Raw genomic sequence first — 113,215 nt, 5'->3', positions numbered from 1 at the left:
GCTGCCCGGTCCCCAAGGTCACCCGGCGTGGCGGCGGCGCGGCGCTCCCGTGGCGGCGCCGGCTCTTCGCGCGACTCGTGCGGGCCGCGGTGGCCGCCGCGTCACCGTCCGGCGTGCCGGTAACTGTCAAGATGCGCAAGGGCATCGACGACGACCACCTGACGTACGTCGAAGCCGGGCTCGCCGCCCAGGAAGCCGGCGTGGCCGCGGTGGCCCTGCACGGGCGCACGGCGGCGCAGCGCTACTCGGGCACCGCCGACTGGGACGCGATCGCCACCCTGAAGCAGGCCCTCGACGTGCCGGTGCTCGGCAACGGCGACATCTGGGAGGCCGACGACGCGCTGCGCATGGTGGCCCACACCGGCGTTGACGGCGTGGTCATCGGGCGCGGCTGCCTGGGCCGACCGTGGCTGTTCGCCGACCTGGAGGCCGCCTTCAACGGTCGGCCGGAGCGGCGGCTACCCACCCTCGGCGAGGTGGCGGTGACCATGCGCCGGCACGCCGAGCTGCTGGTCGACCAGTTCACGGCCGGCGCCCGCAACCCGGCCCGAGGTGAACGGGACGGTTGCACCGACTTCCGCAAGCACGTCGCCTGGTACCTGAAGGGCTTCCCGGTCGGCGGCGAGCTGCGCCGCTCGCTGGCGATGATCGAGAGCCTGGCTCAGCTCGACGACCTGCTCGGCAAGCTCGACCCGGCGGAGCCGTTCCCGGTGACCGCCCTGGGCCAGCCGCGCGGGCGTACCAACTCGCCCGGCAAGGTCTTCCTGCCGGAAGGCTGGCTGGCCAGCCGGGACGACGACACGGTCCCCGAGGGTGCCGAGATGGACGACTCCGGCGGCTGAGCCCCTGGCCGGTCGGGCGGAGACGCCCCGCGGTCGCCCTCCGGAACGCGGCATGCAGCAGAGTCCGTGCCGGCGCGCCGGTCACCTCCGAGCCCTCGGGTCGCGGCGCTCGGTCTTTCCTCGACACTCCGCGCCGAGGCTGGGCAGGTGAGTTCGGCGCCCTATCGAGCCGATGTCGTGAACGAATCACCAGCTCGACTCGGTCGGCCATGCCCCTGATTCGTCTACGACATCAGCTCCAAAGGACCCGTGACGCAGTCCGTGGGGTGGCCCGCCGTGGTCGGGTGGTTCGGTCCGATGGGTGGCTTGCCGGGGGTGGGTGGCGTGATCAGCTCGGCATGCCGAAGGGCCGGGCCCCGTGGTGGGGTCCGGCCCTTCGGTGTGTGCGTGGTGTGGGGGTCAGCTGGTGGCGTAGCCGCGGGTGGCGATCCAGTCCGCGAGGTGCTCGACGCTGATCCAGTAGGAGGCGGTGTTCGGGTCGGCGGAGTCGGCGATCTTCACCGTGTCGCCGTTGTCGCGGTAGCCGACGACGCTGATGTAGTGCCCGCCTTCGTAGGAGTGGGTGGTGCCGTCGGTGTCGGTGCTGGTGCCGGCGATGTTGGCGACCACGGCCCGGCCGTTGTCGACGGTCTTGACGACGTCGGCGCGCAGGGTGTCGGTCTGCTTGGCGTCGGCGTCGGGGGTGCTGATTTCCACGGACCGGTAGGCGTTGGTCTTGCCGGTTTCCTTGTTCAGGACGGGGGTGATGTCGTTGATGGAGTTGGTGCCGGCCTCGGTGGTGCCCATTTCCTTGGCCATGTCGTCGACGTTGATGTTCTTGCCCTGCACGGACAGGGCGTTGCGGGTGGCGGCGGGGCCGCAGTAGTAGAAGTTCGGCTGGGCCTCGTAGCGCACGCCGAGTTCCCGCTCACCGTGACCCTTGCGGTCGGTCTGGGTCTGCGTGGTCGCCTTGGCGGTGCTCGGTGCGGCGAACGCGGTGGTGACGGGGCCGGCGATGGCTCCGCCGGTGAACGCGAGGCCGGCGGCGGTCAGGGCGGTCTTACGGATCAGATCGGTACGCATGATGGCGTGCTCCTCTGCATCGGGGGTGCCCACACAACCCCTGGGGGGGGTGGATGGTTGTGCGGGGGGAAGTTCGGGGGGTTCTGCCCGGTGACCCGCGAGGGGGTCGGCGTCGGGACAGGGTGTAACGGGTGCCGGTGGCGGATCATTCCGCCTGCCCGTCGGCCGGCTGGGGTGCTCGGCCGTGCCGGGGGTCGGCCGTTGTGGTGCTCGGCCGTGCGGGGGATGTAACCGGGGTGGCCTGCCGGGTGTTCCCGGCGGCTGCTTCCGGCGGGAGGCCTGACGGCGGTTCCCGGCGGGGCCGGCGCACCATGACCCGGGCTGTTGCGGTGGTCTGCCAGGTATAACGACCCGGCCCGGTCGCCGATTCCGCAGCCGGGGTGGCCCCGACCACCCGACACCCGAGGCCAAACCCGACAACCCACCCAGCCCCACCCACCGGACGGACCCGACACGGCGGCCACGGCGTCGTGATCCACTCGGGTTCACGGAAATCGCGGTGTCCCGGCGCCGGAGATACCCCCGACATCATGAAAGCCGAGTGGATCATGCCCGGCTGCCGCGTTCGCGCGCCCCGGACCGGTCCGAGACGGGTCAGAACGTGGCGGGGATCGGCCCGGCCCCGACCCCGGGGGCAGAGCGTGATGTGCACCGGCCCGCTTCGGGGGCAGAGCCTGGTGGTTGGCCCGACTCGGGGGCAGAGCGTCGTGCGGACTGGCCCCGGACAGGTGCAGCGGGCCGTACGAAACCTCGCGCCCCGAAAAATCGTGCTCAATCCGGGAAACAGGCCCCTGCCCACGCCGGGAGGCCACTACATCCAGGAGCAGCACGATCATGCGCGAACCGCTCACCACGGACGACCGAGGACAGCCAGCGTGAACGGTCGGCTGAGCGCCGGGCGGCCGGGCCGAGCCGGGCATCAGTGCGTGGCGGTGTCGGGCTGGGGCACGTTGCGCTGTGCCGGGATGGTCGGTGCGGTCGGCCAGGGGATCTCGGGTGCGCGGTGGAAGATGATCCCGGCCGACGTCCAGCGCGGGCCCTGGCCGGCCAGGCGGTCGCGGAAACCGGCCCAGTCGTGGCTTGCCCGGGGTGACCAGCCCAACTCGGCGATGGCCGGGAGGCGGGGCAGGAGCAGGAGTTCGATGTCGGCCAGCGAGGTGACCGATTCGGTCCAGAGCGGGGCCTCCACACCGAGCACCGCCTCGGCGGGTACGCCGGCGACGTGCGTACCCGGATCCCAGTCGTAGGCCTTTCGTACGTCGATGAGGCCGGCCCAGTCGTGCCCGATCGGGGTGTCCGGGGCGTACTTCATGTCCAGGTAGGCGTGGTTGCCGGGGGAGACGATCAGCCGGGCGCCACGGCGTACGGCGTCGACGGTGGTGGGGTCTTCGCCGTTCGTGCCCCACCACTGGAGGACCCGCCCGTCGAGGTGGGCGGCCGGTGCGAGCTGGTGCCAGCCGACGACGGTCTTGCCGAGGTCGGCCACGATGCGCTGGACCCGCTCGACGAAACCGGTGTAGACCTCGCCCTTCACCTTGAACGCCTCGTCGCCGCCGATGTGCAGCCACGGGCCGGGGGTGAGCGCGGCCACCTCGCCCAACACGTCGGCGACGAAGTCGTACGTCCGTTCGTCGGCGGGGTCGACGTAGCTGAAGCCGACCTCGGTGCCGGTGTACGGCGGCGGTGCGATCTTGTCCGGTGCCAGCTCCGGGTACGCGACCAGCGCCGAGTTGGTGTGCCCCGGGAGGTCGATCTCCGGGACGACGGTGATGTGGCGGGCGGCCGCGTAGGAGACGATCCGCTGGTAGTCGGCCTTCGTGTAGTGCCCGCCGGGGCCGCCGTCGACCTCGGTCGTCCCGCCGACGGTGGTCAGCTTCGGCCAGGAGTCGACGGTGATCCGCCAGCCCTGGTCGTCGGTGAGGTGCAGGTGCAGGTGGTTGAGCTTGTAGCGGGCCAGGTGGTCGACCACCCGCAGCACGTCCTCGACGGCGAAGAAGTGCCGCGCGACGTCGAGCATCGCGCCCCGGTAGGGGAACCGGGGTGCGTCGGTGATGGTGCCGCCGGGCAGCGCCCAGCGTTCGGTGACCTGGCTGGGGCTCTCGATCGCCGCCGGCAACAGTTGGCGCAGCGTCTGCACGCCGTAGAGGAGGCCGGCGGCGGTGGCGGCGGTGACGCGTACCCCGTCGGTGGCGATGTCGAGCCGGTAGCCCTCCGCGCCGACGTCGGCGCTGTCGTCGAGCACCAGCGCGATGCCACCGGCGGGCTCCGGCGTGGTGGCGTCGGTGACCGGCAGCGGGTAGCCGGTGGCCGGACGTAGGAGCTGGGCGAGCTGCTCGGCGACCGCCAGCGCGGCGGGGTCGGCGCTGGCCACGATGACCGCTTCGGCCGGCAGCGTCCAGTCGGCGGTCGGGTCCGGCTGGACCTGCTGCGGGGCGGGCACGACGTCGGCCAGCCGGTGCGGGGCCGCCGGGGCGAGCAACGTGCCAGCGGTCTGCTCGGCCGCGCGGGCCAGCGTGGCCGCGTCCGGTTCCCCCGCCGAGAGCGGAGCGGGGACGGCGGTGGGGCCGGGGGAGGGGGTGGTCGACACGGTGGCGACTCCGGGGGGTGTATTCGCGTCGGTTATGGCAAAAGTGAGGTTCACCGGCTGGCGTGGCGTCAAGCGTACGACGCTCGGCCGGGATGCGTGATGGTGCGCATGGAAGCGTTCCCAAAAACCGGTACGAACACGGATAGTCGTGATGGCTGTGCCAATTGTCACCGAACGGTCCCAGGTCACTCGATGTTCGCTTAACCTTCGCCCACCGATCGACGTTGACCCCGGGATTACCGGCGGTCCGTCCCGGGAAGAAGAAAACTGAACCTTCGTTAAGTGTCAATCCGGCGCGTGTGTTGTGGAGGCTCTGGTGGCAGCGCAAGAGACCGTCGATCACAAGTACGTCTACGACTTCTCCGAAGGCAACAAGGAACTCAAGGACCTGCTCGGCGGCAAGGGGGCAAACCTCGCCGAGATGACCAACCTGGGCCTGCCCGTCCCGCCCGGCTTCACCATCACCACCGAGGCGTGCCAGGCGTACCTCGCGACGGGACGGGAGCCGGACGGGCTCGCCGGTCAGATCGAGGCGCACCTGGAAGCGCTGGAGCGCGAGATGGGCAAGCGCCTCGGCGACCCGCAGGACCCACTGCTGGTCTCCGTCCGCTCCGGCGCCAAGTTCTCCATGCCCGGCATGATGGAGACCGTCCTCAACGTCGGCCTCAACGACCAGAGCGTGGTCGGGCTCTCCGCACAGGCCGGCGGCAACGACAGGTTCGCCTGGGACTCCTACCGGCGACTCATCCAGATGTTCGGCAAGACCGTCTGCGAGGTGCCGGGCGAGGAGTTCGAGCACGCGCTCGACGAGGCCAAGCACGCCAAGGGCACCCACAACGACCTGGATCTGGACGCCGACGACCTGCGTGGGCTGGTCGACGCGTACAAGAAGATCTTCTTGAAGCACACCGGTCGGGAGTTCCCGCAGCAGCCACGCGAACAGCTCGACCTGGCCATCCGGGCGGTCTTCGAGTCGTGGAACGCCGAGCGCGCGGTGCTCTACCGCCGCCAGGAGCGCATCCCTGCCGACCTCGGCACCGCGGTCAACGTGGTGACCATGGTCTTCGGCAACCTCGGGCCCGACTCCGGCACCGGGGTCGCGTTCACCCGCGACCCGGCCAGCGGCGCGCAGGGCATCTACGGCGACTACCTGGCCAACGCCCAGGGTGAGGACGTGGTCGCCGGCATCCGCAACACAGTGCCGTTGCAGGAGTTGGAGCAGCTCGACAAGTCCTCCTACGACGAGCTGCTCGGCATCATGGCCCGGCTGGAGGAGCACTACAAGGACCTCTGCGACATCGAGTTCACCATCGAACGCGGCAAGCTCTGGATGTTGCAGACCCGGGTCGGCAAGCGCACCGCCGCCGCCGCGTTCGTCATCGCCGGGCAACTCGTCGACGAGGGTCTGATCGACCTGGACGAGGCGCTGCTCCGGGTCAACGGCGCGCAACTGGCTCAGCTGATGTTCCCGCGCTTCCAGCTCGACCACGAGTTCCAGCCGGTCGCCAAGGGCATCGGCGCGTCGCCGGGCGCGGCGTCCGGCACTGTGGTCTTCACCTCCGCCCGGGCCGTCGAGCTGGCCGCCGAGGGTGAGTCGGTGATCCTGGTGCGCCGGGAGACCAACCCGGACGACCTGAACGGCATGATCGCCGCGCAGGGCATCCTCACCTCGCGCGGCGGCAAGACCAGCCACGCCGCGGTGGTGGCCCGGGGCATGGGCAAGACCTGTGTCTCCGGCGCCGACGAGATCGAGGTGAACGTGCCGGCGAAGCGGTTCACCGTGGCCGGGCAGACCGTCACCGAGGGCGATGTGGTGTCCATCGACGGCACCACCGGCAAGGTCTACCTCGGCGAGGTGCCGGTCATGCCCTCCGAGGTCGTGCAGTACTTCGAGGGCAGCCTCGACCCCGAGCACATCGACAACGCGCTGGTTCGGGCCGTACACCGGATCATGACGCACGCCGACGGGAAGCGGCGGCTGGCGGTCCGGACGAACGCCGACACCGGTGCGGACGCGGCCCGGGCCCGGCGCTTCGGCGCCGAGGGCATCGGGCTGTGCCGCACCGAGCACATGTTCCTCGGTGACCGGCGGGAGCTGGTCGAGCGACTGATCCTGGCCCGGGCCCCGGGTGAGCGGGAGGCGGCGCTTGCGGCGCTGCTGCCGTTGCAGCGGGCCGACTTCGAGGAGATCTTCCGCGAGATGGACGGCCTGCCGGTCACCGTGCGGCTCATCGACCCGCCGTTGCACGAGTTCCTGCCGCCGTTGGAGCAGCTCGCCGTCAACGTGGCGGTCGCCCAGGAACGCGGCGAGGACGTGGCCAAGGAGGAGGCGCTGCTCGCCGCCGTCCGGCGGATGCACGAGGAGAACCCGATGCTGGGGCTGCGGGGCGTACGCCTCGGCCTGGTCATCCCCGGCCTGTTCGCGATGCAGGTTCGGGCCATCGCCGAGGCCGCGGTCAGTTGCGCCCGCAGCGGGGGCGTGGCCAAGCCGGAGATCATGGTGCCGCTGGTCGGGGCCGTGCAGGAGCTGGAGACGGTCCGCGCCGAGGCCGAGAAGATCATTGCCGAGGTGGTCGGGGACAGCGGCGTCGAGGTGCTGATCGGCACCATGATCGAGGTACCCCGGGCCGCGCTGACCGCCGGGCAGATCGCCGAGGCCGCCGAGTTCTTCTCCTTCGGCACCAACGACCTGACCCAGATGGGCTGGGGCTTCTCCCGCGACGACGTCGAGGGCGCGTTCTTCTGGCGCTACCTGGAGTTGGGCATCTTCGGCATCTCGCCGTTCGAGTCGATCGACCGCGACGGTGTCGGTCGGCTGGTGCGGATCGCCGCCGAGGAGGGTCGGGCCGCCCGGCCCGGGCTGAAGCTCGGCGTCTGCGGCGAGCACGGTGGCGACCCGGACTCGGTGCACTTCTTCCACGAGGTCGGCCTGGACTACGTGTCCTGCTCGCCGTTCCGGGTGCCGGTGGCCCGGCTGGAGGCCGGGCGGGCGGTCGTGGAGAGCGGCGGGTCGGACAGCCGCTGACGCACGTCGGCGGCGGCCTGGTCACCCGGCCGCCGCCGGCGCTCAGATCGGCGGGCGACGCCAGGTGGGTCGGGACGAGCGGCGCAACTGCGCCGGCAGGGTCGCCATCGGGGTACGCGTGGCCAGCGGGGCGTGTGCGTCCGGCACGGAGGTCGCTCCGATGCCTGCGCCACGAACGTCCAGGAAGGACCCCGCCCGACGGGCAACCTCCCGTGCCTCCTCGTGCAGCGCCTCCAGGTCTCCCGCCGCCGACACGGTGACGAGGGTCAGCAGCGCGCTGCGCCCGGCTGGATAGGTGACCACGCAGCCGGCGGTGGTGTGCACGACCGACTCCCGGAACTCACCCTGCCGGACGGTGTCGGCCACCCGGTGACCGAGCCCGAAACTCGCGGCGGCGAGTGCGGCGAGGTGGGTGGCGTCGGTGCTGGGCAGGTCGCTGGAGATGAGCAGGCCGTCGGTGCCCGCGAGCACCGTGCCGGCGATGTCGGGTCGGCGTTGGCGCAGCCCACGTAGCTCCGTTCCCATCACCGTGTCTGCGTCCACGAGCGTTACCCCTCACCGGTCGGGCTCTGCGTGTCAGTCGGCTGGTCACGTTCCGCGCTGGGAAGGCTACCGGTGGCGACTTCCAGCCGCGAGCCCGTAACCCTCGGCGATCGGTTGGCAACTGCGAGCCAATCGGTGGTTGTGTGCCCTTCGTCGATGCGTCGTGAGCGGGTCGAGCAGTGGTGGCGGGCGTAACCTTGGCTCGCTCGCACACGGCCGCTTGGGCGCCGCGTCGAACGGGAAGAGGTGACTGCATGACCAGTGTCTGGGAGAGCCTGACTGTCGACGCCCGCGATCCGGCCCGACTGGCCCGTTGGTGGGCCGAGGCGCTCGGCTATCAGGTCGTCACCGAGACCCCGAGCGGCGTGGAGATCCGCCAGTCCCCGGACCAGTTGCCCGCCCTGTTCTTCGGCCCGGTGGCCGACGGCAAGGAACGCAAGAACCGACTGCACCTCGACCTGCGCCCCGCCAACCAGGAGGCCGAGGTCGAGCGGCTGGTCGACATGGGCGCCCGGCACGTCGACATCGGTCAGGGCGACGTCGAGTGGACGGTGCTGGCCGACCCGGAAGGCAACGAGTTCTGCGTTCTCCGTGAGCGCGAGGACTGAACCGGGGGCGGCGGACGCCCGGTTGGTCGAGGAGCCGCCCAAGGACACCGGGCATCGCCGGTCGCCGTACGAGCGCGACCGGGCCCGGGTGCTGCACTCGGCGGCGTTTCGCCGGCTGGCCACCAAGACCCAGGTGCACACCGCCGGCACTGACGACTTCCTGCGTACGCGGCTGACCCACTCGTTGGAGGTGGCCCAGATCGCCCGGGAGATGGGTGCCCGGCTGGGCTGCGACCCGGACGTGGTGGACGTCGCGGGGCTCGCGCACGACCTCGGGCACCCGCCGTTCGGGCACAACGGCGAGGCTGCGCTGGACCTGCTCGCCACGCCGTGCGGGGGCTTCGAGGGCAACGCGCAGACCCTGCGGGTGTTGACCCGCCTGGAGGCGAAGGTGCTCGCCCCGGACGGCTCGTCCGCCGGGCTGAACCTGACCCGGGCGTCGCTGGACGCGATCGGCAAGTACCCCTGGCCGCGCCGGCCGGGGGAGCGCAAGTTCGGGGTCTACGCCGACGACACGGCCGTCTTCGACTGGATCCGGGTCGGCGCGCCCGGCGACCGGCGCTGCCTGGAGGCCCAGGTGATGGACTGGGCGGACGACGTCGCGTACTCGGTGCACGACGTGGAGGACGGCATCCACGGTGGCTACGTCAAGTTGCACCCGCTGCTCACCGACGGCGACGAGCGGGCCGCGCTCTGCGCCGACGTGGCGGCCGCCTACTCCGGGGAGTCGGCGGCGGACCTGGCCGAGGTGCTCATCGATCTGCTGGCTGGTCCGCTGCTCGCCCCGTTCGCCGGTTACGACGGCAGCCATCGCGCGCAGGTCGCGTTGAAGGCCACCACCAGCGGGGTGACCGGGCTGTTCGTGTCGGCGGCGGTGGCGGCCACGGAGGAGCGCTTCGGTCCGGGCCCGCACCGCCGCTACGCCGCCGACCTGGTTGTGCCCCGACTGGTACGGGCGCAGTGCGCGCTGCTCAAGGGCATCGCGCTGCGGTACGTGATGCGTCGCAGTGGCTTCCGGGGCCGCTACGAGCGGCAGCGGACGATGCTGGCGGAGTTGGTCGCCGCGCTGGTCCGGCGCGCCCCGGAAGGGCTCGACCCGATCTTCGCCCCGCTGTGGCGGGCCGCCCCGGACGACAGGGCCAGACTGCGGGTGGTGATCGACCAGGTCGCCTCGCTCACCGACCCGGCGGCGGTGACCTGGCACACCCTCCTGGTCGGCAAGGGGACACCCCCGGCCGACCACGAGCAGCTTAGGCTAACCTAACTGACATGACGGAACGCTCCAGGAACGTCACCTCGGCCCGGGTGCTGCGCACCGAGCGGCCCACCCCGCACCTGATCCGGCTCGTCCTCGGTGGGGATGAACTGGTTGGCCTGCCGGTGGGCGAGTTCACCGACCACTACATCAAGGTGGTGTTCCCGCAGCCCGGGGTCGCGTACCCGCAGCCGTTGGACCTCGCCGCGATCCGTCGGGACCTGCCCCGGGAGCAGTGGCCCCGGCTGCGCGCGTACACGGTGCGGCGCTGGGATCCGCTGTCCGGGGAGCTGACCGTCGACGTGGTGCACCACGGCGACGAGGGGTTGGCCGGCCCGTGGGCCGCCGCGCTGTGCCCCGGCGATCCGGTGCACTTCGTCGGCCCCGGCGGCGCGTACGCCCCGAGCCCGGTGGCGGACTGGCATCTGCTGGTCGGTGATGAGAGCGCCCTGCCGGCGATCGCCGCCGCCCTCGAACGCCTGCCGCTGGGCGCCCCGGCCCACGTCTTCGTGGAGATCGCCGACCCGGCGGAGGAGCAGAAGCTGCTCAGCCCCGGGGCGGTCGAGCTGACCTGGCTGCATCGCGGCGAACGCCCGGTGGGCGAGGCGCTGGTCGCGGCGGTGCGGGCGTTGGAGTTCCCGGCCGGCCAGGTGCACGCGTTCGTGCACGGCGAGGCCGCCTTCGTCCGGGAGTTGCGCCGGTTGCTGCGCGGCGAGCGGGGCGTACCTCTCGACCGGCTCTCCATCTCCGGCTACTGGCGGCGCGGCATGGACGACGAGGGCTGGCGCTCCACCAAGGCCGACTGGAACCAGCAGGTGGCGGCCGAGGAGACAGCCATTCCGGAGCCGGCCGCGGCGGCCTGAGCGCCGCTCATCCCTCGGGGGTGTTCATCTCCTTGCCGGCCCGGGCGAGGCGCCGGCTGAGCAGTACGGCGTACCCGACGACGGCCAGGGAGAGCAGCGACAGCATCACCCTCGGCTGGTGCACCGTCGCGGTGATCAGGCTGACCGAGACCACCCCGTAGGCGGCGATCGCCAACCGGGCGGTGCTCGGTCGGGTCCACAGCCAGTACAGGGCGAGCCCGCAGGCCGTCCACACCACCATCGAGGCGCCCAGCAGCAGCCGCAGCTCCAGTGGCAGCCGGTTCGCGTTGTCGTCGACCAGGCGGACCACCTGCCCGAGTGCCCAGCCGAGCAGCAGCAGCGCACCGCCCAGCGGGATGTGCAGGTAGCTGTACGCCTGCCCGCCGCGCAGCCGGCTCTGGGTCAGCCGGGTGGTGACGAAGGTGGTGTAGACCCACCAGACCGCCGCCGGGATCAGGAAGGCCATCGCGGCGGTGAGGATCATGTGCGGCGGGGGGTGGTCCGGCACGGCGAAGAGCAGGCTGGCCAGCGCGCTACCCAGCACGATGATGGTGAACTGGCCGATCCGTTCCGGCAGGTGCCGGTTGTCCACCGGCCAGCGGTTGAGCCAGGGCGCACCGACCCAGGGCGTGGCCAGTTCGATGACCATCGCGACGATCCAGAACACCGGGCGCAGTTCGGTGGGCAGGGTCAGCGACACCAGCCAGATCAGCCAGCCCGACCCGAAGCCGATCAGGTAGATGGTCGTCACCATCCGGGCACTCGGGCTGGTCGGACGGGCGCGCAGGTACAGCAGGAGCAGCACGCCCCGCACGATCAGGTACCCGACCGGCAGGAGCACGCTCTCCGGGACCTCGTCGACCCCGAGGGTCATCGCGCCCGCGCCGACCAACGCGACAAGCACCAGCAGTCGGTGCAGCGCGTCGTCCGGATCGAACCGGGTGTCGTAGTACACCTGCCCCATCCAGGCCCACTGGATCACCACGAAGAGCCCGATCACGGCCAGCACGGCCCTCGGCGACGGGGTCGGTTCGTTGCCCAACCGGGCCACCACCGCCGCCAGCGCGTACACGAAGATGAGGTCGAGGAAGAGCTCCAGCCAGGTGGCGTGCCGGTGGCCGGCCTCGTCTGCCTGCGGGGTCTGCCCGGGTAGCCCCATCCGAGCGGCCAGCCATCTCGGCAGGCGAGGGGCTTCGGTCCGTACCCTGCGCATCTGGTCATGGTCCCCGCGCGGACCCGGCTTGCGGGCCGGAACCGCCCAGCCGGCAGCGGCCGCCGCCACACCGGCGTCCCCCGGCCGGCGTGTCGCCGGTCCGGCAGGGCAGGATGTACGGCGAGGGGGTGGCGCATGGCTGGGCGGATCCGGGACGAGGACATCGCACTGGTCCGGGAACGCACCTCGATCGGGGATGTGATCTCCGAGACGGTCACCCTGAAGTCCGCCGGCGGCGGCAACCTCAAGGGTCTGTGCCCGTTCCACGACGAGAAGAGTCCGTCGTTCAACGTGTCCCCGGCCCGCAACGTCTGGTACTGCTTCGGCTGCGGGGCCGGCGGGGACGCGATCAAGTTCCTGATGGACGCCGACCACCTCAGCTTCGTGGAGTCCGTCGAGCGGCTGGCCGGCCGCGCCGGCATCCAACTGCGCTACATCGAGGACGACAAGGGCACCCCGCGCCCCCGCCCGCAGCAGGGCCAGCGGCAGCGCCTGGTCGCCGCGCACGCCGCAGCCGTCGAGTTCTACCGCGCGCAACTGAGCACCGCCGGCGCCCGGCCGGCACGGGAGTTCCTGGCGCGCCGGGGCTTCGACCGGGCCGCCGCCGAACGCTACGGCTGTGGCTTCGCGCCGGAGGGTTGGGACCTGCTCACCAAGCACCTGCGCCAGCAGGGCTTCACCCACCAGGAGTTGGTGACCGCAGGGCTGTCCCGGGAGTCCCGCTCCGGCACCCTGATCGACAGGTTCCGCCGCCGGCTGCTCTGGCCGATCCGCGACCTCGCCGGCGACGTGATCGGGTTCGGGGCGCGCAAGCTCTTCGATGACGACGACGGCCCGAAGTACCTGAACACCCCCGAGACGCCGATCTACAAGAAGTCGCACGTGCTCTACGGCATCGACCAGGCCAAACGGGAGATCGCCAAGCAGGGTCGAGCGGTGATCGTCGAGGGTTACACCGACGTGATGGCCTGCCACCTGGCCGGCGTGACCACGGCGGTGGCGACCTGTGGCACCGCCTTCGCCGCAGACCACATCTCGGTCCTGCGTCGGCTCCTGTTCGACAGCGACGAGGTGGCCGGCGAGATCATCTTTACCTTCGACGGCGACGCCGCCGGGCAGAAGGCCGCGCTGCGCGCCTTCGAAGACGATCAGCGCTTCGTCGGGCGCACGTTCATCGCGGTCAGCCCGGACAATATGGACCCGTGCGATCTGCGGCTGGCCAAGGGCGACCTGGCGGTGCGTGACCTGGTCGCCCGCCGCGAGCCGCTCGTCGACTTCGCGCTGCGACACGTGATCAGCCGCTTCGACCTGGACACCGTCGACGGCCGGGTCGAGGCGATGCGCCACGCCGCGCCGCTGGTCGCGCGACTCAAGGACCGGGAAAAACGCCCGGAGTACGTTCGCAAGCTCGCCATGGACCTCGGCATGGAGATCGAGCCGGTGCAGCGGGCGGTGCTCGCCGCCAGCAACACTCCGCCGTCCAGTGCCCGCGACGCCGCCCCCGGCGCCCGGCCCGCCTCGGCGCGCCCCGAGCCGGCACTCGACAGCCCGCAGTCGATGGTCGAGCGGGAGGCGCTCAAACTAGCCCTCCAGCAACCGGTCCTGGCTGGGCCGATGTTCGACGCGGTCGAAGCCACCGAATACCGCCACCCGGTGCACGTCGCGGTGCGGGCGGCCATCGCGGCGGCCGGTGGTGCCGCGTCGGCTGCCGGCGGCGCCGTCTGGATCGAGTCGGTCCGCGACGCCTGCGACGACCTGGCGGCCGCGGCGCTGGTCGGTGAGTTGGCCGTCGAACCACTGCGGATCGACGGCGAACCGGACCCGCGCTACGTGTCGATCACCATGGCCCGGGTGCAGTTCGGGTCGGTGACCGCCCGGGTCCGGGACCTCAAGTCACGTATCCAGCGGATCAACCCGGTCAACAACAAGGACGAGTACTTCGCCGCCTTCGGTGAGCTGCTGTCCCTGGAGCAGCACGCCCGGGCGCTGCGCGAGCAGGCTGCGGGAGGCCTCTAGATGGGACTGTTCAGCCGCAAGCCGAAGCTGCCGCCGGCCGACCGGCCGCCGCTGACCGCCGACGAGCGGGTGTTGGCCTGGGCCGCCGCCGGAAACGGCGAGGGCGACGGGGTGGTGGTCGCCACCAATCTGGGGTTGTGGCTGCCCGGTCGAGGGCACCGGTTCGGGTGGCACACCATTCTCAAGGCGGTCTGGTCCGGCCGGGAGTTGACCGTCACCCCCGCCGAGCCGCTCGTCGAGCGGGACGGCTACACGGTGGTCGCCGACGGTCCGGCCGAGACGTACCTGCTGCTCGACCCGGGGGAGTTGCCGCACCAGGTGCGGGCTCGGGTGACCCGTTCGGTCGCGTACACCGAGCACCAGCCGGTGCCCGGCGGCGCGGCGCGGGTCGCGGCCCGGCGCGTGGCCGGGGTCGACGGTCTGACCTGGACGGTCCGACTCGACCCCGGCACCTCGGCGGACGACGAGGCCCTGCTCGCCGAGACCGACCGGCTGGTCGGTGTGGCCCGCGCCGCCACCGCGCCGGCCGACGTCTGACCGGCCGGCTCAGTTCGCGCCGAGGTCCTTCAGCGCCTTCTCGGCGCCGCGGTGCAGCGGCACCGGGTCGGTCTTGCGGGCGGTCTCCAGCGAGATGCCCCGGGCCGCCGGGTTCGCCTGGGCCAGCGTGTCCCGCTTGTCGAAGACCGTCCGGGTGATCGCGCAGGCGACGTTGGCGTCCAGGTCCTTGCGGACCAACAACACGTTGGGTACGACGATGGTCGGGGTGTCGGTCGCCGTCCGGTACGCGTCCCGGCCGATCGTCCCGGCCTGGTAGGCGGGGCTCAACGCGGTCATCTTCGGCAGCAACGGCGAGATGTCGACGAACTTCACCGAGTCGCCGGCCGTGGTGAACAGGTCGGTGAGGCCCCCGGTGGGCAGGCCACCGGACCAGAAGAAGCCGTCGACGCTGCCGTCCTTGATTCCCTCGACCGTCTTGGTCAGGTCCAGTCGCTGCGCCCGGATGTCCTTGGCCGGGTCGAGGCCGGCGGCCTCCAACAGCCGGTTGGCGATCACCTCCGTGCCGGACTTCGGTGACCCGGTGGAGATCCGCTTGCCCCGCATGTCGGCCACCGAGGTGATCCCGGAGTCGTTGCGGACCACCACCTGGGTGTAGTTGTCGTAGATGCGGGTCAGCGCCTCCACCGGCTGCGGCGCGGTGAAGCTGCCCTTGCCCTGCACCGCGTTGACCGCCGTGTCGAACAGCGAGAACGCCACGTCGTACTGGCCACTGACCAGTTGCTCGACGTTCTGCACCGACGCGCCGGTCTCGGCGGCGGTGCCGGTGAGCTTGCCGCCGGTCGCCCCGGACAACTGCCCGGCCAGGGCGTTGCCGACCACGTAGTAGACGCCCGTCGCGTTGCCGGTGGCGATGCCGACGCGGGTCTCCCGGGTCACCTCGCAGGTGACCTCGCTGGCCGCGTCGTCCTTTGCCGCGCCGCCCTGCTGACCTCCGCAACCCGCGGCAGCGACCGTGACGAGGGCGAGCACGCTCAGGCCCGCCGCGAGCCGTACGTCGATTCGTCTCACAGTTTTTCCTCCACAGGGTTGGCTGGTGATCCGGACGATGACCGGTCGGCGGAGCCGCGTCGGATGAACACACCCGCCGCCGCGACGACGGCCAGCGTCGCGCCGACCGTGACCGGCACGGGTTCGAGCCAGAGCAGGGTGACGCCGGCGAGGGCGCCGAGCACCCGTTCCGGGGCGCCGGCCGGCCCCACGCCGGGCAGCCAGCCACCGGCGGCGACGGCGAGCACCGCCACGCTGAGCGCGGTGACTCCGGCGGCGAAGGCGATCCGCTGAATGCCGCCGATGCCGAGCAGACCGAGCCCGGCCGGCGTGATGACGAACGCGATCGGGGTGAGGTACGCCGGCAGCGCGTACCGCAGGGTCTGCCACATGGTCGGCACCAGCCGGCCGCCGGTGACCGCGGCGGCGGCCACCGCGGCGAGCGCGGTCGGTGGGGACACTTCGGACAGCACCGCGAAGTAGAAGACGAACATCGCCGCCGCCGGCGCGGTGACGCCCAGGTCGAGCAGGGCCGGACCGACGATCACCCAACCGATCACGAACGACGCGGTGACCGGCACGGCCAGGCCCAGCAGGGTGAGCGCGACGGCGGCGAGCAGCGCGGTGAGCACCAGCACCAGCGTCGGGTCCGAGGTGGCCGCCTGCGCCCCGCCGATCAGCAGCGCCGCCGCCTGCGGCCCGAGGCCGGTCTTCGTGGTGGTCGCCGTGATGATGCCGGCGGCGGCGCAGACAGCGGTGACGGCGAGGACGCCGCGTACGCCGGTGACGAGCGAGGTCACCAGCCGGCCCGGGGTGAGCCGGTGCGCGCGGTCCAGGAACGACAACGCGACGGTGAGCACGATGGCGAAGACGACAGCCCTGGTCGCAGACACGCCGATCGCGAGGAACACGATGATGGCGATCAGCGAGGCGAAGTGGTAGCCGAACCGGGCCAGCAGCCGCCAGGGCGAGCCGACGTCGATCACCACGGGGCGTACGCCGGAGCGGCGTGCGTCGATCTCCACGGCGAGCAGGATGCCGAGGTAGTAGAGCACCGTCGGCACCGTTGCCCAGCCCAGCACCTGGAGGTACGAGACGCCCAGGTACTCGGCGATGATGAACGCCGCCGCACCCAGGGTGGGCGGGGAGAGAATGGCACCCACCCCGGCCGCGGCCAGCATGCCGCCGGCCCGCTCCGGCGGGTAGCCAGCACGGCGCAGCAGTGGCCAGGTGACCGCGCCGATGCTCACGGTCGTCGCCGCGCCGGAGCCGGAGACGGTGCCGAGCAGGAAACCCGAGGCCACCGCCGTCCGGCCGGCGGCGGTACGCGAGCGCCGGAATGCCGCGGCCGACAGCTCGACGAAGAACCGCCCGGCCCCGGACAGCTCCAGCACCGCGCCGTAGATGGTGAACAGCACGATGTACGAGGCGGCCACGTCGAGTGGTGTGCCGTAGAAGCCACTGTCGGAGTTGTAGAACGCGTCGACCAGTTGACTGAAGTCGAGCCCGGCGTGCGCGACCGGCCAGGACTGCGGCAGCAACCCGCCGTAGTAGCCGTAGCCGAGGAACAGCAGGCAGACCGCGGGCAGGATCCAACCGGTGGTACGTCGACACGCTTCGAGCAGCAGGAGCAGCAGGACGGTGCCCAGCACCAGATCCGTCGGCGCCAGCAGACCCTGCCGGTCGAGGAACGCGTTGTAGCCGCCGCCACCGCTGCCGATCCGGATCGGCAGGACCGGATAGAGACAGGCCGCGACCGCCAGGGCACCCAGAGCCCAGTCGGTCACGGTGGGCCGCGCCGACGCCTGTCGTCGCCGGGTGCGTAGGCGGGCCGGCAGCCGCAGGTCGGCCGGGTAGGCGAGGAAGACCAGCGGGAGTACGCCGGCCAGGAAGATGATCAGGTAATACTTGCTGCCCTGCGACAGGGGGCGGAACACCTGCCACAGGGCGAGAGCGCCCACCGCCAACGCCGCCGCGGTGAGGAGCAGCCCCGCCGGCCCGGAGAGCACCCGTCCCGGTTTCTCGTCCTCGAACTGGGCGGCCAGGTCCCGAGTCGCCTGCTCGGCCACGTCCGGCCCGCTCGGGTCGGGCTTGCTCGCGTCGGGTTTGCTGGGGTCGGGTTTGCTCGCGTCGGGCTTGTTTGCGTCGGGCTCGATCTGGTCGGGCTCGGTCGCGAGGGTGGTGGGGTTGGGCGGGTGGGTGCCGGACGGTTCGCCGGGCTCCGTCGGCTCGGCTTCCGGTCGTGGTCGGGGTGGCCCGCCGCCGGGGCTCGCTGCGGGCCCATCAACGGGAGAGTTGGCTGGTCGGGCAGGTAACGGCGAACCATCGGGCGAGCTGATGGGCGACACAAAAGGACGATACACGTCGATTGGCTGACGGGTGGGGCATCGATCGGCGTTTCGCCGCCGGTGGTACGGACACCGGGGTGACCGGCCGGTCGCCGGCGGATATTTGCGTGGAGGGCTGTCGCACCCGGCGGTTAGGGTCGGGCGGTGACTTCGGGGCGACCACTGATTCAGGCTCGCGGGCTGGTGAAGCGGTTCGGCGATTTCACCGCCGTGGACGGCATCGACGTCGAGGTGCGCCCGGGTGAGGCGTTCGGCTTCCTCGGGCCCAACGGCGCGGGCAAGTCGTCCACTATGCGGATGATCGGCTGCATCTCCCCACCCAGCGGGGGTGAGCTGCGCATCCTCGACATGGATCCGGTGGCTGACGGGCCGGCGATCCGGGCGCGCCTCGGGGTGTGCCCCCAGCTGGACAATCTCGATCCGGAGCTGACCGTCCGGGAAAACCTGACCGTCTACGCCCGCTACTTCGGCATCTCCCGACGGGCGGCCCGGGAGCGCGCCGCCGAGCTGCTCGACTTCGTCCAGCTCACCGAGCGGGCCGACAGCAAGGTCGAGCCGCTGTCCGGTGGGATGAAGCGCCGGTTGACCATCGCCCGCGCGCTGGTCAACGATCCGGAGATCGTGCTGCTCGACGAGCCCACCACCGGGCTGGACCCGCAGGCCCGGCACCTGGTGTGGGAGCGGCTGTTCCGGCTCAAGCAGCAGGGCGTCACGTTGGTGCTCACCACGCACTACATGGATGAGGCCGAGCAGCTCTGTGACCGCCTGGTGGTGATGGACGGCGGCCGGATCGTCGCGGAGGGCTCGCCCCGGGCGCTGATCGAGCAGCACTCGACCCGTGAGGTGGTCGAGCTGCGCTTCGCCGCCGAGTCGCAGGAGCCGTTCGCCGGCAAGCTCGACGGGCTGGGGGAGCGGGTCGAGGTGTTGCCCGACCGGGTCCTGCTCTACGTGCCGGACGGCGACGCGGCGGTCGCCCAGGTCACCGCGTTGGGGCTCCAGCCGGCGAACGTGCTGGTCCGGCGCAGCGGCCTGGAGGACGTCTTCCTGCACCTGACCGGCCGCACCCTGGTCGACTGACCGCCGAAGATCGACTCGGCTTCCTGGAAGTCGGGGTGATACGGCGGAGCGGACAGCCCGATTTCCTGAAACCCGAGTCGATCAAGCGCCGGCCAGGACCGTAGGGTGACGGCGGTCTGTCGTAACCCGGGGGAGTTTCATGTCTGATCTGGTGACCGCCAACCGACGTCAAGCCGGGCTCACCGCCCTCTACCTGGGCATCTTCGCGATGGTCTGGTTCAGTGTGCCGGCGGCGGAGCAACCGCTGCGTGCCCTGCTCGTGGTGGGCAGCATCGTCGCACTGCTCACCGCCGTGCTGGGCGGAGTGCTGTCCTCCCGACTGCGGGGTGCCGGCAGCCCCCGGGACCGGGCCGCCGACCGCCCGTACCTGCTCATCGTCGTGGCCGAGTTCGCCGCCGCCGGGCTGGGTGCCGCCGTGCTGGTCGCCGCCAACTGGTCCGAGTACGTTCCGGTGCTGGTCTGCCTGGTGGTCGGTCTGCACTTCTTTCCGCTCGCCCCGCTCCTGCGGGATCCGTTGCTTCGCCCGCTCGGTGCCGCGCTGTGCCTGGTGGCGGTGGCGGGCCTCGTCACCGGCCTCGCCTCGGCGGTCTCCGCCGGGCTGGTGGTCGGCGTCGGCGCGGGAGTGCTGCTGCTCGCCTACGCCGTGCAGGCGCTGATCCGCGGGTACCGGCCGGCCTGACCCGCGCAGCCCGCCGGGGTCGACCCGGCCCGGCCGTTGACGCTGGTAGCTGTCCGCGACTCCAAGGATCCGGCCGGCCCCGTGCTCGTGTTCCCGCCCGACGTGTGGCGCACGTTCGTCGGCTCCGACTCCGCCGCCGGTAACCAGCGGCCACACCGTCTAGATCAACTCGGCTTGTAGGAAGTCGGGGCATCAGGGCGGCTCGGACACCACGACTTCCTGGAAACCGAGTCGATCAAGGCGGGGAAACCCGGGCGACACGTCGACGCGGTCGTCGTAGGGTGACCGGCGGTCTGTCGTACCCCGGGGGTAGACAGGTCGTGGTGGCCGACGCGGTGGGCGGGGTGATCGGGTGAGTGTGGAGCAATCGGCGCGGTTCCCATGGGTGCCGGCGTACGCGGTGTTCGAGCACTACCTGGTGGGTCTGCGGCGCACCTGGCGGGCCGGCGTGTTCTCCTCGTTCCTGCTGCCGGTGCTGACCGTCCTCGGGTTCGGGGTGGGCGTCGGCGCCTACATCGACCAGGGCGTCGGCGGGGTGCGTTACCTCGACTGGTTGGTCCCCGGGCTGATCGCTTCGACCGCGCTCCAGGTGACCGTCGGTGACTCGACCTGGCCGGTGTTCAGCAACTTCCAGTGGGTCAAGACCTACTTCGCGCAGGGCGCGTCACCGCTGCGGGTAGGTGACATCGTGGCCGGGCACCTGGCCTTCGTGCTGTTCCGGGTGCTCACCACGATTGTGGCGTTCCTGCTGGTCACCGGGCTGTTCGGGGCGTTGCGGTCGCCGTGGGCGGTGGCCACCCTGCCGGTGGTGGCGTTGCTCGGGCTGGCCGTCGCCGCGCCGACCTTCGCGTACGCCGCGTCGGTGTCGACCGACAGTTGGCTGGCGATGCTGTTCCGGTTCGCGGTCATCCCGATGACGCTCTTCGCCGGGGTGTTCTTCCCGGTCGAGTCGTTGCCCGAGGCGCTGCGCTGGCTGGCGTACGCGACGCCGTTGTGGCACGCCGTGGACCTGTGCCGCGCGGCCACGCTCGGCGTCGCCCCACAGTGGTCGATCGCCGGGCACCTGCTCTACCTGGCCGCCTGGGCGGTCGCCGGCTGGTTGCTGGCGGTGCGAGCGTTCCGTCGCAAGCTCGTCGTGTAGCCGAGCAAGCCCGGCAGCCGAGCAAGCAAGAGCAACTCGTCGTCTGAAGAGCAAGCAGAGAGGGTGTCGTGATCACGCTGATCCTGCCCCGGCTGGTCGACGTCTCCGCCGCGTCCCGGCGGTCGGCGTCGGTGATCGGGCGCAACGTCGCGGCGCTGAAGTCGGTCTACTGGCTGCTGCTGCTCTCCGGCTTCGTGGAGCCGCTGCTCTACCTGCTCTCCATCGGGGTGGGCGTCGGCGCGCTGGTCGGCGACCTGCCGCTGCCCGACGGGCGGCTGGTCTCGTACGCCGAGTTCGTGGCCCCGGCGATGCTCGCCTCCTCGGCGATGACCGGGGCGCTCGCGGAGACCACCTTCAACTTCTTCGGCAAGATGAAGTACATGAAGCTGTACGACGGGATGATCGCCACCCCGGTACGGCCGATCGAGATCGCCGTGGGCGAGTTGGGTTGGGCGATGCTGCGGGGCAGCGCCTACTCGGCGGCGTTCCTCGGGGTGATGGTCGCGCTGGAGTTGACCAGCGTCACCCGCGCGCTGACCGCCCTCCCGGCCGCGGTGCTCGTCGGGTTCGCGTTCGGGGCGCTCGGCATGGCGATCTCCACCTTCATGCGCAGCTGGCAGGATTTCGACCTGATGGGCTCCGCACAGTTCACGCTCTTCCTCTTCTCCGGCACCTTCGTACCGGCGCAGGCCTATCCGACGCTGCTGCACTGGCTCGTCGAGATCACCCCGCTGTACCGGTCGGTGCACCTGATCCGGGGGGTCGCGCTGGGCAGTGGGGGTTGGCTCTGGTTGCTCGACGTGCTCTACCTGCTGGCGATGGTGGCGATCGGCCTGCTGGTGGCTTCTCGCCGAATGGCGAGGTTGCTCTACAAGTAGGGGTTATCCGCGCCCGTCGACGGGGCATGTCCAGAGGTGACACCGCCGACCAGGAGGAGGGGCGATGGCCTCGGACGAGTCTTCCGCCCAACGTGAGCGTGAGCGTGATCCCGCCACCACGCCGGTCGGGCCCGACGCGGGCCCGGACAGCCCCACCGACCTGCCCGGCAGTGGCTGGAAGGCGGCGTTGCGCCGGACGATCAGCGAATTCCAGGACGACAGCCTGACCGACTGGGCCGCGGCACTGACCTACTACGGGGTGCTGTCCATCTTCCCTGGCCTGCTGGTGCTGATCTCCCTGCTCGGCCTGCTCGGCGAGAGCGCCACCGAGGGCGTCAGGGACACCGTCAACCAGGCGGTGCCGGAGGGCAGCATCCGGCAGATCCTCACCGACGCGATCGGCACGGCGGACAAGAACGGCGGTCTGGCCAGCATCGCGGCGATCATCGGTCTGCTGGCCGCGTTCTGGTCCGCCTCCGGTTACATCGGCGCGTTCATGCGTGCGTCCAACACCATCTACGACGTGCCGGAGGGGCGGCCGATCTGGAAGACGCTCCCGATCCGGCTCGGCGTGACAGCGGTGGTCGGGGTGCTGCTGCTGGTCAGCGCGGTGATCGTGGTCTTCACCGGGCGTCTCGCCGAATCGGTCGGTGACGTGATCGGGTTGGGCTCGACGGCCGTCACTGTGTGGGACGTCGCCAAGTGGCCGGTCCTGCTGATCCTGGTCAGCCTGATGTTCGCGATCCTCTACTGGGCCTCGCCGAACGCGCGTCACGGCGGCTTCCGCTGGGTCAGCCCGGGTGGCGTGCTGGCCGTGGTGATCTGGCTGGTGATCTCCGGCCTGTTCGCCTTCTACGTGAGCAACTTCGGCTCGTACAACAAGACGTACGGGGCGCTCGCCGGGGTGATCATCTTCTTGGTCTGGCTCTGGCTGAGCAACATCGCGATCCTGTTGGGCGCCGAGTTCGACGCCGAGCTGGAGCGGGGCCGCGCCATCTCGGCCGGCCACGCTGTGGACGACGAGCCGTACGTCGAGCTGCGCGACGACCGCAAGCTCAAGAAGAAGCACAACCAGCGCGGCTCGGTCGATTGAGCCGGTGCGTCCTTGGCTGCCGGACCCGTGCAGGACCCGGCAGCCAAGGACGCGCGCATTTTGGAGATAACCGTTAACTGCAGGCTGAAGTGAGGCACCAGCCGTTGAGCGTGACCACTTGCAGGTCATTCACCTTGTGCCAGCCGGGATAATATTTGTTACCCACGCTGTCGTAGTAAATGTAACCGCTGGGCACCTGGAATCCGTCGGTGTCCCGGAATTCGTAGTAGTACCTCGAGTCGGATGCGCTGCCCTGCCCGGCCGGCAGCCACATCGTCTTGCTGTTGGTCGGCCAGTTGCCCGAGAGCTTGATGGATCGGCCGAGCCGGTTCTTCACCTCGCCGCAGAAGATCCCGGCGGTGCAGTTCCCGAGGGTGCCGAAGTCGCCCTCAGCAGTGCTGGAAGCGGCCTGCCGGACGGGCGCCGCAGCGGCGACACCAAGGTCGGAGCCCTTCGGGGATGGCGCCGCCTGGGCTGCCGATGGCGAGAACAGCGCGACGAACGCTACTGCGGACACGGCCGCGACAAAGCGCGTCGGTCGATTCATTGGGGTCCTTCCCGTCGGGGTATTCGGGCACGCCAGAACGGTAGGTCATCGCGATTGGAGAATTGCGGTGCGCGACAAGTCCCGTAGCTGTCGATGCCCAGGAACGTTAACGACCATGTTGATGACTGTCAACGTCCTTACCAATTGCGGCGACGGTGGAGCCGACGATTCGGGTGGGCTGCGGGCGTCCGCCTCGGTGGCGTAATCGCTGCTTAAGCGCATCGATATCGATTACCACCGGTGGTGGTCGATGGTGACGACACTCGCCCGTCGGATGCGCCCGGAGGTTGACGTCGCCGCGGTGGGGGTCGGGGTGGGCTCGTCCGTCGCCTCACCCGGTCGGTGGGTACCGGTGCGACGAGGGGTGCACAGCGAAGTCGGTCCATCCCGTCGCAAGCGCGACCGAAACTTCTGTCCGTTTGAGCAAAAGTTAGCGTCGGAACAGCCGAAGCTCTGGACAGGCGATCCGACCGCTCTTACTGTGTCGGACACAACACATCGACATTGCGTCGATGTGAACGCTGCCAAAGAAGAGGGGGCCCCGGGTGCGCACCGTCGACCCCCTACACGTGCGCCTGTTGCGACTGCTTCGCGACGAGGGCGCCGTGTCCCGGGCTGAGCTGGGCGACCGACTCCAGATGCCGCGTCCGCGCATGCTGGCCGAGCTGGATCGCCTGGTGACGCTGGGTTACGTGGCCGAGGCCGGGCTCGCCGCATCCCGAGGTGGGCGTCGCTCGACGCTTGTCGAGCTGAACCCGAAGCTGCGCTTCGCCGCCGTCGACCTCGGCGCCAGTTCGATGGACGTCGAGGTGGTCAACGGCCGCCTCGAACCGGTGGCCCACTACGCCGAGGCAGCCGACATCCGAAACGGCCCGAAGGTGACCCTGCAACGGGTCAACGAACTGCTGCACAAGGCCCGGGTCGACGGCGCGTACGAGCGACTGGACGCCGTCGGCATCGGCGTACCCGGCCCGGTCAGCTTCCGCGACGGCGTTCCGGTCTCACCACCGATCATGCCGGGCTGGGACCGGTTCCCGGTGCGCGAGCTGCTCAGCCGGGAGCACGGCTGCCCGGCCGTCGTCGACAACGACGTCAACATCATGGCGATCGGCGAGCGGCACGGTGGGGTCGCCCACTCGGTGGACGACTTCCTCTTCGTGAAGATCGGCACCGGCATCGGGTGCGGCATCTACCTCACCGGCGAGGTCTACCGGGGCACCGACGGCTGTGCCGGCGACATCGGCCACATCCAGGTCGACTCGCACGGTCCGATGTGCTCCTGTGGCAACGTCGGCTGTCTGGAGGCGCTGTTCAGCGGCGCCGCGTTGGCCAAGGACGCCGCAGCTGCCGCCCGCAGTGGGACGTCGCCGGCGCTGGCCGAGCGGTTGGCGCTGCGGGGTGTCGTCACCGCGCTGGACGTCGCCGAGGGCGCCGTCGAGGGCGACGTGACCTGCATCCAGTTGATCCGGGACGGCGGACGGCGGGTCGGCGGAGTGCTCGCCGGCCTGGTCAGCTTCACCAACCCGTCCATGATCGTGATCGGCGGCGGGCTGGCCCAACTGGGCCACATCCTGCTCGCCGAGATCCGCAGTGTGGTCTACCGCCGGTCACTGCCGCTGGCCACCGGCAACCTTCCCGTCGTCCTGTCCGAGCTGGGCGGCCGCGCCGGTGTCGCCGGCGCGGCGGTGCTCGCGAGCGACGTCGCCTTCGGGGAAGCCGCATGAAGCTGTTCGAGATTCCGTCGTGAGCGAGGAGGAGACTGTGGCTCTGCCCGAGGATGACCCCGCCACCGCGTCGGCCGAGGCCGTCGCCGAGGCGCCGCTGGTCGAGGCTCCCGCCGACACCGTCGCGGGCGAGGTGGTCCTGCGCCTCACCGATCTGGTGAAGACCTTCCCCGGCGTACGCGCGCTCGACGGCGTGCAGCTGGAGGTGCGTGCCGGCGAGGTGCACTGCCTGCTCGGGCAGAACGGCGCCGGCAAGTCCACCCTCATCAAGGTGCTCGCCGGGGTGCACCAACCGGATTCCGGGCAGGTGGAGTGGCGCGGTGAGCCGGCCACGTTCGCCAACCCGCAGGCCGCCATGAAGGCGGGCATCGCCACGATCTACCAGGAGCTCGACCTCGTCGAGGACCTGTCGGTGGCGGAGAACGCGTTCCTTGGGCACGAGTACCGCAACTTCGGTTTCGTCCGGCGCGGCCGGATGGCCCGGCACACCCGGCAGATCCTCAGCCGGCTCGGCCACGGTGAGATCCCGCCGGGGCGGATGGTCCGGTCACTGCCGGCGGCCGGCAAGCAGATCGTCAGCATGGCGCGGGCGCTGTCGCACGAGGCCCGACTGATCATCATGGACGAGCCGAGCGCGGTGCTGGCCCACGACGAGGTCGGCAACCTGTTCCGGATCATCCGAGAGCTGACCGCGCAGGGCATCGCCGTCATCTACATCTCCCACCGGTTGGAGGAGATCCGCGAGATCGGCGACCGGGTCACCGTACTCAAGGACGGCCGGACCACGGCGGCGAACCTGCCGGCGCGCGACACCCCGACCCGCGACCTGGTGAGCCGGATGACCGGCCGCACCATCGAGTACGTCTTCCCGGACCGGCCGACCGACGACCCCGCGGGTGCCGACCTGCTCCAGGTGGAGGGGTTGACCCGCACGGGCGAGTTCGCCGACGTGTCGCTGACCGTGCGTGCCGGGGAGATCGTGGGCATCGCGGGGCTGGTCGGCTCCGGTCGTTCCGAACTGCTGGAGACGATCTACGGTGCCCGCCTCCCGGAGGCCGGCACCGTGCAGATGGACGGAAAGGTCCTGCGGCCCGGCGTCGGCGCGGCGGTTCGCGCCGGCATGGGAATGGCCCCGGAGGAACGCAAGAGTCAGGCGCTGCTGCTCGGCGAGCCGATCTACCGCAACGTCACGCTGGCCACCTTCGGCCGGTACGCGCGGCTCGGCTTCACCAACGCCGCCAAGGAACGCGCCGAGGCGGACCGGATCGCGGAGACCCTGGAGCTGCGGCCCCGGGACGTCGACCGGCCGGTACGCACGCTGTCCGGCGGCAACCAGCAGAAGGTGGTGGTCGGGCGTTGGCTGCTCGGCGGCACCAAGTTGCTGCTTCTCGACGAGCCGACCCGGGGCGTGGACGTGGGCGCCCGGGCCGAGCTCTACCAGGTCATCCGGGCATTGGCCGCTCAGGGCGTGGGGGTGCTGCTGGTCTCCAGCGAGGTGCCCGAGGTGCTGGGTCTGGCCGACCGGGTGCTGGTGATGCGGGAAGGGCGGGTCGTCCGCGAAGCCGCGGCCGGCGAACTCGACGAGAACACCGTGCTTGACCTCGTGATGGCGGGGTCCTTGATGGAAGGCGCACCGGCATGAGCGACGCGACTCCCACTCCCACCGCGACACCGGAGCGCCCGCAGCTTCCGGCGCAGTCGCCGCCGGTGGACCCGGCGGAGACGGCGGTGGCCGGTAACAAGGCAGGATCCGGGGGCAAGCTCTCCTGGTGGCGGGGTGACGGTGGCGACGGTGCCAAGCGCAACCTCGGTCTGATCGGGGTGCTGGCCGCGCTCATCGTGGTCGGCGCTGTCACCAAGCCCGACCTGTACGGCGACCCGAACTGGGTCTGGAACAACGTCCTGGCCATCCTCCAGTTGGCCTCGGTCGTCGGCGTGGTCACGGTCGGGATGACCTTCGTGATCATCGGCGGTGGCATCGACCTGTCGGTCGGCGCGATCGTCGCGCTGGCCGGGGTCTGGTGCACCACGGTGGCCACCCAGAGCTACGGCGCCGGCGGCATGATCTTCGCCGCCCTCGCCGTCGGTATCTGCGTGGGCCTCGTCAACGGTGTGCTCATCTCGTACGGGCGGCTGGTCCCCTTCATCGCGACGCTCGCGATGCTGGTGGCCGCACGTGGGCTCGCGGCGTCGATCTCCAACAAGCAGACCCAGGTGTCGAGCAGCACGTTCATCAACGACATCGCGGCGCGCAAGGTGATCGGGATCCCGATCCTGGTCTACATCCTCGGCGCGGTCGTGCTGGCCGGTTGGGTAGTGCTCAACCGCACGACCTTCGGCCGGCGAACCATCGCCGTCGGCGGTAACCCGGAGGCGGCCCGGTTGGCCGGCATCAACGTCCGGCGGCACACCATGCTGCTCTACGCGCTCTCCGGTCTGTGCTGCGGTATCGCCGCCATCATGCTCACCTCACAGGCGACCTCGGCGCAGGCGGCGATGGCCAACCTGTACGAGTTGGACGCGATCGCCGCGGCGATCATCGGCGGGACGCTGCTCAGCGGCGGCCGGGGCACGATCGTCGGCTCGCTGCTCGGCGTCATCATCTTCGCCACCATCACGAACCTCTTCGCCATCAACGGCCTCTCCATCGAGGCACAGAACATGGTCAAGGGCGGCATCATCGTCGCGGCCGTCCTGGTCCAGCAGTTCCAGTTCAAGTCAGTCACTCGGCTCCTCGCGCGGAACAGGGTCACCACCGCAACCTGACGCACCGCACCGTTGTCCTGGCGACGTCGAGACATTCGACGGTGGCCGGGCCTCGCACACCCTCAATAAGTCAAATCCCGCTCCCAGGAGGTCATTCATGACCCAGCACAGTCGCGACCTGTCGCGCCGCCGGTTGCTCTTCGGTGGAGCCGCAGTGGGCGCTGCCACCCTGCTCACCGCCTGCACCAGCAACGACACCCCGGCCGCCAGCACCCAGACCAAGGCCGCCGGAAACGCCGAAGGCAACAACGCCCCGGGCAAGAAGGTCGTCATCGGCTTCTCCGCCCCGGCCGCCGACCACGGCTGGATGGGCGCGATCCACGCCAACGCCAAGGCGCAGGCCGCGGCCTACTCGGACGTGGAGTTCAAGGAGGTCGACGGCGGGTCGAACTCCGAGGCCCAGCGCTCCACGCTCGGCACGCTGATCGCCCAGAAGCCGGACATCATCGTCGTGCTGCCGCACGACGGCAAGGAGGTCAACGCCGTTGCCCTCCAGGCGATGCAGGCGGGCATCCCGATCGTGAACCTCGACCGGGCGTTCCCCGACGCACTGGCCTCGCGGCTGGTCATCAAGGGCGACAACTACGGCATGGGCGTCTCGGCCGGGCACTTCATCGGCAAGCAGCTCAAGGACAAGGGCATCGCCAACCCGGTCATCGGTGAGATCGCCGGTCTGGAGATCCCGCTGACCGTTGAGCGCAGCGAGGGCTTCAAGGCCGCCCTGGCGACCTACGGGTTCACGGTGCGGAACCGTCGTTCGGCCGAGTTCACCTCGGACAGCGGTCAGCGTGAGGCGTCCCAGCTGCTCCAGGCGCTGCCGAAGATCGACGCCATCTGGAACCACGACGACGACCAGGGCATCGGTGTGCTCGCGGCCATCAAGCAGGCCAACCGGTCGGAGTTCTTCATGGTCGGCGGCGCGGGCTCCAAGCTCGCGATCGACGCGATCAAGGCCGACAACAGCGTGCTGAAGGCCACTGTCACCTACAACCCGTCGATGGCCTCCTCGGCGGTCTCGCTCGCGCGGCTCATCGCGCAGGGTCGGGGCCTGGGCGACCTGACGGAGCTGCAGGTGCCGAAGGAACTGACCCTGGCCTCGGAGACGATCACCAAGGAGAACGCGAGCAGCTACGACAAGCTCGGGTTCTGACATACCGGGGGGAGACCCACCTTGTCCACGACAGACAAAGAACTGCGGGTCGGCATGGTCGGCTACGCGTTCATGGGCGCCGCGCACTCACAGGCGTGGCGCACCGTGAACCGCGTCTTCGACCTGCCGGCGCGGGCCCGGATGGCGTTGATCTGCGGCCGAGACACTGGGAAGGTGGCTGACGCCGCCGACACACTCGGCTGGGACGCGTACACCACCGACTGGCGTGACCTGATCAACCGGGACGACATCGACGTAGTCGACATCTGCACCCCGGGCGACAGCCACGCCGAGATCGCTCTCGCCGCGTTGGCCGCAGGCAAGCACGTTCTGTGCGAGAAGCCGTTGGCCAACTCGGTGGAGGAGGCACGGGCGATGACCGCTGCGGCGGATGTCGCCCGGGCCTCCGGAGTGCGGTCGATGTGCGGGTTCAACTACCGCCGGGTCCCCGCGGTCACGATGATGCGCCAGTTGGTCGCCGACGGACGGCTCGGGGTGATTCGACACGTCCGTGCGACGTACCTGCAGGACTGGATCGTGGACCCGCAGTTCCCGCTGGTCTGGCGGTTGCAGAAGGACAGGGCGGGCTCCGGCGCGCTCGGTGACATCGGTGCGCACATCATCGACCTGACCCAGTTCGTCACGGGTCAGCGGATCAGCGGCGTCAGCGCGGTCACCGAGACCTTCGTCAAGGAGCGGCCGTTGCCGGCCGAGTCGAGCGGTCTGGCGGCCTCGGTGGACGGCCACACGGCGCCCACCGGGACTGTCACCGTCGACGACGCCGCGGTCTTCGTGGCGCGACTCGACGGCGGCGCCCTGGCCACGTACGAGGCGAGCCGCTTCGCGACCGGCCGTAAGAACGCGCTGCGCGTCGAGATCAACGGCTCGCTGGGCAGTGTGGTCTTCGACCTGGAGCGCCTCAACGAGCTGGAGTTCTACGACGCGACCCGCCCGGCTGTGGAGCAGGGCTTCAGCCGCATCCTGGTGACCGAGGGCGAGCACCCGTACATGTCGGCGTGGTGGCCCCCGGGCCACATCATCGGCTACGAGCACTCGTTCACGCACGAGATGCGCGATTTCATCGAGGCGGTCGCCACCGGTGTCGACCCGACTCCCTCCTTCGCCGACGCGTTGCAGGTCCAGTTGGTGCTGGACGCGGTGGCCCGTTCGGCGGAGCTCGGCTCCTCCTGGGCCGAGGTGGAACCGACGCTGACCGCGGCGGCTGTCTGACCATTGACGATCCGCGACGGCGGTGTTCGCACCGCCATCGCCCGACCGGCTTTCCGGAGCCGACCGGCGAGGGACCAGCCACGGATTGCGCCCCGTGGCCGGGACAGAGGTCGGTTTCGGAGAGCGTGCAGCCGGGCCCCACGGCCCGGTGGCGCACGAGCAGGACGGTCGTCCGGTGCGACCGGACCGGGATTCCCCGGCCGCACCGGAGGACCGCCACCACCGGTGACCTCCGGAGGACCTGATGACACCGCCCGCCGCCGCCCCCACCCGTACCGCACCCGCTCGCCGGTTCCCGGCAGGTCGTGGTTCGGTCGGTGTTCCGGTGGGCGAAACGGCCTGAGACGCCCGGCCGGGGCATGCCAATGCCCCGACCGGCCGGATGCGGGGGAGGCAGGGTCGAGACGCCGACCCGACCCTGCCTACCAGCCCCGTCTGCTCGCACCTGCCGGGATCCGGTCCGGCGTCGTCGCCGCCGACGCCGACGTCGGAAGCCGGTGCTGTTCCGGTGCGGGGCGAGCGGACGGGGCCCATCCACCCGGCCCGAAACTTTCCGAAACCCGGCCGTATCTTTCCGAAACATATTCTGATATTCCTATATTTAGCGGTACCGACGGTTCCTCGTGAATGGGGAAGGAGCACCATGCGAACAGGTGTCTGGCTGGTAGGAGCGCGCGGTTCCGTCGCGACCACCAGCATCGTCGGGGGGCTCGCGCTGCGGGCCGGCCTGGCCGGGCCCACCGGCTGCGTCACCGAGCTGCCCGAGCTGCGCGGCCCGGCCCTGCCGGCCTTCGCGGACCTGGTCTTCGGCGGGCACGACCTGGCCACCACTCCGCTGTGCAAGCGCGCCGAGGCCCTCGCTGACGCCGGTGTCATCCCCTGGCGGCTGGTCGCCGCGCTCCGCGACGAACTGGGCGTGGTCGAGCAGGAGCTGCGCCCCGCACCGGTCGGCGACACCCAGGCCGACCGGGCCGAGGCCGTGGTCCGCGACCTGACCACCTTCCGCGATCGGCACGAGCTGGACCGGGTGGTGGTGGTCAACGTCTCCGCCACCGAGCCGGCCCCTCGACCGCACCCCGGGCACGACGACCCGGCCGCGCTGCGCGCCGCCCTCGACGGTCCGGACGAGGTGCTGCCGGTCAGCTCCCTCTACGCGTACGCCGCAGTGCTCGCCGGCTGCCCGTACGTCGACTTCACCCCGTCCACCGGGCTGCGGCTGCCGGCGCTGGCCGCGCTGGCCGAGGAGGCCCGACTGCCGTACGCCGGGCACGACGGCAAGACCGGGGAGACCCTGGTCAAGTCGGTGCTGGCACCGATGTTCGCGATGCGCAATCTGGCCGTGGGCTCCTGGTCCGGGGTCAACCTGCTCGGCGGTGGCGACGGCGCCACCCTCGCCGACCCGGCCGCGAACGCGGCGAAGGTGCAGAGCAAGCAGCGGGTGCTCGGCGAGACGCTGGGCTACGTCCCGCAGGGCGGGACCCGCATCGAGTACGTCGAGGAGCTGGGCGACTTCAAGACCGCCTGGGATCTGATCACCTTCAGCGGTTTCCTCGGCACCGGCATGCGGATGGAGTTCACCTGGCACGGCTGCGACTCCGCGCTGGCCGCGCCGCTGGTGCTCGACCTGGCCCGACTCACCGCCGCCGCGCACGCCGCCGGGCAGGTGGGGCCGCTGGCCGACCTGGGCTTCTTCTTCAAGGATCCGCTGGGCTCGCCCAGCCACTCGCTGGGCGAGCAGTGGGCCCGGCTGACCGCCTTCACCCGGCAACTGCACGACGGCGGGGACGGTGTCCATGACAACGTTGGCTGATCTCGCCGAGCTGGTCCGGGCGCCGGCCGCGCTCTCGGTGCCCGGTGACGTGATCGCCGGGGCCGCAGCGGCTGGCGCGTTGAGCCCGCGTACCCCTGCCCTGGCCGGCGCCTCGGTGCTGCTCTACTGGGCCGGCATGGCCGCCAACGACTGGGCCGACCGGCGTCTGGACGCCGAGGAACGGCCCGAGCGGCCGATCCCGAGCGGGCGGGTCACCCCGGCCGCCGCGGTCGGTCTCGCGGCGGGCCTCACGGCCGCCGGCGTGGGCCTGGCCGCCGCCGTGGGCGGTCGACGCGCCGCCGCGCTCGCCGTGCCGCTGGCCGCCACCATCTGGGGGTACGACCTGCTGGCCAAGAACACCGCAGCCGGCCCGGCCGTGATGGCCGCCTGCCGAGGCCTGGACGTGCTGCTCGGCGCGTCCGGCGGCCGGATGACCCGGGCGCTGCCGGCGGCGGCCACCATCGCCGCGCACACCTGGACGGTCACCGCGCTGTCCCGCCGGGAGGTCACCGGCGCCGACGCCACCCTGCCGATGCGCACCCTCGCCGGCACCGCTGTGGTCGCCGCCAGTGCCGCCGTCGCCGTGCCGGGCGCCCGACGCGCGGCCCTCCGAACGACGAACCAGGCCGGGCCCACCGACCGGACCGAGACCGTTGACGAGGCCGGTGGGCGCGCGGGTCGCAGCCGGTCGGCCACGATCGCGGCGGTGCTGCCCGCAGTGCTGGCCGGCTGGTACGCCGCCCGCTACGGCGCGGCCCAGGCCGAGGTGGTCCGGGACCCGTCGGCCGGGCGGGTCCGCGCGGCCGTCGGCGCCGGGATCACCGGGTTGCCGGCCCTCCAGGGAGCCCTCACCGCACGGGGTGGAGCAGGTCTGCTCGGGGTGGCCGTCGCGGCGGCCGCGCCGCTGGGTCGACGGCTGGCCCGGAAGGTCTCCCCGACATGAGCGTCCCCGAGCCCCGGCCCGGTGCGCCGGCCGCCGACGCCACCACGCTGCGCCTCGGATACGGCACGAACGGCTTCGCCAACCACCGCCTGGACGACGCGCTCGCCGTCATCGCCGACCTCGGCTACGACGGGGTGGCGCTCACCCTGGACCACGACCACCTGGACCCGTTCGCGCCCGGGCTCACCCGCCGGGTCGCCGCGGTCGGTCGACGGTTGGAGTCGCTGGGCCTGGCGGTGGTCATCGAGACCGGCGCCCGCTACCTGCTCGACCCGTGGCAGAAGCACGCCCCGACGTTGCTGCACGACGACCCGACCCGGCGGATCGAGTTCCTGCGCCGGGCCGTGCGGATCGGCGCCGACCTGGGCGCCGAGGCGGTCTCGTTCTGGGCCGGTGTCCGACCCGAGGCGGTGTCACCGCAGTGCGCCTGGGACCGGCTGGTGGCCGGTTGCGCCACAGTGGTCGACGCGGCCGACACCGCCGGCGTCACCCTCGGCTTCGAGCCGGAGCCGGGCATGCTGGTGCAGGACATCGCCGACTGGCGTCGGCTGCACGCCGCTCTCGACAACCCGGCCCGCTTCGGCATCACCCTCGACATCGGCCACTGCCGGTGCCTGGAGCCCTGGCCGGTGCCGCAGTGCGTGGCCGAGGTGGCCGAGCAGCTGGTCAACGTGCAGATCGACGACATGCGCCGAGGCGTGCACGAGCACCTGGAGTTCGGCGTCGGCGAGATCGACTTCCCGCCGGTGCTGGCCGCGCTGCGCGACGCCGGCTACCGCGGCCTGGTCGCCGTCGAGCTGCCCCGGGACTCGCACGCCGCGCCCGCCGTGGCCGCTCGGTCGATCGAGTTCCTGCGTGCCGCCGCACTGGCCGGCCGCACGAAGGACGAACTGCCCGCAGACATTCCTGGGGTGCCTGCGTAGCAACAAGGGGAGGAGACGGGATGACACCGGATTCACTACGGGCCGCGCTGGGAGGCGTACCCGATCCCGATTGGCTGGACACGGCGCTGCGCCGGGTCACCACCGAGCCCACCGCGATCACCCGGCTCTTTCCCGCCGTCGGCCGACGCTGCGGGCGGGCCGCGCTGCCCGACACCCCCGGCTGGACCGCCGACGACGCGGCCCGGGTGCTGCTGCTCACCAGCCTGCCCGGCGAGCACGCGGCGTACGCCGAGCGCCTCTACCAGCACGGTGACGCGGCCGAACGACGAGCCGTGCTGCGTGCCCTGCCGCTGCTGCCGATCGGCGCCGACGGGGTTCCGTTGCTGCACGACGCGATCCGGACCAACGACACCCGGCTGGTCGCCGCCGCGCTCGGCCCGTACGCCCGGCACCTCGACCAGGCCGCCTGGCGGCAGGCGGTGCTCAAGTGCGTGTTCAGCGGCGTCCCCCTGGCCAACGTGGCCGACCTGGACACCCGGGCCGACAGCGAGCTGACCGCGATGCTGGCCGCGCTGGCCGCCGAACGGCACGCCGCCGGCCGGGAGTTGCCCGCCGACGCCACCGACCTGCTCCACCGGCTCACCGCCGCACTGCCCCGGGAGGCGTGAATGCGCATCTTCGACCCCCACATCCACATGACCTCACGCACGACCGACGACTACGAACGAATGGCCGCCGCCGGAGTGCGCGCGGTGGTCGAGCCGGCGTTCTGGCTGGGTCAGCCGCGCACCAGCGCCGCCTCGTTCACCGACTACTTCGACTCGCTGATCGGCTGGGAGCCGTTCCGGGCCGGGCAGTTCGGGGTGCGCCACTTCGCCACCATCGCGTTGAACCCGAAGGAGGCCAACGACCCGCGCTGCCGGCCGGTGCTCGACCTGCTGCCCCGCTACCTGGACAAGGACGCGGTGGTGGCGGTCGGCGAGATCGGGTACGACTCGATGACGCCCGAGGAGGACGAGGCGTTCGCGGCGCAGCTCGCACTCGCGGTGGCGTACGACCTGCCGGCGCTGGTGCACACCCCGCACCGGGACAAGGCGCGCGGCTGCGAGCGGACGCTCGCCGTGGTCGCCGAGTCCGGCATCGACGCGGGTCGGGTGGTTGTCGACCACCTCAACGAGGTGACAGTGAAGCTGGTCCGCGACAGCGGTTGCTGGCTGGGTTTCTCCATCTACCCGGACACCAAGATGACCCCGCAGCGGATGGTGGAGTTGCTGCGGGAGTACGGCACCGAACGGATGCTGGTCAACTCGGCAGCCGACTGGGGGCGCTCCGACCCGCTGCTCACCCGGGCCACCGGCGAGGCGATGCTGCTGGCCGGTTTCAGCGACGACGACGTCGACAAGGTGTTGTGGCGAAACCCGGTGGAGTTCTACGGGCAGTCGGGGCGGCTCGACCTCAGCGACCTGGACGTCGCCGCCGCCGTGGACCCGCAGACCGGCAACTCGATCCTGCGCGGCGGCAGCTGATGCGGCTGCGACATGCCGGCGGCGAGACCGTCCACCTGGGCTACTGCACCAACGTGCACCCGGCCGAGGACCTCGCCGGCATCCTCGGTCAACTGGACACCTACGCGGTGCCGGTCCGCGAGGCGCTCGGCAGCGACCTGCTCGGGCTCGGCCTGTGGCTGGCCGCTCCGGTCGCCGCCGAGCTGGCCGCCGACCCGACGCTACGCCGCCGGTTGCGCACCGAGCTGGACGCGCGGGGGCTGGAGGTGGTCACCCTCAACGGATTCCCGTACGCGGCCTTCCAGGCCCCGGTGGTCAAGCAGGACGTGTACCACCCGGACTGGACCACCGAGCAGCGCCTGACGTACACACTGAATTTGGCCCGGGTGCTCGCCGACCTGCTGCCCGACGACGCCGCCCGGGGTTCGATCTCCACCCTGCCGCTGGCCTGGCGTCAACCGTGGGACACCGGCCGGGCCGACGCGGCCCGACGCCGGCTGGACCAGCTCGCCGCCGGCCTGGCCGACGTGCAGCGGGACACCGGCCGTGAGGTGCGGATCGCTTTCGAGCCGGAGCCCGGCTGTGTGGTGGAGAGCACCGGTCAGGCGGCCGCGCTGCTGTCCGGGATGGACACCGAGCGGTTGGGTGTCTGCCTCGACCTGGCCCACCTGGCCTGCGCGTGGGAGGAGCCGGCCGAGGCGCTGGACAGACTGCGGACGGCCGGACTGCCGGTGGTGAAGGTGCAGGTCTCCGCCGCCGTCGAGGCCGCCGACCCGGAGGGCGGGGCCGAGGCGTTGCGCCGCTGGGTGGAGCCGCGTTTCCTGCACCAGACCCGGGGCGCCGGTTGCGCCGGTCTGGCCGACCCGGCCGACCCGACGTACGCGGCCGACGACCTGGACGAGGCGCTGGACCGGACGCTGCCCGGCCCGTGGCGGGTGCACTACCACGTGCCGCTGCACGCCCCACCCGAGGAGCCGCTCGGCTCGACCCTGCCGGTGCTCCGCGCGGCCCTGAGAGCGCTCTTCGACGGCCCGACCGCCGGCTGCGACCACCTCGACGTCGAGACGTACACCTGGGGGGTGCTGCCGGCCGCACGACGGCCCGGCACCGACGCGGAGCTGGCCGCCGGCATCGCCGCGGAGCTGGCCTTCGCCCGGGACGAACTGGTCGGCCTCGGCCTGACCGCAGAGCGAACCGTGAGCATGGGGGTGACGCGATGAGCCGGCGACTGGTGGTCCTCGACGTGGTGGGGTTGACGCCCCGACTACTGGCGCACATGCCTCGACTGCGGGGGGTCGCCGACGGCGGCTTCCGGGCCGAGTTGGGCACCGTGCTGCCCGCCGTGACCTGCTCGGTGCAGTCCACCTTCCTCACCGGCGAGCCGCCCAGCGGGCACGGGATCGTCGGCAACGGGTGGTATTTCCGGGAGCTGGGCGAGGTGCTGCTGTGGCGGCAGCACAACGCGCTGGTCGGCGGGGACAAGCTCTGGCAGGCCGCCCGTCGGGCCGAACCCGGCTACACAGTGGCCAACGTCTGCTGGTGGTACGCCATGGGCGCGGACGTCAACTGGACGGTGACGCCCCGCCCGGTCTACTACGCCGACGGGCGCAAGGAGCCGGACTGCTACACCGACCCGCCGGAGCTGCACGACGCGCTCACCGGGCGGCTGGGCACCTTCCCGCTCTTCACCTACTGGGGGCCGACCGCCGGGCTGCCGTCGTCGCGGTGGATCTGCCAGGCGGCCGAGCAGATCCTCGCCGACGTGTCACCCGACCTGACGCTGGTCTACGTCCCGCACCTGGACTACGACCTGCAACGCTTCGGTCCGTCGTCGGCCCAGGCCGCGGCGGCGGCAGCGGAGCTGGACGCGGTGCTCGGTCCGCTCCTGGACGCCGCACGCGCCCGGGACGCCACAGTGGTGGTGCTGTCCGAGTACGGCATCACCGACGTGTCCCGGCCGGTGGACGTCAACCGGTTGCTGCGCGCCGAGGGGCTGTTGCACGTGCACACCCAGGCGGGCATGGAGTACCTCGACCCGTGGACGTCGAAGGCGTTCGCGGTCGCCGACCACCAGATCGCGCACGTCTACGTCAAGGACCCGGCCGACGTGTCGGCGGTGGCGAAGCTCTGCGCCGGCCTGCCCGGGGTGGCCGAGGTGCTCGACGCCGAGGGCAAGGCGGCACACGGGCTGGACCATCCGCGCGCCGGTGAGCTGGTGCTGGTGGCCGAGCCGGACGCCTGGTTCACCTACTACTACTGGCTGGACGACGCCCAGGCACCGGACTTCGCCCGGCTCGTGGAAATTCATCGGAAGCCGGGCTACGACCCGGCGGAGCTGTTCTTCGACCCGGCCAAACCCGGTGCCGCGAAGGCCCGAGCCGGGGTGGCGCTGGCCCGCAAGAAGCTCGGCATGCGGTACCTGATGAGCGCGGTCGGCCTGGACGCCGGCGCGCGGGCGGTGCGCGGCTCGCACGGGCGGCTGCCGGACGACCCGGCGGACGGCCCGGTGCTGCTCTGCTCCGACCCGACCGCGGCCCGGGACAAGATCGCGGCGACCGAGGTCAAGGCGCTGTTGCTGGAGCTGGCCGGGCTGAGCCCCGGCGGTGCGGGCGGGTCGGGGGAGGGCTCATGACGGTCACCGTCGCGCCCACCGACGCCAGCGAGCTGCGGGCGCGCTTCGACGCGGAGCTGGCCGGGTTTCTCAGTCGGCAGGGCCCGGACTGGCCGGACGGGGCGCCGCGGGGCGTGTTCACCGCGCTGCAACGGTTCGTGCTGGCCGGTGGCAAGCGGTTACGACCGCTCTTCTGCTACTGGGGCTGGCGCGGCGCGGGGGCGGCCGACGGCACCCCGATCGTGGTGGCCGCGGCGGCCCTGGAGCTGTTCCACGCGTTCGCGCTGATCCACGACGACATCCTGGACGGCAGCGACCGCCGTCGGGGTGAGCCGTCGGTGCACCGGCTCTTCGCCGACCTGCACGCCCGCTCGTCGTGGCGCGGTGACCCCGAGGCGTACGGCCGCAACACCGCGCTGCTCTGCGGGGACCTCTGCGCGGCCTGGTCGGATCAGATGTTCCACGAGTGCGGTCTGAGCACCGAGCAGGTGCACCGGGGGTATGGCGTGTTCGCCCTGATGCGCACCGAGGTGATCGCGGGGGAGTACCTGGACCTGGTCTCGGGTGTGGGTGACGGCTCGGTGGCCAGCGCGCTCACCGTGATCCGGATGAAGGCTGCCCGGTACACGGTCACCCGGCCGTTGCAGATCGGTGCGGCCCTGGCCGGCGCGGGGCCGGAGCTGATCGCCGCGTTGGGCGAGTTCGGTGACCCGCTGGGTGACGCGTTCCAGCTCCGCGACGATGTCCTGGGCGTGTTCGGTGACCCGGCGGTCACCGGGAAGTCGGTCCTGGACGACCTTCGTGAGGGCAAGCCCACCGTCATGATGGCGCTGGCCCGCAGCGCCGCCGACCGGCCGCAGACCATCCGGCTGCGGGAGCTGTTCGGCAACCCGGCGTTGGACGCCGAGGGCGCGGCGGAGCTGCGCGACATCATCGAGGCGACCGGCGCGCGGGAGCGGATCGAGCAGATGATCCGGGTCCGGACCGAGGCCGCGCTCTCCGCCCTGCAGAGCGCAGTGGTGGCCGATGAGGCCCGCGCGGCCCTGGTTGCGCTGGCCGGGCAGGCGATCGACCGACGCGCCTGACCGGCGACTTTCGATCAAATCGACAAAAGTTGATGCTGAACCGCCGGAAGGTATGGACACATCGACACGTGCGACTTAGTGTCGTGACCAACACGACAATGTTTCGTCGAGGTGAACCGGCGGCGCGGTAACCCATCGACCCCCCCCACCACCGCTACGGCATCCGGCGCGACGGCGCGCGCCCGGCCTGGCAGTCACACGTCAGGAAGGGACAGCACAGATGTCCATGAAGGACGCTCCCAGACAACGGTCCCGACGATGGTTCTCCGCCGGATCAGCGCTGCTGCTGGCGGTCGCCGCCGGCACTGTCACCTTCGCCGCCGGCTCGGCCCCCGCCCAGGCGCACACGATCGTCGCCAGCGACTTCCAGCAGGTCGAGCTGGCTCGCGGCGTGACCGACATGGGTGAGCCGATGTCGCTGGCGGTGCTGCCGGACCGCTCGGTCCTGCACACCGCCCGCAACGGCACCCTGCGCCGCACCGACGCCAACGGCACCACCTCCCTGATCGGCACCCTGTCGGTCTACACGCACGACGAGGAGGGGTTGCAGGGCGTCGGGATCGACCCGGGCTTCGCCAGCAACCGCTACATCTACCTCTACTACGCCCCGCCGCTCTCCACCCCCGGCGGCGACGCGCCGGCCACCGGCACCGACTTCTCGGCCTGGAACGGCGTCAACCGGCTCTCCCGGTTCACCCTCAACTCGGACTTCACGCTCAACCAGTCCAGCAAGGTCGACGTGCTCGACGTCCCGGCCAGCCGTGGCGTGTGCTGCCACGTCGGTGGGGACATCGACTTCGACGCCGCCGGCAACCTCTACCTGTCCACCGGCGACGACACCAACCCGTTCGAGTCGTCCGGCTACTCACCGCTGGACGAGCGGACCAACCGCAACCCCGCGTACGACGCGCAGCGCAGCGCCGGCAACACCAACGACCTGCGCGGCAAGATCCTGCGGATCAAGGTGAACGCCAACGGCACGTACTCCATCCCGTCGGGCAACCTGTTCGCCCCCGGCACGGCCAAGACCCGGCCGGAGATCTACGCGATGGGGTTCCGCAACCCGTTCCGGATCAGCGTGGACAAGGCCACCGGCGTGGTCTACGTCGGTGACTACGGGCCGGACGCCGGCTCCACCAGCTCCACCCGCGGGCCGTCCGGCCAGGTGGAGTTCAACCGGGTCGCGGCACCGGGCAACTACGGCTGGCCGTACTGCACCGGCACCAACACCAGCACCGAGACGTACAACGAGTTCGACTTCGCGACCAGCGCCAGCGGCGCGAAGTACAACTGCACCGGCGGGCCGACCAACAACTCCTTCCGCAACACCGGCCTGACCACGCTGCCGCCGGCCCAGCCGGCCTGGATCCGGTACGCCGGCGACGCCGGCACCCCGACCGAGTTCGGCGGTGGCTCCGAGTCGCCGATGGGCGGCCCGGTCTACCGGTACAACGCCTCGTCGACCTCCACCACCAAGTTCCCACAGTCGTTCGACGGGCAGTTCTTCGCCACCGAGTTCGGCCGGGGCTGGATCAAGCCGATCCACGTCAACTCCGACGGCTCCCGAGGCGCCATCGACACCTTCCCCTGGGTCGGCAAGCAGGTGATGGACTCGGCGTTCGGCCCGGACGGCGCGTACTACGTGCTCGACTACGGCACCGGCTACTTCAACGGTGACGCCAACTCGGCGCTCTACCGCTTCGACTACGTCGGCGGCGGCAACCGGGCGCCCACCGCGAAGGCCAGCGCCAACCGCACCTCCGGCGCGGCCCCGCTCGCTGTGACGTTCTCCTCGGCCGGCTCGGCCGACCCCGAGGGCGGCGCGTTGACCTACGCGTGGGCGTTCGGTGACGGGACCACCTCGACCGCCGCCAACCCGACGAAGACCTACAGCGCCAACGGCACCTACACCGCCACGCTGACGGTGCGCGACCCGCAGGGCGCCACCGGCAGCAGCAGCGTGCAGATCAGCGTCGGCAACACCGCGCCCACGGTCACGATCAACAACCCGGGCAACGGCCAGCTGTTCGGCTTCGGGGACACGGTGCCGTACAGCATCACGGTGACCGACCCGGAGGACGGCACCATCGACTGCACGAAGGTCAAGATGACCTACGTGCTCGGGCACGACCAGCACGGGCACCAGATCACCTCGAAGACCGGCTGCTCGGGCTCGATCACCATCCCGGTCGACGGTGAGCACGACGACGCGGCGAACATCTTCGCGATCTTCGACGCCGAGTACACCGACGCCGGTGGGCTGACCACGCACACCCAGCACACGCTGCCGCCGCGGCACCGCCAGGCCGAGTTCTACGGCACCTCGTCGGGGATCAACGTGTTCAGCAAGACCCCGGCCGAGGGTGGCAAGACCGTCGGCGACATCAACAACGGCGACTGGATCGCGTTCCAGCCGTACCGGCTGGGCAACGTGACCTCGTTCAACGCCCGGGTCTCCTCGGCGGGCGCCGGTGGCACCCTCCAGGTGCGGGCCGGCTCGGCCACCGGCACCGTGCTCGGCTCGGCCACGGTCCCGGTGACCGGCGGCTGGGAAACCTTCACCACGGTCACCGGGACGATCAGCAGCCCGCCGACCGGCACGACCACGCTCTACCTGACCTTCGCCGGGTCGGGCACCGGGGCGCTCTACGACCTGGACGCCTTCACCTTCGTCACCGGGACGCCCCCGGCCGGTGGGGCCGGGGCGATCAAGGGCCTCGGCGGCAAGTGCCTGGACGTGCGCAACGCCGCCACCGCCGACGGCACGCAGATCCAGATCTACACCTGCAACGGCAGTGCCGCGCAGACCTGGGCGGTCACCCCCAACTCCACGATCAAGTCGTTGGGTAAGTGCCTGGACGTGTCGGGCGGTGCCACCGCTGACGGCACCAAGATCCAACTCTGGACCTGCAACGGGACCGCTGCCCAGAACTGGGCCGCCCAGGCCGACGGCACGCTCCGCAACACGTCGTCGGGCAAGTGCCTGGATGTCTCCGGCAACAGCTCCGCCGACAGCACGGTGGTCCACCTCTGGACCTGCACCGCCGCCGCCAACCAAAAGTGGACCCTGCCCTGAGCTGGCGGGAGGGGTCCTTCGCCAACGCCTAGTGTGAGGCGAGGGGCCCCTCCTAACCGCAATTAGGAGAGCGATATGCGCAGACGCCTGCGACCCGTCCTCGGTGCGGCCATGGCCGCACTCGCCGTCATCGCCTGCACCACCCCGGCCACCCCGGCCAGCGCCGCCGACGCCCCGTACGACGTGCTGGTCTTCTCCAAGACCGCTGGTTTCCGGCACGACGCGATCCCGGTCGGCATCCAGACCATCCGCGACCTGGGCGCGGGGAACAACTTCACAGTCACCGCGACCGAGGACGCCGCCGCGTTCACCACGAGCAACCTCAACCAGTACGAGGCGGTCGTCTTCCTCAACACCACCGGCGACGTGCTCAACGCCAGCCAGCAGACCGCCTTCGAGTCGTACATCGGCTCCGGCCGCGGATACGTGGGTGTGCACGCCGCAGCCGACACCGAGTACGACTGGCCGTTCTACGGCAACCTCGTGGGGGCGTGGTTCGCCTCGCACCCCGCGATCCAGCAGGCCAACATGAAGGTGGAGGACCGGGGCCACGCGGCCACCGCTCACCTGCCGCAGACCTGGACCCGCACCGACGAGTGGTACAACTACCGCACCAACGCCCGGTCGAGCGCCCACGTGCTGGCCACCCTGGACGAGTCGTCGTACTCCGGCGGCGGGATGGGCGCCGACCACCCGCTGAGCTGGTGCAAGAGCTACAGCGGCGGCCGGTCCTTCTACACCGGGGCGGGGCACACGCAGGCGTCGTACGCGGAGTCGGGCTTCCGGAACCACCTGCTCGGCGGCATCCGGTACGCCTCCGGTCGGAGCAAGGCCGACTGCCGGCCCGAGACCGGCTACACCCCGCTGTTCAACGGCTCGACGGCCGGCTGGTCACAGGCCGGCCCGGGCAGCTTCACCAACTCCGACGCCACCCTGACCTCGGTCGGCGGCATGGGGCTGTACTGGTACAACGCCAAGCAGTTCACCAACTACTCGCTGAAGATGGACTGGAAGCTGGCCGGTGACGACAACTCCGGCATCTTCATCGGGTTCCCACCGTCGAGTGACCCGTGGTCGGCGGTCGACAACGGTTACGAGATCCAGATCGACGCCACCGACGCGGCCGACCGCACCACCGGCGCGGTCTACACCTACAAGTCCGCCGACATCGCCGCCCGCGACGCGGCGCTGAACGCGGCGGGGGAGTGGAACACGTACGAGCTGCTGGTCGAGGGTGAGCGGCTACAGATCTTCCTCAACGGGGTGAAGATCAACGACTTCACCAACACCAACCCGGTCCGCTCGTTGGCCGGTCACATCGGCATCCAGAACCACGGCACCGGTGACGACGCCTCGTTCCGCAACATCCGGATCAAGGAGCTGGGCACCACGCCGCCGCCCACCGGCACGATCCAGGCCGAGGCGTTCAGCTCGGCCAACGGCGTCTCCGCGTTCACCAAGGCGGGCGCCAACGGTGGGCAGACCGTCGGCTACATCGACCCGGGTGACTGGGCCGCGTACAACGGGGTCAACCTGGCCGGGGTCACCTCGTTCACGGCCCGGGTCGTCTCCGGCGGCGCGGGTGGCGCCATCCAGGTGCGTACCGGTTCGGCCACCGGCCCGGTGCTCGGCACTGTCGCGGTGCCGAACACCGGCAGTTGGACGACCTTCGCCAACGTCTCCACGGCGCTGTCCAACGTCCCGTCCAGCACCCAGAACCTCTACCTCACCTTCACCGGTAGCGGCACGGGGCTCTTCGACCTGGACGACTTCACCCTGGTGAAGGGCGGCGGCGGCACCGGGGTCGGCCCGATCAAGGGTCTCGCCGGCAAGTGCCTGGACGTGCGCAACGCCGGCACCGCCGACGGCACCCAGATCCAGATCTACACCTGCAACAGCAGCACGGCGCAGACCTGGACCGTGACGCCGAACTCGACGATCAAGGCGCTCGGCAAGTGCCTGGACGTCTCCGGCAGCGGCACCGCCGACGGCACCAAGATCCAGCTCTGGACCTGCAACGGCAGCGGCGCGCAGAACTGGGCGGCCGCGTCCGACGGCACCCTGCGCAACCCGTCGTCGGGCAAGTGCCTGGACGTCTCCGGCAACAACTCCGCCGACAGCACCATCGTGCACCTCTGGACCTGCCTCAACGCGGCCAACCAGAAGTGGACCCTGCCCTGACCGACTGACCCCCTGACCCCATGACCCCGGAGGGGCCGGCGACTCACGTCGTCGGCCCCTCCGCGCCGATCTTGCACTTTCGGTCGGGATCAATGCCACCATGCCGACCTTTCGGCAGCACAAAGTGCAAGATCGGCGGGATAGGGGTGGGGACGCCGGGAGGGTGGCTCACAGGTCGCTGCCGTACCTTGACCTGCATGGGGTTGTTCGCGCAGTGGCGTGGGACGGTGCTGGCGCGAGGCCATCAGCTGCTCGGTGCGCTGGGCCGGGCCGACGAGCCCGACGACCCGTCCGAGCCGACGCCCAGCCTGAACCGCCTCGACGCGTTGGTGGAGGGCTTCACCGCCGGTCAACCGGTGCGGTGGACGATGGCCGGGCAGCCCCGGCCGCTGCCCGGCCCGGTCGACGTGGTGGCGTACCGGATCATCGAGGAAGCGCTGACCAACGCGTGCCGGCATGCGCCGGGCGCTCCGGTCGGGGTCCGCCTGCGTTACGACGCCGCGGGCATCACCATCGAGGTCCGCGACGAGGGCGCCGGTCCCGCTCCGTCCGGCGGCGGCACCCAGGGCGCCGGTCGAGGTCTGCTCGGGGTACGCAGGCGCGCCGAGCGGCTCGGCGGCACGTTCTCGGCCGGCCCGCGCGCCGGTGGCGGCTTCACCGTACGGGCTGTCCTGCCCGCACCCGAGGAAATGATCGGATGATCGGCCGACCGCGGGGCTTCCCCGATGGGGCACTGCGGAAATAGGGTGGGGTCGGCGACCGTGCTGGTGGCCGGTGACCCGGTGGGAGGCGCAACCCGCCGGGCTCAGGTGTGTTCCGCACCCACCGGTAACCGCCCGGGTGCCGCGTACGTCCGGTCACCCTCGCCCCGGTCCGCACAAGGAATCCCCATCACAACAGGGGAGAAGGACAATGGCGCGACCCATCACGCTCTTCACCGGCCAGTGGGCCGATCTTCCGTTCGAGGAGGTCTGCCGGCTCGCCTCCGAGTGGGGCTACGACGGTCTGGAGATCGCCTGCTGGGGCGACCACTTCGAGGTCGACAAGGCGCTCGCCGACGACTCGTACGTCGAGCGCAAGCGGGAGACCCTCGCGAAGCACAACCTTGAGGTCTTCACGATCTCCAACCACCTCGTTGGTCAGGCGGTCTGCGACCACCCGATCGACGAGCGGCACCAGGACATCCTGCCCGGCCGCATCTGGGGCGACGGGGAGCCCGAGGGGGTTCGTCAGCGGGCCGCCGAGGAAATCAAGGACACCGCGCGGGCGGCGGCGAAGCTCGGGGTGAAGACGGTCGTCGGCTTCACCGGTTCGTCGATCTGGCACACCCTCGCGATGTTCCCGCCGGTGCCGCCGTCGATGATCGAGCGCGGCTACCAGGACTTCGCCGACCGGTGGAACCCCATCCTCGACGTGTTCGACGAGGTGGGAGTGCGGTTCGCGCACGAGGTGCACCCCAGTGAGATCGCGTACGACTACTGGACGACGAAGCGGACGCTGGAGGCGATCGGCAACCGGCCCGCGTTCGGGCTGAACTGGGACCCGTCGCACTTCGTCTGGCAGGAGCTGGACCCGGTGAACTTCATCTTCGACTTCGCCGACCGGATCTACCACGTGGACTGCAAGGACGCGAAGGTGCGTACCGGCGATGGCCGGCGCGGCCGGCTCGCCTCGCACCTTCCCTGGGCCGACCTGCGGCGCGGGTGGGACTTCGTCTCCACCGGCCACGGCGACGTCCCCTGGGAAGACTGCTTCCGCGCGTTGAACGCGATCGGCTACACCGGCCCGATCTCGGTCGAGTGGGAAGACGCCGGAATGGACCGGCTGGTCGGCGCCCCGGAGGCGTTGCAGTTCGTCCGCCGGCTCGCCTTCGACGCACCGAGCGCCGCCTTCGACGCGGCGTTCAGCAGCAAGGACTGACCGCACGTCGGACAGACCACGGGCCGGTCGCCCTGCGGCGACCGGCCCGTCGACGTGCGATTGGTCAGAGCGTGCTGGCGTTCGTGCCCGAGCCGGACGGCTTGGTGCGGGGGTTCGTGGACGACGGCGACCCGGAGGTCGTGCCGACCGTGCTGGTGCCCGTCTTGGCGCCCACCGTGGCGGGCGTGCCGGCGAACGCGTCGTCGGCGGCGGTCAGCTCCTGCTTGCCGGTGCTGCCGTTACCGTTTCCCAGCTTCTCGCCCAGTTTGGTCTGGCCGAGCTTGTCCTTGCCCTCGCTGTAGAGCTTGTTGGCCTGGGCCTGCGCGACCCCGGCCGCCTCCTGGACGGTCGGGTGGTCGAGCACCTTGCGGCCCCGGACCACTAGCTCTTCGTACTTTTCCCGGCCGGCACGGGCGCCCAGGACGAATCCCGCAGCCAGCCCGCCAAGAAACATGATCTTTCCGCGCATGGCGGCTCCTTCCGTACCTGACGCGCCGTCACCCCGGCGAGTTGCCCCGTCGGAAGGCGACCTGTTCGCGCCTGCGTCCTCTGTCCGCAGCTAACTACCCATCCTGCTCTCCGCTCAAGCATGCTTGTGCCGGGATGGCGATTTACCCCTATTGTCAAGGCAGCGGCGGGGAGGGAACCCACTGGACCGCCACCGGGGGAAGTCCTGTACTCTTGTCCCGTCGCAAGGCGTCGGGGAGATCCGAAGTCGTGCGGAGCACGATCCCCTGTAGCTCAATTGGCAGAGCAGCCGGCTGTTAACCGGCAGGTTATTGGTTCGAGTCCAATCGGGGGAGCTTTTCCACGTACGCCCGTCAGCCACCGGCCGACGGGCGTTTTCGTGTGCGTGACCCGGTTTCACCCACCCTCGACCGGCTTGCCCGGCAGGATGGTCGATGTCGACTGAGGCTACCGCTGCGTCGATTGATGCGTCGATCCTTGGGGTGAGTGCGGATGTCCGGACGAGGCGGCAAGGCCACGCTGATCGCGGTGGCGGTCGTGCTGGCCTGGTTGGTGATCGGCGGCGTGTCCGGCCCGTACGCGGGGCGCCTCAGCGAGGTCGCCACCAACGACAACGCCGCCTTCCTGCCCACCGACGCCGAGGCGACCCGCGCCCAGGACCTCGCCGGCGAGTTCGTCGACCGGCAGACCATCCCGGCGCTGGTCGTCTACGAGCGGCCCTCCGGGATCACCGACGCCGACCGGCAGCGGGTGAGCGCCGACGCCGCCCGGTTCGCCCAGATCCCCGGCGTGGTCACCCCGCTGCCCCCACCCATCCCGAGCGAGGACGGCCAGGCACTCCAGGTCGTCGTACCGGTGGACGACGCCGAGGGCGAGGAGATCGGCGCGGTCGTCGAACAACTGCGCGACATCACCGGCGGTGACCGGGACGGACTCACCGTGGACGTCTCCGGCCCGGCCGGTCTGCTCGCCGACCTGATCGAGGTCTTCGCCGCCATCGACGGACCACTGCTGCTGGTCACCCTGGTCGTGGTGCTGGTCATCCTGCTGATCGTCTACCGCAGCCCGGTCCTCTGGATCTTCCCGCTGCTCGCCGCCGGGATGTCGTACGCCCTCGCCTCGGTCTTCGTCTACCTGCTCGCCGACGCGGACGTGGTCAAGCTCAACGGGCAGGCCCAGGGCATCCTCACAGTGCTGGTCTTCGGCGCCGGCACCGACTACGCGCTGCTGCTGATCGCCCGCTACCGGGAGGAGCTGCACCGGCACGACCGCCCCTGGGACGCCATGAAGACCGCCTGGAAGGGCGCCGCGCCGGCCATCATCGCCTCCGGCGGCACCGTCATCGTCAGCCTGCTCTGCCTGCTGCTGTCCAGCCTCAACTCCAACCGGGCGCTCGGCCCGGTCGCCGCCATCGGCATCGCCGCCACCCTGCTGGTGATGCTCACCTTCCTACCCGCGCTGCTGGTGCTCGGCGGACGGTGGGCGTTCTGGCCCCGACGACCCCCAACCGACCAGGCCGACCCACGTGCCGAACACGGCATCTGGAGCCGCATCGCCGGCTTCGTCGCCCGGCACGCCCGCCCGATCTGGCTGACCACCGCCGTCGTGCTGGCCCTGCTGACCCTCGGCCTCACCCAGCTCGGCGCCACCACCCTCGGCCAGTCCGACCTGTTCACCCAGCGCACCGACTCGGTCGACGGCCAGGAGGTGATCTCCCGGCACTACCCGGCCGGCACCGGCAGCCCGGCCACCATCTTCACCACCGAACAGACCGCCCGGCAGATCGCCCAGGTCGCGAAGGACGTTCCCGGCGTCGCCGACGTCCGCCCCCTTCCGGCCGGCCCGCAGACCGGCCCACCCGAGGAGAACGCCGCCCCGAAGGTCGTCGACGGGCGGGTGCAGCTGGAGGCGACCCTGGCCGACCCACCCGACAGCGACGGCGCCGAGCGGACCATCCGTGAGCTGCGGGTGGCCGTACACCAGGTGCCCGGCGCGGACGCGGTGGTCGGCGGCTTCACCGCGATCAACGTGGACACCTCGGACGCCGCGAAGCGCGACCAGAACGTCATCATCCCGGTGGTGCTGGTGGTCATCGCGGTCATCCTGGCCCTGCTGCTGCGCGCGCTGCTCGCCCCGCTGCTGCTGATCGCCACCGTGCTGCTCAGCTTCGCCGCGACCCTCGGCCTCTGCGCGCTGCTGTTCCGCCACGTCTTCGACTTCCCCGGCGTGGACTCGGCGTTCCCGCTGTTCGCGTTCGTCTTCCTGGTCGCGCTTGGCATCGACTACAACATCTTCCTGATGAGCCGGGTCCGCGAAGAATCGGTGAAGCGCGGCACCCGCGCCGGGGTGCTCGCCGGCCTCGCCGTCACCGGCGGGGTGATCACCTCCGCTGGCATCGTGCTCGCCGCGACGTTCTCCGCCCTCGCCGTCCTGCCACTGGTGGTGCTCGTCGAGTTGGGTACGGCGGTCGCGATCGGGGTACTGATCGACACCATCATCGTCCGGTCGCTGCTGGTGCCCGCACTCGCGTACGACATCGGGCCGAAGATCTGGTGGCCGGGCCGGTTGTCCCGGGCGAACGGTGAGCGGGAGGCGCGCGGTGCTGGCTGAAACCGATGTGGTCATCGTCGGCGGCGGCCTGGCCGGCCTCGCCGCCGCCCGCCGGCTGCACCGCGCCGGCGTGCCCTGGCGGCTGGTGGAGGCCGAGGGTCGGCTCGGCGGCCGGGTCGCCACCGGCGTGGTCGACGGTCACCTCATCGACCGGGGCTTCCAGGTGCTCAACACCGCCTACCCCCGGCTCGGCACGCTGCTCGACACCGACCAGCTCAACCTCGGCTACTTCACCTCCGGAGTGCTGGTCCGCAAGGGCGACAGGCTGCTGCGCCTGGTCAACCCCCTGCGCGAGCCGACCGGCGGGCCCGGCACCGCGCTCGCCGGGGTCGGCTCCCTGCTCGACCGGCTGCGCTTCGCCGCGCTCGCCACCGGCTGCGCCACCCTGCCCGCGTCCCGGCTGCTCGCCGCGCCGGAAACCAGCACCGAGACGGCGCTGCGCCGCGCCGGCCTCTCCGACGCCATCATCGAGGAGTTGCTGCGACCGTTCCTGTCCGGTGTGTTCATCGAACGGGAACTCTCCACCTCCAGTCACGTGCTGGCGATGGTGCTGCGCTCCTTCGCCCGCGGCCGGATCGGCCTGCCCGCCGAAGGGATGGCCGCGCTGCCCCGGGCCATCGCCGCACCGCTGCCGGCCGACCTGCTCGACCTGGACACCCCGGTCGCGGAGGTCACCCCGGGCCGGGTCCGCACCCAGGCCGGCGACATCCGCTGCCGGGCCGTCGTGGTCGCCGTCGACCCGCCCGCCGCGGCCGCGCTGCTGCCAGCCCTGGCGACGGTACGCATGCACAGCTACACCACCTACTACCACAGCGCCCCCGAGCCGCCGCTCACCGAGCCGATCCTGCTCGTCGACGGCGACCGACGTGAACTCGTCGCCAACACTGTGGTGCTCAGCAACGCCGTCGCGACGTACGCGCCCGCCGGACGGCACCTGATCGCCACCTCGGTGGTCGGCCCGACGGCCCCACCCGAGCCGACCATCCGGGCCGAGTTGACCCGGCTGTACGGCCGCTCCACCGCCGACTGGACCCACCTGACCACAGTGGCCATCCCCGAGGCGCTACCCGCCGCACCGCCGCCGCAGGGACGGCTGCGCAAGCCGGTGGCGTTGGGCGAGGGCCTGTTCGTGGCCGGTGACCACCGGGACAGCCCATCGATCCAGGGCGCTCTCACCAGCGGCTGGCGCGCCGCCGGGGCCGTGCTGGACGAGCTGCGCGCCGGCTGACAGGCGTACCCGAGCACGCTGTTATATTCCTGTTGCCCATCGTGCTGGTGCAGGCGTGGGCGCCGGCCGGCTCGATGCTGGCTGCTGATCGCCGAGCGGGATAAGATCCGGCGCGGTGTTCGGGGCGGTAGCTCAGCCGGTTAGAGCAGGGGACTCATAATCCCTCGGTCGCGGGTTCGAGTCCCGCCCGCCCCACCACCTGTTTCCCATGGTCAGCCATGCTGCCGACGACCCGGGCGAACCGCGTCGAGGTCCGGACCGACGCCCTCGGTCCGCACTGAGTCCGCAGCAGCACGACCCGCCGCTCGGTCGAGGCGGTCCGCCACCTGGTCCAGGCCGTCCTCGAACAGGTCCGCGTACACGTCCAGCGTCATGGCCGCCGAGGCGTGCCCGAGCATCCGCTGCACCGCCTTGACGTTGGCGCCCTCGGCCACCGCCAGACTGGCCGCCGTGTGCCGCAGCTCGTACGGGGTCAGGCCGGCGAGACCGATTGACTCCGCAGCCCGATCGAAGACGCGGCGGCGGAAGTTGTTGTCGCGCAACACCTCGCCGGACGGGGAGGTGAACACCAGTTCGTCACCCGCACGGCCGGCGATCTGCGCGGTGATCGGCTCGACCAGGAACCGGGGGAGCGGCACCGACCGCCGTTGGTGCGTCTTCGGCGTACCGAACACCGCCCGACCGTTGACCCATGTCACCGACTCCGCCACCAGCAGCCGTCGCTTGGCCTGTAGCGAGCGGCAGGCCGCAGCCATCGTCAACGCATGGGACCAGGTGCTTGCAACGTCACCCGACGAAGAGGACCCCAGCATGGATTGGGTCGATGACTCGGAATGACGGGTGACCCGCTGTCCAGGCACGCGTGCAAACCAGTGGCCATCCACGGGCCAGCAACCGTGGCGCGCAGCGGTCATGAGCGGGCACAAGCGGCATTCGCCTCTGCGCCAGCCGCAGGCGTTTCGGGCATCACGGCCGGTTGAGCACGCTCTTCCAGCTTGAGGGGTGCTCTCCACACAGGGAACGGTGGCGGCAGTTGCACCTCGGCGGTAGCCGTCGCCGCGGCATGGTCTACGTCCGCCAGCTCTACCTAGGGCTGCCACAACGGCCGCCACGTCGACTGGGCCGTCAGGCACCCCGTAGGACCAGGTGTTCAGCCGAGTCTCCTGCTCGGGGTCCTCGGGGAGCAACGTCACCTGCGTCTCGGTTGTGCATGACCGCTCATCGCCCAAGGTTATGGCGTGATCTCGACCACGTCCCGCCCTGACCTCGCCTTTTGTCCAGACTGCAAGTTTGTACAGCGGTCGAGCCTTTACGCTAAATTGTAAGGCATCAAGCGTCGGCCAATCGGATAACATCTATCCATGCCTGCTCAGTCATGGGTCGCTTTGATGGCGGCCGTCATTGCCGCCACAGTAGCGGTCACGATACCCGTTTGGACGTTCCGAAACACCATTAAACAAGAACGTCAGCGCTGGATTCGCGATCAGCGTGGAGTTCTGTATATCGATATTCTAACCGAGGCGCAAGCGGAGTTGCGGTGGGTTACAAACGAAATGAAGATTCGGCCGGATAAGTCCTTCGTCGACATGCGGACATCAAGACACGACCGCGCACGACTTGGGGCTCGTATAAGCGTATTCTCTACTGCGGATATACACAGCGTGTTCGACGCATTTCAAGAACGAATGGCAGAACTGCAACATGTCGGACCGGAGCAGCCCGCTGACATCAGGATCGCACGCCTACGGGAAGCCGAAAATACCTTTAGCGCTCTAGAAGAGGCAATACGAACAGAACTTGAGACAAGGTAGTGCGTCGACCGAAGCCCGTTCGTATCAATCACGTTGCCTAAGCTCCCCGACCGATCAATTGCTGCTTGACGTACGCGGCGATAGCTCGACCACGCATCCAGCGTCGGCTTGGCCGCGACAGCCTGATCGGCCGCCTAAGTTAGCACTACCGCGAACTCTAGTTGCGTGAATTTCGAGCATTCTGATCCAGCGTTGCCTATACACTTCGCTCCCTGTGCAGTATGATGCTCTCCGTCGGAGATATACTGTGGAGGGACACCTTGCTTTTTTCCGAAGGATCAACCGGCTCGCGCAAGCCGTACGATGACTTGACCATCAAGCCGTTATTCGACGGGTCAGATTTTTCGTTCGACGTCGCTAAGGCCATGCTCGCAGGCGTGCACCCGCCAGTCATTAATCGGGTGAGCGATCGCGCATACTACATCCTAAAAGGGTCCGCATCCGTGGTTGTTGATGGCCGAGACTTCACGGCTAAGGCGGGTGACCTCGTCGTTATTAAGTCGGGCCAGAAGCATCAGATCAGAGGGGAAGTAGAGTTCCTCGTGATTACGTCACCTTCCTTTGACCCCGCTAACGAGGAATCAGCTGAATAGCTCCCTCACGCTAAAGAGTGATCTTGGAAATCCAAGATGACCTTTAGCATTTGATCGACCCACTACGACGATCAGGCACGGTGCATTATGGGGAGTGACTCCACAATGGATCTCATCGCCGACGTTATGAACGCCGACCTCTCAACCTCGATTTTCGAGAACTTTGATAACGCCGCACTAATGCGCATACTGCTAGATCCGGCTGGCCCGCTGAGCCCCGCCCGCATACAGTCCGGAGCGCTGACGAGCTACGCACACACCAACGGGTTCATCAAAATCATCATAGCGCAGGATAGGACCTCCGGGCGCGCACTACGACTACACGTTTGGCCGCCGGCAATGGAGGAGGCACCTAATCTCCACGATCACAGGTGGAGGTTCGTGTCCAAAGTGTTCGCGGGCGCACTTCATGAGAACCGATACAAATTGGTGCCTGGCACTACGGCCAACCTATTTCAGTACAGCCGACATCGAGGCGGACGTGACGTGGAAGACCCGCGCCTCATGCGGATTGGCCCTGTCGGTGTGGTGTTGGATTCCACGAACAACTACGAGGCAGGCGATATATACGAAATGCCCACTGGCCTCCTTCACCGCGCCAAGTCAGGCATGACGGGAGCCCTAACGTTAATTGTTACGGGACCTCCAGAGGCCGATGCTGACTTCTCGCGAGTAGTCACCGAAGGTGACGAGACCCCTCGCGACGTACCCCCTAAACAACTAACGCTCGACGAACTCGCGGGCGCTCTAGACATAGCTAGGTCCGCACTATCGGGTAGACATAGCTAGGTCCGCACTATCGGGTAGCTACTAAAGGCCATCCGTTGATTCTCAACCGTCGAAACGAGATCCGATGATTATTCGAGGTAAAACAGCACTCGTAACTGGCGCAAGTCGAGGCATTGGAGCAGAAGTGGCTCGGATGCTAGCGGCCGAGGGCGCACGAGTCGCCGTTAGCTACAACCAATCGAAAGACGCCGCTGCGAAAGTCCGGGACGGGATTGTGGCCGCCGGCGGCGAGGCGCGCTCGTATAGGGCCGACCTAGCCATGGCTGATCAGGCTGAACGCCTAGTCTCCTCAGTCATCGACGACTTCGGTCAGATCGACATCTTGGTCAACAACGCTGGCGCAATCCTGCGTCCAGGAAATTGGGATACCCAAGACCTGGACCGTATTGATGAGACCTTAAATCTGAATCTACGAGCGCCGCTGCTGATGACTCGCCATGCGGCCAACGGTATGTCCGAGGCGGGAGCTGGCGTAATTATCAACTTTTCCAGCACGTACGGCATCACGGGCGGAGCGGCCGTCTTGGCGTACACAGCAGCGAAGTCCGGCGTAATCTCTATGACATATTCTATGGCGCGAGAACTCGGCCCTAAGGGCATCCGAGTTAACGCGGTCGTGCCCGGCAATATTGACACTGATATGACCCGCGGCGCAGGTGACCAAGTCGTTCAATGGGCGATCAATACCACCCCGCTAGGCCGCCTTGGAACTGTCCAAGAGGTTGCATCCAGCGTTAAGTTCTTAATCGAGAATGACTTTATCTCCGGTCATGCTCTAGTGGTCGACGGCGGGCAGATTCTCAACATGTGACCTCAAGTTTCCGCGTAAGCATCCCGTGCGCAGCAAGCCAAGCGTTCAGCCACATGCGCTACGGACCGTAACAAAGTTGGTCATTCACGGGGTGGCACGCCAAGTGAGAACTGTCGGAGGCCCCATGTCGGACATGTCCAAGCGTTCACCAGAATCGGCTGCCAGTGATCCCGATGGCTCGACCGTTGGCCGACAGCATATGACTGCCTCCGGCGGGTTGGCTGAATTCCGCAGTCGCCTAGAGGATCGACGCCTACCGGGCATTGACCAACTGACGCTTGGCGATCTACTGAAAGAAGTTGAACTGGCGGTTCCCGTGCAGGCGCGCGCCGGCGAGGTTCTACTAGAAGGACACGCATACGACTTGATGCAGTTGCTTCAGCAAGAGAGTCGACTGCGGAATCGGTACTTGATCGTGGCGGAGCCGGGAATGGGGAAGTCCACGTTCGCGGCCTTGCTCTGGTGCGCCCTCACGGATCGTAGGGCTGGCGACGACAACCCTACTCCACTACTTATTGACCTTAAAACATACCGCGGCAGTGCTGACTTGGACGCTAGTCTCGGACGTGAGTGGCGCAATTCTGCAGCATTACAAGCCTGGCTTGGCGCAAGTTACAATCCGAACGGAGCACCTGAGCAGTCGCAAGATTTTTCGATTATCTTGGACTCGCTAGACGAGCTGCTGTCCGGTCAGAGGCAAAGCGACATTCTCCCTGTATTGGATCAAACGCTTCTTCGAAATGCTCACATCGTGTTGTGTCGCCTCCACTTTTATGAGCAACATCTGGTCGACACTGAATTCGCTCGCGATCGAGTGGTTATCCATCTACAACCTTGGTCGAACGCTCATATCGAGCGCTACGTCCGTGCTTACTATAAGTTCCGGCATGGTGGCAAAGGATCGCAGACCGCCTCGGCCCTCCTGAAGCGCCTCAAACGTTCGCCGATACTCCAACAGATGGCTGCCGTGCCTATCCGGCTTAACATGCTCATTGAACTATACGGGGAGTCTTCAGGTTCGGACGAGATTCCTAGAAGACCTTCGCTCTTGAGGGTATACGAGGCTTTCGTGAGGCGAGCGTTGCGCCTAGACGCCGCGAACCGAGGATCTTCGCTGTCGTTAGACAGCAAGTTTGAATTGCTAGAGCAAATGGCGTGGCACTCGTATGACGAGGGTGGTTTGTTCAGGTCCCAGGTAAGCGCTCTCACTGAGCGCGAGCTGCACGACATCACGTCCGAGACGTATCCAAACTTGGATGAAGTGGCGCGGACGCGCGTTCTGGACGAGTTCGTCGAATCTGGCTTGCTTGTCTCAAGTCGTGGAGATTTCATTGGCCGCGGGGCCTACTACTTCGCGCATAAATCATTCCAAGAGTTTCTCGTAGGTAGCAAGACTCAGATGGCAATGTGCGAGTCGCCCGAAGCCTGTATCGAAATATTTGGTCGAGTTTTTACTCCTGAAGTTGACGAGTTCGTCAAGGAAGCAATTCAGGAAATTAATTCCTTCGGTCGTCACCTCCAGGCTGCGGCTCGAACGATGATCACCGCCATTGAGATCCTCAACGAAGATGACTCGGGAAACGGGTCCACTACGAGAACGTACGGCGCAGGCGGCGGCATTAGTAGCGGTGCAAGTCGCCGACTCACCCTGGAGCAACTTTGTTACTGCCTGGGAAATTTTGAGTCAACGGAGTCTCAACGTTATCTCCTGCAGCGGCTTGATGCCGAGCCAGACATGTGGATTCAGCGTGGTATTGTCCTGGGCTTGGCCTTCGGCGGCGAATTGCGCCCGTTGGAGGACTATGTATCGAACCTCTCGGCCGAGCGATCAGCGCCAGGACCGACACCGCTGAATGACATTAATATCGCGTGCCAGTTATCTTGGTGCGGCGATCAACCGTTCGACGCAGAGGCTCCGGACGTTGACCGCGGAGGGCCGCACTGCGGCAGAACCGTCAGTCGCATGATCTATCAGATGGGCACGACGACAAATTTGCCTCACCGGCGGTTGGATCTTTACACAGTTTTAGATCTCTGGCGCTACCGCGCCCCGTCCCGCCAATCGTTCATCGACACCGTGGTCCGACTTCGACAAGAGCTGCGCCGGCTGCTGCGAGATTTCGAACGAGAACCGGAATCAGCGCAGTGGCCGGAAACGGCTGATCTGCGACTGCTTGTGCAGTCGCTGCCGTCAAGATGAACGTAGGTCTCTCACTTTGCCGGAGGCGAACTGGGCCAGCGTGGACCGCACGTACTCGTTGAATTGATACGACAGCGGCTGCCTTAGAACGCTGGTGATCGCGCGCTCTTCGCCGGCTAGCGCTGCCGCGCGCAGGACCCTCTCTATCTCAATGAGTTCGCTCGCTACGGCACTGCCATGGCCTTTCGGCACGAGATCTAATTCGATCGCTCTGGTGACGGGGCCATCTCCGATCACTTTCGCTAATTCAATCTCCGAATCGTATATATGGAAAGTGCCGGAATAGTGATAATAGGGGCCTGGCTGCACGCCGAGGTCGCTCGCTATAAAATGATGTAGTGCCGTAAAGAGAAATAGGTCGTACGGCAAAATTGTTAGCGCCTGCTGAGCACGCATAGTGGTTATGAAATGCAGCTCACCGGCTCTAAGGAATAGCTGGACTCCTGAGGCGCACGGCAACTCGCGCTTTTCTTCCACGTTGTCCGACGGTCGGAGGATGGTGGCGTACGTACGTCGACTCGCTGGGTCGACGGCGAGCCGCTCGCGTATTGCCTGAATTTGACTGCTCGAATGATGGATGCCGAACAGTCGCGCCCCGAATGCGCCACACATCGATGTTCCGTCATCGCTGAACTCGCGTGCACCACGCCGGTAATACTCCAGTGTCGCGAGGTCGTCCCGAGCGTCTAGGGTCCATGCTAGCAATCCCAGGCAGTAGGGAATGTGTGTGGGTAACTGCGTGGGAACGAGGATTCGCAAACGCTCATTTACAAATGAGAACTGATAGGCTATTAGCTCTCGCCAGGGTCGATCAATCGTGCCGAAGTTGGAAGCCTTAGACAAGGGACTGACGACGGACGGGACGGGATTGCCAGTGTTGAGGATGTCTCGTAGACCTTGTTGGTAATAATGCCCGATTGTCCTCAACAACCAACCTCGCCAATCAGCGTAGTCTCCGCCTCGCGGGACCTCTTGGCCTCGTTATGTCGCTGCAGCTAGCGTTTGCCCTTGGGTCAGCAGTCGACTGACCTACCGAAGTGTTGCATAGGCCACCGTGATTGGACAGGGCAGGCGTTGGTGCAAGGCCGGTGCCGAGGCGGCTGGCGTGATCCCCGACGCCGCTTGCGTCGGCCGTCACCCGAAGCCCGGGCGACGCTGAGTCAGGTCCGGGGCATACCGGAGATTCTCGGCGCATCATCGAACATGCCAACGGGCACCGCGAGTTCCTTCTGACTGCCGAGGGCCTGTCGCCGTACGTCGAGTCGAGGTCTGAGCCGTTCCCTAAGGCTGTGCACATGGAGATCGCGCTGAACGGCCGTCGCAAGATGAACGACTGGCAGGAGCAGTACGGCACCGCGCGTACCGCGAACAACCTGGCGGCGGTTCACATCTGCACCGGCGATCTTGAGGCAGCGTTGGCGGCCTGCCAGGAGGCAGAATCGAAACTGATCGACATGCTCCAGGAAGGCATCCCGCATCCCGAGCCGCTTACGTTCGCTGGGTTGGCGATGGTGAGGTACAACGCGGCTGTCCTGTTCTGGACGGCGGGCGACTTCTTGCTTCACGAGGCCGGTCAAGGCGGCGTGGTCCCGTGATCAATGCGAAAATCTCCTCTATGAAGCCAGCCAAGAACCCGTGGTGGCAGATATCGAAGACGCCGAAGCAGGGCTTCGTCAGGGCAGGCGTCTGGTTCGCCCTGGCCGTCGGGTGGATGCTCGTGGCCGTCGGAGACCCCACGCCGCCCCACTGGATATTTGCCGCACTGTGGGCGGTCGTCGGTGTGGGCTACCTGGTGTCAGCCGTGTCGCTGCGGCGATGGCAGCGCGCGACTCAGGACAGGACAGGGCCAGAAACCGCGGCCTGGGCCGCTTGAGCGCGACCCGCCAGCAACGGCCACGAGGATCGACCCGCCCCAGGTCGAGTTGGTGTCCTGGTGTCATGGCCAGGACGTAGATGTTCTACCGCTAGCCGTGGTGGATGTCCGGTTCGGCAGTGCCGAACGGGTTGTCGATGATGTACCGCCAGCGGCCGTCGGGACCGCGGCGGGCGACGTCGGTGGCGGTTCCTTCGATGTGTACGGGTCGGCCGTCGCGGTCGGTGCCGTCGATGGTCCAGTCCACGATGAGCAGGGCGACATCGTCGGCCACGTAGACGTGGCGGGGTCGCACCTCGATGGGGATCCCGAGGTCGAGGAAGCGCTGATTGGCCGCGATCCGGGCGGCGCCGGTGACGGGCTGGCCGGGGACGGCGACGAGTAGGCCCTCGGGTTCGTAGACCTGCTCGACCGCCGCGACGTTCCCTGAGTTGAAGGCGTGGGCGAACACCGACGGGTGCTGGGCCGCGCTGTCGCTGAGCGGGACACTCGTGAAGTGGGTGGTGAGATCGTGAGACATGCTGACAGTCAAGGTGCTGCTCGCGGAGGTATCCAAATGGTGAGTGGCGGCTGGGATCGTGACCTGGTGCCGGACCAGCGCGGCGCGGCCCGCCGGCCGGAGCCCGGCTGCCCCGTCGAGGTCGCCCTGGCCGCGGTGAGCGGCCGGTGGGCCACCCTGGTGCTGCGGGAGTTGATGCACGGCCCCCGATCGTTCGGCCAGCTTCAGGCGGCGCTTCCCGACCTGAGCGCCAAGGTGCTCAGCGAGCGGCTTGCGTCGCTGACCGCACGGGGCTTGGTCGAGCGTGATCGCTCTCGCACCTTCCCGCCGAGTACCTGCTATCGCCTCACCCGCGCCGGTACGGAGCTGCGCCGGTTGCTCGTCGAGCTCTACCGGACCGGGGACGCCCTCTTGCGCGAGCGGGCGTGACTGGCGACAGATCCGCTCTCATGGACCAAGGAACCGCAGGATGGCGTCACGAAGTTCTCGGTACGGGTCACGAGGCCCAAGGTCGGGGTCGGAGAACGGGGGACCGGCAAGGAGCTTGGCCAGCACCGGCGCCAATCGCTTGCGTTCCGCGCGGAGGTTCGACCAGGCCGAGTCGGGCAGCCGCAGCACGTTGCGCAGCAGGTCGCCCGGGTAGTAGTCACCTTCCGCCAAGGGTTCGCGGAGCAGGACTTGTACCGCGAGAGGCAGTAGGGCCGGCACGCCGATCTCTTGTCCGAGCATGATGCGCAGATCTTCGACCGTGAACTCAGCCAACGGCTTGCGTCGCAGCTCTGTGCAACGCGTCACGAGGAACGTGTCGTCCGGGTCGGGGTCCGGCCACACGTCCCGTTCAAGCTGCTCGATGGTCGTCACGGCGGTGAGGGTAGTTCGCACCAACCTGAGATGCCGACGAGGATGGGCCCATCCACGGGCTAGTCGTTTGGCCGCGACGGCAGACGGTCCCGCATCCAGTCCGCAAGAGGTCCACGGACTGCGGGGGAGCGGTGAGAGATGTCGCCATGAGGGCCCCATCCCTACGCCTCTCTGCCACGTCCGCTGTCACGGGGCCGATGCCTGATGAGGCCGAACGCGAGGAACGCGAGCGCGAAGCCCGCGAGCGTCCACGTTGTTGCGGGTCCGAACGTGCCGATCAGCCGGCCGAGGTACCCCACTGCGAGTGACAAGAAGAAGAGCCCAGCGCAGATGAACCAGCTCCCCGCATCGACCGACCGTCTCCATCGTCTCCGGGCAAAGGCGACATCCGGCCGGTCAGTAGGAGACGAACGCCGTAGCCGGCAAGGACCAGACCGGCGATGCCCAACAGCATGTGGAACAGGGTCCGGGGGTCCATAGATCACCCTCTACCCGGGTGACCTGGTTGGCAACCAGGTCGCCCGGCAGTACCCCGCCCGCCGGTCAGGTTTGGTACAGCACCGCCCGGTAGCCCCACATTGCCGCGACGATCAGCACCGTGATCCCCACCGTCATCGGCCACCGGCGACCACGCGGGCGGGGAGGGCGACGACGACGGTCGCCGCGTACAGCACCGCGACGACAGCGGTCCAGAGTGTTGCGGTGGCCACCCGATCGGCGATCCGGCAGCCTGCAGGTGCGGGCAGGACGGCAGCGCAGATGTCAAAGCGCGGCACGGCCAACCACCAGAAATCCGCCGTGGCGGTCGCCGCTGTGACGGTGGCGGACGCGACCCCGAGCCACGAGCGGAGGCGTACGGGCATCCGCATCCCCGCAGGCTCATTCACGGTCGGAACTATATTCGTCGGCCTCGCAGGCCACGTGCGAACGTTCACTACCGCGTCAGTCCGATGGTGGCGGCCAGCCGAGCAACGTCGGCCGCGCTGGGTCCCGCGTGGAACACGGCGGTCAGCGTTGCCCGGGCCACGGGGCGAATTCGTGTCTCCCAGGTGGCGATCCGGTCGGCGGCGACAAGCGCCCGGCCGGCGGAGCGTGGGTCGCCGAGGTCCAGGTAGGCGTGCGTGATGTCGATCAGGTGGGCGGCTCGGTGCTCGGCGGGGAGCAGGTGCCAGGCGTTACCGCTGGCGGCCCTTTCGTGGGTGATCACGGCCAGTTGATGGTCGCCAGACCACATCGCGATCAGGGCGCGGGTGAGGTCAACAGGTGTCGGACCGAATCCGATGCCGTCGCAATCGTGCTGACGCGAGGCCGTGGAACTCAAGAACTTCGAGCCGATGCTCGTGCTCGGTCTACTCCAGACCGAGAGCTATGCCCGCGAGGTCAACGTCATTGGCCGCGAGACCGACCCGGAAACCGTCGACCAGCGGGTTTCCGCCCGGATGACCCGGCAGGAGGTGCTGCATCGGAAGCCGAGTCCGCTGCGGATGCACGCCATCCTGTCCGAGGCATCGGTGCGTACCGAGGTGGGCGGCCCGGACGTGCTGCGTGAGCAACTGGATCACCTGGTCACCTTGAGTCGGCTGCCGAACGTGACGATCCAGGTGCTGCGCTTCGAGGCCGGCGCCCACCTGGCGGACAGCAGTGGCTTCGCCCTGCTCAGCTTCGAACGGGACGAGCCACCACTCGGCTACATCGAGACCCTGGCTGGCGAGCTGTTCCTTGAGTCGAGCCGCGACCTGGCGCGGCTGTCGGCGGCGTACGACAATCTGAGGACGCTGGCGATGTCACCCGCCGAGTCGATCAGGTTCATCAAGGAGCTGAGCAAGCATGGAACGTAACGCCTGGCGTACGTCGAGCCGTTCCGGCAGCAACGGCCAGTGCGTGGAGGTGCGCGACCGGCGCGTCCAGGTCGACGTCCGTGACTCGAAGGCGCCCGATGCCGGAATGTTGAGCTTCGCGCCCGCCGTCTGGGACGCGTTCGTGGACACGATCAAGACGAACGCCTGCCGCCCCTGACCCGGCAGGACGGTGGCATGGTTCAAGGCACCCGCGACGAGCTGATCGGGCACCTGGCTGAGGCAGTCGGGGCCATCGCAGTCGCCCACCCGACGCGGGTTGCCGTCGACGGACCGCCCGCCGCAGGCAAGACCACCCTCGCCGACGAGTTGGCGGTCGTCCTGCGCGAACAGGGGCGCGACGTCATCCGCGCCACGATCGACGACTTCCTCTTCCCCCGGGCGCGGCGCTATCCGCGCGGCGAGTACTCGGCCGAAGGCTGCTACTACGACACCCACGACTACGACGCGCTGAACCGGGTTCTGCTCGATCCGCTCGGCCCGGGCGGAGATCGACGCTTCCAACCCGCGGTGTACGACCGCACCGCGGATGCCGTGCTCTCCCCGCCGGCCACGACCGCCCCGGCCGACGCGGTGCTCGTCTTCGACGGCGTCTTTCTCCTGCGTCCGGAACTGATTGATCGGTGGGACCTGCGCATCTTCGTGTCGACGGCACTGGAGAAGACAGTGGATCGTGCCGTGATCCGAGAGCGTCGGGTGTCAACTCGGGCCGACGTCGAACGACGCTGGCGCGAGCGATACATCCCCTCGCAGCAGCTCTACTTCGCTAAGGCCCGCCCGACCCAGCACGCCGATATTGTCGTGCACAACGACGAGCCCCAGCGGCCGGTCTGGGAGACTGCCCGGCGAGGAGATCCACTCCCCGGAAGCCCTGGCAGCCGGTGAGTGAGCCGCGCTTACGGGTGGTCGACATACTCGCCAAACGGTTCGACGGATCCATCCCAGCCGTTCCAACCCTGTTGGGTGAGCTGCCCGTTCGCGTAGGTGTATGACCAGCGGGCGCCGTCCTCACCCTCGATCTGAACCGTGCCCGAGCGAACGAACGGCGCGATAGCGACGTAGAAGGCCGTCGCCCGGTTCGACCACTTGGGGTCACCCTCGTCGTCGTACCCGAATTCGATCCAGTCTCCGTCGCGGACGATTGCGGCCCTGGCCACCTCCGCCAGGTCGGCAAGCGTGCCGCTCGACGGAAACGCATCCGGCTCGTACCACTCACCTCGTCCAGCCAGGGCGGCTTGGACGGCGGCGACCGCAGCGGCGTCCTCCGACTCCGGGAGGTTCAGGCGGCCTGAAGGACTCACCGTGTATCCCACGGTGCGCACCCTACAACGGTCGATGTTCACCATGCGTTGGTGTGGCTGGCCGCCCTTCAGGATGTGGTGGGGCGCATGTCGCGGAGGCGGAACTGGCCCGGGAGGTCGCAGCAGCCTTCGGCGTGGAGGTCGAGGGTGGGGGCGTTGAGGGTGGACGGCGTGAAGTAGGACGGGTCGAGGTGGTAGGTCAGTTTGGTGCCCGTGCCGGGTGGGCCGACGGGCGCGGCTTTCGGGCCCGGGTGGAGGGACGCTATGACGACCGCGGTCAGCACGCTGGTTGCCAGGTGCGCATCGGCCCCGAAGTTCATGCCTGGCCGGCGGCGGACCGACTCGTCGAATTCCAGGACCGTGATGTTCGCTGCGGTGTACTCACTCACGCCCATACGGTGCCCGATCCGGCCGGGCAAGAGAAGGTCGGGCTACGTGTCGCCGGGACTCTGCTCGCGGGTGCGCTTGATGCTGCCGACCTCGCCTTTGATCGGCAGCCAGTAGAAGGGGATGAATGCGATGACCACTACGAGGCCCACGACCGGATGAAGGGCGCCGAGTGCGGTCCCGACGGCGATCCAGAGTGGCGCGGGGCGGAACCGCCTGCTGATCGCCCGGGCGGTGGCGTTGTCGGTGGCGGAGGTCAGCAAGCGACGGCCGTTCCTGGCGTACTCCCAGATCACGTTGAAGAGGATGGCGGCCACCTCGTAGGTGGCCCCGTAGAAGATGAGTGCGGTGCGCTGGCCGTGGCCGGACTCGAACGCGTGGGCCAGGAGGGACGAGGCGAACGGCAGGAACGCGATCACCATCAGCAGCAGGGTGTTGAGCAGGAGCAGCATGCGGTCGGCGGAGCGGATGTGATCGAACATGACGTGGTGATTCACCCACATCTGCCCGATCAGCAGGAAGGTGATGGCGTACGCCACGTATGAGGGCCACAGTTCGATGAGGCCGCGGAGCAGGTGCTCGGTATCCTCCGGCGGCTGGATCTCCAGGACGAGCAGGGTGACGGCGATGGCAATGACCGCGTCGCTGAAGGTGACCGCCCGCTTCGGATCTCGTTCCGCACCGACCGGGTTGCTGGATCTGGTTGCGCCCTTCGTGGAGGCGCCGCGAGCCGCGCGGAACCAGCGCATGAGCCTCCCCCAAAGATGAGAGCACGCGGTCACGCACCGCAGGCAGGGCCGCCCACGGTGGTCATCCAAGAGCCTTCCGGTGCCGCGGGTTCCCGCCGTCGCATGAGCCAAACCGGCTATGGAGCTGCCTGCGCACCCGGTGTCGTCGCGAGGTCGTGGAACAGGTCACGTGCCGCTCGGCCACTGTCTTTGATCAACTGCGGTAGGTACCCGGCAATCTCTTCAGGCTGCCGGCCTGCGATGTGTCGGTTCCAGCGGTTGATGAGCTGCTGTAGCTGTTCCGGGACTTCGCGGCCCTTGAGCAGGGTCACCCACAGGCGCGACATCTGGTCCGAGAGCTGCTCGAAGGTTGACCGCAACCAGCGGTTCGCGCTGGCGATGGCAAGGACCTGGAAGACACGCATCGACAGCTCAGAGAAGCGCAGGACCGCTTCCAACTGATGCTCGCCGTCGGTATCGGGCGGGGACCACTCGCTCAGCAGCCCGGCAAGCTCTTGCGCCTGGGCGTCGGAAAGGCGTTCCAAGCCCAGGCGGACAAGCTCGGGGCCGATGAGATCCCACGCCTCGACCAGCTCCGACACTTCCTGAGCGTCGAGGGGGCTCACGACGTAACCGGCCCGGGGCAGCGTGATGATCAACCCGTCCCGGTCCAGACGGGCGAGCGCCCGACGAATCGGAGTCAGCCCGTAGGGAGTCGAGCGGGCCAGTCCCCGCTCTGTGAGCGACGACCCGGGCGGGAGCTCGCAGGTCACGATGCGGGTACGCAGAGCCGCGTAGGCCTGCTGCGTCAGCGAAGCCTCCCCCGTCGCACCCTGGTCGGTCATAGGAGGAAACCCTAGCCCGCCGCCACCCCCGATCCGAGGCGACATCGCACGCTCTCCGCGAACCGGACTTGACCATGCCGGCCACGACAGACATGCTCGACACTGAAATTTCAGCGAGGTCAGAGGGGTTCTCAGCAGAATGAAGGCATTCGTGCTCGCGTTCGGGACGCGTGGCGACGTGCAGCCGTTCGTCGCCCTGGGGCGCGCGCTGTCCGACGCCGGCCACGAGGTACTGGTGGCCGGGCCGGCGTGTTACGAGTCGCTCGCCGCTGCCCACAGCGTTCCGTTCGCGCCCGTCGACGACCAGTGGAACCGGCTCACCGACGAGCCCCACATCCAGGAGGCGCTCGCGACGAACTACCGCGGGCTGAAGGCGAAACGGACAGCCGTCGAGGTGGTGCGTCGGACCCGGCAGCACGTCGCCGCCGTGCTCGACGACATCACCGCAGCCGTTCCCGCCCAGACCGACGTCGTCGTGCACCACACGATGCTCCCCGGCCAGCACCTCGCCGAGGCCCTCGGCGTCCCCTCGGTCCCGGTGGCACTACAGCCGAACTGGGTTCCGACCGACGCCTTTCCGTGCCCGATGTGGGCCCCGCCATGGCTGCCCAGACCCTTCAACCGGCTGAGCTACCGACCAGCCGCGCTCGCACCTCAGATGCTCCTCGGAGTGGTAGGGCAGCACTGGCGTGCACGACTCGGGCTGAGGTCCAGGCGTGGGTCCGGTGACCCGTTCCGCCGCCCCGATGGAGGCCCCGCCTTCGTACTGCAGGCGTTCAGTCGCCACGTCCTGCCGCGGCCGGCCGACTGGCCCGGATACGCGCCCGTGACGGGATACTGGACCCTCGCCAGCGAGGACCACGGCCCGTCGCCCGCCCTGGCCAGGTTCCTCGACGGCGGAGCGCCGCCGATCTATGTCGGCTTCGGCAGCATGCGAGGCCAGAACCCCGAGGCGATCGGCGAGATGGTCCAACACATGGTCCACGCAACCGGCCTGCGAGCCGTTGTCGCAACCGGTGCCGGCGGGATCGCACTGGCAGGCTCGAACAGCGACTCCGTCCACGTCGTCGACGAAGCTCCGCACGACTGGCTTTTCCCCCGGACCGCAGCGATCGTCCACCATGGTGGAGCAGGAACGACAGCTGCCGCGCTGCTCGCCGGACGCCCACAGGTGATCTGCCCCTTCACCGGTGACCAGCCGTTCTGGTCCGAGCGAATGCAATCCATCGGCGTTGCTCCGGGCCCCATCCCGCAGCGGCACATCACCGCCGAACGCCTCATCGAGGCAGTCGAAGCGACGAGATCCGACACCACGATGCCCCGTAGGGCCGCCGACATGGGAGAGCTGGTGCGCTCCGAAGGCGGAACACATCGTGCAGTCGAACTTCTACTCGAGCTCACGGCCCACCGGGCCACACGCTCGGCCTGAGCGGACGGCCTCAGCCGATGTTGAGCAGCAACACCTGGTCGTCGCGAAGGTCGGAGACGGTGTCGCGCAGCAGCCTCAACGTGTCCAGACCGGCCAAGCCGCTCTCCTCGAAAACCACCCCCATCTCCTCGAAGTGGGCGGCCAACTCCTCCTCGCGGTGCGCGCCGGGATCGAGCTGTTCCGACAACCCCGGGGCTGGGGTGATGAGCGTGGTCAGGCCGTACGCGCTGTTGATGGCCTCCGACTCGGCATTGAGCTCCGGCTGGTCCAGGTCGATGCCGCGCTCCTCCAGATAGGTCAGGACGTAGAGCATGCAGTAGCCGGACCAGTCGTACTCCTGCCGCGTCTTGCTCCCGTGTTCCGCCAGGTACGTGTGGAACGACGACGGCGACGTGCGGGCCAGGCGGGCCAGCTCGGTGATGCTGTCCCTGGGGACCACTGTCAGTGACGCGATAGCAGACAACGCATCCTCCGTCGGTTCAGGAGAGCACGCGGTAGGTCACGTGCAGGACCGTGCTTGCCGCTCGCGCCGTCACCTGTTCGAGGTTCAGCGGCGGGACACCATCGAACAGCCGCACGCCGGCGCCGAGGGTGACCGGCACGATGTGCAGCCGCAGCTCGTCGACCAGACCGGCGGCGAGGTACTGGTTGATGGTGGTCGCGCCGCCGTGGATCAAGATGTCGCCGCCACCGGCCGCCGTGCGTGCCTGCGCGAGCGCCGACTCGATCCCGTCGGTGACGAAGTGGAAGGTGGTGTCGCCCGCCATCGGCTGCGGCTCGCGCGCGTGATGGGTGAGCACGAACACCGGCTTGTGGAACGGTGGGTCGTCACCCCACCAGCCGTTCCACTGCCGATCCCACTCGCCCCGCACCGGGCCGAACATATTGCGGCCCATGATGACCGCTGAGGCGGCGTTGCTCAGGTCGAGCTCGGCCTGGTTCTCCTCAGCGGCGTCGAACATCCAGGCGTGCAGCCCTCGGCCCCAGCCGTCGCCACCGTCGTCACCGAAGGGTCGTTCCTCGGTCTGGTTGAGCCCGGCCGAGTACCCGTCGGCGGAGATGGTCTGGTCGGCGATCACCTTGCCGCTACGTGTGGTCACAGCGCACTCCATTGACGACTTGTGGGCGAGAGATCAGCCTACGGCCACCCTTGATCCCGATCGTGCTGAAGTTCTGGCACCTATCGGGAGGGCTGCGCTCGAACGAACATGAAGAGCAGCGCGGCGGCCATCACCACGGGGGCCAGGGCGCACGCGACACTGACCACCACCGCCGTGACCCGAGAGCTGGGGTCGGTCCCGGTCTCTCGTTTCGGGAAGGCGTACACGCCCACCAGGAGGAGAACGAGCCACAGGGGCACCAGCAGGGGAGCGAGAGCGGGCCAGACGGGCCAGACCGGCTCGGTGACGATGCCCGGGCCCAGGGCTGTCCAGGTGAGGGCGACGCCAGGCAGGAGGCCAGCCGTCACCAGGGTGGAGACCAGCAGGCGTACGGGGCGACGTCGCCGTGCCACCCACCCGAACAGCGCCGCGCCGGCTGCGGCGCCGGCGACGGTGCCAGCGACCGTGCTGGGCAGGAACTTGCCGGGCGCGGCCGGTGCGATGGTCAGCGCCGTCCCGCTCGCCGAGTATTCGAGCGTGACCGTCAGTCCGTCGCGCTCGGCCCGCCAGCCGTCGCACAGGTAGCCAGGGACGCGGCGCAGGCCCTGCCACCCCTGCGTCCCGGCGCTGCGCCGCAGCTGCTCGGAGAGCCCACAGTCGTCACCATCGTCGTACCGGAAGAGCTCCCGGCCCGAGCCCAGGTCGTCGGCAGCGAGAGGGACGCCCCACCGGTAGCCCTGCACGATCCGACCCGAGTCGACCGGCACCGCACCAGGAAGCAGCTGCGCCGCCAGGCTCTGCGCCTGGTCGCCGCTGGGCGGCGTGACACCGCGACCGCCGTACCAGGCACCGAGGCTCAGGCCGACCGTACCCAGCAACACCGCACCGAGCAGCACCATCGCGACGCGCCGCAGCCGATGGCCCACCGGCGCACCTCCCTGCAGTAGTGCGCTAGAGGTTAGCTCCCGAGGCCCGTCCGTGCTGCCCGGCTGTGTCGCCGCAGGGGCGAGGTGGATCGTGTCCATTACGCGACGAATAGATCGAGTTTGCTGGGCGGGGGACGTTAGTTTGATTCGGTGATGTCAATCGCTGGTACGGGCGTGCGCGTCAGGCTGCTCGGGCCGGTGGAGGTTGTCGTCGCCGGCAGTCCGCAGGCGGTGAACGGCGTGCGCCGCAAGGCCGTACTGGCGACGTTGGCGCTGCACGCGGGCCGGGTGGTCAGTGTCGACCGGCTCATCGACGTGGTCTGGGGCGACCAGCTGCCGGCCACCGCGGCGAACACGTTGCAGCGCCACGTCTCCTACCTACGCGGGGTGCTCGGCGAACCCGGGTCGATCGTGGCGCGCCAGCCCGGATATCTGCTCGACACCGGGCCGGATTCCACTGACGTCCAGGCCGCCGAGCGCCTCATCGAACTGGCTCGGCGCTCGACGGACCGCAACGAGCAGGTGAAGCACCTGACGGCCGCTGTGGCACTGTGGCGGGGCCCACCGCTGGCCGACGTGGCCGGGTCGGCCTGGCTTGAGGAGCAGGCGGAACACCTGGCGCGCCTGCGGTTGGAGGCCGAACGATCGCTCGCCGAGGCCCGGTTGTCCGTCGGTGAGCACGCTGGGCTGGTCCCCGGGTTGGAACGGCTCGTCCGACAGCACCCCTTCGACGAGCACCTGCACGCGCAGCTGATGCTCGCCCTGTACCGCGACGGCCGACAGGGCGAGGCGGTCGCCACGTACCGGCGGCTGCGCGACAACCTGCGGGAGAACCTCGGCCTCGACCCGGGTCCGCGGTTACGGGACCTGGAGTGCGCCATCCTGCGCCAGGACACCGCGATCGCCGCGCCGGCCGCGGCGGCACCAACGCGGGTCGCGGCGCAACTGCCTCCCCCCGTACCGACGTTCACCGGGCGCGACGCGGAGCTGGCGGCCCTCGACGCACTGGTCGACCGGGGAGGCACCGTCGTGGTGTCCGGAACCGCCGGCGTCGGCAAGACCGCGCTCGCCGTGCACTGGGCGCACCGCGCGGCCGAGCGCTTCCCCGACGGGCAGCTCTACGTCAACCTGCGCGGCTTCGACCCGGCGGCCACCCCGACCGAACCGGCGCGAGCGCTGCACGGCTTCCTGGAGGCGCTCGGCGTTCCGGTGGCACGGATGCCGCGCGACCCGGACACGATGGTGAGCTTGTACCGCACGACGGTGGCGGGCAAGCGACTGCTGGTGGTGCTGGACAACGCGCGCGACGCGGAACAGGTCCGGCCGCTGCTGCCCGGCTCACCGGACTGCCTCGCCATCGTCACCAGCCGCGACCAGCTCATCCCGCTGGTCGTCACCGAAAGCGCCCAACCGGTGCCCCTCGACCTGCTGAGCCCCGGCGAAGCCCGCGACATGCTGATCCGCCGGCTCGGGGAGCGCCAGGTCGCCGCCGAACCCGCCGCGGCCGACACCATCGCCGACCGGTGCGCGCGGCTGCCCATCGCTCTGGCCATCGTGGCGGCCAGAGCCGCCACCAACCGGCACTTCTCGTTGGCCGCCGTCGCCGGCGAACTGGGCGACCTGGACGCCTTCCGCGCAGGCGACGAGGCCACCGACGTACGAGCGGTCTTCTCCTGGTCGTGCCGGACGCTCAGCCCACCCGCGGCGCGGCTGTTCCGGCTGTTGAGCCTGCATCCCGGCCCGGACGTCTCCGCCCCGGCCGTGGCCAGCCTGGCCGGCGTCGACGGGCAGGCGCTCGGCCCCCTGCTCTCCGAGTTGACCCGGGCGAATCTCTTCACCGAGCACACGTACGGGCGCTACGCGTTCCACGACCTGCTGCGCGCGTATGCCGCCAGTCTCGCCGACGAGGCCGAGCCGCCGGCCGAGCGTCGGGACGCCGTGCACCGGCTGCTCGACCACTGCCTGCACACCGCCCACGCCGCCGACCTCGCGCTGCACCCGCACTTCAGCGCGATCAGCCTCCCGTCACCCCGAGCGGGCGTGACGCCGGAACGCCCGAGGAGCCGGTCGGCCGCCGCGGCGTGGTTCGCCACCGAGGTCCCCGTCCTGCTCGCCGCGGTACCGCTCGCGGCGCGGTCCGGGTTCGAGGGACACGCCTGGCGGCTCGCCTGGGCCATGGCCGGCTTCCTGCACCGGCAGGGGCACTGGCAGGACTGGCTCGGCACGCAACAGATCGCTCTGGCCGCCGCGTCCCGCATCGGGGATCAGGCGGGGCAGGGCCACGCGCACCGCAGCCTCGGTCTCGCCTGCTCCCGGCTCCGACGGTACGACGAGGCCGACGACCACCTGCGCCGCGCGCTCGACCTGTTCACCGACGTCGGCGACGACGCCGGCCGGGCGCACACCTGCCTCAACCTTGGCCAACTGGCGGAGCGGCAGGGGCAGCACCAGCAGGCGCTGCGCCATTCCCGGCGGGCGCTGGCCCTGTTCCGGGGGACCGGAAACCGGGCCGGGCAGGGGTACACCCTCAACGCGGTCGGTTGGCAGGAAGCGTTGCTCGGCAACTACCACCATGCCCTTGAATCGTGCGGCGAGGCGCTGCGGATGTTGCAGGAGGTCGACGACGTCCAGGGGCAGGCCGACACCTGGGACAGCCTCGGCCACGCCCACCACCAGCTCGGGGACGACCGGCGAGCGATCGCCTGCTACGAGCGCGCCCTCGAACTCTTCACGCAGGTCAACGACCGGTACGCCGAAGCGGGCACGTACGTCAATCTCGGCGGCAGCCACCGGGCGCTCGGCGACGTCGGCGCCACCCGTGCCGCGTGGCGCCGAGCCCTGACCATCCTTGACGAGCTCGGCGATGCCGACGCCGACTCGATCCGCGCCGACCTCGAACAGCTCGACGCCACGAGGCTGCACTGACGTACCTCGCTTTCAGCGCCGTTTCCGGGCCGCTTCAGCGGGCCCCGCCACTCTTCGGACACCAGTTTCTTCCGCATCAGGGATGGAGCGTTCGATGAGTCGTTTGGCACACCGCCTCGCGGTGATCGGGGTGGTCAGCGGGATGGTGCTGGCCATGTCCTCCGCCGCCGTGGCCCAGACCGAGAAGCCGCCACAGAAGGGCGCCGACTGCGTGGTCCAGCACGTCGACGAGCGCGGAAAGATCCTCCGCACCGAGACCGCGCCCGAGGGACGGGAGTACGGCCAGTTCCGCTGTGTCGCCGGGAAGTGGACGTTCGCGTGGGCGCCGTTCGGCGCGGACGACATGATCACGGCCGACGAGATCCAGATGGAGCCGTCAGGTGCCGTGTCGGTCCGGCGGTTCATCGGCCCCGCCCTCGGCAACGACCTCACGGTGGGTGAGATCGCTGGCATCGCCCAGGCCGTCAGCGGCAGTCGAGAGGTGCTGATCGACCGCGCGATCGTGGCGGTCGACGACGGCAAGGAGCGGACCCCGGAGCAGGTCGCGGCGCTGCTGGCCGGCAAGGACGACACCGGGGTACGGGTGCTGGACATCATCGAGAAGCCCAATGCCGCCATGTCGACGAAGGACGTCATCGACGAGGCCGGCGGCACCCCCGAGTCGACAGTCGTCTACTTCAGCATCTGGGGCGCGATCAAGTCGGTGTTCGCCTGGATCGTGGACACGATCGGCGACATCGGCGAGTGGATCGACGACCACTGCGACGTGGGGTCCCCCAACGACTTCGGCGACATTGTCACGTGTCGCTGGTAGCCCGTCCCACCCCGCCGACACCGATCACCGAGATGAGGACAGGATGACAACTCTGCGGGACATCACCAGGCGCGCCACCATCGTCACGACCGCCCTGATCGTCGGGCTGACCGCTTCGTACGCCCCGTCGCAGGCCGCCGAGGGGGAGGCCCGGACGACGATCACCGACCACCCCGGTGCCCCGGGCGCGATGCTCCAACAGTTCGAGGATCTGACCGGCCGGCCCGTCGGCGACCTGGACAAGGTGCTGGCCGTCGACACCGGCGGGCGGAACCTCACCGGCGACCAGCTCGAAGCGCTCGCCGCCGGCAAGGAGGTTGACGGCGTCAAGGTCGTCGGCACGATCCCGGGCAGTCGGGACGTCCTCGGCACCACAATGGCCGACCTCGCCGACGGCGCGTACGACGGCAGCGGCGACAGCGGGACAGCGACGTCCCTGCTCTTCTCCTCCTCCACCCCCGACGGCCGGGAGTGGTGCCTGACCATGTGCGTCGCCTCGGGCAAGACCATCTGGCAGTGCCTGCTGTCGCGCCGGACGGGCGATCTGATCCTCACCCTCGACCTTGACGGCGGCACCACGGTCGGCGGAACGAAGGCCGCCTTCGAGAAGGCCAACGGCGTCGCCGTCGACGGCCCGTACACGGTGGACACGCTGATCGGCGACCGCGAGCCCTCGGCGGACGAGATCAAGATGCTCCTCGACGGCAAGGACATCGAGTCGATGCGCCGGGTGGCGACAGTGGACGGACCGGACCCCGGGTGGGCGCTGGCCGACATCGCCGGGAAGTCCGGCGTTGTGTACGCCAAGAACAGGGGCCACCTCTTCACCCTCAACCTTCCGATCCTCGGCAAGATTCTCATTTGGTGCGACTCGAAGGATGGCGGGAAGACCTGGAAATGCTCGGCCAATAAATGGGGCGGGTTCTGACGGGTAGCCCGTCGACGGTCCCGCTCCGCCTTCGCCCCCCCGGTCGAGGCGGAGCGGGATTCCGCGCTTGAGCGCGCCGCTCATACTCGGCAGGTGATCAGCAACGAGCCTCGCGTCCCTTGGTCGCCTCGCGCGCCCCACCCGGCAGACAGTTCGACACTGCCGCTCTACATGGTTTTCTTCTTCCTCCTGGGCATCTTCGGCTTCGCGATCTACGGACTGAGCGACGGCGAGGGGGCGTTCGTTCTCGCGAGCATCATCTCGGGAGTGTTCTTCGCCTGCTTCCTGATCCTCTTCGCGATCTACTGGATCGGATACCTGCTCAAGGGACACGCCATCTGGCAGGCCGAGCGCCAGGCTGAGTCCGAGGGGCCGTCCATGGGTCAACAACCGGAGGACTGAGCCCGTCGGCTTGAGCCCGGCGTGCGAACCTCCACTCAACCCCGGAGGCCGCCGGTGGCGTCTCACTCTGCGTCCGCAGTTAGACGCGAGGTGGACGCGACCTGGAGGTGGCGTGAGTCGGCACGAGGACGACGAAGAGTTTCGGCTGTTCGTCCAACGACAGTGGGGATCGCTGCTCCGAACGGCCTACCTGCTGACCGGCGACCGGGGGACAGCCGAGGACCTGACGCAGTCGGCGTTGGAGAAGACCCATCGGCGCTGGGGTCGGGTGCTGCGCAGGGACGCTCCGGAGGTCTACGTACGCCGGGCGATGGTCAACACGGCGATCTCCTGGCGGCGTCGGCGGCGGCCGTTGGAGGTGCCGCTGCTGACCGGCGACAGCCAGCCGACGCATGACGCGTACGTGCAGGTGGAACAGCGGCAACTACTCCTCGCCGCGTTGCGGCGATTACCGCCCAGGACGCAGGCGGTGCTGGTGCTGCGCTACTTCGAGGATCTCAGCGAGGCGGACACCGCCAAGGTTCTCGGCTGTTCCGTCGGCGCGGTGAAGAGCCAGGCGTCGCGCGGGTTGGCCCGGCTGCGGAGCGACTTCGCCGCCCCACCCGCCGCTCAGTCCCCGGTACGGCTCGAGGAGGAACTGGCATGACCGGAAGCTTCGCCAATTCGACGCTCAGTCCGGCGCTGCGGCAGGCCGCGCACGGCGTCGACGTACCCGAGGACCCCTGGCCCGGGTTCGCCCGCCGGGAGCGACGCCACCAGCGGACGCGGCTGGTCCGCACGGCGTTGGCCGCCGCGGTCGGGGTCGCGCTCGTCGGGGTCCAGACCAACGTGGTTCCGCTGCCCGGATGGGCACCGGGCATCGCGGTCGCCGCCACTCCGACGGCGCTGCTCGACGCGCCACCGCGGGGCGCGCTGGCCGGGGATCGGGCCTGGCTGGACACGCTCCGGACGCGGATCAGCGCAGATCCGCCGGTGCGAATCGACGCCCCGGTGGGTGCCTGGAAGGTCGGCGATCGTGACCGGATCCGGCTGATCTACGGCAGTGACCAGCCGGGCCACCGGGTCGCGCTGGTCGCGGTGCCGCTGCGGTTCGGTCTGCTGACCAGGGAGGCACTGGTCTGGTACGTGGGTCCGGCCGGAGCCGGTGCCCAGCAGATGCGCTACGGCGGCCACAGCGAGGGTGACGACGACCCGGTGATGACGCTGATGCAGGCATACCCCGACCGGGCCGGGTTCGCGGTCGCCGTCGGTCCGCCCGAATCCACAGTGACGATCAGTGGCGACCCTCGATACACACCGAGGGGGACTGTGGAGTACCAGGACATCGCCAGGGCGGACGGAGGCGGGGTTGGGCTCGCCGTGCTGCCTCCCGAACCGCTTCCGCACGAACCCGTCGTCCGGGTCAGCCGCGGCGACCGGGTGTTCTTCCAGGGCGGTCTGGGCGGCGGCCCGTACACCGGGCTCGATCCGACCGGGCCGGAGATCGACGCCCTGCTCGCCGGCGCTCGCCGACCCGCCCGAGGTACGCCGCTCGACGACGCCAACCTCCGCAACTTCGTCCATACGGCACTCCAGGACAGCCACCTCCCGGCCGTCGGCACGACGGTACGGGTGCGGTGGTCGGGCCGCGAGCACGGCCAGGCCGCCGCCCTGCTCACCGTGCAGCCGGCCGGCGGTGGGGTGATCGCGTACGCAATGCACGGCGACGACCGGACCGGCTGGTGGACCGACCTGCGGCTGCTGCTGCCCGCCGAGGGCGCCGACCGGCGACCGATCGGCTGGCGGGTCCGGACCGAGGACGGGGCCCGGCCCCCCACGGGGGCGGTGCGGGTGATCGCCCCGCCGGACGCGGCCCGCGTCACGATGACGGTCGCAGGCGCACCCCCGGCCACGGTCGCCCTCGACGCGTCGAACGCCGGCACCACCCGCGTACCGCCGGACCAGGCGGCCATTCTCACCGCGTACTCCAGGGATGGCGGCGTCCTCGGAACCGCCCCGCTGCCGCCGGTGGAAACGGACCACGACGCGGGGGGTCTGCCGGGCGACAGCCCGGCCACCCGGGTGACCCCCTGACGCTCCGAGAAGCGGGCCGAGCCGTCCGAGGGCGGGATGGCGAGCTCGTCCTCGATCCGCGCGACCGTTGCGGGACCGGCCGACCGGGGTCGCAACGTCGCGAACCCCGATCGGCCGGCGAATGGGGCCGGGCCAGGGTGAGTGGCTCGGACACGCAGAGGCTAGAGCTGGTGGATGGAGTCGGCTGCATGTGCCAAAGGGTCAAGAAACCGACAATTTTGCGAGAAGAAACGCGTTACCACAACGCCATATTCATCCCACCCGAGAAAGGACCGCCTCGGTGCAGCCCGGGGGCGCGATATGAACGATCTCGATTGTGACCTGGTAGAGAACCATCACGCGACCCCTGGTTCGCGAAACGGCCAGCCTTGTACGGGAAACGGATCGGCTCGCGAACTCGGCGTGTCGTGTCGACGTGGATATCGCTGCTGTCGGTCTGACGTCGCCGACAGGCCGTTGCGTACCGCTGAGTATCACGTTCAACCAGTTCGGGCCGGATTGACGGCCCGACGGAGGTGACGGCGCATGCCGTGGACGGGAAACCCTGACGGGCAGGAGCCTGTGACCCAAGACGTCGTCGAGACCGACGACCCAGAACGAGCGCACTATCTGATCGCGCAGAGGTTCGGAGAACACCGAGTTCGGATTTCCGGGCCGCCTGCCCGGTTCCGCTACCGGCAAGCCGTGTTGCGGGCCGACGAGCTGGAGATCGGCGAGACTCGCTACACCATGCGCAACCGCAGCGAATCGTTGCCCTACACCGATCTGGCCGTGACGACTGTGACGCACGGCCGGTACGCGGTGCGCACCAACGACGAGGAACTGCGCCTCGGCCCCGGCACGACCGGCCGCTACCCGGAGGTGGGCGCAATCCATCTCATCGACGACCTGGCGTCCGTCTTCGTTCGGCTGCCGATGCAGCGGGTCGCGGCGACCGCCTCCGCTCGAACCGGCCTGCCCGCCGCGAATTTCCAGTTCACCACGATGGCACCCCTCTCCCCGGCCATGGCGCTGCTCTGGCAGTCGATGACGGCGTTCGTCCGGCGACAACTCGCGGTCAACGCGGTGGTTGCCAGTCCACTGGCCCGGGCGGGCCTGGTGGACCTGGTGGCGACCACCGCCATCGCCGTGTTCCCGAACACCACCATGACCATCAACTATCTGCCCCGACAGGCCGGCGTGGGCCGCGCGGTCGTGCGTCGGGCCGCCGAGTTCATCGAGGCGCATGCCGCGGTCCCGTTGACCGTGGGCCGGATAGCAGAAGCCTGCGAGGTCAGCCAGCGCGCGTTACAGGTCGCGTTTCAGCGTCACCACGGCCAGAGTCCGATGGCGTTCCTGCGTGCCGTCCGATTACGCCAGGCGCACTGGGACCTGCAACACGCCAAGCCGGGGCAGACCGTGGCGGAGACGGCCCGACGCTGGGGTTGGACCCATGCCGGGCGGTTCGCCCAGGCGTACCGCGGGACGTACGGCTGCCATCCCTACGACACACTGCGGGCATCGGGAGTACCGGCACCGGCGGAGCAAAACCGCTGACGAATGATGTCGGCTGGACGGCTGGCCGAATTGAGCTGCGAGGCGGTCGAGCAGGGAGTACCAATGCCGGTATGGCTGAGCTGCGGAGCCCGCTCGTGGACGTGCATCGATCCTTTCTCGCCGCGATGGCCGAGCTGAGCGAGGAGGGGCGTGGGGGCGCAGCCGACCCGACCGAGATCGGTCGGGAGATCCGGACCTTCGGTCATTCATGGTCATCGGTGGACGGCTTCGCGGCCTACGTGCGCTGGCTGAAGGACCAGGCGCGGGAGGACGCGCCGCGCCCGGAGGGCTACGTGCCGGCCACGAACCTGTGGTGGGTGGACGACGATGACTACCTCGGGCGCATCGCCATCCGGCACCGTCTGACCCCGCAACTGCGCGAGCTGGGTGGGCACATCGGCTACGACGTACGTCCAACGGCACGTCGTCGTGGGTACGCCACCTCGATGCTCCGATTGGCGCTGCCGGTCGCTCATGAACTGGGCATCACGTCGGCACTGGTCACGTGTGACATCCAGAACGTGGCCTCCCGCAAGGTGATCGAACGTAACGGTGGGGTTCTGGAGGACCAGCGCGGCAACAAGTTGCGCTTCTGGGTGCCGACCGGGTGACGCAGCGCCGCAACGCCAGTCTCTAGGATCGACAGCCTTGATGGCGACGGCCTGCGGGAGCGCATGGTGACAAGCGAAGCAGTGCGGCCACCCGACCGGCTCGCCGACATCGCCGAGCGGGCCGAGGCCGTACTCGTCGATTTCGACGGTCCGATCTGCCGCCTGTTCGCCAGCAAGGCCGCGCCGCGCATCGCCGCCGGCCTGCGTCAGCTGATCCTCAGCCGGGACGTCGTCCTGCCCGATGAGCTGCGCGACGAGGACGACCCGCTGGAGCTGTTCCGCGCGATCGCTGTGGTCGCGCCCGAACTGGTCGGTGTCGTCGGTGCGGCCCTGGCGGCGGCGGAGGTCGAGGCAGCGGCGTCCGCGGAGACCACGATCGGAGCCTTCGACCTGGTCGCGGCCTGCCTGGCGACCGGGCGGCCCCTCGCCATCGTCAGCAACAACTCCGCCGCCGCCATCGGCGCCTATCTCGGGCGCCGCGACCGGGCCCGCTACTTCGCCGCCGTCATCGGGCGAGGCGAGCATCCCGATCTGCTGAAGCCCAACCCGGCGCCCGTTGTGCAGGCCCTGCAAGCGCTGAAGGTCGCACCCGATGCCGCTGTTCTGGTCGGTGACTCGATCACCGACATCGCCGCAGCCCGAGCCGCCGGTGTCGCCTGCATCGGGTACGCCAACAAACCCGGCAAGGCCGAACGCCTCGCCGCCGCCGGTGCCGACGCGATCGTCACCGACATGACCGACCTGTCCGGCGTCCTCGCTCGTACGCGCAGGCCGGTCAGCCAACTGCCGTGGGTCGACTCGGGCGGCGGGCCGCTCATCGTCGTGCCGACGACGGCGCTCGGCGAGTGGAAGGGCGCGTCGGACGACGACGATGACTCCTGGGGTGACTACGACCGGGCCTGCGACGTCGATGGTTACGTGGGGGTGCTGGATGTCGGGGCCGACCAGGCGCTCGTTCTGGCCGACGAACCGGCTTCCACCACGTACCTCCCGGATCGGCGGATCTTTGTGCGGTGGCTCTACGCCGTCTCCGAGACAGAGGTCGTCCGCCTCGTTCCCCGGGCGGTCGAGATCGCCGAGTGGGAAGACGCGGGTACGTGGACGACCAGCGGCCCAGCCGAATTGTTCGACTCCGGCTATACCGGCGACGGGTTGGAGCACACCACCCATCTCACGGTGGACCTGGTTCGTGGCACGTACCTGATTCGCACCGCGTTTGTGCAACCCGACAAGAGGACGGCGCTGATGCTGGTCCACCTGATCGAGCAGACGCAGCCGGTCTGAGTGGCCCGAACATATCCGGACAGACCCGTGAGCAGCCCGGACAGGGCACCTCTGTTCGGAACAGGCATCGACCGTAGCCAACGCCTTATTCGCGCCAATACGCTGATGTCCGGTCACCCAGGACGCTGGCCAGCAGGAATGGGTGACGAGTTTCGCCGGTACGTGGGGGCCTTCAACGATCCGTCAGCACTGTCGCCCGTTTAAGCGGCAGCACACTTCATGATAGGGAGACCTCATGCGAATCCGTCGTGTCATCTACGCAACGGCCCTCGGAGCCATCCTGGCGGTCACCTGGATGGCCGCGCCCGCTCAAGCCGGCTGGGGCCACGGCTGGTAATCCGCTCCGCGAATGCGGGCGGGCCGGTGCCCAGCGGGACTCCGGCCCGCCCGACCGCTGCGCTGTGCTCAGCCGCCGACATCGCGGGCGCGTTTGTCCGGAGATCGACGTTGCGCCGGGCACTGTCCTGGTGACATCGAAGGCTGACACAATGTGATGCGTGGATGGGGAGCAGCGGGAGCGCGCCGTCTTCATCGCTGAAGCCGAATTGCTCGAACAGCGGCACGACTCTTGGGCTTCACTTCAGCGGAGGCAAGCCGCGTTTTGGCAACGCTGGAACACCCTGACCACTGTCTCGTCGGCGGTCCTCGCAGGCGCTTCGGGTGCGGCCGGGCTGGCCTCCGCCGAGCTGGGCACGGCAGCTGCGATCGCGGCCCTGGTGGCAGCCGGCCTCGCCTCGGTGGCCAGCAGTTCCGGGGCCGCCCACCGCAGCGAGGTGGCGTTCACCTCCGCTGCGGCCAACCAGGCCCTGGCCGACCAGGCCAGGGCCTTCCGGACCATCTGGGCGCCACACCAACCGCTGACCGATGTGCGCGCCCGGTTTGCCGAGCTGTCCCATCAACGTGATCAGGCGGTCACCAGCGCGGCGTTGAAGTTGGGCAGGCGGTCGTTGATGCGGTATCTCCGGAGGAACGCGTCCACGATCAGCCCGTGAGGGCAGGGCACTGACGCCGCCCGCCCAGTTTGGCTCGCTCCCGAAGCGCCGGAGCCGGGCGCTGTGCCCTAGCCACCGGTCAGGACGCGGCCGTGCGGATCTCCGATCGGGTCGGGACGACGCGGTGACGGCGGACCGGGTACAGCACCGGGTGCGCGATGCTCCAGGCGGCGCCCGTGCAGACGAACTCCTTGTACCGGGCCGCCAGCTTCCCGGTGAGGAGGGCCGGCCGGGCCCGGTCGTCGGCGGTCACGTACTGGATGATGCCGTCGCGGCGGCCGAGGCTGATGCACTGGTTGAAGTAGCGCAGCGGGGCCTTCGGGAACTTCGTCCGACCGGTCAGTCGTGCGGCGATGGCGTCGGCGGCCTGCCAGGCCATCGGGATGCCCGAGGCGCAGGACATCCGCAGCGGCTTGCCGCCCGGTCCTTCGGCGATCGCGGCGTCGCCCACCGCGTACACCTCGGGGTGTGAGACCGACCGCATGCTGGCGTCGACGATGATCTGTCCGGTGTCCGCGACCGCCAGGGTCGTGGCGGCGGCGATGGGGTGCACGGCGAAGCCGGTTGTCCACACCGTCACCTGGGCCGGGATCTCCCGACCGTCGCGGGTGACAGCACCGGCCGCCTCGACCCGCGCGATGTCGGTGTGCTCGTGCACGGTGATGCCGAGCCGGTCGCAGACGCCACGCAGGTGCTGCTGCGCCTTGCCGTTGAGCCAGTCGCCGAGACCGCCGCGTGCGGCGAGCGCGACATCGAGGTCCGGCCGGGTCTCCGCGATCTCGGTGACCGCTTCGAGGCCGGTGAGGCCGCCGCCGACGACGAGCACGGTCCCGCCGGCCGAGAGGTGGGCGAGGCGGTCGCGCAACCGCAGCGCCGAGGGCCTGCCGGCGATGTCGTACGCGTGCTCGGTGACCCCGGGGACGCCGTGGTCGGCGGTGACGCTGCCGAGGGCGTAGACGAGCGTGTCGTAGGTGATCTCGTCGGTGCCGTTGTCGTCGGCGAGCGCGACGGTCCTGCGATCGGCGTCGACGGCGGTGACCCGCGCCCGCCGAGGGTTGACGCCAGTGCCGGCGTAGACCTCGCTCAGTGGGCGTGGTTTGAGGTCCTGTCCGGTGGCGAGTTGGTGCATGCGGACCCGCTCGACGAAATCCGCGTCGGCGTTGACGAGGGTGATCTCGGTGTCGTCCGGGTGCAGCCGCTTGGCGAGGCGCCCGGCGGCCATGGCTCCGGCGTAACCCGCTCCGAGGACGACGATGCGGTGCTTCATGGTGGCACTCCTGTCTCGGTGGTGGTCGCTTCCTGAACCGGACAGCGACGCGATTCCTGACAGGCCGCGGCTATGACCTGGGTCACCAGTTTTCGATCTGCCTCGCCCGTGCGAGGGAGGCGCTCATGCGTGCGGGGGAGGCACCGGGCGGTGGCAAGATCGCCGGGCGGGGCGATGTCCGCGCGGCGGCGAAACGGCAGGCTCAATCACGTCGAACACCCGACGTGAACGCCTCCCAAGGAGTCACCACAATGCAGTTTCGCCCCGCATTCATTGCCGCCCCCGTCCTGGTCATGGGCTACGGCATCGTCCGTCTGATCGACGGCCTGGACGGTGTTCGTGGTCCCGGCCCGGCCTGGACCATCGGGCACCTCGCGTTCCTCGGCGCGCTCGTCGCGTTCATCTCGGTGTTCTGGCAGATGCGCCGCATGGCTGGCGGCCGGACCCTCGCGACGGTGAGCGCCACGGCCGGCACCGTCGGGGCACTGGCGCTGATCACCCAGTTCTCGATCGACCTCGTCGCCGGCTTTCTGGCCACCGACAACTACGGCATGAGCATGATCATCCACGACGTGCGCACCCTGCCCGGCATCTCGCAGCTGGCCTACGACTTCGGGCCGTACGCCTTCTATCTCGGCCAGCTCGTACTGGTCGTCCTGCTTGCCGTGCAGCGCCGGGTCAAGCTGTGGACGCCGGTCCTAGTGCTGGCCGACCTCGCCACGCCGTTCATCGACAAGGACCTGATCCCGCTGGGTTCGGCCCTGCTGCTGGTCTCCTTCCTCCCGCTGGCCCGGGGCACCGCGGCCACCCCCACGCAGCCGGTGCCCGCCCTCGCCTGAGCGGCGAGTCCCGAGCCGATCCCCCACCAGCGGGGGGATCGGGTTCCGATGGGGGAGGAGGTCAGGGGCTGTGAATACTGTCGCGATGTCGCTTGCCCGCCTCGTGCGTACCACCGATCCGTACGTGGTGGACGCGGCGATCACCGTGTCCGTCCTGATCGCGATGTCCCTGCCGTTCGTGCTTCCCGCACCGGGTAGCGAGCCAGGGCCGCTGGCCTACCTGCTGACCGCCGGTACGGCGATCCCGCTGATCTGGCGCCGACGGGTCCCCCTCACCGTCCTGCTGGTCGTGGCACTGGCCACGATCGCGGGCAAAGCGGCGGACGCGCCGGGGCAGCCACTCGCCTACGGCGGGCTGATCGCCCTCTACACGGTCGCCGCACTCGGTGGTCGCCGGCAGCGCTGGTGGGCACTCGCCGCGACCTTCCCGGGGGTGGCCGCGGGGGTGGCGTTCAACACCAACCGCGTCAGCGAGTACTTCTACACCTTCCTGGTCTTCTTCACCGCGTACGTGCTGGGTCGGCTCAGCGCCGCCCGGCAGGAGCGCGCGACCGCCCTGGAGGACCGGGCGCTCCGGGCCGAACGTGAGCGCGAGTTCGAGGCCGACCGGGCCGCCGTCCGCGAGCGGGCCCGGATCGCCCGGGAGATGCACGACGTGCTGTCCCACGCGGTGAGCCTCATGATCGTGCAGGCCGAGGCCGGGCCGGTCGCGGTACGCACCGCACCGGACCGGGCCGAGGCGGCGTTCGACGCGATCGCCGCCGCCGGCCGGGACGCCATGGTGCAGCTGCGCGGCATGCTCGGCCTGCTGCGCTCCGAGCCCGGGCCCCGCAGCCCACAGCCCACCCTGGCCCAACTGCGGTCGCTGATCGACGGTGTACCGGTGGCCGGCCTACGGGTGACCGGGGAGCCGCGCCCGGTGTCGGCCGACGTGGAGTTGGCCGCGTACCGGATCGTGCAGGAGGCCCTCACCAACGCGCTCAAGCACGCGGCGGCCAGCACTGTCGACGTACACCTCGGCTGGTCGTCCGATGCCCTCACGGTCACCGTGACCGACGACGGCGCTGGAACCGGCGGCCCGGGCGGCGGACACGGCCTCGTCGGCATCCGGGAACGCGCGATCGCCTGCGGCGGTACGGCGAGGGCCGAACCGGCGGCAGGCGGACGCGGGTTCACCGTCGAGGCTCGGCTACCGTTCCCGGCGTGACGATTCGGGTGGTGATCGCAGACGACCAGGAGCTTGTCCGCAGCGGATTCTCCATGATCCTCGACGCCCAGCCGGACATCACCGTCGTCGCCGACGTCGGTGACGGGGCTGCGGCCGTGGCCGCCGTCCGGGAGCACCAGCCGGAGGTGACGCTCCTGGACATCCGCATGCCGACGATGGACGGCATCGAGGCCGCCCGCCGCATCTGCGCGGAGAGCTCCAGCCGGGTGATCATGCTGACCACCTTCGACCAGGACGACTACATCTACGAGGCGCTCTACGCCGGCGCCAGCGGCTTCCTGCTCAAGGACGTCCGCCGCGACGACCTCGTCCACGCCGTACGGGTCGTGGCCGCCGGCGACTCGCTGCTGGCCCCGTCGGTGACCCGGCAGATCATCTCGGACATCACTGGCCGCCACCGGCCCGGATCGCCTCGGTTGGCCGCCGCGCCCGACGCCCGCCTCAACGTGCTCACCACCCGCGAACGGGAGACCCTGCACCTGCTGGGCCGCGGCCTGGCCAACGCGGAGATCGCCCAGACCCTGGTGGTCAGCGAGCACACCGTGAAGACCCACGTCAGCAACGTGCTGACCAAGCTCGGCCTCCGCGACCGCACCCAGGCCGTGATCTGCGCCTACGAGACCGGCCTGATCACCGCCGGCGAGAACTGAGCGGCCGCACCGCAGGTCACCAGACGTGGAGGGCGGGCTCCTCGTGCTCGGAGGCCGACCACTGCCGGGTGGCGCGGACGAGCTTGTCGGGATTGACCTGGTTGTGGATGGCCGTGACACCCTCGGGCGTCACCTCCAGCGACATCACGCCGATGACCCGGTCGTCGATCACGACCACCACCGCCGGAGCGCCGTTGGCGGTGGTGACGTACATGGCGGGGCTGCCACCCACCAGGTCCCGTTTGACGTCGGCGGGCTTGAACAGGCCACGCAGGAACTTCGCCACCGCCAGTGCGCCGACGATCGGCGCGGCCCGGGCCGGGATCTGGCCGCCGCCGTCGGCGGTGCTCGTCGCGTTGTCGGTCAGCAACTCCACCAGCCGCTGGATCTCGCCGTTGTTGGCCGCCGTGAGGAACTCCGCGACGATCTTCCGCGCGGCGGCCTGGTCGACCTCCGCGCGGGCCCGCTCGGCGGTGACGTGCTGCTTGGCGCGCCGGTAGGTCTGCTGGCAGTTCGACTCGGTGATGCCGAGGATCTCGGCGATCTCGCCGTGCGAGTAGCCGAAGGCCTCCCGCAGCACGTACACCGCGCGTTCGTTGGGCGACAACCGCTCCAGCAGGGTGAGCACCGCCATCGAGACCGATTCGCGCTGCTCGGCGGTGTCGAGTGGGCCGAGCATCCGGTCCCCCGCGAGGACCGGCTCGGGCAGCCAGGTGCCCACATAGGTTTCCCGCCTGGCCCGCGCCGAGGTCAGCTGGTTGAGGCACACGTTGGTGAGGACCTTCGTCAGCCACGCCTCGGGCGTCTCGACATGCTCCCGATCGGCGCCCTGCCAGCGCAGGAAGGTGTCCTGGACGGCGTCCTCCGCGTCGCTGGCCGAGCCCAGCAGGCGATAGGCGATCGCCTCCAGGCGGGCCCTGGAGTGCTCGAACAGCTCGACCTCGTCCGGACTGAGCGGCATGGCTAGACAGTATCCGGGCGGACGGCGAACGGTTTAGAGCTGGCTCGTGCCTGGGCCGGAAACCCGGCTCGGTTCCCGTCGACCCACGTAGAAGATCAGCCCGGCCCACAGCAGGACGAGCGCCAGCGGCACCAGCACGGGAGCGAGGGCCGGCCAGGCCAGCCACGCCAGCCACGCCGGCTCAGCCAATCCATTCGCCATCAGGCCCTGCCAGGTGAGGACGACGCCCGGGAGGAGGACGATTGTCACAAGCGTGCCAACCAGTCGGGGTACGGGTGGACGTTGCCGTCCCGCCAGCCAGAACAGCGCCGCCCCAGCTGCGGCACCCAGGGCGGCGGCAGCGAGCGTGACGGTGACGTAGCCGTCGGGCGCGGCTGGCGCGAACCTCAGGACGGCCATGCGGTCCACCTGGGTGAGCGTGGCCGCCAGCCCGTCCCGTTCGGCCCGCCAGCCATCGCATGGCGTGCCCGTGACCCGATGGCTGCCCTGCCAACCCAGTGCGGTGGCGTTGCGCCGCACCGATTCGGAGTGCGCGCAGTCGAAAGCGTCGAGGTAGAGGTATTCCGCGTACGCCGAGCCGAAGTCGTCGGGGCCCAGGACACCGTAGACGTAGTTGTTCCCGACGTTCGAGCCGACTGATTGGGTGCCGGGAAGCAGTTCCGCCGCCACGCTCTGTGCCTGGTCGAAGCTGAGTGGCGCGGTGCCGCGGCCGGCGTACCAGGAGCCGAGGCTCAGGCCGGCCGTGCCGAACAGCGCCGCGCCGAGCAGCACCATCGCGACCTGCCGTAGGCGAATTCTCACCGGTGGACCCCTTCCCTGGTGCGGGGGAGCGTAGCCAAGGCGAACCAGCTCTGGTGTCCCGCGAGAGGGCCGGGCGCGCGCGGTGGTCGTACCCTTGCCGTGGTGACGTCCGATTCGTTGCGCCGCGCCCTCACCGCACCCGCGGACCCGCCGCTGCGGCCCCTGCCCGACCGGGTCGTCGCCCTGCTGGAGGCCCTGCACGCGCCGCCGCGCCTCGCCGCGCACCTGCGGGCCGTGCACGACGTGGCCGCGCAGCTCACCGACGCGATGGCGCACCGGTTCCCGCAACTCCCGTTCGACCGCGAGGCGGTGCTCTTCGGCGCCGCCACCCACGACATCGGCAAGATCCGGCACCCGGAGGAGTTGTCCGGACCCGGGTCCGCGCACGAGCCCGCCGGTTACGAGCTGCTGCTCCAGCACGGCGTCGCCGAGTCGTCGGCCCGGTTCGCGCGCAACCACGCGTCCTGGCACCGGGACGGCATCGACGTCGACGACCTGCTGGTCAGCGTGGCCGACAAGGTGTGGAAGGGAAAGCGGGTCACCGACCTGGAAGAGTTGCTCGTGGACCGGCTGGCCGACGTGACCGGCCGCGAGCGGTGGTCGGTCTTCCTCGACCTGGACGACATCCTCGACCAGATCGCCGCCGACGCGGACCGCCGACTCGCCTTCCAGGCAACCCATCCGGTGCGCGGCTGACGTTCAGCGACTCGTCGGGCCCGTTCCAGCCGTTCGGCGCGGCGTGGGCGCGGTCGGCGTTTCGCGGTGCGGCGTCGACCGGCGGTGGAACGTGGCCACCACCACGGCGGTCAGGCAGATCGCCGCGGCGGCGATGAGCGGCGGGCGGGCGCCGAGGTGGACGGCCGCGGAGCCGAGGGGGATCGCCACGACGAGCGGTCCGAACATCGCGGTGTTGGCCGTCGCGGAGACGCGTCCCAACAGCGCAGACGGCGTGTGGGTCTGCACGGCGGTCACCGCCGCGACCAGGGTCCAGGGCAGGCCGACGCCGATGACCACCGCCCCGACGACAGTGGCCGGCCACCACGGCACGCAACGCGCCAGGCAGCCGATCGCGAACAGCGCCGTTCCGGCGACACCGACGACATCGGCACCTCTCGCCACGATGAGCCGGCCGACGATCAGGCCACCGAGAATGGAGCCGGCGCCCTGCGCGCTGGCCAGCACCCCCAGGAACGTCGTCGGCAGGCGCAGTTCGGTCACGACGACCGCGTAGATTCCCGCCGTGGTGAAGCCGGACATGGCGATCGACACCGCGGCGAGCACGACCGGCAGACGTGTCGCTCGCTGTCCGAACAGGACCACCAATCCGGTACGCGGGCTGCCGCCGCGTCCGGTGGGCCGGCCGGTGGGGGTCCGGTTCAGGCGGAGTAGCGCGTACAGGGTGGCGACCAGGACCGGCGTGACCGCGCTGAGGACGGCGACCGCATGGCCGCCCCGCCACGCGTAGAGGCCGGCCCCGGCCAGGGGAGCGACGAGCTTCATGCCCTCCTGGGCGCTGGAGCGCCACCCGTTGACGTCGCCGAGTTCGGTCGGCGCGAGCGCCGACGGCAGCAGCGCCGTCTCGCCGGCGTCGATCAGCACGTAGCTGACGCCGTAGGCGCACGAGACGGCGAAGATGAGCCAGGTCTGCCCCGGCCCGCGTACCGCGAGGAGCGCCAGCAGGGCGGCGGCCAACATGAGGTTGACGGCGATGACCAGAGGCCGCCGGGGTGCCCGGTCGACCAGACCGCCCAGCCACGGGCCGGCGAGCACCGGGGCGTACACGCAGAGCCCGGCGAGGGCGGCGAGGCTGGTGGAGCCGGTGAGGTCCAGGATCCAGATGCCGGCGACCAGGGACATGGCGCTGCTGCCGAAGCCGGACAGCAGGGAGATCGCCACGAACAGGCTCGCGTTGCGACGCATGAGCCCTCCGAGTTGAGTCGAGGTGACTCACATCCTCAAGCTTGAGCGAGGCACAGGCAATGCCGCTGAACCATGTCAACGAGCCGTTGACATGGCCACGTCGATCTTCGTCGCGGCGGTCCGAGCGGGCGCGGGCAGTCGCTCATCCGCTTCGGCGAGATCGGTGGCGAGGTGCAGGGCCAACGCGTGCAGCGAGCCCGGGGTGGCGTCCAGCGCGGCGTCCACAGTGCTCCGCACGAGCGCCGCTCGACGAAATCGGCTGTCCCACCGCTGATCGGCGCCGATCCACCGGCCGAGGTCGGCCACCGCCGCCCGCAGCGCCGCGATCTGCGGGGGCAACCGGAGGTCGAGCTGCTGCCGCCGCGACCACCGCGCCGCCACCAGCCGTTGTCGACGCTGCTCGGCGGCCTGGCGGCTGCCGAGGCCGAGTGCCGTCGCGATCTGGGCCCACGTCGCACCGTCATGGCGCGCGCGGTCGATGATCTCCAGCTCCTGCTCGTCCAGGCGGGCGCGGGTAGCGCGAACCTCCGCCAGCCGAGCCAGCTCCGACGTCATCTGTCAACGTTACATTGACACTGTCTCGGCATCGGCGGTGATCGTCCTAGGTGCGCGGACCATGAACACGTCCACCGGATCCTCGGTGTCGAGGGTGAAGCCGTGCCGCTCGTACAGCCGCCGGGCCGGGCTGCCCCGCAGCACGTTCAGCCGGACCCGCGTGCCGGCGCTGTCGCACCGGTCCAGCAGCTCGCGCAGCACGGCCGTGCCGATGCCACTGCCCTGTAGCCGCGGAGCCAGGTAGAAGTGCTCCAGCCAGTGGGCGTCCGCGTCGGGCCGCAGCGCCACGCAGCCGGCGAACGCGCCGTCCACCTCGACGACCCAGGTGTACGCCGGTGCGAAACCGTCCCGCAGGCGCTGCCGCACCCGCTGTTCGTCGTACCGCCCGAGCCGCCCCAGATCGGCCCGCAGCACCACCGCCCGCAACTCGGCCACCGCGTCGACGTCCGCCGCCGAGGCCGGCCGAAGCTCCCAGTCCGCCATGATCAATAAGCTATCGCGGCGCCGCGCCCTGGTGTTGGCGCAGCCCAGCGACGAGTAGTTCGACCATGCGACGCGCGTCGTAGCGGGGTTCGCCGGCACCGATGCAGAGATTGCCGACACCGCGCAGCAACTCGAAGGCCGTCACGTCGGGGCGGATCTCGCCGGCTGCGGCGGCGGCGTCGAGCAGTTGGGCGCACACCGGCACGAGGCGGTCCAGGAAGTAGGCGTGCAGAGTCTCGAAGGCCGCGTTGTCGGACTGTAGCGCCTCGGCGAGGCCGTGCTTGGTGACCAGGAAGTCGACGAAGAGGTTGATCCATCGGGCGAGGGCGGCGTGTGGTGTGCTGCTGGCGGCCAGCAGAGTCGGGCCAGCCGCCGCACACGCCTCGACCTGGTGCCGGTAGACGGCGACGATGAGGTCGGCGCGGGTCGGGAAGTGGCGGTAGATGGTGCCCACACCGACGCCGGCCCGGGCGGCGATGTCGCGTACGGGCGCGTCCACGCCCGAGGTGACGAAGGCCGAGGCGGCGGCGTCCAGCAGTGTCGCCTCGTTGCGCCGGGCGTCGGCCCGCTTCCGCGGGGTCGGCCTCCCTGATCCGCTGTCGATGTCGGCCACCGCGCCGTTACCCCCGTCACTTGGCAAACGGAACGCTGTTCCGTATCGTTCTTAGCGGAACATCGTTCCACTTACTCAGGATGCCAGAGCGAGTGGGCCAGTGTCACCTCACCCTTCCGTGGAGGAACAGCCATGCAGTACCGCACCCTGGGACGCACCGGCGTCCAGGTCAGCACCCTCGTGCTCGGCGCAATGAACTTCGGCAAACTGGGGCACACCACCCAGGGCGAGGCGACGGCGATCGTCGACGCCGCGCTGGAAGCCGGAATCAACCTGATCGACACCGCCGACATGTACAGCCAGGGCGAGTCGGAGCAGCTGGTCGGCAAGGCCATCGCCGGCCGCCGCGACGACATCGTGCTGGCCACGAAGGCCGGCATGCCGATGGGCGACGAGCGCAATCAGCGGGGCGCCTCGCGCCGCTGGCTGGTCACCGAGTTGGACAACAGCCTGCGCCGCCTCGGCGTCGACCACGTCGACCTCTACCAGATCCACCGGTGGGACCCGACCACCAGCGACGAGGAGACCCTGTCGGCGCTGACCGACCTGCAACGGGCCGGAAAGATCCGCTACTTCGGCTCCTCGACCTTCCCCGCGTACCGCATCGTGCAGGCCGAGTGGGCCGCGCGGGAGCACCACCTGGGCCGTTACGTCACGGAGCAGCCCAGCTACTCGATCCTGCAACGGGGGATCGAGGCCCACGTCCTGCCCGTGACCGAGCAGTACGGGCTCGGCGTGCTCGCCTGGAGCCCACTCGCCTCGGGCTGGCTCTCCGGCGCGATCCGCGCCGGCCGGGAGATCACCACCAGCCGATCGGCGCTCCTGCCCGCCCGCTTCGACCTCAGCGTCCCGGCCAACCAGGCCCGGCTCGACGCCGTCGAGCAACTGGCCACCGTCGCCGACGAGGCGGGGCTCACCCTGATCCAGCTCGCGCTCGGGTTCGTCACCGCGCACCCGGCCGTGACCAGCGCGATCATCGGCCCCCGCACCATCGACCACCTGCACGCCCAGCTCGCCGCCGCAGACACCGTGCTCCCGGCCGACGTGCTCGACGCGATCGACGCGATCGTCGCACCCGGGGTCGACCTCGCCGCAGCCGAGAAGTTCGACACCCCGCCCGCCCTGCTCGACCCGGCGCGGCGGCGTCGCTGAGCATTCGGATGCGGTGGTCGGCGTCGCTGGTCACCTAGGATGTGACCCATGAGCGCTGAGGCTGTCGGCATGCACATGCCCGCCGTTGTGACGCTCGACGATGTGGCAGCGATGAACGCCGCCGACCCGAACGGTCACCGCTACGAGACCAGCCCCGAGGGGGTCCTGTCGGTCATGCCGCCGCCCGATTCGGAACATGCCATGATCGCCAGTCGCCTCTTCGCCTGGTTGATCGTGGCGGGTTGGCCGGCCGAGCAGGTGCTTCAGGCAGTTGGTGTGCGCATTTCCGGACCGGACGGTGACGGTGGCCGCATCCCCGATGTGAGTGTCTGGCGTAAGCCGCCGTCCCGCAGCGTCTGGGCCGCAGTCGCCGACGTCGTACTCGTCGTGGAGATCGTCTCTCCGGGCTCGGAGGCGATGGACTCCGTGACCAAGGTCCGCGAGTACGCGTCGGCGGGGATCCCGCAGTACTGGGTGGTCGATCGGGACGGCGCGCAGACGGTCACCCTGCATCGGCTGAGCGGGGACGGCACCTACGAGACGCGAGCGCGGATGCCGCTGGCCTGGCTGCTCCAGACCGCCCCCGCCGACCATCTCGACTGAACGCCAGCATCGACAGCCCCGGCCTGTCGTATCGTTCCGGGATGGCGCAGCCGGTGTGGGCGAACGGTGACGCGTACGAGGCGTACGTGGGTCGGTGGAGCCGCCTGGTCGCGGTGGACTTCCTGCGCGGGTTGGCCGTGCCGCCGGGGCGGCACTGGCTCGACGTGGGTAGCGGCACCGGGGCGCTGACCTCGACGATCCTCACCACCACGGATCCCGTCCGGGTGACCGGCATCGACCCGTCGGAGGGGTTCGTCGCGGTCGCGCGTACCCGGGTCACCGACCCCCGGGCGGCCTTCCAGGTCGGTGACGCCCGGGCGTTGCCGCTGCCCGATCGTGTCGCGGACGTGGTGGTCAGCGGGTTGACGCTCAACTTCGTGCCGGAGCCCGCACGGGCGGTGGCGGAGTTCGCGCGGGTGGTCCGGCCGGCCGGGGTGGTGGCCGCCTACGTCTGGGACTACGCCGAGGGGATGGCGATGATGCGGCACTTCTGGGCCGCCGCCGCACAGCTCGACCCGGCCTCGACGAAGCTGGACGAGGGGAACCGCACCACTGTGTGTCGGCCCGACACGCTCCGCACGCTGTGGGAGCGGGCCGGGTTGCGGGACGTTTCGGTCTGGCCGGTCGACGTACCGACGACCTTCACCGACTTCGCCGACTACTGGACACCGTTCCTCGGCGGTCAGGGGTCGGCGCCGGGGTATGTCGCGACGTTGGCCGAATCCGACCGGGCCGCGCTGCGGGAGTCGCTGACGACCCGACTGCCAGTCGAGCCGGACGGGTCGATCCGGCTCACCGCGCGGGCCTGGGCCGTACGCGGCACGCCACCCGAGTAGCCGTCGCGCCGGGCCCCGCCGCCACTGTCGCAAAGCGGACAAGACGGTAAAGCCCCTGGTAGAGCACCCTTGGGGCAGGTGGAGGTAGACGGGTGGCGGGCCACATCCCGATCCTCCGGCACCGGCGGGGACAACATCGTCCCCACCGGTGCCGCCCTCACCCAGCCCGGCCTTGATGCCGCGGCGGTCACGGCACAGCTGCCGTGCCGAGCGCGCACACCACAGGCCACGGCTGCCAACGACACCCTGCGGGCGCCCCGCAGCGGTGCCTCCGCCCATCGGGACAGGGACGTCAGCACCGCCGGGCAGTCAGGTGACGCCGCCCACCGGCCGTATCTGCCGTCCACGTGCCCCGCCGGCCTTTCGCACTGTCGACCCGCCGGGTCCGGCGCCGCCCAACTGCGCGCCGAGCCCTGGCGACCGAGCCAGAAAGGGCCCGACATGGCCGCTCCCACTGCGACCGCAGCCTTGAACGCATCCGTCTTCGCGCCGGGTGCCCAGATGCTGCTGACCGTCACCTACTCAGACGCCGACACCAAACCGCTGACCGTCACCATCGTGGTCACCGACGCGCAGGGCAACAGCAGCGCACCGGTCAAGGTCACGGCGGTCATCGACCCGCTCACCGTGACCGTCACCGACAACTCCGGGCGTACCTGGACCCGGGTTTCCGACAACGGCTCCGTGGCCGTGTACCGGTCGGTGGCGTGATGCCCCGGGTCACCGTCCAGGTCCGCGACGCCGCCGGAAACACCGCGACGGCAACCGCCGACTACAGCCTGGGCCAACCCGTGCTCGGCGGCTACTACCTCTCCGGTGGCGCCGATCCGACCGCCGACATGGCCGGCGGCAACTTCCGGTCGCTCACCCAGTACCGCAGCTTCGCCGACGGCTACATCTTCCCCGGCTACAACCGACCCTGGCTGATCAGCTTGGGCAAGGCCGGGGTGCAGATGAACATGGTCCTGGAGTTGAAGCACTACGGTGCTCCGAACTACGGACCGCAGAGCTTCGCGGTGGACGGCACCAGCTACACAGTGCCGGCACCGACGATGACCATCCAGCAGCGACCCGGCGCGACCTGGCCGAAGGCGTACGGGTACGGCCAGGTGCTCAAGGGGCAGTGTGACGGGTTGTTCGCCCGCGCCCTGTCGCAGTACCGGACGCTCGGCTTCGGGGTGAACATCCAGCTCGCCTCGGAGTTCGACACCGACCACGAGTTCGGGACCACCGAGGACGGCAAGGCCTACACCTGGGCCGAGTCGGACGCCCGGGCGGTGCAGGCGGTGAACTACATCCTGACGTGGTTCAAGGCGCGGACGCTGCCGGCCGGGACGACCTTCTCGGTCGGGCTGGGCGGCTTCGACCGGGGCTGCTTCCAGCGTATGCACCCGGAGTCGCTGATGACCCGCCTCGACTATCTCCAGTGGAACGCGTACGCCACCAACGCCAGCCACACCGCGCTGGCCCGATTTCGCCGCACCAAGGACTGGGCGGTGGCGGACCTCGGCCCGGTGGCGCTGTCCCGACCCGTGATCATCGCCGAGTGGGGGGTACGGGTGGCCGAGGTCCCCAACCAGGCGGCCTGGATCGCCACAGTGCCGGCGGCGATCGCCCAGCTCAACGCCGAGCCTGGGCCACGGATCGTGCGCACCAACTACTTCAACTCCGGGTGGGGCACCCTGACGCCGAAGGCGGTCGGGTTGGCCGCGCTCCGCGAGGCGTACGCCAAGCGGCCGTACGTCTGACCGGTGTCCGGCGGCTCCGGGCTCCCGGGGCCGCCGGGACGGTGCCGGTCAGCCCTCACCGAGCCGTTCGGCGTACGCGTCGCGCAGCTCGGGCCAGCCGAAGTCCTTGGCCTCCGCGCCACGGATCGGGCCGACCGGGTCGCCGTCGAGCAGCCGGTCGGCCACGTCGAGGCAGAGGTGCCAGCCGGCCGCGACCATCGGCAGCATGCCCCGGTCGGCGACTGTGTGCCGCAGGGTGAGCCGGGTGCCGCTGCCCAGCGGGCTCAGCTCCCAGCGCAGCAGGTCGTCACCCCAGGTGTACTCCAGCAGGTGCGGCGGCTCGGCCCGGCGTACCGTCGCCGGGTCCTCCTGGGTGGTCTCGCCGTCGACGAGGGTGAGCACAGCGGCGCCGGCGTTGCCGAGATCGCGGTCGGCGAGGAACGGCGCCCACTGCGCGAGCTGGGCCGGGTCGGTCAGTGCCGCCCAGACGGCGGCCGGCGGATGCCGCAGGTCGCGGACGAAGACCAGTGTCGCGCCGTCGTCGGCGCGCACGTCGGCGGGTGGGCTCGGGCGGAACGCGTCGCGGTCCATTCACTGCTCCTGACTGTCGAGGTGCCGTTCCAGGGCGTCCAGGTGTCGGGCCCAGAGCCGCCGGTACGGGTCGAGCCAGCCGTCGACGTCCCGCAGCGGGCCGGGGTCGAGGCGGTAGATCCGCTGTCGGGCGGCCGTCCGGCAGCTGACGAAGCCGGCGTCGCGAAGCACCCGCAGGTGTTTGGAGACGGCTGGCTGGCTGACCCCGAGCCCATCGACCAGCTCGCCGACGCTGCGTTCGGCGTCGCGGAGCTGATCGAGGATCCGGCGCCGGGTGGGCTCGGCGAGGACGGCGAAGGCGTCGGTGGACACCTTCCCAATATGCCTCCTCCGTCATATGACTGTCAAAGCATACGACGACAGCCGCCGTCCCGACGCGGCACCGCCGATCGGCTCCCTATGCTCGGATCATGGAACTTCGGATCTTCACCGAGCCCCAGCAGGGTGCCAGCTACGACCAGTTGCTCGCCGTCGCCCGCTGCGCCGAGGACGCTGGATACGGCGCGTTCTTCCGGTCCGACCACTACCTGATGATGGGTGACGTGAGCGGCGAGCCCGGCCCCACCGACGCGTGGACCACGCTCGCCGGCCTGGCCCGGGACACCAGCCGCATCCGGCTCGGCACGCTGATGACCGCCGCCACCTTCCGGCTGCCCGGCCCGCTGGCGATCACCGTGGCGCAGGTCGACCAGATGAGCGGCGGCCGGGTGGAGCTGGGCATCGGCACCGGCTGGTACGCCGAGGAGCACAGCGCGTACGGCATCCCGTTCCCGCCGCTGGGCGAGCGGTTCGACCGGCTGGAGGAGCAGCTCGCCGTCATCACCGGGCTCTGGTCCACGCCGGCGGGGGAGCGGTTCGACCACGACGGCCGGTACTACCCGGTCCGCGACTCGCCCGCCCTGCCCAAGCCCGTGCAGCAGCCACGTCCACCGATCCTGCTCGGCGGCACGGGCCCGAAGCGCACCCCTCGGCTGGCTGCCCGCTACGCGGACGAGTTCAACCTGCCGTTCGCCTCGGTGCCGGACACGGCGGCGCAGTTCGACCGGGTCCGCGCGGCCTGCGTCGAGATCGGCCGGGACCCGGCCGGGATGGTCTGGTCCAACGCCCTGGTGCTCTGCTGCGGGCGCGACGACGCCGAGGTGGCCCGCCGGGCCGCCGCGATCGGCCGCGAACCGGACGAGCTGCGGGCCAACGGTCTGGCCGGGACGCCCGGTGAGGTGCTGGACACCATCGGCCGGTACGCGGAGATCGGCAGCGAGCGGCTCTACCTCCAGGTGCTGGACCTCAGCGACCTGGAGCACCTGGAGCTGGTCGCCAGCGAGGTGATGACGAAGCTCTGAGTCGGCCGGGTGGCCGTGGGACGACGCCGCCGGTCAGGCCCGGTGGGCGCCCGTCCCGGCCGCGTTCGGGTCGCCCAGCACGGTGTCCAGCCGCCCGTCGCGGTCACTGTCCACATAGGTGATGTCCGGGATCCCGTCACCGTCCACGTCAATCTGGACGACGTCGGCGACGCCGTCACCGTCGAGGTCGGTGACCACCTCCACCGAGCCGTCCAGGTGACGGGTCACGATCGACTGTGCTCCGGGAGCGCGCGGTGGCGGCCCGGGTGCCGGCACCGGCGTCGGGGCGGGCGCGGGCGCCGGTGTGGGCCGAGGGCCAGGTGTGGGCGACGGGTGGCTCGGCAATCCGCCGGCCGGCGGCGCGCTGGCCTGCTCGACCCCGGTGCCGGTGGGGTCCAGCTCCTCCTCGGAGGGGAAAACGTCGCCCCGCGGGGCCGGATCACGGTAGCTGCTCATGGGCGTAGGGTTCCCCGACGATGACGAGAACAACCGTGCCCGATCGACCGGTGTCCTCGGTGCCCGGTTTGGTGGAAGATGCGGGGACCGACGCCACGGTCATGAACGGGGGTCCGAGCGTGGAACTGCGCCGGAATCGGGGGTCCCGTGCGCTCGCCTCGGTGTGCGTACTCGGTGGAGTGCTCTTGTTGGTCTATCCCAGCGACGGCGCCCTGCTACGGACGATCGTCGCGGTGGGGGCGATCGCGCTCGGCGCGGTGGCGCTGGTCAGTGCGTTGCGGCCGTTCCGGTTCAGGATCCACTCGGATGGGCTCAGCATCCGGCGGCCTGGCCTGCGTCGGGAGATCGGGTGGGCCGACGTGGACGTGCTGGTCCTCGACGAGCCGCCGCGACGCGACGGCTACCCGAAGCCGCCGCGACTGCTGCTGGTGCCGGTTCAGGGTGTGCCGCGTGAGCTGGTGACCGCCCGCCACCCGCTCGACGGCCGAGCGGCCGTCGAGTTGCTCGTCCTCGACCAGGTCCGTGAGCAGCCCGAGCAGGTGTCGGCAGCGCTCACCCGCTATGCCGGAGACCGGTTCGTCGACCTGCTCGCGCTGCGTCGCGCCGCCTTCGAGGCCCCGGAGCTGCCGGTCGGCCTGCGTGGCTACCAGATGGACCGGGTCGACCGGTTGATCCGGCGCGGCCAGGACGCGCTGATGTCCGGGGACGCGTCGGCCCGGCAGGCGGCCCGGGGGGAGATCGAACGCGCCACCACGGCCGGTCTGCCGATCGCCCAGCGTGGCTACAACACGTTCCAGGCGGATACCGTTCTGGGCGCCCTCGTCGCCGCGTTGGCCGACCACCAGAGCACCGATCGGGAGACCGCCACATGACCGCGCAGGGACCGCAGGCCGCGTCGATGACCGACGTTCCGCGCCGCAACTGGGCCGGCAACGTGCGGTACGCCGCGAAGGCGTTCCACCGCCCCACCTCCGTCGACAAACTGCGCCGGCTCGTCGCCGGCAGCAGCCGGATCCGGGCGGTGGGCAGCGGGCACTCCTTCAACCGTTTCGGCGACACCGACGGTGACCTGGTCAGCCTCGCCGGGCTGCCACCGGTTGTCGAGGTGGACCGCGAGCGCGGGCAGGTCACCGTGAGCGGCGCGCTGCGCTACGGCGACGTCGCCCGACAGCTGCACACCCAGGGGTACGCGCTGGCGAACCTCGCCTCGCTGCCGCACATCTCGGTGGCCGGCGCGGTGGCCACCGCCACCCACGGCTCCGGCCAGACCCACGGCAACCTGGCCAGCGCGGTCGCCGGCCTGGAACTGGTCACCGCCGACGGCGATCTGCTCCGGGTCGACCGTGACACCGACACGTTCGCCGGCATGGTGGTCGGGCTCGGCGCGCTCGGCCTGGTCACCCGCGTCACCCTGGATGTCGTGCCGACCTTCGCGCTGCGCCAGTACGTACGCCTCGACCTGGACCGGACGGCGTTGGACGAGGCGCTCGGCTCGGCGTACAGCGTGAGTGTCTTCACCGACTTCCGTACGCCCCGGCTGCGTGAGGTGTGGCGCAAGCAGTTGGCCGACCAGCAGCCACCCCCGGCGGACTGGCTGGGCACCGCCGCCGCCGACCAGCCCCGGCACCCCGTGCTCGGGATGCCGGCGGAGAACTGCACCCCGCAGCTCGGCGAACCGGGCCCGTGGCACGAGCGGCTGCCGCACTTCAAGCTCGGCTTCACACCGAGCAGCGGCGACGAACTGCAGTCCGAGTACCACGTCGCGCGTACGGCGGCGACTGACGCGCTCGCCGCGCTGGACGACATGGCGGACCTGATCGCCCCGGTGCTGCTGGTGTCCGAACTGCGGACGGTGGCGGCCGACGAGCTGTGGCTCAGCCCGAACTACCGGCGGGACAGCTTCGTGCTGCACTTCACCTGGGTCGACGACACCGCGGCGGTGCTGCCCGTGGTGGCCGCCGTTGAGGAGCGGCTGGCGCCCTTCGCGCCCCGCCCACACTGGGGCAAGGTCTTCGTCACCGACCCGGCCGAGCTGTCCGCCCGCTACCCGAGGTACGCCGACTTCGCCGCGCTCCTGGCCGACCTGGACCCGAAGGGCACGTTCCGCACCGACGTCCTGGACCGCTACTTCCCCCGGTGACCCAGCCCGTGCCATAGCGCTGTGGCATGGGGTGGCTGGGATTGGTGGGGTGCGAGACCCGGACACACACTGATGTCTGTCGATGAGTCTCATCGTCCGGTTCCCGTCCCGGGACCGTCGGCTCCACCCCTCGGAGCGAGACATGCAGCCCGTACCCGCCATCACCCCCGAACCAGTCGCCCGCCGCCCCCGCCGCGGTCTGCGGTGGGCGCTCGCCCTGGCCGTGCTCGGCACCGGACTGGGCGCAGCGCCGGCCGCCCATGCCGCCGCCAGCCCGTACGAGCGCGGCCCGGCACCCACCGTGGCCAGCATCGAAGCCAGCCGGGGCGCGTTCGCCATCGCCCAGAGCACCGTCGCCGCCTCCAGCGTCAGCGGTTTCCGGGGCGGGACGATCTACTACCCGACCAGCACCGCCGAGGGCACCTTCGGCGCGGTGGCGATCTCACCCGGCTACACCGCCACCCAGTCCAGCGTGGCCTGGCTGGGACCGCGCCTCGCCTCGCAGGGCTTCGTGGTGATCACGATCGACACCTTGTCCCGCTACGACCAGCCGGCCAGCCGAGGCACGCAACTGCTGGCAGCCCTGGACTACCTCACGAACACCAGCGGTGTGCGTACCCGGATCGACCGCAACCGGCTGGCCGTGATGGGGCACTCGATGGGCGGCGGCGGCAGCCTCTCGGCGGCGAACTCACGACCGCAGTTGCAGGCCGCGATCCCGCTGACCGGCTGGCACACCGTCAAGAACTGGTCCGGCGTACGGGTGCCGACGCTGGTGATCGGCGCGGAGAACGACTCCGTGGCGCCGGTCTCGTCGCACTCGGAGCCCTTCTACACCAGCCTGCCGTCCACGCTGGACAAGGCCTACCTGGAACTCAACAACGCCAGCCACTCCGCGCCCACCTCGACGAACGTGACGGTCGCCAAGTACAGCATCTCCTGGCTGAAGCGCTTCGTGGACGACGACACCCGCTACGACCAGTTCCTCTGCCCCGCACCCCCCGCCTCGGCAACCATCCAGGAGTACCGCAACACCTGCCCCCACTCCTGACCCGCGCCCCTTCCGTTGATCATGGGGTTGGCGGTGCCGAGGTCGGCGTGTCGCGCCGTCAACTTCATGATCACCGGGAGGGGGTGGGGGTGCGGAGGGTGCTGCGTTGGACGGCGCGGCTGATGTCGCTGGGGGAGACGATTCCGGTCAGGCGGCCGTCGTCGGTCACCACCAGGGCGCGGCCGTCGGCGCACTCGCTGAGCCGGGGAAGCAGGTCGTTGAGCTGTTCGCCGGGCTGGGCCAGCACCAGTTCGTCGGCTCGACAGGCCACCTCGGCCAGCGTGGTCGATGCCCGCCGCTCCGGCGGCACACCCCGCACCCGGTCAACGGTGACCAGGCCGGTCGGCCGGCCGTCCTCGGTCAGCGGCAGCGCCGAATGCCGGTACGCGAACAGGTAGTGGTCGACGAAGTCCGCGACAGTCATCTGCGCCGAGGCGGTCTGCGGCTGCGGGGTCATCACATCGCCCACCCGAATCCCGCGCAGCGCGGTGCCGGTGCGGGCCTGCCGTTCCTCCATCCCGGCCGCGCCGATCAGGAACCAGCCGATCAGCGCCAGCCAGAGCCCACCGAAACCGACCCCGGACAGGAACTGCCACAACCCCAGGCCGATCAGCAGCACACCCAGCACCCAACCGGCGCGGGCGGCGACCACTGACGCCCGGGTCCGGTCACCGGTGGCCTTCCAGACCGCGGCGCGCAGCAACCGGCCACCATCCAGGGGCGCGGCCGGCAGCACGTTGAAGATGGCCAGCAGCACGTTGATCCCCGCCAGCCAGGCCACCGCCCCGAACAGCAGCCCGCCCTGCCCGGCCAGCGCGAGCAGCGCCGCGATGGCACCGAAGAACGCCCCGATCAGCAGGCTCACCAGCGGGCCGACGCCCGCGATGCGCAACTCCGCGCCCGGGTCACGCGGCTCGCCCCGCAACTCGGCGACGCCGCCGAACAGCCACAGCGTGATGCCGTCGACAGTCAGCCCGTTGCGCTTGGCCACCACCGCGTGCGACACCTCGTGGGCGAGTAGCCCGACGAAGAACACCACCGCTGCGGCCAGCCCGGCGATCACGTACGCCACGGGCGAGCGGTCGGGGTACGAGCGGGGGAACTGGTTCGCGGCCAACCCCCACGCGATCAACGCGAAGATGACCAGCACGCTCCAGTTGACGCCGACCGGCACTCCCGCGACCCGGCCAAGCCGGAAACTGGCCCTCATCGCACCGAGATACCCCGCCAGACGGTGGCCATGCGAGGAAGGATCCACTCCGGTTTCATGAAGTCGGGGTGTCCTGGCGCCAGGGATACCCCGAGTTCACGAAAGACGAGTGGATCGGGCCCGCTGTCTGGCGGCCGAGCCCAGGTCAGCGGCGAGGGGTTTCGCTGGCGATGGTCGCCTCCCGGGGCAGGGCCGCCGCGCGCAGCGCCCAGTCCAACGCGTAGTCGGCGATCTGCTCCCAGCCGTCCTGCCCGACGGTGAAGTGTGATCGGCCGGCGAACTGCTCGTACGCGGTGAGGGCCCGGGACTTCTGGTAGAGCCCGGCGTTGGCGCGGACCACCGACGCCGGCACCACGTGGTCGACCTCGCCGGCCATCAGCAGCAGCGGCGCCCGGTCGTTACGCCCGACGTCGACGCGGGCCGGCGAGCTCGGGTCGAGGTTGGCGAACGCGCCCTCGAAGAAGACCCGCCCGGCGCCGGGAACGGCGTAGCGCCGCCAGGCCCGGTCGGAGTCCTCGCGACTCATCGTGTTGCCGAAGGTGTAGGCGAAGTCGTCCGGGGTGAACGGGACGGCCTTGCCCCGGTTGGCGGGGCTGCGCAGGATCGGAAAGCCCGAGCGCAGGGTGCTCAGCGGCACCTTGAGCACCCCCTTCACCGCCGCGGGATGCACCCCCACCACCGCCGCGCCGAGACCCCGGTCGGCGAGGACCTGGGCGAACAGGCCGCCGAACGAGTGCCCCATGATGATCGGCGGGCGGGGCAGCGCTCGGATGATCCGGTCGTAGTGCGCCACGATCGTGGCCATGCTCTGCTCGGCGATCGGGCCGGGGTCGTCGCGCAACTCCTCCACGGACCGGTCCATGCCGGGCCAGGCGGGGGCGATGACGTGCATGCCGCGCTCGGTGTACCGCTGGGCCCACCCCTCCCAGCTGCGCGGCGTCATCCAGAGCCCGTGGATCAGCACGACCGTGTCGACCTGACCCTGCGGCGTGGCACCCATCGCGTCCTCCCGGTGTCGCGGTTCGGCCCGGCGGTTACCCGCTGTGCCCGTCCGGAATCCGGCCGCCCTGACAAATGTCACGGTCGGGGCGTGACGACCGCTCCGGGCATCGGAGTACGCCCCGCCGGAGCATCAGTGGCATGACCAGTACGCATCCGGCTGTCGAGTTGGACGGCCTCACCAAAAGCTTCGGCGCGGTCACCGCTGTCGACGGGTTGAGCCTCCGGGTGCAGCCCGGCGAGGTGGTGGCGTTCCTCGGCCCGAACGGCGCGGGCAAGACCACCACCATCGACATGCTGCTCGGGCTGTCCCGTCCGGACACGGGCACCGTCCGCGTCCTCGGCGGCACCCCGGACGAGGCGGTGGCCCGAGGTCGGGTCGCCGCCGTGCTCCAGACCGGCGGGCTGCTCAAGGACCTCACAGTGGGCGAGACGGTACGGATGACCGCCCACTTCTACCGGCACACCCGTCCGGCGGCGGAGGTGCTGGAGCGGGCCGGTATCACCGACATCGCCGACCGGGTGGTCGGGCGCTGCTCGGGCGGTCAGCAGCAACGACTGCGCTTCGCGCTGGCCCTGCTGCCCGATCCGGACCTGATGGTGCTCGACGAGCCGACGACCGGCATGGACGTCGAGGGTCGGCGGGACTTCTGGCAGGCCCTGCGCCGAGACGCCCGGCGCGGACGGACCGTCATCTTCGCCACCCACTACCTCGACGAGGCGGACGCGTACGCCGACCGGATCGTGCTGGTCCGGCAGGGGCGCATCGTCGCCGACGGCACCACCGCGGAGATCAAGAACCTGGCCGCCGGCCGTACCGTGCGGGCCACCCTGCCCGGCGCCGACCAGGCCGCGCTCGCCGCGCTGCCCGGCGTGGACGCCGTGGAGGTGCGCGGCGACAGCGTGCTGGTGCGGACCGGCGACTCGGACGCCGTCGCCCGGCACCTGCTGACCCGGACCGCCGCCCGGGACGTCGAGATCACCTCCCGCAACCTCGAGGACGCCTTCCTCGCCCTGACCACCGCGCAGACCGGAGCCTGAGATGACCACCTCCACCTCCACCCCCACCCGCGCCGGTGTCACCGAGCCGGACCGTCGGCTGCCCGCGCTGGGCGGGTTCGCCCCCGGCGCCCTGGGCATCGAGCTGCGCCGGGTGCTGCGCAACCGCCGCACCCTCGCCTTCACCCTGATCATGCCGGGGGTCTTCTTCCTCATCTTCGGCCTGCCGCAGGGCGGGCAGTCACTGGACAACGGTCGACCGGTGACGGCGTACGTCATGATCAGCCTGGCCGTGTACGCGGCAATGGTGGCGACCACCAGCGTCGGTGGTGCGGTGGCCACCGAGCGGGCGCTGGGCTGGAGCCGACAACTGCGGCTCACCCCGCTCCGCCCGGCGGCGTACGTGGCGACCAAGCTGATCACCGCGATGAGTCTCGGTCTGCTCGCGGTCGTCATCGAGTTCCTGGTGGGTGCCGTGGCCGGCGTCCGCGTTCCGGCGTACGTCTGGCTGCTGTCCGGGCTCGCCGCCTGGGTCGGCTCGCTGGTCTTCGCCGCGTTCGGTCTCTTCATCGGCTACCTGGCGCCGGCCGAGAACGTCATGCAGATCATCGGCCCCGTCCTGGCGGTGCTGGCCATGTTCGGCGGGCTGTTCGTCCCGGTCGAGGTGCTGCCGGACGTGCTTCAGCAGGTCGCGAAGTTCACACCGGTGTACGGCATGGGCGTGCTGGCCCGCGCCCCACTGACCGGCGACGGGGTGAGCATGGCGGCGGTGGCGAACCTCGTCGTCTGGGCGCTGCTCTTCGGCGTCGGCGCGGCCCGGTTGTTCCGCCGGGACACCGCGCGGGTCTGACCGGCCGCGACCGCTAGCGTGAACCCGATGGACCTCTCGACCGGGCAGCCCTGGCCGGTGAGCCGCCACTGGCGGGTCACCGGCTGGCTGCTGGCCGCCGTCTGGCTGTTCTTCCTCAACGTGCCGCTCGCCACCGCGCTGCACCAGCCGGAGCCGTGGCGGCGGGTCCTCGGCGTGGTGGCCCTGGTCGTCTTCGGCGTCGGTTACGTGCTGCTGTTCCAGTGGGCCCGCAAGCTGCGCCAGTCCCTGCAGCCGATTCCTGCGGGCCGGGCACGGGCCGGGCTGGCGCTACTGCTCGCGGTGGGCCTGGCCAGCCTCCCGGGTACCGGCGGGGACTGGCTGGCCACACTGGTCTACGTGGCCGCGGCGGCGGTGTTCCTGCTGCCGCCGTGGGAGGCGTTGGCCGCCGTGGCGCTCTGCGCGGTGACCCCCGTGCTGGCCTCCTGGCTGGTGCCGGGGTGGGAGGCGGAGAACGGCATCGTCTTCGCGGTGCTGCTCGCCTCGTTCGCCATGTTCGGGGTGTCCCAACTGGCCCAACGCAACAGCGAACTCCGCGCCGCCCAACAGGAGATCGGCCGGCTCGCGGTCGCCGAGGAGCGGTCCCGCGCCGCCCGCGACCTGCACGACATCCTCGGGCACTCGCTCACCGTGGTGGCGATCAAGGCCGAGTTGGCCGGGCGTCTGATCGAGGTCGACCGGGAGCGGGCCGCCGCCGAGATCGCCGAGGTGGAGGCGCTGGCCCGGGCCGCGCTGGCCGACGTACGGCAGACGGTCGGGGCGTACCGAGAGGTCAGTCTCGCCGCGGAGCTGGCCGGCGCCCGCTCCGCGCTGGCCGCGGCGGGCGTCGCGGCGGACGTGTCGACCGAGGTGCCGCAGCTGCCGGAGGAGTGGGACCAGTTGTTCGGCTGGGCGGTACGGGAAGGGGTGACCAACGTGGTCCGGCACAGCGGGGCGCGGTGCTGCGTGATCCGGGTGCACCCGGATCGGGTCGAGATCAGTGACGACGGTCGGGGCCCGTCCACTCCCGAGCCGAGCGGGCACGGGCTGGTCGGCCTGCGGGAGCGGGCGCGGCGGCTGGACGCGGTGGTGACCGTCGGCCGCCGACCGGCGGGCGACGGTTTTCTGCTGCGGGTGCACGCGCCGGGGGAGGCCCGGTGAGCGGCGGGTCCACGCCGATCCGGCTGCTGCTCGCCGACGACCAGGCGCTGGTCCGGGGTGCGCTGGCCGCCCTGCTCTCGCTGGAGGAGGACCTGACCGTGGTCGCCGAGGTCGGCCGGGGCGACGAGGTGGTGCCCGAGGCCCGACGCAGCGCACCCGACGTCGCCCTGCTGGACGTGGAGATGCCCGGCCTGGACGGGATCGCCGCCACCGCGGCGTTGCGGGCCGCGCTGCCGACCTGCCGGGTGCTGGTGGTGACCACCTTCGGTCGACCCGGCTATCTGCGCCGGGCGATGGAGGCCGGTGCGAGCGGTTTCGTGGTCAAGGACACCCCGGCCCGGCAGCTCGCCGACGCGGTCCGCCGGGTGCACGCCGGCCTGCGGGTGGTCGACCCGACGCTGGCCGCGGAGACGCTGGCCGCCGGGGTCAGCCCGCTGACCGAGCGGGAGACCGAGGTGCTGCGCACCGCGCGCGGCGGTGGCAGCGTCGCCGACCTGGCCAGGGCGTTGCACCTCTCCGAGGGGACGGTACGCAACCACCTGTCGGCGGCGATCGGCAAGACCGGTGCCCGCAACCGGGCCGACGCGATCCGGGTCGCCGAGCAGAACGGCTGGCTGCTCGGCGAGTGACCGTGCGCTCAGGTGCTCAGGTGCTCAGGCGGTCGGCGGCGGGGCGGCCAGTTGGTCGACCACGACGACGCTGCTGCCGGGACGGACCTCGGCGAGCAGTTCCCGCTGACCGCTGCGGGTCAGCCGGATACAGCCGTTCGTGGTGTTCTCGCCCAGCTCGCCGTCGTGGTGCCAGGTGTGCACCCCGATGTGCGCGCCGCGCAGCCCGGACGGCACCGACTCGGGGTCGTCGGGCACCGAGCCGAGGGCGTAGATGTCCACCCCGCCGTAGACCTCCTCCGGCGGTGGGGTGCGGCCCAGGATGAAGGTCCGCCCCAGTGGAGTCTCCTGGCCCGACTGGCCGAGGCTGACCTCCCAGGAACGCACCGCCTTGCCGGCCCGGTACCAGGTGAGACGGTGGACCTTGCGTTCCACCACGATCTGATCGCGCAGCGGCACCGTCTCGAACCCGCCGGGCGGCAGCCAGGCGAGCCGGCGGTTGGCCGAGGGCAGCAGGACGGCCGTCCAGCCGGCGCGCCGCTGGGCGATCGGCATGGTCAGCTCGACACCGCGGATGGTCGGTTCGAGGAAGGCGCGTGGCCGACCGCCGGGCGCGTCGTACGCGGCGATCCGTCTGGTCGGGTGCACGCCGTCGGTCAGCGGTGTGACGTCCGTGCTGTTCGGATCGGCGGGGAACCCTCCGGGCGCGGGGTCGTAGTCGACCACCGGCAGCCCGTCCGGGGCGGGCGCGGCCGGGGGGATCGACTCCTCCGGGCTCTGGTCCACACTGCTCGGAGTGGGGTCGGCCACCACCACGTTGCGGTCGTCGGGGGCCGTCGAGCTCGGGGTGAGGGCCTGGCCGACCAGCAGCGCGGTCACCAGCAGCGCGGGTACGCCGATGGCGGCGGCGACCCAGACGCCGCGACGACGGTACGGAGTCTTCTGGTCAAACGGCACGAAACCACTCTATGGTGGCGGATGCTTCGGGGCCTCCGGTTCGGCGAGACCCGCCGTCCGGAGGCCCCGGTCGAATCAGATTCGCGCGCCGATGTGGATGGCCACGGCGTCGTGCGCCGGCACGGTCGCCGCGAACCAGCCACTACCGTCCACGGTGATCACCGGTCCGCTGCACGTGCCGCCCGCGTACGTGCCGTGGATGACGTCGCAGTATCGACCGGCGGGCAGCCCCGTGTAGTAGGAGCGGCCGTTCACCGCCGCGTCCTCGTCGTTGACGGTGAGGAAGCCCTTGCCGCTGCGGCTGAACGCGATGTGGTTGTTGCCGTTGTCGTACCAGTTGGCCACGCCGGCACCCTCGGTGGCGTTGCGGAAGCCGACCATGTTGGCGATCACCGGCCAGCGGTGTTCGCACTCCCAGCCGGAGTAGCAGGTGGCGTTGAGCGTCTTGTTGGCGCCGTCCGACGGTGGGCCGGCGTCCCGGTTGCTGAAGGTGTAGCTGGACATGACGGTCGGGGAGCCGTACGGCCAGGCCAGCATGAAGGCGTTCGCCAGAGCGTAGATGCCCCGGTCGCGGTAGGTCAGCACCCCACCGGAGTCGCGCTGGGTGTCGTGGTTGTCGACGAACACCGACGCCGGGCCGGTGGGCAGGTGCCCCCAGCCCTCGCCGAAGTTGCGCAGGTACGCCAACCGCTCGGAGCGGAACACCCGGGCCAGGTCCTTGCCGTAGCGGAACTCGTGCACGTCGCCGTTGCCGGTGTACTCGGTCGGCTGCACCGGCTCGCCGGCACCGTGGATGACCTCCTGCACGATGTACGCGGAGCGGGACAGCTTGCCCCTGATGGCGGCGATGTCGGCCGCCGGCATGTGCTTGCTGGCGTCCATCCGGAAGCCGTCGACGCCGAGCGAGAGCAGGTCGTTGAGGTATGAGGCGATCTTCGTGCGGACGTAGTCCGACTCGGTCTTGAGGTCCGAGAGGTTGACCAGCTCGCAGTTCTGCACCTCGTACCGGTCGTTGTAGTTGGCGATGTCGTCGCCGCCGTTGCGGCCGCAGTGGTGGAAGTCCTGGGTCTGGTAGATGCCCGGGTAGTCGTAGTGCGAGTAGGACGAGCCGGCCCAGCCGGTGCCGCCGTTGTCCTGACCGGACATGTGGTTGACGACCGCGTCGACGATCACCTTGACCCCGGCCGCGTGGCAGGTGTTCACCATCGACTGGAACTGGGCCCGGGTGCCCTTGCGGGACTCGATGCGATAGCTGACCGGCTGGTACGCCAGCCACCACTGGTTGCCCCGCACGTGCTCCTGCGGGGGCGAGACCTGCACGTAGCCGTAACCCTTCGGGCCGAGGGTGCTCTGACACTCGCTGGCCACCGAGGGCCAGTTCCACTCGAAGAGCTGGACGATGACTTTCTTGCCGCCGGACGGGGCGGCGACGGCCGGGGGCGCCGTCACGGCGGTGGGAACGAGCAGGCTGGCGATCAGGCCGAGGGCGAGGAGCGCCGAGCCGCGTCGACGTCGGTGCATGGGGACTCCTGACGGGAGCGGGGGTGGTAGTGCGGTGGGGGAGTGCCGGCTTGCCGGAATCTTGCAAGCCTGGCTGAAATTTGCTGAAAGGTTACAAGCGTGTTGCGGCGACTGTCAATGCATGCACATTCGTCACTGTCTAGTCGGTGGGTGGAAGCGGGTACAACGCACGGCCGCGCCCCTCGGTTCGATTTCGGCCCAGAAATTTCCGTCGGCAGGTGATCCGCGGGCACCGCCGGTCCGTACTGGATGGGGGAGCAGGGGTCGGCCGGTGGTACGCCGCCGCGAGACGATCGAGGAGCAGATGGCCCGGGCACAGCAGGACAAGAAGGCGGCGACGGTCCGGACCAGCGCCAGCAGTCGGGGGGTGCGTACCCCGTCGCGGTCGGCGAGCGCCCTGCTGATCGCGTCGGTGCTCGCCGCGTTCTGGGCGGCGATCATGCTGACCGGCGTCGGTCAGACGGCGTACGCGTACGGCTTCTTCTTCACCGAGTTCTTCGCCGGGGTGGTTTCCCTGGTGGCGTTGAGCCTCACCGTGATGCTGGGCCTGCTCGCCACCGACCGGCTGGTGCTGCGCATCTCGCACCGGGTGCTGATGCAGTCGGCGCACCGGGCCACCGGCGTGCTGGGCGTGGCCGGGCTCGGCTTCCACGTCCTCACCAAGATCGCCACCGGACGGGCGGCGGCGACCGACGCGCTGGTGCCGTTCGTCGGCGGCCGAGGGCTCTACGTCGGGCTCGGCACGGTGGCCGCGCTGCTGATGGTCAGCGTGATCTGGACCGGCATCATCCGGGCCCGCTTCGCTGGCGTCGGTCCGAAGTGGCTGTGGCGCACGCTGCACTCCACCGCCTACCTGGCCTGGCCGTTCGCTGTCTTTCACGGCCTCAACGCCGGTCGGGCCGCGGCGCCCTGGGTGATGTTCAGCTACCTCGGCTGCATTTTGCTGGTGGTGCTGGCCCTGCTGGTCCGGTTCTCGGTCACCATCGGTCGGCGCAGCCGCGAGCAGCACCAGGCCGCGGTGCGCAACGCGGTGATGGCAGGCCGGGCCGAGGAGGCGAAGACCGCCCGATCGCTGCTGGCCGGGTTGGGTCGGCGCAGCAAGGCCGCCGACAAGCGTCCCGCCTGGGCGGAGACCACCACCGCCACCTGGGCCGCGCCGGCCGCACGACGTGACCCCGAACGGTTCACCGTCCCGGTGGTGCCCGAGCCCGGTTCCCTCGTCGAGCCGACCCGGCCCAGCCGACGTCGGCGGGAGGAGGAGCCGGCGGCCCGCCGCGACACCGAACGGTCCTCGCGCAGCCGGCGGGCCGAGGAGAGCACGACCAGCCGATCGGCGCGCCGCAGCGTGGAGGAGACCGGCACGTTCCGACGTGACGAGGAGGAACTGGAGCCGGTGACCCGGCGGCGCGGCTCCCGCACCCGCGACGAGGCCGTGCCGACCGGTCGGCGTCGCGCCGACGAGCAGACCTCTGAGCGGTCCCGTCGCCGGTCCCGCAGCGAGGACGACGGCAGCCGTTACTCGGCGCCGCCGCAGCCGACCTTCGACGACGCCGAGGAGCCGTGGGACAGTCCACGCCGGTGGCAGGCCGACGAGCCCATCTCCGCCGGCCCGATCTCCGTCGAGCCGATCTCGGCCGGCCCGGTCTCCAGCAGCCCTATCTCGTCGGCGCCGCGCAGCGGCAGCGGTCGACACAGCGTCGATGACGACCTGCCCGAGGAGCCGGACTACTGGCGCCCGCCGGCCCGGTACGTGCCGGACGAGGTGGCGCCGCCCGTCGATGACACCCCGACCCTTGTCGACCTGGCGTCTCGCCGTGCTCGACGGGCAGCCGGCGAGGGCAAGTCCAAGCGCCGCAAGGCCAGCGCGGACGCGGTGGACGGGGCGTACTGGGCCGGGCTGCGGGGTGAGGCGAAGTGATGCGAACCGCCGTACCACCGGTCGCCTGTGTCGGCGAACCGCGGCTCACCGCCGGCTTCGCCGAGTACGGCCGGCTCGACCTGCTCGCGCACGAGGAGGTGCACGGACCGATCGGCCCGATGGAGCCGGCGCAGCTGCTCCAGCTCGCCGAGGGCATGCAGCTCAAGGGCAAGGGCGGCGCGGGTTTCCCGTTCGCCCGCAAACTGCGCGCGGTGTTGGAGTCCTGCGAGCGGCAGGACCTCGCCGCCGTGGTGGTCGTCAACGCCACCGAGGGGGAGCCGGCCAGCTGGAAGGACAAGGTGCTGCTGACCCGCGCCCCGCACCTGATCCTGGACGGGGCGGCGCTGGCCGCGTACGCGCTGGACGCCGACGAGATCGTGATCGGGGTGGCGGACGACGGGGTCGGCCGGGACTCGCTGATGGATGCGCTCGAAGAGCGCCGGATGCCGGTGCAGACGACGATCGTCACAGTGCCGCACCGGTTCATCTCCGGCGAGGGCGGCGCACTGGTCAACGGGATCAACGGGCTGCCGCACATCCCGCCGGGCACCAAGAAGCGCTCCAGCGACTCCGGGGTCAGCGGCCTGCCCACCCTGCTGTCCAACGCCGAGACGTACGCCCAGCTCGCCGTCGGCGCCCGGCTTGGCCCGTACGAGTACGCGGCGCTCGGCACCGACGACGAGCCCGGCACCGTGCTGTTGACAGTGACCGGCGCGGCGGGCCGACCGGCGGTGGTGGAGTGCACGGCCGGCATGCCGCTGCGCGACGTCCTCGACCTGTGCGAGGTGCCGGCCACCCAGGGCATCCTGATGGGCGGCTACCACGGCAAGTGGATCACCCCGGAGGCGGCGGAGAACGCCGAGGTGTCTCGCAAGGGCCTGGCCGCGGTCGGCGGCACCCTCGGCGCCGGCATCATCGTCCCGCTCGGTGTCGACACCTGCCCGCTCGGCGAGGCCGCCCAGGTGGTGCGCTATCTGGCCGGCGAGTCCGCCGGCCAGTGCGGGCCGTGCAAGATGGGCCTGCCGGACCTGGCCCGCGCGGTGGACCTGGCCGTCGCCGGCAGCCAACCGGCGGACGTGGTGCGCGCCGCCGCCGGCGAGGTGAAGGGCCGGGGCGCGTGCAGCCACCCGGACGGCACCGCCCGGTTCGCGCTCTCCGCGATCGAGGTCTTCGCCGAGGACCTGCGGCTGCACAGCACCGGCGACGGCTGTGGCCGACGGGTCAAGGGCGTGATGGGGCTGCCGGGCGCACCCGACGCGAACCCGCAGAAGCTCACCCTGGACTGGTCCCGCTGCGACGGGCACGGCCTCTGCGCGCACGTCGTACCGGACTTCATCCGGCTCGACGCGAACGGATATCCCGCCTTCCCGGCCACCCCCGTGCCGACATGGCTGCGCGAGGGCGCGCTGAAGGCGGTCAAGGTCTGCCCGGAGTTGGCTCTCCGACTCGCCAAGGCCGAGTAGCGAAGCGTCAGGCGCCAGCAGGGGTCCCTTCCGGACCGGAACGGAGAAGCGGATGCGGATCAGCATGGCGTGGACAGGGGCCGGGCAGCTACGCCGTGCCGCCACCGCCGGGGCGCTCGTGGTGGCCCTGTTCGGCGTCGCCGCCTGCACCGGCACCGCGCCGGGTGGGCCCACCGCCGCCGGATCGGCCCCGGCCTCGACCGGCGCCCCGCCCACCCCGACCGGCACGGCGACCGGCGGAGCGCCCGCGGCGCAGGTCCCGGCCGTGCTGCGTTTCACCGGGACCACCCTCGGCGGGGCCGCGTTCGACGCGGCACAGCTCGCCGGCAAACCGGTGGTGCTGTGGTTCTGGGCGCCGTGGTGCGCCACCTGCGCCAGCCAGGCCTGGACGGTGGCCGAGATCGAACCCCGGTACCGGGACACCGTGCCGATCGTCGGCGTCGCCGGGCTGGGCGAGCGCAAGGCCATGAAGGAGTTCGTCACCGAGTTCGACCTCGGCGCGACGCCACAGATCGAGGACACCAAGGGCGCGCTCTGGAAGCGGTTCAAGGTGACCGAGCAGAGCATCTTCGTGATCATCGACCGGAACGGCACTGTCGTCCACCAGGGCTTCCTGGACGGTGAGGCGCTCACCGCCAAGGTCGCCGCGCTGGCCGGGGCGTGACCGCCACACTGCTGCTCGCGCTGACCGCCGGCATGCTCGGCGCGGTCAACCCGTGCGGCTTCGCGTTGCTGCCCGCGTACCTCTCGCTGTTGGTCGCCGGGTCGGACACCCGCGGCGCGGTCGGCCGCGCGCTCACCGCGGCGGCCGGGCTGACAGTGGGGTACGTGCTGGTGTTCGGCGCGTTCGGCCTGGCGCTCGCGCCGCTGGCCGGCTGGCTGCGGCCCCGGCTGCCGTGGCTGACCGTGGCGCTCGGCGTGCTGCTGGTGGTGGCCGGCTGCTGGTTGCTCGCCGGTCGGCGGCTGCCCGCCCCCGGCTGGTCCGCCCGGGCGCCCCGGCTGACCCGGTCCTGGCCGTCGATGGCACTGTTCGGCGCGGCGTACGCGCTGGCGTCACTCGGCTGCGCCATCGCGCCGTTCCTGGCCATCGTGGTGACCAGCCTCCAGGCCGGCTCGACCGGTCAGGGGTTGGCGCTGTTCGGCGCGTACGCCCTCGGGATGGGTCTGGTGGTCGCGGTCGCCGCGCTCGGGGTGGCGCTGCTGCGCGACGGCCTGGTGGCCCGGCTGCGCGTCGCCGGCGCGCTGGTGCCCCGCCTCAGTGGCCTGGTGCTGCTGCTCGCCGGCGGCTACGTCGCCTGGTACGGCTGGTACGAGCTGAGGCTGGCCGCCGGCCGCCGCGACGCCCTCGGAGACCCGGTCATCCGAGCGGCGTCCCAGCTACAACACACAGTGGCCAACGCCCTGGACGAAATCGGCCCGGCGTTGCTGCTAGCCGCCCTAGCGGCCCTCCTGCTGGCAGCAGCCCTGACGAGGCGCCGCCCCCGCCCCCGCGATCTTGCAGTTTCTGTCGCGACAAAGGCCGCGGAGCCCCGCAACACGGAGACCGAAACTGCAAGATCGACGGGGTGAGGAGGGGTCCGAGCTAGCGGGGGGTCAGGCGGTCGGTGCCTAGGCGGTCCTGGAGGACCTTGGGGATCAGGACGCTGCCGTCTGCCTGCTGGTACTGCTCCAGGATGGCCGGGAAGAGCCGGCTGGTGGCCAGCGCCGACCCGTTGAGGGTGTGCACGAAGCGGGTCTGCTTGCCGCCCGGCTCGCGGTAACGGATGGCCGCCCGACGAGCCTGGTAGTCGCCGGCCCAGGAGACCGACGACACCTCCTTGTACTTGCCGGTGCTCGGCATCCACACCTCGATGTCGAGGGTCTTCTTCATCGAGGCGCTGGCGTCACCGGCCGAGAGCAGCGTGCGCTGGTAGTGCAGACCCAGCCCCTCGACCAGGCTCTCGGCGTGGGCGAGCATCTCCTCAAGCGCCGCGTCGGCCTGCTCCGGCAGGGTGAACTGGAAGATCTCCACCTTGTTGAACTGGTGTCCCCGCACCGTGCCGCGCTCGTCCGAGTGCGAGCCGGCCGACTCCCGCCGGTAGCACGGGGTGTACGCGAACGCCTTCAGCGGCAGCTTCGGGGTTTCCAGGATCTCGTCCTGGTACGCGCCGAGGATCGCCGTCTCCGACGTGGGCAGCAGGAACTGGCCGCGCGGGGCGGACGCCGAGTCCAGGTGGTAGACGTCGTCGTAGA

Annotated in this window: 108 protein-coding genes, 2 tRNA genes and 2 pseudogenes (2 of these 112 cut by a window edge); 76 read left to right on the top strand and 36 right to left on the bottom strand. The window is 70.2% G+C overall.

Features of this window, described 5'->3' with window-relative positions; genetic code table 11:
- Positions 1–842, top strand: the 3' portion of a protein-coding gene (gene dusB / locus ACQRWP_RS20990) for a tRNA dihydrouridine synthase DusB (RefSeq protein ID WP_430497121.1). 331 nt of this gene lie to the left of the window's left edge; 842 of the gene's 1,173 nt are visible here — the last part of the coding sequence; its start codon lies off the left edge, out of view; the stop codon is at positions 840–842.
- Between the two features lie 399 nt (positions 843–1,241).
- Here dusB and ACQRWP_RS20985 read toward each other — a convergent pair whose 3' ends face one another.
- Both ACQRWP_RS20985 and ACQRWP_RS20980 read right to left on the bottom strand, forming a co-directional pair.
- On the bottom strand, positions 1,242–1,904 hold the full coding sequence (locus ACQRWP_RS20985) for a C39 family peptidase (RefSeq protein ID WP_430497120.1): 663 nt from the start codon (positions 1,902–1,904) through the stop codon (positions 1,242–1,244).
- A 919-nt stretch (positions 1,905–2,823) separates the two neighbouring features.
- Positions 2,824–4,563: a family 20 glycosylhydrolase gene (locus tag ACQRWP_RS20980; protein WP_430497118.1), complete on the bottom strand. Its 1,740-nt coding sequence runs from the start codon at positions 4,561–4,563 to the stop codon at positions 2,824–2,826.
- A 244-nt stretch (positions 4,564–4,807) separates the two neighbouring features.
- Between ACQRWP_RS20980 and ppdK the strand changes: the two genes are divergently transcribed.
- Entirely contained in the window at positions 4,808–7,516 is a 2,709-nt protein-coding gene (ppdK, locus tag ACQRWP_RS20975) for a pyruvate, phosphate dikinase (RefSeq protein WP_430497116.1), read from the top strand.
- A gap of 42 nt (positions 7,517–7,558) precedes the next feature.
- On the opposite strand, the gene ACQRWP_RS20970 is transcribed toward ppdK, so the two are convergent.
- A complete protein-coding gene (locus tag ACQRWP_RS20970) occupies positions 7,559–8,059 on the bottom strand; it encodes a roadblock/LC7 domain-containing protein (RefSeq protein WP_430497114.1) in 501 nt (166 codons plus the stop codon).
- A gap of 254 nt (positions 8,060–8,313) precedes the next feature.
- Here ACQRWP_RS20970 and ACQRWP_RS20965 point away from each other — a divergent pair, with 254 nt between their 5' ends.
- From ACQRWP_RS20965 to ACQRWP_RS20955, 3 genes are read left to right on the top strand one after another with little or no spacing between them, the layout of a single operon-like run.
- On the top strand, positions 8,314–8,667 hold the full coding sequence (locus ACQRWP_RS20965; RefSeq protein ID WP_430497113.1) for a VOC family protein: 354 nt from the start codon (positions 8,314–8,316) through the stop codon (positions 8,665–8,667).
- The gene (locus ACQRWP_RS20960; RefSeq protein WP_430497111.1) at positions 8,651–9,931 is read left to right on the top strand and encodes a deoxyguanosinetriphosphate triphosphohydrolase; all 1,281 of its coding nucleotides are present in this window, start codon (positions 8,651–8,653) and stop codon (positions 9,929–9,931) included. The genes ACQRWP_RS20965 and ACQRWP_RS20960 overlap by 17 nt, the downstream gene beginning before the upstream one ends.
- A 5-nt stretch (positions 9,932–9,936) precedes the next feature.
- Positions 9,937–10,785, top strand: a complete 849-nt coding sequence (locus tag ACQRWP_RS20955; RefSeq protein ID WP_430497110.1) for a siderophore-interacting protein — start codon at positions 9,937–9,939, stop codon at positions 10,783–10,785.
- A 7-nt stretch (positions 10,786–10,792) separates the two neighbouring features.
- On the opposite strand, the gene ACQRWP_RS20950 is transcribed toward ACQRWP_RS20955, so the two are convergent.
- Positions 10,793–11,998, bottom strand: coding sequence for a low temperature requirement protein A (locus ACQRWP_RS20950; protein ID WP_430497108.1), 1,206 nt, complete (start codon positions 11,996–11,998; stop codon positions 10,793–10,795).
- Between the two features lie 113 nt (positions 11,999–12,111).
- On the opposite strand from ACQRWP_RS20950, the pseudogene dnaG reads away from it, so the two are divergent.
- Together dnaG and ACQRWP_RS20940 are read left to right on the top strand one after the other, a co-directional pair.
- Positions 12,112–14,014, top strand: a pseudogene (gene dnaG / locus ACQRWP_RS20945) (DNA primase).
- Positions 14,015–14,551: a hypothetical protein gene (locus ACQRWP_RS20940; protein WP_430497106.1), complete on the top strand. Its 537-nt coding sequence runs from the start codon at positions 14,015–14,017 to the stop codon at positions 14,549–14,551. It abuts the pseudogene before it with no gap.
- A 9-nt stretch (positions 14,552–14,560) separates the two neighbouring features.
- Here ACQRWP_RS20940 and ACQRWP_RS20935 read toward each other — a convergent pair whose 3' ends face one another.
- Positions 14,561–15,580: a TAXI family TRAP transporter solute-binding subunit gene (locus tag ACQRWP_RS20935; protein ID WP_430497104.1), complete on the bottom strand. Its 1,020-nt coding sequence runs from the start codon at positions 15,578–15,580 to the stop codon at positions 14,561–14,563.
- Positions 15,577–17,907 carry a TRAP transporter permease gene (locus ACQRWP_RS20930; RefSeq protein ID WP_430497102.1) on the bottom strand — a complete coding sequence of 777 codons (2,331 nt, stop codon included), beginning with the start codon at positions 17,905–17,907 and terminating at the stop codon, positions 15,577–15,579. The genes ACQRWP_RS20935 and ACQRWP_RS20930 overlap by 4 nt, the downstream gene beginning before the upstream one ends.
- 144 nt (positions 17,908–18,051) lie before the next feature.
- Between ACQRWP_RS20930 and ACQRWP_RS20925 the strand changes: the two genes are divergently transcribed.
- The 6 genes and pseudogenes from ACQRWP_RS20925 to ACQRWP_RS20900 all read left to right on the top strand — a co-directional run bounded on the left by ACQRWP_RS20925 (position 18,052) and on the right by ACQRWP_RS20900 (position 22,775).
- Positions 18,052–18,984, top strand: coding sequence for an ABC transporter ATP-binding protein (locus ACQRWP_RS20925; protein WP_430497100.1), 933 nt, complete (start codon positions 18,052–18,054; stop codon positions 18,982–18,984).
- Between the two features lie 139 nt (positions 18,985–19,123).
- Entirely contained in the window at positions 19,124–19,663 is a 540-nt protein-coding gene (locus ACQRWP_RS20920; RefSeq protein WP_430497098.1) for a hypothetical protein, read from the top strand.
- Positions 19,664–19,696: 33 nt separating this feature from the next.
- Positions 19,697–19,843, top strand: a pseudogene (locus ACQRWP_RS20915) (DUF397 domain-containing protein); the annotation flags it as partial.
- Positions 19,844–20,015: 172 nt separating this feature from the next.
- Entirely contained in the window at positions 20,016–20,804 is a 789-nt protein-coding gene (locus ACQRWP_RS20910) for an ABC transporter permease (RefSeq protein ID WP_430497096.1), read from the top strand.
- A 68-nt stretch (positions 20,805–20,872) separates the two neighbouring features.
- The gene (locus tag ACQRWP_RS20905; protein ID WP_430497094.1) at positions 20,873–21,682 is read left to right on the top strand and encodes an ABC transporter permease; all 810 of its coding nucleotides are present in this window, start codon (positions 20,873–20,875) and stop codon (positions 21,680–21,682) included.
- Between the two features lie 64 nt (positions 21,683–21,746).
- Complete coding sequence (locus ACQRWP_RS20900) at positions 21,747–22,775, top strand: YihY/virulence factor BrkB family protein (RefSeq protein ID WP_430497093.1); 1,029 nt, start codon at positions 21,747–21,749, stop codon at positions 22,773–22,775.
- A 73-nt stretch (positions 22,776–22,848) separates the two neighbouring features.
- Here ACQRWP_RS20900 and ACQRWP_RS20895 read toward each other — a convergent pair whose 3' ends face one another.
- A complete protein-coding gene (locus tag ACQRWP_RS20895; RefSeq protein WP_430497091.1) occupies positions 22,849–23,322 on the bottom strand; it encodes a hypothetical protein in 474 nt (157 codons plus the stop codon).
- A gap of 545 nt (positions 23,323–23,867) precedes the next feature.
- Between ACQRWP_RS20895 and ACQRWP_RS20890 the strand changes: the two genes are divergently transcribed.
- The 17 genes from ACQRWP_RS20890 to ACQRWP_RS20810 all read left to right on the top strand — a co-directional run bounded on the left by ACQRWP_RS20890 (position 23,868) and on the right by ACQRWP_RS20810 (position 46,207).
- On the top strand, positions 23,868–25,046 hold the full coding sequence (locus tag ACQRWP_RS20890) for an ROK family protein (RefSeq protein WP_091408992.1): 1,179 nt from the start codon (positions 23,868–23,870) through the stop codon (positions 25,044–25,046).
- Positions 25,047–25,179: 133 nt separating this feature from the next.
- Positions 25,180–26,688 carry a sugar ABC transporter ATP-binding protein gene (locus ACQRWP_RS20885; RefSeq protein ID WP_430503244.1) on the top strand — a complete coding sequence of 503 codons (1,509 nt, stop codon included), beginning with the start codon at positions 25,180–25,182 and terminating at the stop codon, positions 26,686–26,688.
- A complete protein-coding gene (locus tag ACQRWP_RS20880; protein ID WP_430497089.1) occupies positions 26,685–27,812 on the top strand; it encodes an ABC transporter permease in 1,128 nt (375 codons plus the stop codon). Before ACQRWP_RS20885 ends, ACQRWP_RS20880 begins: the two co-directional genes overlap by 4 nt.
- Before the next feature lie 97 nt (positions 27,813–27,909).
- Positions 27,910–28,962, top strand: a complete 1,053-nt coding sequence (locus ACQRWP_RS20875) for a substrate-binding domain-containing protein (protein ID WP_430497087.1) — start codon at positions 27,910–27,912, stop codon at positions 28,960–28,962.
- A gap of 54 nt (positions 28,963–29,016) precedes the next feature.
- Positions 29,017–30,192 carry a Gfo/Idh/MocA family protein gene (locus tag ACQRWP_RS20870; protein WP_430503243.1) on the top strand — a complete coding sequence of 392 codons (1,176 nt, stop codon included), beginning with the start codon at positions 29,017–29,019 and terminating at the stop codon, positions 30,190–30,192.
- 643 nt (positions 30,193–30,835) lie between these two features.
- Positions 30,836–32,002 carry an inositol-3-phosphate synthase gene (locus tag ACQRWP_RS20865; protein WP_430497085.1) on the top strand — a complete coding sequence of 389 codons (1,167 nt, stop codon included), beginning with the start codon at positions 30,836–30,838 and terminating at the stop codon, positions 32,000–32,002.
- Complete coding sequence (locus ACQRWP_RS20860) at positions 31,986–32,945, top strand: SCO3242 family prenyltransferase (protein ID WP_430497083.1); 960 nt, start codon at positions 31,986–31,988, stop codon at positions 32,943–32,945. The genes ACQRWP_RS20865 and ACQRWP_RS20860 overlap by 17 nt, the downstream gene beginning before the upstream one ends.
- Positions 32,942–33,868, top strand: a complete 927-nt coding sequence (locus ACQRWP_RS20855; RefSeq protein WP_430497081.1) for a sugar phosphate isomerase/epimerase family protein — start codon at positions 32,942–32,944, stop codon at positions 33,866–33,868. The genes ACQRWP_RS20860 and ACQRWP_RS20855 overlap by 4 nt, the downstream gene beginning before the upstream one ends.
- Positions 33,869–33,888: 20 nt before the next feature.
- Positions 33,889–34,497 carry an EboA domain-containing protein gene (locus ACQRWP_RS20850; protein WP_430497079.1) on the top strand — a complete coding sequence of 203 codons (609 nt, stop codon included), beginning with the start codon at positions 33,889–33,891 and terminating at the stop codon, positions 34,495–34,497.
- Positions 34,498–35,355: a TatD family hydrolase gene (locus ACQRWP_RS20845; RefSeq protein ID WP_430497077.1), complete on the top strand. Its 858-nt coding sequence runs from the start codon at positions 34,498–34,500 to the stop codon at positions 35,353–35,355.
- A complete protein-coding gene (gene eboE / locus ACQRWP_RS20840) occupies positions 35,355–36,554 on the top strand; it encodes a metabolite traffic protein EboE (RefSeq protein ID WP_430497075.1) in 1,200 nt (399 codons plus the stop codon). Before ACQRWP_RS20845 ends, eboE begins: the two co-directional genes overlap by 1 nt.
- Positions 36,551–37,966: an alkaline phosphatase family protein gene (locus ACQRWP_RS20835; protein ID WP_430497073.1), complete on the top strand. Its 1,416-nt coding sequence runs from the start codon at positions 36,551–36,553 to the stop codon at positions 37,964–37,966. Before eboE ends, ACQRWP_RS20835 begins: the two co-directional genes overlap by 4 nt.
- The gene (locus ACQRWP_RS20830; protein ID WP_354946558.1) at positions 37,963–39,030 is read left to right on the top strand and encodes a polyprenyl synthetase family protein; all 1,068 of its coding nucleotides are present in this window, start codon (positions 37,963–37,965) and stop codon (positions 39,028–39,030) included. Before ACQRWP_RS20835 ends, ACQRWP_RS20830 begins: the two co-directional genes overlap by 4 nt.
- 220 nt (positions 39,031–39,250) lie before the next feature.
- Complete coding sequence (locus ACQRWP_RS20825; RefSeq protein ID WP_430497071.1) at positions 39,251–42,106, top strand: PQQ-dependent sugar dehydrogenase; 2,856 nt, start codon at positions 39,251–39,253, stop codon at positions 42,104–42,106.
- 75 nt (positions 42,107–42,181) lie between these two features.
- Entirely contained in the window at positions 42,182–44,287 is a 2,106-nt protein-coding gene (locus ACQRWP_RS20820) for a ThuA domain-containing protein (protein ID WP_430497069.1), read from the top strand.
- Between the two features lie 197 nt (positions 44,288–44,484).
- Entirely contained in the window at positions 44,485–44,988 is a 504-nt protein-coding gene (locus tag ACQRWP_RS20815; protein WP_430497067.1) for a sensor histidine kinase, read from the top strand.
- A gap of 211 nt (positions 44,989–45,199) precedes the next feature.
- Positions 45,200–46,207 (top strand): sugar phosphate isomerase/epimerase family protein, encoded by a 1,008-nt coding sequence (locus ACQRWP_RS20810; protein ID WP_030488695.1) that lies wholly within the window; start codon positions 45,200–45,202, stop codon positions 46,205–46,207.
- A gap of 64 nt (positions 46,208–46,271) precedes the next feature.
- Here ACQRWP_RS20810 and ACQRWP_RS20805 read toward each other — a convergent pair whose 3' ends face one another.
- Positions 46,272–46,676: a hypothetical protein gene (locus tag ACQRWP_RS20805; protein ID WP_238678565.1), complete on the bottom strand. Its 405-nt coding sequence runs from the start codon at positions 46,674–46,676 to the stop codon at positions 46,272–46,274.
- Positions 46,677–46,937: 261 nt separating this feature from the next.
- On the opposite strand from ACQRWP_RS20805, the gene ACQRWP_RS20800 reads away from it, so the two are divergent.
- The 4 genes from ACQRWP_RS20800 to ACQRWP_RS20785 all read left to right on the top strand — a co-directional run bounded on the left by ACQRWP_RS20800 (position 46,938) and on the right by ACQRWP_RS20785 (position 50,711).
- A tRNA-Asn gene (locus ACQRWP_RS20800) sits at positions 46,938–47,010 on the top strand.
- Between the two features lie 157 nt (positions 47,011–47,167).
- Positions 47,168–49,285, top strand: coding sequence for an MMPL family transporter (locus ACQRWP_RS20795; protein ID WP_430497065.1), 2,118 nt, complete (start codon positions 47,168–47,170; stop codon positions 49,283–49,285).
- Entirely contained in the window at positions 49,275–50,513 is a 1,239-nt protein-coding gene (locus tag ACQRWP_RS20790) for an FAD-dependent oxidoreductase (protein WP_430497063.1), read from the top strand. Before ACQRWP_RS20795 ends, ACQRWP_RS20790 begins: the two co-directional genes overlap by 11 nt.
- 121 nt (positions 50,514–50,634) lie before the next feature.
- Positions 50,635–50,711, top strand: a tRNA-Ile gene (locus ACQRWP_RS20785).
- Between the two features lie 14 nt (positions 50,712–50,725).
- Here the strand turns inward: ACQRWP_RS20785 and ACQRWP_RS20780 are convergent.
- Entirely contained in the window at positions 50,726–51,268 is a 543-nt protein-coding gene (locus tag ACQRWP_RS20780) for a site-specific integrase (RefSeq protein ID WP_430497061.1), read from the bottom strand.
- 606 nt (positions 51,269–51,874) lie between these two features.
- Here ACQRWP_RS20780 and ACQRWP_RS20775 point away from each other — a divergent pair.
- From ACQRWP_RS20775 to ACQRWP_RS20760, 4 genes are all read left to right on the top strand, one after another.
- The gene (locus ACQRWP_RS20775) at positions 51,875–52,324 is read left to right on the top strand and encodes a hypothetical protein (RefSeq protein ID WP_430497059.1); all 450 of its coding nucleotides are present in this window, start codon (positions 51,875–51,877) and stop codon (positions 52,322–52,324) included.
- Positions 52,325–52,545: 221 nt separating this feature from the next.
- Positions 52,546–52,917 carry a cupin domain-containing protein gene (locus ACQRWP_RS20770; protein WP_430497057.1) on the top strand — a complete coding sequence of 124 codons (372 nt, stop codon included), beginning with the start codon at positions 52,546–52,548 and terminating at the stop codon, positions 52,915–52,917.
- Between the two features lie 853 nt (positions 52,918–53,770).
- A complete protein-coding gene (locus tag ACQRWP_RS20765; protein WP_430497055.1) occupies positions 53,771–54,517 on the top strand; it encodes an SDR family NAD(P)-dependent oxidoreductase in 747 nt (248 codons plus the stop codon).
- Between the two features lie 124 nt (positions 54,518–54,641).
- Positions 54,642–56,717 (top strand): NACHT domain-containing protein, encoded by a 2,076-nt coding sequence (locus ACQRWP_RS20760; protein ID WP_430497053.1) that lies wholly within the window; start codon positions 54,642–54,644, stop codon positions 56,715–56,717.
- On the opposite strand, the gene ACQRWP_RS20755 is transcribed toward ACQRWP_RS20760, so the two are convergent.
- Positions 56,709–57,560: a thymidylate synthase gene (locus ACQRWP_RS20755; RefSeq protein WP_430503242.1), complete on the bottom strand. Its 852-nt coding sequence runs from the start codon at positions 57,558–57,560 to the stop codon at positions 56,709–56,711. The two genes, ACQRWP_RS20760 and ACQRWP_RS20755, sit on opposite strands and share 9 nt — an antisense overlap.
- A 452-nt stretch (positions 57,561–58,012) precedes the next feature.
- On the opposite strand from ACQRWP_RS20755, the gene ACQRWP_RS20750 reads away from it, so the two are divergent.
- Entirely contained in the window at positions 58,013–58,312 is a 300-nt protein-coding gene (locus tag ACQRWP_RS20750; protein ID WP_430497051.1) for a tetratricopeptide repeat protein, read from the top strand.
- A 20-nt stretch (positions 58,313–58,332) separates the two neighbouring features.
- The gene (locus tag ACQRWP_RS20745; protein ID WP_430497050.1) at positions 58,333–58,590 is read left to right on the top strand and encodes a hypothetical protein; all 258 of its coding nucleotides are present in this window, start codon (positions 58,333–58,335) and stop codon (positions 58,588–58,590) included.
- A gap of 91 nt (positions 58,591–58,681) precedes the next feature.
- Here the strand turns inward: ACQRWP_RS20745 and ACQRWP_RS20740 are convergent, their stop codons facing one another.
- Positions 58,682–59,110: a YybH family protein gene (locus ACQRWP_RS20740; RefSeq protein WP_430497048.1), complete on the bottom strand. Its 429-nt coding sequence runs from the start codon at positions 59,108–59,110 to the stop codon at positions 58,682–58,684.
- A gap of 39 nt (positions 59,111–59,149) precedes the next feature.
- Between ACQRWP_RS20740 and ACQRWP_RS20735 the strand changes: the two genes are divergently transcribed.
- Positions 59,150–59,518 carry a winged helix-turn-helix transcriptional regulator gene (locus ACQRWP_RS20735; protein ID WP_430503241.1) on the top strand — a complete coding sequence of 123 codons (369 nt, stop codon included), beginning with the start codon at positions 59,150–59,152 and terminating at the stop codon, positions 59,516–59,518.
- Positions 59,519–59,536: 18 nt separating this feature from the next.
- Here the strand turns inward: ACQRWP_RS20735 and ACQRWP_RS20730 are convergent, their stop codons facing one another.
- The 3 genes from ACQRWP_RS20730 to ACQRWP_RS20720 form a co-directional block, all read right to left on the bottom strand.
- Entirely contained in the window at positions 59,537–59,950 is a 414-nt protein-coding gene (locus ACQRWP_RS20730) for a contact-dependent growth inhibition system immunity protein (RefSeq protein WP_430497046.1), read from the bottom strand.
- A 611-nt stretch (positions 59,951–60,561) separates the two neighbouring features.
- A complete protein-coding gene (locus ACQRWP_RS20725; RefSeq protein WP_430497044.1) occupies positions 60,562–60,837 on the bottom strand; it encodes a hypothetical protein in 276 nt (91 codons plus the stop codon).
- A gap of 47 nt (positions 60,838–60,884) precedes the next feature.
- Positions 60,885–61,157 (bottom strand): hypothetical protein, encoded by a 273-nt coding sequence (locus ACQRWP_RS20720; protein WP_430497042.1) that lies wholly within the window; start codon positions 61,155–61,157, stop codon positions 60,885–60,887.
- Positions 61,158–61,260: 103 nt separating this feature from the next.
- Between ACQRWP_RS20720 and ACQRWP_RS20715 the strand changes: the two genes are divergently transcribed.
- From ACQRWP_RS20715 to ACQRWP_RS20705, 3 genes are read left to right on the top strand one after another with little or no spacing between them, the layout of a single operon-like run.
- Positions 61,261–61,788, top strand: a complete 528-nt coding sequence (locus ACQRWP_RS20715; protein WP_430497040.1) for a DUF5753 domain-containing protein — start codon at positions 61,261–61,263, stop codon at positions 61,786–61,788.
- Positions 61,778–61,966, top strand: a complete 189-nt coding sequence (locus ACQRWP_RS20710) for a DUF397 domain-containing protein (protein ID WP_430497039.1) — start codon at positions 61,778–61,780, stop codon at positions 61,964–61,966. The genes ACQRWP_RS20715 and ACQRWP_RS20710 overlap by 11 nt, the downstream gene beginning before the upstream one ends.
- 17 nt (positions 61,967–61,983) lie before the next feature.
- Positions 61,984–62,691, top strand: coding sequence for a cytidylate kinase family protein (locus ACQRWP_RS20705; protein WP_430497037.1), 708 nt, complete (start codon positions 61,984–61,986; stop codon positions 62,689–62,691).
- Positions 62,692–62,702: 11 nt separating this feature from the next.
- Here ACQRWP_RS20705 and ACQRWP_RS20700 read toward each other — a convergent pair whose 3' ends face one another.
- The 4 genes from ACQRWP_RS20700 to ACQRWP_RS20685 form a co-directional block, all read right to left on the bottom strand.
- Entirely contained in the window at positions 62,703–63,152 is a 450-nt protein-coding gene (locus tag ACQRWP_RS20700) for a hypothetical protein (RefSeq protein WP_430497035.1), read from the bottom strand.
- A 23-nt stretch (positions 63,153–63,175) separates the two neighbouring features.
- Positions 63,176–63,496 carry a hypothetical protein gene (locus tag ACQRWP_RS20695; RefSeq protein ID WP_430497034.1) on the bottom strand — a complete coding sequence of 107 codons (321 nt, stop codon included), beginning with the start codon at positions 63,494–63,496 and terminating at the stop codon, positions 63,176–63,178.
- Between the two features lie 42 nt (positions 63,497–63,538).
- Complete coding sequence (locus ACQRWP_RS20690) at positions 63,539–64,243, bottom strand: TMEM175 family protein (RefSeq protein WP_430497032.1); 705 nt, start codon at positions 64,241–64,243, stop codon at positions 63,539–63,541.
- Between the two features lie 116 nt (positions 64,244–64,359).
- Positions 64,360–65,067 carry a GntR family transcriptional regulator gene (locus ACQRWP_RS20685; protein WP_430497030.1) on the bottom strand — a complete coding sequence of 236 codons (708 nt, stop codon included), beginning with the start codon at positions 65,065–65,067 and terminating at the stop codon, positions 64,360–64,362.
- A gap of 139 nt (positions 65,068–65,206) precedes the next feature.
- On the opposite strand from ACQRWP_RS20685, the gene ACQRWP_RS20680 reads away from it, so the two are divergent.
- On the top strand, positions 65,207–66,496 hold the full coding sequence (locus ACQRWP_RS20680) for a glycosyltransferase (protein WP_430497028.1): 1,290 nt from the start codon (positions 65,207–65,209) through the stop codon (positions 66,494–66,496).
- 10 nt (positions 66,497–66,506) lie between these two features.
- Here ACQRWP_RS20680 and ACQRWP_RS20675 read toward each other — a convergent pair whose 3' ends face one another.
- The 3 genes from ACQRWP_RS20675 to ACQRWP_RS20665 form a co-directional block, all read right to left on the bottom strand.
- Positions 66,507–66,959, bottom strand: a complete 453-nt coding sequence (locus tag ACQRWP_RS20675; protein ID WP_430497027.1) for a hypothetical protein — start codon at positions 66,957–66,959, stop codon at positions 66,507–66,509.
- A 16-nt stretch (positions 66,960–66,975) separates the two neighbouring features.
- Positions 66,976–67,596, bottom strand: a complete 621-nt coding sequence (locus ACQRWP_RS20670; RefSeq protein ID WP_430497025.1) for a dihydrofolate reductase family protein — start codon at positions 67,594–67,596, stop codon at positions 66,976–66,978.
- Between the two features lie 80 nt (positions 67,597–67,676).
- The gene (locus tag ACQRWP_RS20665; RefSeq protein ID WP_430497023.1) at positions 67,677–68,522 is read right to left on the bottom strand and encodes a hypothetical protein; all 846 of its coding nucleotides are present in this window, start codon (positions 68,520–68,522) and stop codon (positions 67,677–67,679) included.
- A gap of 174 nt (positions 68,523–68,696) precedes the next feature.
- Here ACQRWP_RS20665 and ACQRWP_RS20660 point away from each other — a divergent pair, with 174 nt between their 5' ends.
- The 10 genes from ACQRWP_RS20660 to ACQRWP_RS20615 all read left to right on the top strand — a co-directional run bounded on the left by ACQRWP_RS20660 (position 68,697) and on the right by ACQRWP_RS20615 (position 80,087).
- On the top strand, positions 68,697–71,447 hold the full coding sequence (locus ACQRWP_RS20660) for a BTAD domain-containing putative transcriptional regulator (protein ID WP_430497021.1): 2,751 nt from the start codon (positions 68,697–68,699) through the stop codon (positions 71,445–71,447).
- A 94-nt stretch (positions 71,448–71,541) separates the two neighbouring features.
- Positions 71,542–72,261, top strand: a complete 720-nt coding sequence (locus ACQRWP_RS20655) for a hypothetical protein (protein ID WP_430497019.1) — start codon at positions 71,542–71,544, stop codon at positions 72,259–72,261.
- A gap of 43 nt (positions 72,262–72,304) precedes the next feature.
- Positions 72,305–73,189: a hypothetical protein gene (locus ACQRWP_RS20650; protein ID WP_430497018.1), complete on the top strand. Its 885-nt coding sequence runs from the start codon at positions 72,305–72,307 to the stop codon at positions 73,187–73,189.
- Positions 73,190–73,282: 93 nt separating this feature from the next.
- A complete protein-coding gene (locus ACQRWP_RS20645; RefSeq protein ID WP_430497016.1) occupies positions 73,283–73,591 on the top strand; it encodes a hypothetical protein in 309 nt (102 codons plus the stop codon).
- A gap of 112 nt (positions 73,592–73,703) precedes the next feature.
- A complete protein-coding gene (locus ACQRWP_RS20640) occupies positions 73,704–74,237 on the top strand; it encodes a SigE family RNA polymerase sigma factor (RefSeq protein WP_387172008.1) in 534 nt (177 codons plus the stop codon).
- Positions 74,234–75,664: a hypothetical protein gene (locus ACQRWP_RS20635; protein WP_430497015.1), complete on the top strand. Its 1,431-nt coding sequence runs from the start codon at positions 74,234–74,236 to the stop codon at positions 75,662–75,664. Before ACQRWP_RS20640 ends, ACQRWP_RS20635 begins: the two co-directional genes overlap by 4 nt.
- A 684-nt stretch (positions 75,665–76,348) precedes the next feature.
- Entirely contained in the window at positions 76,349–77,200 is an 852-nt protein-coding gene (locus ACQRWP_RS20630) for a helix-turn-helix transcriptional regulator (RefSeq protein ID WP_430497014.1), read from the top strand.
- Positions 77,201–77,271: 71 nt separating this feature from the next.
- Complete coding sequence (locus ACQRWP_RS20625; RefSeq protein WP_430497012.1) at positions 77,272–77,811, top strand: GNAT family N-acetyltransferase; 540 nt, start codon at positions 77,272–77,274, stop codon at positions 77,809–77,811.
- Between the two features lie 66 nt (positions 77,812–77,877).
- The gene (locus ACQRWP_RS20620; protein WP_430497010.1) at positions 77,878–79,095 is read left to right on the top strand and encodes an Imm21 family immunity protein; all 1,218 of its coding nucleotides are present in this window, start codon (positions 77,878–77,880) and stop codon (positions 79,093–79,095) included.
- Between the two features lie 497 nt (positions 79,096–79,592).
- Complete coding sequence (locus ACQRWP_RS20615) at positions 79,593–80,087, top strand: hypothetical protein (RefSeq protein ID WP_430497008.1); 495 nt, start codon at positions 79,593–79,595, stop codon at positions 80,085–80,087.
- A 79-nt stretch (positions 80,088–80,166) separates the two neighbouring features.
- On the opposite strand, the gene ACQRWP_RS20610 is transcribed toward ACQRWP_RS20615, so the two are convergent.
- On the bottom strand, positions 80,167–81,354 hold the full coding sequence (locus ACQRWP_RS20610; RefSeq protein ID WP_430497006.1) for an NAD(P)/FAD-dependent oxidoreductase: 1,188 nt from the start codon (positions 81,352–81,354) through the stop codon (positions 80,167–80,169).
- A 251-nt stretch (positions 81,355–81,605) separates the two neighbouring features.
- Here ACQRWP_RS20610 and ACQRWP_RS20605 point away from each other — a divergent pair, with 251 nt between their 5' ends.
- The 3 genes from ACQRWP_RS20605 to ACQRWP_RS20595 all read left to right on the top strand — a co-directional run bounded on the left by ACQRWP_RS20605 (position 81,606) and on the right by ACQRWP_RS20595 (position 84,071).
- Positions 81,606–82,193: a hypothetical protein gene (locus ACQRWP_RS20605; RefSeq protein WP_430497005.1), complete on the top strand. Its 588-nt coding sequence runs from the start codon at positions 81,606–81,608 to the stop codon at positions 82,191–82,193.
- An 85-nt stretch (positions 82,194–82,278) separates the two neighbouring features.
- Positions 82,279–83,400, top strand: coding sequence for a sensor histidine kinase (locus tag ACQRWP_RS20600; RefSeq protein ID WP_430497003.1), 1,122 nt, complete (start codon positions 82,279–82,281; stop codon positions 83,398–83,400).
- 53 nt (positions 83,401–83,453) lie between these two features.
- Entirely contained in the window at positions 83,454–84,071 is a 618-nt protein-coding gene (locus ACQRWP_RS20595) for a response regulator (RefSeq protein ID WP_430503240.1), read from the top strand.
- A gap of 16 nt (positions 84,072–84,087) precedes the next feature.
- On the opposite strand, the gene ACQRWP_RS20590 is transcribed toward ACQRWP_RS20595, so the two are convergent.
- Both ACQRWP_RS20590 and ACQRWP_RS20585 read right to left on the bottom strand, forming a co-directional pair.
- Positions 84,088–85,032, bottom strand: coding sequence for an RNA polymerase sigma-70 factor (locus tag ACQRWP_RS20590; RefSeq protein ID WP_430497001.1), 945 nt, complete (start codon positions 85,030–85,032; stop codon positions 84,088–84,090).
- Positions 85,033–85,065: 33 nt separating this feature from the next.
- Positions 85,066–85,833, bottom strand: a complete 768-nt coding sequence (locus ACQRWP_RS20585; protein ID WP_430496999.1) for a hypothetical protein — start codon at positions 85,831–85,833, stop codon at positions 85,066–85,068.
- A 102-nt stretch (positions 85,834–85,935) separates the two neighbouring features.
- Between ACQRWP_RS20585 and ACQRWP_RS20580 the strand changes: the two genes are divergently transcribed.
- The gene (locus tag ACQRWP_RS20580; protein WP_430496997.1) at positions 85,936–86,529 is read left to right on the top strand and encodes an HD domain-containing protein; all 594 of its coding nucleotides are present in this window, start codon (positions 85,936–85,938) and stop codon (positions 86,527–86,529) included.
- Between the two features lie 3 nt (positions 86,530–86,532).
- Here the strand turns inward: ACQRWP_RS20580 and ACQRWP_RS20575 are convergent, their stop codons facing one another.
- The 4 genes from ACQRWP_RS20575 to ACQRWP_RS20560 form a co-directional block, all read right to left on the bottom strand.
- Positions 86,533–87,753 (bottom strand): MFS transporter, encoded by a 1,221-nt coding sequence (locus ACQRWP_RS20575; protein ID WP_430496996.1) that lies wholly within the window; start codon positions 87,751–87,753, stop codon positions 86,533–86,535.
- Between the two features lie 75 nt (positions 87,754–87,828).
- A complete protein-coding gene (locus ACQRWP_RS20570; RefSeq protein WP_430496995.1) occupies positions 87,829–88,308 on the bottom strand; it encodes a hypothetical protein in 480 nt (159 codons plus the stop codon).
- A 9-nt stretch (positions 88,309–88,317) separates the two neighbouring features.
- Positions 88,318–88,791: a GNAT family N-acetyltransferase gene (locus ACQRWP_RS20565; RefSeq protein ID WP_430496993.1), complete on the bottom strand. Its 474-nt coding sequence runs from the start codon at positions 88,789–88,791 to the stop codon at positions 88,318–88,320.
- 10 nt (positions 88,792–88,801) lie between these two features.
- Positions 88,802–89,395 (bottom strand): TetR/AcrR family transcriptional regulator, encoded by a 594-nt coding sequence (locus ACQRWP_RS20560; RefSeq protein WP_430503239.1) that lies wholly within the window; start codon positions 89,393–89,395, stop codon positions 88,802–88,804.
- Positions 89,396–89,536: 141 nt separating this feature from the next.
- Here ACQRWP_RS20560 and ACQRWP_RS20555 point away from each other — a divergent pair, with 141 nt between their 5' ends.
- The 5 genes from ACQRWP_RS20555 (at position 89,537) to ACQRWP_RS20535 (ending at position 93,743) form a co-directional block, all read left to right on the top strand.
- On the top strand, positions 89,537–90,556 hold the full coding sequence (locus tag ACQRWP_RS20555) for an aldo/keto reductase (RefSeq protein ID WP_430496991.1): 1,020 nt from the start codon (positions 89,537–89,539) through the stop codon (positions 90,554–90,556).
- Between the two features lie 48 nt (positions 90,557–90,604).
- Positions 90,605–91,159: a Uma2 family endonuclease gene (locus ACQRWP_RS20550; protein ID WP_430496989.1), complete on the top strand. Its 555-nt coding sequence runs from the start codon at positions 90,605–90,607 to the stop codon at positions 91,157–91,159.
- 41 nt (positions 91,160–91,200) lie between these two features.
- Entirely contained in the window at positions 91,201–91,995 is a 795-nt protein-coding gene (locus tag ACQRWP_RS20545; protein ID WP_430496987.1) for a class I SAM-dependent methyltransferase, read from the top strand.
- Positions 91,996–92,436: 441 nt separating this feature from the next.
- On the top strand, positions 92,437–92,706 hold the full coding sequence (locus ACQRWP_RS20540) for a hypothetical protein (protein ID WP_112582546.1): 270 nt from the start codon (positions 92,437–92,439) through the stop codon (positions 92,704–92,706).
- Positions 92,706–93,743: a hypothetical protein gene (locus ACQRWP_RS20535; RefSeq protein ID WP_430496984.1), complete on the top strand. Its 1,038-nt coding sequence runs from the start codon at positions 92,706–92,708 to the stop codon at positions 93,741–93,743. Before ACQRWP_RS20540 ends, ACQRWP_RS20535 begins: the two co-directional genes overlap by 1 nt.
- A 48-nt stretch (positions 93,744–93,791) precedes the next feature.
- Here ACQRWP_RS20535 and ACQRWP_RS20530 read toward each other — a convergent pair whose 3' ends face one another.
- A complete protein-coding gene (locus ACQRWP_RS20530; RefSeq protein ID WP_430496982.1) occupies positions 93,792–94,313 on the bottom strand; it encodes an SRPBCC family protein in 522 nt (173 codons plus the stop codon).
- Positions 94,314–94,625, bottom strand: coding sequence for an ArsR/SmtB family transcription factor (locus ACQRWP_RS20525; protein ID WP_430496980.1), 312 nt, complete (start codon positions 94,623–94,625; stop codon positions 94,314–94,316).
- Between the two features lie 98 nt (positions 94,626–94,723).
- Between ACQRWP_RS20525 and ACQRWP_RS20520 the strand changes: the two genes are divergently transcribed.
- Positions 94,724–95,653, top strand: a complete 930-nt coding sequence (locus tag ACQRWP_RS20520) for an LLM class F420-dependent oxidoreductase (protein WP_430496979.1) — start codon at positions 94,724–94,726, stop codon at positions 95,651–95,653.
- Positions 95,654–95,686: 33 nt separating this feature from the next.
- Here ACQRWP_RS20520 and ACQRWP_RS20515 read toward each other — a convergent pair whose 3' ends face one another.
- A complete protein-coding gene (locus tag ACQRWP_RS20515) occupies positions 95,687–96,109 on the bottom strand; it encodes a hypothetical protein (RefSeq protein WP_430496977.1) in 423 nt (140 codons plus the stop codon).
- A 185-nt stretch (positions 96,110–96,294) separates the two neighbouring features.
- Here ACQRWP_RS20515 and ACQRWP_RS20510 point away from each other — a divergent pair, with 185 nt between their 5' ends.
- From ACQRWP_RS20510 to ACQRWP_RS20500, 3 genes are all read left to right on the top strand, one after another.
- A complete protein-coding gene (locus ACQRWP_RS20510) occupies positions 96,295–96,981 on the top strand; it encodes a hypothetical protein (RefSeq protein ID WP_430496975.1) in 687 nt (228 codons plus the stop codon).
- Positions 96,978–98,249, top strand: coding sequence for an FAD-binding protein (locus tag ACQRWP_RS20505; RefSeq protein ID WP_430496973.1), 1,272 nt, complete (start codon positions 96,978–96,980; stop codon positions 98,247–98,249). The genes ACQRWP_RS20510 and ACQRWP_RS20505 overlap by 4 nt, the downstream gene beginning before the upstream one ends.
- A 142-nt stretch (positions 98,250–98,391) precedes the next feature.
- Positions 98,392–99,300: an alpha/beta hydrolase gene (locus tag ACQRWP_RS20500; protein ID WP_430496972.1), complete on the top strand. Its 909-nt coding sequence runs from the start codon at positions 98,392–98,394 to the stop codon at positions 99,298–99,300.
- A 70-nt stretch (positions 99,301–99,370) separates the two neighbouring features.
- Here the strand turns inward: ACQRWP_RS20500 and ACQRWP_RS20495 are convergent, their stop codons facing one another.
- Both ACQRWP_RS20495 and ACQRWP_RS20490 read right to left on the bottom strand, forming a co-directional pair.
- Complete coding sequence (locus ACQRWP_RS20495) at positions 99,371–100,510, bottom strand: site-2 protease family protein (RefSeq protein ID WP_430496970.1); 1,140 nt, start codon at positions 100,508–100,510, stop codon at positions 99,371–99,373.
- A gap of 145 nt (positions 100,511–100,655) precedes the next feature.
- Entirely contained in the window at positions 100,656–101,510 is an 855-nt protein-coding gene (locus ACQRWP_RS20490; protein ID WP_430496968.1) for an alpha/beta hydrolase, read from the bottom strand.
- Positions 101,511–101,650: 140 nt separating this feature from the next.
- Here ACQRWP_RS20490 and ACQRWP_RS20485 point away from each other — a divergent pair, with 140 nt between their 5' ends.
- Genes ACQRWP_RS20485 through ACQRWP_RS20470 form a run of 4 tightly spaced genes read left to right on the top strand, consistent with a single transcriptional unit; the run spans position 101,651 to position 105,145 of the window.
- Positions 101,651–102,550: an ABC transporter ATP-binding protein gene (locus ACQRWP_RS20485; RefSeq protein ID WP_357223880.1), complete on the top strand. Its 900-nt coding sequence runs from the start codon at positions 101,651–101,653 to the stop codon at positions 102,548–102,550.
- Between the two features lies 1 nt (position 102,551).
- On the top strand, positions 102,552–103,358 hold the full coding sequence (locus ACQRWP_RS20480) for an ABC transporter permease (protein WP_430496965.1): 807 nt from the start codon (positions 102,552–102,554) through the stop codon (positions 103,356–103,358).
- A 27-nt stretch (positions 103,359–103,385) separates the two neighbouring features.
- Complete coding sequence (locus ACQRWP_RS20475; protein WP_430496964.1) at positions 103,386–104,516, top strand: sensor histidine kinase; 1,131 nt, start codon at positions 103,386–103,388, stop codon at positions 104,514–104,516.
- Positions 104,513–105,145, top strand: coding sequence for a response regulator transcription factor (locus ACQRWP_RS20470; protein WP_238670096.1), 633 nt, complete (start codon positions 104,513–104,515; stop codon positions 105,143–105,145). Before ACQRWP_RS20475 ends, ACQRWP_RS20470 begins: the two co-directional genes overlap by 4 nt.
- Positions 105,146–105,169: 24 nt before the next feature.
- Here the strand turns inward: ACQRWP_RS20470 and ACQRWP_RS20465 are convergent, their stop codons facing one another.
- Both ACQRWP_RS20465 and ACQRWP_RS20460 read right to left on the bottom strand, forming a co-directional pair.
- A complete protein-coding gene (locus ACQRWP_RS20465) occupies positions 105,170–106,081 on the bottom strand; it encodes a L,D-transpeptidase (protein ID WP_430496961.1) in 912 nt (303 codons plus the stop codon).
- A 75-nt stretch (positions 106,082–106,156) separates the two neighbouring features.
- Complete coding sequence (locus ACQRWP_RS20460; RefSeq protein WP_430496959.1) at positions 106,157–107,602, bottom strand: alpha-amylase family glycosyl hydrolase; 1,446 nt, start codon at positions 107,600–107,602, stop codon at positions 106,157–106,159.
- A gap of 271 nt (positions 107,603–107,873) precedes the next feature.
- Between ACQRWP_RS20460 and ACQRWP_RS20455 the strand changes: the two genes are divergently transcribed.
- Genes ACQRWP_RS20455 through ACQRWP_RS20440 form a run of 4 tightly spaced genes read left to right on the top strand, consistent with a single transcriptional unit; the run spans position 107,874 to position 112,552 of the window.
- The gene (locus tag ACQRWP_RS20455) at positions 107,874–109,520 is read left to right on the top strand and encodes a hypothetical protein (RefSeq protein ID WP_430496958.1); all 1,647 of its coding nucleotides are present in this window, start codon (positions 107,874–107,876) and stop codon (positions 109,518–109,520) included.
- The gene (locus ACQRWP_RS20450) at positions 109,520–110,983 is read left to right on the top strand and encodes an NADH-ubiquinone oxidoreductase-F iron-sulfur binding region domain-containing protein (protein WP_430496956.1); all 1,464 of its coding nucleotides are present in this window, start codon (positions 109,520–109,522) and stop codon (positions 110,981–110,983) included. Before ACQRWP_RS20455 ends, ACQRWP_RS20450 begins: the two co-directional genes overlap by 1 nt.
- A gap of 52 nt (positions 110,984–111,035) precedes the next feature.
- Entirely contained in the window at positions 111,036–111,647 is a 612-nt protein-coding gene (locus ACQRWP_RS20445; RefSeq protein WP_430496954.1) for a thioredoxin-like domain-containing protein, read from the top strand.
- Positions 111,644–112,552 (top strand): cytochrome c biogenesis CcdA family protein, encoded by a 909-nt coding sequence (locus ACQRWP_RS20440; protein WP_430496952.1) that lies wholly within the window; start codon positions 111,644–111,646, stop codon positions 112,550–112,552. The genes ACQRWP_RS20445 and ACQRWP_RS20440 overlap by 4 nt, the downstream gene beginning before the upstream one ends.
- Before the next feature lie 13 nt (positions 112,553–112,565).
- Here the strand turns inward: ACQRWP_RS20440 and serS are convergent, their stop codons facing one another.
- Positions 112,566–113,215, bottom strand: partial view of a serine--tRNA ligase gene (gene serS / locus ACQRWP_RS20435; RefSeq protein ID WP_430503238.1) — the 3' portion only. Its footprint extends 634 nt past the window's final position; only the last 650 of its 1,284 coding nucleotides appear in the window; its start codon lies beyond the right edge, outside the window; its stop codon occupies positions 112,566–112,568.

This window comes from Micromonospora trifolii (assembly GCF_050516465.1).
Classification (GTDB): domain Bacteria; phylum Actinomycetota; class Actinomycetes; order Mycobacteriales; family Micromonosporaceae; genus Micromonospora; species Micromonospora trifolii.
The sequence above is the reverse complement of the archived record's forward strand: the minus strand, read 5'-3'. Positions and strand labels throughout refer to the sequence as shown.

What these genes read in the sequence shown, in the direction of transcription:
- ACQRWP_RS20650 (WP_430497018.1), top strand. Translation starts at nt 72,305, where the DNA reads ATGACAACTCTGCGGGACATCACCAGGCGCGCCACCATCGTCACGACC.
- ACQRWP_RS20920 (WP_430497098.1), top strand. Translation starts at nt 19,124, where the DNA reads ATGTCTGATCTGGTGACCGCCAACCGACGTCAAGCCGGGCTCACCGCC.
- ACQRWP_RS20570 (WP_430496995.1), bottom strand. Translation starts at nt 88,308, where the DNA reads ATGACGTCGGAGCTGGCTCGGCTGGCGGAGGTTCGCGCTACCCGCGCC.
- ACQRWP_RS20835 (WP_430497073.1), top strand. Translation starts at nt 36,551, where the DNA reads ATGAGCCGGCGACTGGTGGTCCTCGACGTGGTGGGGTTGACGCCCCGA.
- ACQRWP_RS20865 (WP_430497085.1), top strand. Translation starts at nt 30,836, where the DNA reads ATGCGAACAGGTGTCTGGCTGGTAGGAGCGCGCGGTTCCGTCGCGACC.
- ACQRWP_RS20590 (WP_430497001.1), bottom strand. Translation starts at nt 85,032, where the DNA reads ATGCCGCTCAGTCCGGACGAGGTCGAGCTGTTCGAGCACTCCAGGGCC.
- ACQRWP_RS20550 (WP_430496989.1), top strand. Translation starts at nt 90,605, where the DNA reads ATGAGCGCTGAGGCTGTCGGCATGCACATGCCCGCCGTTGTGACGCTC.
- ACQRWP_RS20740 (WP_430497048.1), bottom strand. Translation starts at nt 59,110, where the DNA reads ATGTCTCACGATCTCACCACCCACTTCACGAGTGTCCCGCTCAGCGAC.
- ACQRWP_RS20515 (WP_430496977.1), bottom strand. Translation starts at nt 96,109, where the DNA reads ATGAGCAGCTACCGTGATCCGGCCCCGCGGGGCGACGTTTTCCCCTCC.
- ACQRWP_RS20565 (WP_430496993.1), bottom strand. Translation starts at nt 88,791, where the DNA reads ATGGCGGACTGGGAGCTTCGGCCGGCCTCGGCGGCGGACGTCGACGCG.
- ACQRWP_RS20820 (WP_430497069.1), top strand. Translation starts at nt 42,182, where the DNA reads ATGCGCAGACGCCTGCGACCCGTCCTCGGTGCGGCCATGGCCGCACTC.
- ACQRWP_RS20870 (WP_430503243.1), top strand. Translation starts at nt 29,017, where the DNA reads ATGGTCGGCTACGCGTTCATGGGCGCCGCGCACTCACAGGCGTGGCGC.
- ACQRWP_RS20530 (WP_430496982.1), bottom strand. Translation starts at nt 94,313, where the DNA reads ATGGACCGCGACGCGTTCCGCCCGAGCCCACCCGCCGACGTGCGCGCC.
- ACQRWP_RS20500 (WP_430496972.1), top strand. Translation starts at nt 98,392, where the DNA reads ATGCAGCCCGTACCCGCCATCACCCCCGAACCAGTCGCCCGCCGCCCC.
- ACQRWP_RS20775 (WP_430497059.1), top strand. Translation starts at nt 51,875, where the DNA reads ATGCCTGCTCAGTCATGGGTCGCTTTGATGGCGGCCGTCATTGCCGCC.
- ACQRWP_RS20545 (WP_430496987.1), top strand. Translation starts at nt 91,201, where the DNA reads ATGGCGCAGCCGGTGTGGGCGAACGGTGACGCGTACGAGGCGTACGTG.
- ACQRWP_RS20595 (WP_430503240.1), top strand. Translation starts at nt 83,454, where the DNA reads ATGATCCTCGACGCCCAGCCGGACATCACCGTCGTCGCCGACGTCGGT.
- ACQRWP_RS20770 (WP_430497057.1), top strand. Translation starts at nt 52,546, where the DNA reads ATGATGCTCTCCGTCGGAGATATACTGTGGAGGGACACCTTGCTTTTT.
- ACQRWP_RS20685 (WP_430497030.1), bottom strand. Translation starts at nt 65,067, where the DNA reads ATGACCGACCAGGGTGCGACGGGGGAGGCTTCGCTGACGCAGCAGGCC.
- ACQRWP_RS20795 (WP_430497065.1), top strand. Translation starts at nt 47,168, where the DNA reads ATGTCCGGACGAGGCGGCAAGGCCACGCTGATCGCGGTGGCGGTCGTG.
- ACQRWP_RS20900 (WP_430497093.1), top strand. Translation starts at nt 21,747, where the DNA reads ATGGCCTCGGACGAGTCTTCCGCCCAACGTGAGCGTGAGCGTGATCCC.
- ACQRWP_RS20625 (WP_430497012.1), top strand. Translation starts at nt 77,272, where the DNA reads ATGGCTGAGCTGCGGAGCCCGCTCGTGGACGTGCATCGATCCTTTCTC.
- ACQRWP_RS20860 (WP_430497083.1), top strand. Translation starts at nt 31,986, where the DNA reads ATGACAACGTTGGCTGATCTCGCCGAGCTGGTCCGGGCGCCGGCCGCG.
- ACQRWP_RS20705 (WP_430497037.1), top strand. Translation starts at nt 61,984, where the DNA reads ATGGTTCAAGGCACCCGCGACGAGCTGATCGGGCACCTGGCTGAGGCA.
- ACQRWP_RS20855 (WP_430497081.1), top strand. Translation starts at nt 32,942, where the DNA reads ATGAGCGTCCCCGAGCCCCGGCCCGGTGCGCCGGCCGCCGACGCCACC.
- ACQRWP_RS20780 (WP_430497061.1), bottom strand. Translation starts at nt 51,268, where the DNA reads ATGGCTGCGGCCTGCCGCTCGCTACAGGCCAAGCGACGGCTGCTGGTG.
- eboE (WP_430497075.1), top strand. Translation starts at nt 35,355, where the DNA reads ATGCGGCTGCGACATGCCGGCGGCGAGACCGTCCACCTGGGCTACTGC.
- ACQRWP_RS20490 (WP_430496968.1), bottom strand. Translation starts at nt 101,510, where the DNA reads ATGGGTGCCACGCCGCAGGGTCAGGTCGACACGGTCGTGCTGATCCAC.
- ACQRWP_RS20475 (WP_430496964.1), top strand. Translation starts at nt 103,386, where the DNA reads ATGGACCTCTCGACCGGGCAGCCCTGGCCGGTGAGCCGCCACTGGCGG.
- ACQRWP_RS20950 (WP_430497108.1), bottom strand. Translation starts at nt 11,998, where the DNA reads ATGCGCAGGGTACGGACCGAAGCCCCTCGCCTGCCGAGATGGCTGGCC.
- ACQRWP_RS20880 (WP_430497089.1), top strand. Translation starts at nt 26,685, where the DNA reads ATGAGCGACGCGACTCCCACTCCCACCGCGACACCGGAGCGCCCGCAG.
- ACQRWP_RS20655 (WP_430497019.1), top strand. Translation starts at nt 71,542, where the DNA reads ATGAGTCGTTTGGCACACCGCCTCGCGGTGATCGGGGTGGTCAGCGGG.
- ACQRWP_RS20850 (WP_430497079.1), top strand. Translation starts at nt 33,889, where the DNA reads ATGACACCGGATTCACTACGGGCCGCGCTGGGAGGCGTACCCGATCCC.
- ACQRWP_RS20690 (WP_430497032.1), bottom strand. Translation starts at nt 64,243, where the DNA reads ATGCGCTGGTTCCGCGCGGCTCGCGGCGCCTCCACGAAGGGCGCAACC.
- ACQRWP_RS20610 (WP_430497006.1), bottom strand. Translation starts at nt 81,354, where the DNA reads ATGAAGCACCGCATCGTCGTCCTCGGAGCGGGTTACGCCGGAGCCATG.
- ACQRWP_RS20940 (WP_430497106.1), top strand. Translation starts at nt 14,015, where the DNA reads ATGGGACTGTTCAGCCGCAAGCCGAAGCTGCCGCCGGCCGACCGGCCG.
- ACQRWP_RS20495 (WP_430496970.1), bottom strand. Translation starts at nt 100,510, where the DNA reads ATGAGGGCCAGTTTCCGGCTTGGCCGGGTCGCGGGAGTGCCGGTCGGC.
- ACQRWP_RS20810 (WP_030488695.1), top strand. Translation starts at nt 45,200, where the DNA reads ATGGCGCGACCCATCACGCTCTTCACCGGCCAGTGGGCCGATCTTCCG.
- ACQRWP_RS20540 (WP_112582546.1), top strand. Translation starts at nt 92,437, where the DNA reads ATGGCCGCTCCCACTGCGACCGCAGCCTTGAACGCATCCGTCTTCGCG.
- ACQRWP_RS20555 (WP_430496991.1), top strand. Translation starts at nt 89,537, where the DNA reads ATGCAGTACCGCACCCTGGGACGCACCGGCGTCCAGGTCAGCACCCTC.
- ACQRWP_RS20680 (WP_430497028.1), top strand. Translation starts at nt 65,207, where the DNA reads ATGAAGGCATTCGTGCTCGCGTTCGGGACGCGTGGCGACGTGCAGCCG.
- ACQRWP_RS20985 (WP_430497120.1), bottom strand. Translation starts at nt 1,904, where the DNA reads ATGCGTACCGATCTGATCCGTAAGACCGCCCTGACCGCCGCCGGCCTC.
- ACQRWP_RS20745 (WP_430497050.1), top strand. Translation starts at nt 58,333, where the DNA reads ATGAAGCCAGCCAAGAACCCGTGGTGGCAGATATCGAAGACGCCGAAG.
- ACQRWP_RS20895 (WP_430497091.1), bottom strand. Translation starts at nt 23,322, where the DNA reads ATGAATCGACCGACGCGCTTTGTCGCGGCCGTGTCCGCAGTAGCGTTC.
- ACQRWP_RS20955 (WP_430497110.1), top strand. Translation starts at nt 9,937, where the DNA reads ATGACGGAACGCTCCAGGAACGTCACCTCGGCCCGGGTGCTGCGCACC.
- ACQRWP_RS20765 (WP_430497055.1), top strand. Translation starts at nt 53,771, where the DNA reads ATGATTATTCGAGGTAAAACAGCACTCGTAACTGGCGCAAGTCGAGGC.
- ACQRWP_RS20750 (WP_430497051.1), top strand. Translation starts at nt 58,013, where the DNA reads ATGGAGATCGCGCTGAACGGCCGTCGCAAGATGAACGACTGGCAGGAG.
- ACQRWP_RS20710 (WP_430497039.1), top strand. Translation starts at nt 61,778, where the DNA reads ATGGAACGTAACGCCTGGCGTACGTCGAGCCGTTCCGGCAGCAACGGC.
- ACQRWP_RS20845 (WP_430497077.1), top strand. Translation starts at nt 34,498, where the DNA reads ATGCGCATCTTCGACCCCCACATCCACATGACCTCACGCACGACCGAC.
- ACQRWP_RS20480 (WP_430496965.1), top strand. Translation starts at nt 102,552, where the DNA reads ATGACCACCTCCACCTCCACCCCCACCCGCGCCGGTGTCACCGAGCCG.
- ACQRWP_RS20605 (WP_430497005.1), top strand. Translation starts at nt 81,606, where the DNA reads ATGCAGTTTCGCCCCGCATTCATTGCCGCCCCCGTCCTGGTCATGGGC.
- ACQRWP_RS20760 (WP_430497053.1), top strand. Translation starts at nt 54,642, where the DNA reads ATGTCGGACATGTCCAAGCGTTCACCAGAATCGGCTGCCAGTGATCCC.
- ACQRWP_RS20700 (WP_430497035.1), bottom strand. Translation starts at nt 63,152, where the DNA reads ATGGTGAACATCGACCGTTGTAGGGTGCGCACCGTGGGATACACGGTG.
- ACQRWP_RS20485 (WP_357223880.1), top strand. Translation starts at nt 101,651, where the DNA reads ATGACCAGTACGCATCCGGCTGTCGAGTTGGACGGCCTCACCAAAAGC.
- ACQRWP_RS20450 (WP_430496956.1), top strand. Translation starts at nt 109,520, where the DNA reads ATGCGAACCGCCGTACCACCGGTCGCCTGTGTCGGCGAACCGCGGCTC.
- ACQRWP_RS20635 (WP_430497015.1), top strand. Translation starts at nt 74,234, where the DNA reads ATGACCGGAAGCTTCGCCAATTCGACGCTCAGTCCGGCGCTGCGGCAG.
- ACQRWP_RS20600 (WP_430497003.1), top strand. Translation starts at nt 82,279, where the DNA reads ATGTCGCTTGCCCGCCTCGTGCGTACCACCGATCCGTACGTGGTGGAC.
- ACQRWP_RS20520 (WP_430496979.1), top strand. Translation starts at nt 94,724, where the DNA reads ATGGAACTTCGGATCTTCACCGAGCCCCAGCAGGGTGCCAGCTACGAC.
- ACQRWP_RS20825 (WP_430497071.1), top strand. Translation starts at nt 39,251, where the DNA reads ATGTCCATGAAGGACGCTCCCAGACAACGGTCCCGACGATGGTTCTCC.
- ACQRWP_RS20805 (WP_238678565.1), bottom strand. Translation starts at nt 46,676, where the DNA reads ATGCGCGGAAAGATCATGTTTCTTGGCGGGCTGGCTGCGGGATTCGTC.
- ACQRWP_RS20875 (WP_430497087.1), top strand. Translation starts at nt 27,910, where the DNA reads ATGACCCAGCACAGTCGCGACCTGTCGCGCCGCCGGTTGCTCTTCGGT.
- ACQRWP_RS20965 (WP_430497113.1), top strand. Translation starts at nt 8,314, where the DNA reads ATGACCAGTGTCTGGGAGAGCCTGACTGTCGACGCCCGCGATCCGGCC.
- ACQRWP_RS20815 (WP_430497067.1), top strand. Translation starts at nt 44,485, where the DNA reads ATGGGGTTGTTCGCGCAGTGGCGTGGGACGGTGCTGGCGCGAGGCCAT.
- ACQRWP_RS20445 (WP_430496954.1), top strand. Translation starts at nt 111,036, where the DNA reads ATGCGGATCAGCATGGCGTGGACAGGGGCCGGGCAGCTACGCCGTGCC.
- ACQRWP_RS20575 (WP_430496996.1), bottom strand. Translation starts at nt 87,753, where the DNA reads ATGCGTCGCAACGCGAGCCTGTTCGTGGCGATCTCCCTGCTGTCCGGC.
- ACQRWP_RS20505 (WP_430496973.1), top strand. Translation starts at nt 96,978, where the DNA reads ATGACCGCGCAGGGACCGCAGGCCGCGTCGATGACCGACGTTCCGCGC.
- ACQRWP_RS20830 (WP_354946558.1), top strand. Translation starts at nt 37,963, where the DNA reads ATGACGGTCACCGTCGCGCCCACCGACGCCAGCGAGCTGCGGGCGCGC.
- ACQRWP_RS20460 (WP_430496959.1), bottom strand. Translation starts at nt 107,602, where the DNA reads ATGCACCGACGTCGACGCGGCTCGGCGCTCCTCGCCCTCGGCCTGATC.
- ACQRWP_RS20535 (WP_430496984.1), top strand. Translation starts at nt 92,706, where the DNA reads ATGCCCCGGGTCACCGTCCAGGTCCGCGACGCCGCCGGAAACACCGCG.